The 114570-nt window shown below is 65.5% G+C and carries 96 protein-coding genes, 1 other RNA gene and 1 pseudogene (2 of these 98 only partly in view); 43 read left to right on the top strand and 55 right to left on the bottom strand.

Annotated elements, in window-relative coordinates; translation table 11 throughout:
* Window positions 1–1197, bottom strand: partial view of an ammonium transporter gene (locus LJ737_RS12960; RefSeq protein ID WP_410779951.1) — the 5' portion only. It extends 186 nt beyond the left edge of the window; only the first 1197 of its 1383 coding nucleotides appear in the window; the start codon lies at window positions 1195–1197; the stop codon falls past the left edge of the window.
* Between the two features lie 233 nt (window positions 1198–1430).
* Here LJ737_RS12960 and LJ737_RS12955 point away from each other — a divergent pair, with 233 nt between their 5' ends.
* The 3 genes from LJ737_RS12955 to LJ737_RS12945 all read left to right on the top strand — a co-directional run bounded on the left by LJ737_RS12955 (window position 1431) and on the right by LJ737_RS12945 (window position 5429).
* Window positions 1431–2804 (top strand): ATP-binding protein, encoded by a 1374-nt coding sequence (locus tag LJ737_RS12955; RefSeq protein WP_227766321.1) that lies wholly within the window; start codon window positions 1431–1433, stop codon window positions 2802–2804.
* 17 nt (window positions 2805–2821) lie between these two features.
* On the top strand, window positions 2822–4027 hold the full coding sequence (locus LJ737_RS12950; RefSeq protein WP_227766318.1) for a tetratricopeptide repeat protein: 1206 nt from the start codon (window positions 2822–2824) through the stop codon (window positions 4025–4027).
* A 199-nt stretch (window positions 4028–4226) separates the two neighbouring features.
* A complete protein-coding gene (locus LJ737_RS12945; RefSeq protein ID WP_227766316.1) occupies window positions 4227–5429 on the top strand; it encodes a tetratricopeptide repeat protein in 1203 nt (400 codons plus the stop codon).
* A 74-nt stretch (window positions 5430–5503) separates the two neighbouring features.
* On the opposite strand, the gene LJ737_RS12940 is transcribed toward LJ737_RS12945, so the two are convergent.
* From LJ737_RS12940 to LJ737_RS12920, 5 genes are all read right to left on the bottom strand, one after another.
* Window positions 5504–6703 (bottom strand): threonine synthase, encoded by a 1200-nt coding sequence (locus tag LJ737_RS12940; protein WP_227766314.1) that lies wholly within the window; start codon window positions 6701–6703, stop codon window positions 5504–5506.
* Between the two features lie 105 nt (window positions 6704–6808).
* Window positions 6809–7717, bottom strand: coding sequence for a LysR family transcriptional regulator (locus LJ737_RS12935; RefSeq protein ID WP_227766312.1), 909 nt, complete (start codon window positions 7715–7717; stop codon window positions 6809–6811).
* A gap of 138 nt (window positions 7718–7855) precedes the next feature.
* Window positions 7856–8854, bottom strand: coding sequence for a M28 family peptidase (locus LJ737_RS12930; protein ID WP_227766310.1), 999 nt, complete (start codon window positions 8852–8854; stop codon window positions 7856–7858).
* A gap of 76 nt (window positions 8855–8930) precedes the next feature.
* Window positions 8931–9698: a hypothetical protein gene (locus tag LJ737_RS12925; protein WP_227766308.1), complete on the bottom strand. Its 768-nt coding sequence runs from the start codon at window positions 9696–9698 to the stop codon at window positions 8931–8933.
* Between the two features lie 223 nt (window positions 9699–9921).
* Window positions 9922–15528 (bottom strand): alpha-2-macroglobulin, encoded by a 5607-nt coding sequence (locus LJ737_RS12920; protein ID WP_227766306.1) that lies wholly within the window; start codon window positions 15526–15528, stop codon window positions 9922–9924.
* Window positions 15529–15824: 296 nt separating this feature from the next.
* On the opposite strand from LJ737_RS12920, the gene LJ737_RS12915 reads away from it, so the two are divergent.
* From LJ737_RS12915 to LJ737_RS12895, 5 genes are all read left to right on the top strand, one after another.
* Window positions 15825–17051 (top strand): DUF6799 domain-containing protein, encoded by a 1227-nt coding sequence (locus LJ737_RS12915; protein ID WP_227766305.1) that lies wholly within the window; start codon window positions 15825–15827, stop codon window positions 17049–17051.
* Between the two features lie 275 nt (window positions 17052–17326).
* A complete protein-coding gene (gene pbpC / locus LJ737_RS12910; protein ID WP_227766303.1) occupies window positions 17327–19879 on the top strand; it encodes a penicillin-binding protein 1C in 2553 nt (850 codons plus the stop codon).
* Between the two features lie 133 nt (window positions 19880–20012).
* Window positions 20013–20933, top strand: a complete 921-nt coding sequence (locus tag LJ737_RS12905; RefSeq protein ID WP_227766301.1) for an alpha/beta hydrolase — start codon at window positions 20013–20015, stop codon at window positions 20931–20933.
* Between the two features lie 213 nt (window positions 20934–21146).
* Entirely contained in the window at window positions 21147–21725 is a 579-nt protein-coding gene (locus LJ737_RS12900) for a YMGG-like glycine zipper-containing protein (RefSeq protein WP_227766299.1), read from the top strand.
* 82 nt (window positions 21726–21807) lie between these two features.
* Window positions 21808–22266 carry a DUF4440 domain-containing protein gene (locus LJ737_RS12895; RefSeq protein ID WP_227766298.1) on the top strand — a complete coding sequence of 153 codons (459 nt, stop codon included), beginning with the start codon at window positions 21808–21810 and terminating at the stop codon, window positions 22264–22266.
* A gap of 103 nt (window positions 22267–22369) precedes the next feature.
* Here LJ737_RS12895 and LJ737_RS12890 read toward each other — a convergent pair whose 3' ends face one another.
* Window positions 22370–22786 (bottom strand): DUF779 domain-containing protein, encoded by a 417-nt coding sequence (locus LJ737_RS12890; protein WP_227766296.1) that lies wholly within the window; start codon window positions 22784–22786, stop codon window positions 22370–22372.
* Window positions 22787–23083: 297 nt separating this feature from the next.
* On the bottom strand, window positions 23084–24610 hold the full coding sequence (locus LJ737_RS12885; protein WP_227766295.1) for an aldehyde dehydrogenase family protein: 1527 nt from the start codon (window positions 24608–24610) through the stop codon (window positions 23084–23086).
* A gap of 287 nt (window positions 24611–24897) precedes the next feature.
* Between LJ737_RS12885 and LJ737_RS12880 the strand changes: the two genes are divergently transcribed.
* On the top strand, window positions 24898–25833 hold the full coding sequence (locus tag LJ737_RS12880) for an AraC family transcriptional regulator (protein WP_227766293.1): 936 nt from the start codon (window positions 24898–24900) through the stop codon (window positions 25831–25833).
* A 20-nt stretch (window positions 25834–25853) separates the two neighbouring features.
* Window positions 25854–26447, top strand: a complete 594-nt coding sequence (locus tag LJ737_RS12875; RefSeq protein WP_227766291.1) for a DUF416 family protein — start codon at window positions 25854–25856, stop codon at window positions 26445–26447.
* Between the two features lie 263 nt (window positions 26448–26710).
* Here LJ737_RS12875 and LJ737_RS12870 read toward each other — a convergent pair whose 3' ends face one another.
* The 3 genes from LJ737_RS12870 to LJ737_RS12860 all read right to left on the bottom strand — a co-directional run bounded on the left by LJ737_RS12870 (window position 26711) and on the right by LJ737_RS12860 (window position 31455).
* The gene (locus tag LJ737_RS12870; protein ID WP_227766289.1) at window positions 26711–27637 is read right to left on the bottom strand and encodes a bestrophin family protein; all 927 of its coding nucleotides are present in this window, start codon (window positions 27635–27637) and stop codon (window positions 26711–26713) included.
* Window positions 27638–27722: 85 nt separating this feature from the next.
* Window positions 27723–28253, bottom strand: a complete 531-nt coding sequence (locus LJ737_RS12865) for a GreA/GreB family elongation factor (RefSeq protein WP_227766287.1) — start codon at window positions 28251–28253, stop codon at window positions 27723–27725.
* A gap of 223 nt (window positions 28254–28476) precedes the next feature.
* Window positions 28477–31455 (bottom strand): glycosyltransferase family 117 protein, encoded by a 2979-nt coding sequence (locus tag LJ737_RS12860; RefSeq protein ID WP_227766285.1) that lies wholly within the window; start codon window positions 31453–31455, stop codon window positions 28477–28479.
* 236 nt (window positions 31456–31691) lie between these two features.
* On the opposite strand from LJ737_RS12860, the gene LJ737_RS12855 reads away from it, so the two are divergent.
* Together LJ737_RS12855 and LJ737_RS12850 are read left to right on the top strand one after the other, a co-directional pair.
* On the top strand, window positions 31692–32273 hold the full coding sequence (locus LJ737_RS12855; protein WP_227766283.1) for a hypothetical protein: 582 nt from the start codon (window positions 31692–31694) through the stop codon (window positions 32271–32273).
* A gap of 97 nt (window positions 32274–32370) precedes the next feature.
* A complete protein-coding gene (locus LJ737_RS12850) occupies window positions 32371–33561 on the top strand; it encodes an MFS transporter (RefSeq protein WP_227766281.1) in 1191 nt (396 codons plus the stop codon).
* A gap of 216 nt (window positions 33562–33777) precedes the next feature.
* On the opposite strand, the gene rfbD is transcribed toward LJ737_RS12850, so the two are convergent.
* The 5 genes from rfbD to LJ737_RS12825 form a co-directional block, all read right to left on the bottom strand.
* On the bottom strand, window positions 33778–34647 hold the full coding sequence (gene rfbD, locus LJ737_RS12845; RefSeq protein ID WP_227766280.1) for a dTDP-4-dehydrorhamnose reductase: 870 nt from the start codon (window positions 34645–34647) through the stop codon (window positions 33778–33780).
* A gap of 110 nt (window positions 34648–34757) precedes the next feature.
* Window positions 34758–35708: a TIGR03915 family putative DNA repair protein gene (locus tag LJ737_RS12840; RefSeq protein ID WP_227766278.1), complete on the bottom strand. Its 951-nt coding sequence runs from the start codon at window positions 35706–35708 to the stop codon at window positions 34758–34760.
* A 198-nt stretch (window positions 35709–35906) separates the two neighbouring features.
* Complete coding sequence (locus LJ737_RS12835) at window positions 35907–36800, bottom strand: alpha/beta fold hydrolase (protein ID WP_227766276.1); 894 nt, start codon at window positions 36798–36800, stop codon at window positions 35907–35909.
* Between the two features lie 56 nt (window positions 36801–36856).
* The gene (locus tag LJ737_RS12830) at window positions 36857–37039 is read right to left on the bottom strand and encodes a hypothetical protein (RefSeq protein ID WP_227766275.1); all 183 of its coding nucleotides are present in this window, start codon (window positions 37037–37039) and stop codon (window positions 36857–36859) included.
* Window positions 37040–37081: 42 nt separating this feature from the next.
* Window positions 37082–38407 carry a putative DNA modification/repair radical SAM protein gene (locus LJ737_RS12825; protein WP_227766274.1) on the bottom strand — a complete coding sequence of 442 codons (1326 nt, stop codon included), beginning with the start codon at window positions 38405–38407 and terminating at the stop codon, window positions 37082–37084.
* A gap of 183 nt (window positions 38408–38590) precedes the next feature.
* Between LJ737_RS12825 and LJ737_RS12820 the strand changes: the two genes are divergently transcribed.
* The 4 genes from LJ737_RS12820 (at window position 38591) to LJ737_RS12805 (ending at window position 43107) form a co-directional block, all read left to right on the top strand.
* Window positions 38591–40492, top strand: a complete 1902-nt coding sequence (locus LJ737_RS12820; RefSeq protein WP_227766272.1) for a BamA/TamA family outer membrane protein — start codon at window positions 38591–38593, stop codon at window positions 40490–40492.
* 278 nt (window positions 40493–40770) lie between these two features.
* Window positions 40771–41604 (top strand): CvfB family protein, encoded by an 834-nt coding sequence (locus LJ737_RS12815; protein ID WP_227766270.1) that lies wholly within the window; start codon window positions 40771–40773, stop codon window positions 41602–41604.
* Window positions 41605–41717: 113 nt separating this feature from the next.
* Window positions 41718–42407 carry a Rossmann-fold NAD(P)-binding domain-containing protein gene (locus LJ737_RS12810; RefSeq protein ID WP_227766268.1) on the top strand — a complete coding sequence of 230 codons (690 nt, stop codon included), beginning with the start codon at window positions 41718–41720 and terminating at the stop codon, window positions 42405–42407.
* A gap of 76 nt (window positions 42408–42483) precedes the next feature.
* Window positions 42484–43107, top strand: coding sequence for a hypothetical protein (locus tag LJ737_RS12805; protein WP_227766266.1), 624 nt, complete (start codon window positions 42484–42486; stop codon window positions 43105–43107).
* A gap of 96 nt (window positions 43108–43203) precedes the next feature.
* On the opposite strand, the gene LJ737_RS12800 is transcribed toward LJ737_RS12805, so the two are convergent.
* The 4 genes from LJ737_RS12800 to LJ737_RS12785 all read right to left on the bottom strand — a co-directional run bounded on the left by LJ737_RS12800 (window position 43204) and on the right by LJ737_RS12785 (window position 47867).
* Window positions 43204–43443: a hypothetical protein gene (locus LJ737_RS12800; protein WP_227766265.1), complete on the bottom strand. Its 240-nt coding sequence runs from the start codon at window positions 43441–43443 to the stop codon at window positions 43204–43206.
* Window positions 43444–43538: 95 nt separating this feature from the next.
* Complete coding sequence (locus LJ737_RS12795) at window positions 43539–44516, bottom strand: DUF4249 domain-containing protein (protein WP_227766263.1); 978 nt, start codon at window positions 44514–44516, stop codon at window positions 43539–43541.
* Between the two features lie 12 nt (window positions 44517–44528).
* Window positions 44529–46949 (bottom strand): TonB-dependent receptor, encoded by a 2421-nt coding sequence (locus LJ737_RS12790; protein WP_227766261.1) that lies wholly within the window; start codon window positions 46947–46949, stop codon window positions 44529–44531.
* Between the two features lie 225 nt (window positions 46950–47174).
* Window positions 47175–47867 carry an OmpH/Skp family outer membrane protein gene (locus tag LJ737_RS12785; protein WP_227766259.1) on the bottom strand — a complete coding sequence of 231 codons (693 nt, stop codon included), beginning with the start codon at window positions 47865–47867 and terminating at the stop codon, window positions 47175–47177.
* Window positions 47868–48162: 295 nt separating this feature from the next.
* Here LJ737_RS12785 and LJ737_RS12780 point away from each other — a divergent pair, with 295 nt between their 5' ends.
* Complete coding sequence (locus LJ737_RS12780) at window positions 48163–50070, top strand: S9 family peptidase (RefSeq protein WP_227766258.1); 1908 nt, start codon at window positions 48163–48165, stop codon at window positions 50068–50070.
* 67 nt (window positions 50071–50137) lie between these two features.
* On the opposite strand, the gene LJ737_RS12775 is transcribed toward LJ737_RS12780, so the two are convergent.
* The 7 genes from LJ737_RS12775 to LJ737_RS12745 form a co-directional block, all read right to left on the bottom strand.
* Window positions 50138–52639, bottom strand: coding sequence for an RCC1 domain-containing protein (locus LJ737_RS12775; protein ID WP_227766256.1), 2502 nt, complete (start codon window positions 52637–52639; stop codon window positions 50138–50140).
* Between the two features lie 165 nt (window positions 52640–52804).
* The gene (locus LJ737_RS12770) at window positions 52805–53797 is read right to left on the bottom strand and encodes a succinylglutamate desuccinylase/aspartoacylase family protein (RefSeq protein ID WP_227766253.1); all 993 of its coding nucleotides are present in this window, start codon (window positions 53795–53797) and stop codon (window positions 52805–52807) included.
* A gap of 93 nt (window positions 53798–53890) precedes the next feature.
* The gene (locus tag LJ737_RS12765) at window positions 53891–54724 is read right to left on the bottom strand and encodes a T9SS type A sorting domain-containing protein (RefSeq protein ID WP_227766251.1); all 834 of its coding nucleotides are present in this window, start codon (window positions 54722–54724) and stop codon (window positions 53891–53893) included.
* 62 nt (window positions 54725–54786) lie between these two features.
* Window positions 54787–55743, bottom strand: a complete 957-nt coding sequence (gene rimK, locus LJ737_RS12760) for a 30S ribosomal protein S6--L-glutamate ligase (protein ID WP_227766249.1) — start codon at window positions 55741–55743, stop codon at window positions 54787–54789.
* Window positions 55744–55791: 48 nt separating this feature from the next.
* Complete coding sequence (locus tag LJ737_RS12755) at window positions 55792–56271, bottom strand: ATP-dependent zinc protease family protein (protein ID WP_227766246.1); 480 nt, start codon at window positions 56269–56271, stop codon at window positions 55792–55794.
* Window positions 56272–56468: 197 nt separating this feature from the next.
* Window positions 56469–56774, bottom strand: a complete 306-nt coding sequence (locus LJ737_RS12750; protein ID WP_227766244.1) for a 2TM domain-containing protein — start codon at window positions 56772–56774, stop codon at window positions 56469–56471.
* Between the two features lie 40 nt (window positions 56775–56814).
* Window positions 56815–57111 (bottom strand): 2TM domain-containing protein, encoded by a 297-nt coding sequence (locus LJ737_RS12745; RefSeq protein WP_227766242.1) that lies wholly within the window; start codon window positions 57109–57111, stop codon window positions 56815–56817.
* Window positions 57112–57410: 299 nt separating this feature from the next.
* Between LJ737_RS12745 and LJ737_RS12740 the strand changes: the two genes are divergently transcribed.
* On the top strand, window positions 57411–57977 hold the full coding sequence (locus LJ737_RS12740; RefSeq protein ID WP_227766240.1) for an O-acetyl-ADP-ribose deacetylase: 567 nt from the start codon (window positions 57411–57413) through the stop codon (window positions 57975–57977).
* A 261-nt stretch (window positions 57978–58238) separates the two neighbouring features.
* On the opposite strand, the gene LJ737_RS12735 is transcribed toward LJ737_RS12740, so the two are convergent.
* The 11 genes from LJ737_RS12735 to LJ737_RS12685 form a co-directional block, all read right to left on the bottom strand.
* Window positions 58239–59054 carry an alpha/beta fold hydrolase gene (locus LJ737_RS12735; protein ID WP_227766237.1) on the bottom strand — a complete coding sequence of 272 codons (816 nt, stop codon included), beginning with the start codon at window positions 59052–59054 and terminating at the stop codon, window positions 58239–58241.
* 220 nt (window positions 59055–59274) lie between these two features.
* Window positions 59275–59817 carry a DUF502 domain-containing protein gene (locus tag LJ737_RS12730; protein WP_227766235.1) on the bottom strand — a complete coding sequence of 181 codons (543 nt, stop codon included), beginning with the start codon at window positions 59815–59817 and terminating at the stop codon, window positions 59275–59277.
* 163 nt (window positions 59818–59980) lie between these two features.
* A complete protein-coding gene (locus LJ737_RS12725; protein WP_227766233.1) occupies window positions 59981–60868 on the bottom strand; it encodes a 4-hydroxy-3-methylbut-2-enyl diphosphate reductase in 888 nt (295 codons plus the stop codon).
* 46 nt (window positions 60869–60914) lie between these two features.
* The gene (locus LJ737_RS12720; RefSeq protein WP_227766232.1) at window positions 60915–61451 is read right to left on the bottom strand and encodes a DUF1963 domain-containing protein; all 537 of its coding nucleotides are present in this window, start codon (window positions 61449–61451) and stop codon (window positions 60915–60917) included.
* Between the two features lie 260 nt (window positions 61452–61711).
* Window positions 61712–62416, bottom strand: a complete 705-nt coding sequence (gene cmk, locus LJ737_RS12715) for a (d)CMP kinase (protein ID WP_227766229.1) — start codon at window positions 62414–62416, stop codon at window positions 61712–61714.
* The gene (locus LJ737_RS12710; RefSeq protein ID WP_227766227.1) at window positions 62413–62838 is read right to left on the bottom strand and encodes a hypothetical protein; all 426 of its coding nucleotides are present in this window, start codon (window positions 62836–62838) and stop codon (window positions 62413–62415) included. Before LJ737_RS12710 ends, cmk begins: the two co-directional genes overlap by 4 nt.
* Window positions 62839–63025: 187 nt before the next feature.
* On the bottom strand, window positions 63026–63418 hold the full coding sequence (locus LJ737_RS12705; protein WP_227766225.1) for a hypothetical protein: 393 nt from the start codon (window positions 63416–63418) through the stop codon (window positions 63026–63028).
* Window positions 63419–63498: 80 nt separating this feature from the next.
* Window positions 63499–64116, bottom strand: coding sequence for a hypothetical protein (locus LJ737_RS12700; protein WP_227766223.1), 618 nt, complete (start codon window positions 64114–64116; stop codon window positions 63499–63501).
* A gap of 17 nt (window positions 64117–64133) precedes the next feature.
* Complete coding sequence (locus LJ737_RS12695) at window positions 64134–64796, bottom strand: hypothetical protein (RefSeq protein ID WP_227766222.1); 663 nt, start codon at window positions 64794–64796, stop codon at window positions 64134–64136.
* A gap of 70 nt (window positions 64797–64866) precedes the next feature.
* On the bottom strand, window positions 64867–65523 hold the full coding sequence (locus LJ737_RS12690) for a hypothetical protein (protein WP_227766220.1): 657 nt from the start codon (window positions 65521–65523) through the stop codon (window positions 64867–64869).
* A 183-nt stretch (window positions 65524–65706) separates the two neighbouring features.
* Window positions 65707–65868, bottom strand: coding sequence for a hypothetical protein (locus tag LJ737_RS12685; protein ID WP_227766216.1), 162 nt, complete (start codon window positions 65866–65868; stop codon window positions 65707–65709).
* A gap of 89 nt (window positions 65869–65957) precedes the next feature.
* Here LJ737_RS12685 and ade point away from each other — a divergent pair, with 89 nt between their 5' ends.
* Entirely contained in the window at window positions 65958–67622 is a 1665-nt protein-coding gene (ade, locus tag LJ737_RS12680; protein ID WP_227766214.1) for an adenine deaminase, read from the top strand.
* A 286-nt stretch (window positions 67623–67908) separates the two neighbouring features.
* Here the strand turns inward: ade and LJ737_RS12675 are convergent, their stop codons facing one another.
* Together LJ737_RS12675 and LJ737_RS12670 are read right to left on the bottom strand one after the other, a co-directional pair.
* Entirely contained in the window at window positions 67909–68325 is a 417-nt protein-coding gene (locus LJ737_RS12675; RefSeq protein ID WP_227766212.1) for a response regulator, read from the bottom strand.
* 73 nt (window positions 68326–68398) lie between these two features.
* Window positions 68399–69376 (bottom strand): annotated as a pseudogene (locus tag LJ737_RS12670) (PLP-dependent cysteine synthase family protein); the annotation flags it as partial.
* A gap of 311 nt (window positions 69377–69687) precedes the next feature.
* Here LJ737_RS12670 and sucD point away from each other — a divergent pair.
* Together sucD and LJ737_RS12660 are read left to right on the top strand one after the other, a co-directional pair.
* The gene (gene sucD / locus LJ737_RS12665; RefSeq protein WP_227766210.1) at window positions 69688–70581 is read left to right on the top strand and encodes a succinate--CoA ligase subunit alpha; all 894 of its coding nucleotides are present in this window, start codon (window positions 69688–69690) and stop codon (window positions 70579–70581) included.
* Between the two features lie 182 nt (window positions 70582–70763).
* On the top strand, window positions 70764–72497 hold the full coding sequence (locus tag LJ737_RS12660; RefSeq protein WP_227766208.1) for an SBBP repeat-containing protein: 1734 nt from the start codon (window positions 70764–70766) through the stop codon (window positions 72495–72497).
* A 92-nt stretch (window positions 72498–72589) separates the two neighbouring features.
* Here the strand turns inward: LJ737_RS12660 and LJ737_RS12655 are convergent, their stop codons facing one another.
* The gene (locus LJ737_RS12655) at window positions 72590–73324 is read right to left on the bottom strand and encodes a hypothetical protein (RefSeq protein ID WP_227766206.1); all 735 of its coding nucleotides are present in this window, start codon (window positions 73322–73324) and stop codon (window positions 72590–72592) included.
* Between the two features lie 111 nt (window positions 73325–73435).
* Here LJ737_RS12655 and LJ737_RS12650 point away from each other — a divergent pair, with 111 nt between their 5' ends.
* The 7 genes from LJ737_RS12650 to glpK all read left to right on the top strand — a co-directional run bounded on the left by LJ737_RS12650 (window position 73436) and on the right by glpK (window position 81735).
* Complete coding sequence (locus tag LJ737_RS12650) at window positions 73436–74842, top strand: mercuric reductase (protein WP_227766204.1); 1407 nt, start codon at window positions 73436–73438, stop codon at window positions 74840–74842.
* A 323-nt stretch (window positions 74843–75165) separates the two neighbouring features.
* Entirely contained in the window at window positions 75166–75714 is a 549-nt protein-coding gene (locus tag LJ737_RS12645) for an RNA polymerase sigma factor (protein ID WP_227766202.1), read from the top strand.
* Complete coding sequence (locus LJ737_RS12640; protein ID WP_227766199.1) at window positions 75711–76532, top strand: hypothetical protein; 822 nt, start codon at window positions 75711–75713, stop codon at window positions 76530–76532. Before LJ737_RS12645 ends, LJ737_RS12640 begins: the two co-directional genes overlap by 4 nt.
* On the top strand, window positions 76529–77470 hold the full coding sequence (locus tag LJ737_RS12635) for a hypothetical protein (RefSeq protein WP_227766197.1): 942 nt from the start codon (window positions 76529–76531) through the stop codon (window positions 77468–77470). The genes LJ737_RS12640 and LJ737_RS12635 overlap by 4 nt, the downstream gene beginning before the upstream one ends.
* Window positions 77467–78258, top strand: a complete 792-nt coding sequence (locus tag LJ737_RS12630; protein WP_227766195.1) for a hypothetical protein — start codon at window positions 77467–77469, stop codon at window positions 78256–78258. Before LJ737_RS12635 ends, LJ737_RS12630 begins: the two co-directional genes overlap by 4 nt.
* Before the next feature lie 71 nt (window positions 78259–78329).
* Window positions 78330–79916, top strand: coding sequence for a glycerol-3-phosphate dehydrogenase/oxidase (locus tag LJ737_RS12625; RefSeq protein ID WP_227766194.1), 1587 nt, complete (start codon window positions 78330–78332; stop codon window positions 79914–79916).
* Between the two features lie 316 nt (window positions 79917–80232).
* The gene (gene glpK / locus LJ737_RS12620) at window positions 80233–81735 is read left to right on the top strand and encodes a glycerol kinase GlpK (RefSeq protein ID WP_227766192.1); all 1503 of its coding nucleotides are present in this window, start codon (window positions 80233–80235) and stop codon (window positions 81733–81735) included.
* A gap of 87 nt (window positions 81736–81822) precedes the next feature.
* Here the strand turns inward: glpK and LJ737_RS12615 are convergent, their stop codons facing one another.
* Complete coding sequence (locus tag LJ737_RS12615) at window positions 81823–82599, bottom strand: hypothetical protein (protein WP_227766190.1); 777 nt, start codon at window positions 82597–82599, stop codon at window positions 81823–81825.
* 139 nt (window positions 82600–82738) lie between these two features.
* On the opposite strand from LJ737_RS12615, the gene LJ737_RS12610 reads away from it, so the two are divergent.
* Window positions 82739–83230 carry a hypothetical protein gene (locus LJ737_RS12610; RefSeq protein ID WP_227766188.1) on the top strand — a complete coding sequence of 164 codons (492 nt, stop codon included), beginning with the start codon at window positions 82739–82741 and terminating at the stop codon, window positions 83228–83230.
* A 151-nt stretch (window positions 83231–83381) separates the two neighbouring features.
* Here the strand turns inward: LJ737_RS12610 and LJ737_RS12605 are convergent, their stop codons facing one another.
* Window positions 83382–84173, bottom strand: coding sequence for a hypothetical protein (locus tag LJ737_RS12605; RefSeq protein ID WP_227766185.1), 792 nt, complete (start codon window positions 84171–84173; stop codon window positions 83382–83384).
* Window positions 84174–84558: 385 nt separating this feature from the next.
* Between LJ737_RS12605 and LJ737_RS12600 the strand changes: the two genes are divergently transcribed.
* Complete coding sequence (locus LJ737_RS12600; protein ID WP_227766184.1) at window positions 84559–85242, top strand: hypothetical protein; 684 nt, start codon at window positions 84559–84561, stop codon at window positions 85240–85242.
* 63 nt (window positions 85243–85305) lie between these two features.
* Here the strand turns inward: LJ737_RS12600 and rny are convergent, their stop codons facing one another.
* From rny to radC, 7 genes are all read right to left on the bottom strand, one after another.
* The gene (gene rny / locus LJ737_RS12595; RefSeq protein WP_227766182.1) at window positions 85306–86970 is read right to left on the bottom strand and encodes a ribonuclease Y; all 1665 of its coding nucleotides are present in this window, start codon (window positions 86968–86970) and stop codon (window positions 85306–85308) included.
* 223 nt (window positions 86971–87193) lie between these two features.
* Window positions 87194–87484, bottom strand: a complete 291-nt coding sequence (locus tag LJ737_RS12590; RefSeq protein ID WP_078013785.1) for a cell division protein ZapA — start codon at window positions 87482–87484, stop codon at window positions 87194–87196.
* Window positions 87485–87530: 46 nt separating this feature from the next.
* Window positions 87531–87827, bottom strand: a complete 297-nt coding sequence (locus LJ737_RS12585) for a hypothetical protein (RefSeq protein ID WP_111480019.1) — start codon at window positions 87825–87827, stop codon at window positions 87531–87533.
* 123 nt (window positions 87828–87950) lie between these two features.
* Window positions 87951–90389 carry a phenylalanine--tRNA ligase subunit beta gene (gene pheT, locus LJ737_RS12580; protein ID WP_227766180.1) on the bottom strand — a complete coding sequence of 813 codons (2439 nt, stop codon included), beginning with the start codon at window positions 90387–90389 and terminating at the stop codon, window positions 87951–87953.
* A gap of 113 nt (window positions 90390–90502) precedes the next feature.
* The gene (locus tag LJ737_RS12575) at window positions 90503–91126 is read right to left on the bottom strand and encodes a DUF1684 domain-containing protein (RefSeq protein ID WP_227766178.1); all 624 of its coding nucleotides are present in this window, start codon (window positions 91124–91126) and stop codon (window positions 90503–90505) included.
* Between the two features lie 132 nt (window positions 91127–91258).
* Window positions 91259–91540 (bottom strand): GIY-YIG nuclease family protein, encoded by a 282-nt coding sequence (locus tag LJ737_RS12570; RefSeq protein ID WP_227766176.1) that lies wholly within the window; start codon window positions 91538–91540, stop codon window positions 91259–91261.
* Between the two features lie 110 nt (window positions 91541–91650).
* A complete protein-coding gene (gene radC / locus LJ737_RS12565; protein ID WP_227766174.1) occupies window positions 91651–92394 on the bottom strand; it encodes a RadC family protein in 744 nt (247 codons plus the stop codon).
* Between the two features lie 114 nt (window positions 92395–92508).
* Here radC and LJ737_RS12560 point away from each other — a divergent pair, with 114 nt between their 5' ends.
* The 5 genes from LJ737_RS12560 to LJ737_RS12540 all read left to right on the top strand — a co-directional run bounded on the left by LJ737_RS12560 (window position 92509) and on the right by LJ737_RS12540 (window position 96827).
* Complete coding sequence (locus tag LJ737_RS12560) at window positions 92509–93744, top strand: metallophosphoesterase (RefSeq protein WP_227766172.1); 1236 nt, start codon at window positions 92509–92511, stop codon at window positions 93742–93744.
* Between the two features lie 114 nt (window positions 93745–93858).
* On the top strand, window positions 93859–94557 hold the full coding sequence (locus LJ737_RS12555; protein WP_227766170.1) for a hypothetical protein: 699 nt from the start codon (window positions 93859–93861) through the stop codon (window positions 94555–94557).
* Window positions 94558–94704: 147 nt separating this feature from the next.
* A complete protein-coding gene (locus tag LJ737_RS12550) occupies window positions 94705–95484 on the top strand; it encodes a carboxypeptidase-like regulatory domain-containing protein (protein WP_227766167.1) in 780 nt (259 codons plus the stop codon).
* Between the two features lie 51 nt (window positions 95485–95535).
* Window positions 95536–96450 carry a UV DNA damage repair endonuclease UvsE gene (gene uvsE / locus LJ737_RS12545; protein ID WP_227766166.1) on the top strand — a complete coding sequence of 305 codons (915 nt, stop codon included), beginning with the start codon at window positions 95536–95538 and terminating at the stop codon, window positions 96448–96450.
* 11 nt (window positions 96451–96461) lie between these two features.
* Complete coding sequence (locus LJ737_RS12540; protein WP_227766163.1) at window positions 96462–96827, top strand: hypothetical protein; 366 nt, start codon at window positions 96462–96464, stop codon at window positions 96825–96827.
* A gap of 359 nt (window positions 96828–97186) precedes the next feature.
* On the opposite strand, the gene LJ737_RS12535 is transcribed toward LJ737_RS12540, so the two are convergent.
* From LJ737_RS12535 to LJ737_RS12525, 3 genes are all read right to left on the bottom strand, one after another.
* Window positions 97187–98506, bottom strand: a complete 1320-nt coding sequence (locus LJ737_RS12535) for a cystathionine gamma-synthase family protein (RefSeq protein ID WP_227766162.1) — start codon at window positions 98504–98506, stop codon at window positions 97187–97189.
* A 196-nt stretch (window positions 98507–98702) separates the two neighbouring features.
* Window positions 98703–99073: a transfer-messenger RNA gene (gene ssrA / locus LJ737_RS12530) on the bottom strand.
* Window positions 99074–99215: 142 nt separating this feature from the next.
* Window positions 99216–99734, bottom strand: a complete 519-nt coding sequence (locus LJ737_RS12525) for a hypothetical protein (protein ID WP_227766160.1) — start codon at window positions 99732–99734, stop codon at window positions 99216–99218.
* A 507-nt stretch (window positions 99735–100241) separates the two neighbouring features.
* Here LJ737_RS12525 and LJ737_RS12520 point away from each other — a divergent pair.
* The 8 genes from LJ737_RS12520 to LJ737_RS12485 all read left to right on the top strand — a co-directional run bounded on the left by LJ737_RS12520 (window position 100242) and on the right by LJ737_RS12485 (window position 112950).
* Window positions 100242–102287, top strand: a complete 2046-nt coding sequence (locus LJ737_RS12520; RefSeq protein ID WP_227766159.1) for a DNA polymerase III subunit gamma/tau — start codon at window positions 100242–100244, stop codon at window positions 102285–102287.
* Window positions 102288–102594: 307 nt separating this feature from the next.
* On the top strand, window positions 102595–105645 hold the full coding sequence (locus tag LJ737_RS12515) for a M16 family metallopeptidase (RefSeq protein ID WP_227766157.1): 3051 nt from the start codon (window positions 102595–102597) through the stop codon (window positions 105643–105645).
* Between the two features lie 483 nt (window positions 105646–106128).
* Window positions 106129–107394: an NADP-dependent isocitrate dehydrogenase gene (gene icd / locus LJ737_RS12510; protein WP_227766154.1), complete on the top strand. Its 1266-nt coding sequence runs from the start codon at window positions 106129–106131 to the stop codon at window positions 107392–107394.
* A gap of 103 nt (window positions 107395–107497) precedes the next feature.
* Window positions 107498–108040, top strand: coding sequence for a hypothetical protein (locus LJ737_RS12505; RefSeq protein ID WP_227766152.1), 543 nt, complete (start codon window positions 107498–107500; stop codon window positions 108038–108040).
* Window positions 108041–108122: 82 nt separating this feature from the next.
* The gene (locus tag LJ737_RS12500; RefSeq protein ID WP_227766150.1) at window positions 108123–108785 is read left to right on the top strand and encodes a hypothetical protein; all 663 of its coding nucleotides are present in this window, start codon (window positions 108123–108125) and stop codon (window positions 108783–108785) included.
* A 662-nt stretch (window positions 108786–109447) separates the two neighbouring features.
* Window positions 109448–111580, top strand: a complete 2133-nt coding sequence (locus LJ737_RS12495) for a T9SS type A sorting domain-containing protein (RefSeq protein WP_227766148.1) — start codon at window positions 109448–109450, stop codon at window positions 111578–111580.
* Between the two features lie 262 nt (window positions 111581–111842).
* A complete protein-coding gene (locus tag LJ737_RS12490) occupies window positions 111843–112715 on the top strand; it encodes a pirin family protein (RefSeq protein ID WP_227766146.1) in 873 nt (290 codons plus the stop codon).
* A gap of 64 nt (window positions 112716–112779) precedes the next feature.
* A complete protein-coding gene (locus LJ737_RS12485) occupies window positions 112780–112950 on the top strand; it encodes a hypothetical protein (protein ID WP_227766144.1) in 171 nt (56 codons plus the stop codon).
* Here LJ737_RS12485 and LJ737_RS12480 read toward each other — a convergent pair.
* Together LJ737_RS12480 and fbp are read right to left on the bottom strand one after the other, a co-directional pair.
* Complete coding sequence (locus LJ737_RS12480) at window positions 112947–113480, bottom strand: DinB family protein (protein ID WP_227766143.1); 534 nt, start codon at window positions 113478–113480, stop codon at window positions 112947–112949. The two genes, LJ737_RS12485 and LJ737_RS12480, sit on opposite strands and share 4 nt — an antisense overlap.
* Before the next feature lie 95 nt (window positions 113481–113575).
* Window positions 113576–114570 carry the 3' portion of a class 1 fructose-bisphosphatase gene (fbp, locus tag LJ737_RS12475; protein WP_227766141.1) on the bottom strand. Its footprint extends 61 nt past the window's final position, so only the last 995 of its 1056 coding nucleotides appear in the window; its start codon lies beyond the right edge, outside the window — the gene reads right to left on this strand; it ends in the stop codon at window positions 113576–113578.

The following is a 114570-nucleotide window of genomic DNA, read 5'->3' as shown; positions in this document are numbered from 1 at the left end:
GACCACAATCAGCAGGGCCAGCACGTGGTAGCCAAACACCGTGGCCGTGCCGTGGATCAGCCCCACCTTATCGGCAAATATACCGGTGAGCAGCATCCCGACAATACCGCCCAGCCCGTGGCAGGGGAATACGTCGAGGGTGTCGTCGATGCCGGTGCGCGAGTTTTGCCAGTGCACGGCCAGTTGGCTAATCACCGAAGCCAGCACCCCGAACAGCACGCTTTGCCCGTAGGTAACATAGCCGGCGGCCGGCGTAATGGCCACCAGCCCGATGACTGCGCCCACGCAGGCACCCACGGCCGTGGGCTTGCCGCCGCGGGCCACTTCCATTAGCAGCCAGGCGAAGAGCGCCGCGGCCGAGGCCAGGTTGGTGTTGACAAAGGCCGTTGCAGCCAGCTCGTTGGCGGCCAGGGCCGAGCCGGCGTTGAAGCCAAACCAGCCAAACCACAGCAGGCCGGTGCCCAGCATCACGTAGGGCACGTTGGGCGTCGAAAACACGGTGTTGCGCTGGTGCGTGCTGCGCGGGCCCAGCACCATGGCCCCGGCCAGGGCCGCAATACCAGCCGAAATGTGCACCACCGTGCCGCCGGCAAAGTCGAGCACGCCCCACTTGCGCAGGAAACCCTCGGGGTGCCAGGTCCAGTGCGCCAGCGGGCAGTAGATGAACAGGCAGAAGAGCACCATAAATGCCAGGTAGCCCTTGAAGCGCACGCGCTCGGCGAAGGAGCCCGTAATCAGGGCCGGCGTGATGATGGCAAACTTCAGCTGGAAAGCGAAGTAGAGGATAAACGGAATGGTGGGCGAGAGCAGCGGGTGCGGGGCCGTGCCCACGTGGTTCAGCAAGGCAAAGGTCAGCGGGTTGCCGATCAGCCCGTAAAACGAGTCGCCGTAGGCCAGCGAGAAGCCCACGAAGTAGAACACCAGCGAGATGACGCCCAGGGCCACGAAGCTCTGCAGCATGGTGCTGATGACGTTCTTGGGGCGCACCATGCCGCCGTAGAAAAACGAGAGGCCGGGCGTCATGATGAGCACCATGGCCGTGGCGGTAAGCATCCAGGCAATGTCGGCGCCGTTGAGCGAGCCGGGCGCGGCCGCGGGGTGCTCGGTGGGCACGCCGGCCGCAATCAGGGCCGCTAGCAGCAGCCCACCCAGGGTGATGCGGGCAACGGACAAGGGGGAAGAGGCGGGGAAAACCATATCGACCTTTAATTTACAGGGGTCAATTTACAAAAACACGTTACTTTCTCGCAATACCCCCTTCATACGAAAGGCCATATTCAAAATCAGCAAACGTTTGCGACTACCTTACCCCTATTTATAATAGCATTGTCGCTAAAATTTATTTTTTCACCTGCTTCTTACTGCTCCTCGCCTTTTCCCGACTGGCCCACGAAAACCGTAGCTTGCGGATCGAACCCGTTTCGCGTGTAATGTCCGCCGTACCGAATCCTTCCGACTTGCAGCCGCTGCTCGACGCGCTGGCTTTTTCGCCCGACAACCTCCCGCTGCGCCGCCACGTGGCGGCCCTGCTGCGCCAGCTCGGCCGCCTGCCGGAAGCCGAGGAGCACTACCGCGCCGGCCTGCGCCGCGCCCCCGACGACGCCGAACTGCAGCTGGGCCTCTCGGAAACCTACGCCGCCCTGGGCAAGACCTCGGCCGCCCTGGTGGTGCTGGAAGAGCTGCTGCACGCCCAGCCCGAGCACGCCCGCGCCCACTTGCTGCACGCCCGCCTGCTGGCCCGCGCCGGCGGCCCGCCCGACGAAGCCCGGCAAGCCTACCAGCAGGCCCTGCAGCTCGACGCCTCCCTGCGCGACGCCGAGCTGGACGAACAGCTGGGCCTGCGCCCGGCCGCCCGCCCCGCCACCGGCGGCGGCCCCGCCGAGTACACCGCCAGCGTTTCGCCCGCGGGCCTCGACGAACGGGCGCTGTTTGCCGGCCTCGAAAAGCCCAGCATCACCTTCGCGGAAGTGGGCGGCATGGAGGCGGTGAAAGAGGAAATCCGCCTCAAAATCATCCACCCCCTGCAGTTTGCCGACCTTTATAAGGCCTACGGCAAGGCCGCGGGCGGCGGGCTGCTGCTCTACGGCCCGCCCGGCTGCGGCAAAACCTACCTGGCCCGGGCCACGGCCGGCGAGGTGAAGGCCTCGTTTATCCACGTGGGCATCAGCGACATTCTGGACATGTGGATGGGCCAGAGCGAGAAAAAGCTGCACGAGCTGTTCGAGCTGGCCCGCATGCAGGCGCCCTGCGTGCTGTTTTTCGACGAGGTAGATGCCCTGGCCGCCAACCGCCACGACCTGCGCCAGAGCGCCGGCCGCACCCTCATCAACCAGTTCCTGGAAGAACTCGACGGCGCCCGCCGCTCCAACGACGGCGTGCTCATTCTGGCCGCCACCAACGCGCCCTGGCACCTCGACCCGGCCTTCCGCCGCCCCGGCCGCTTCGACCGCATCGTGCTGGTGACCCCGCCCGACGAGCCCGCCCGCGAAGCCATCTTGGACGTGATGCTGCGCGGCAAGCCCATCGACGACAAGCTGAACCTGAAAGCGGTGGCGGCGCAGACCGGCGGCTTCTCCGGCGCCGACCTCAAGGCCGTGGTCGACCAGGCGGTGGAGGCGCGCCTGCGCGAGTCGATGCGGGCGGGGCGGCCGCTGCCGGTGCAGCAAAGCGACTTGCAGGGCGCGGCCAAGCAGGTGCGGCCGAGCACCAAGGAATGGTTTGCCACGGCCAAAAACTACGCCCTGTACTCCAACGAGGGCGGCACCTACGACGACATTCTAACCTACCTGGGCATTAAGAAGTAGCCGCTCCGATTCTGGCCATGGTTGCTCCCCACGCTTCCGACTGGTTTGCCCGTGCCGATGCGCTGCTGCAGCTGCACCGCCCGGCCGACGCCGCTAAGCTGGCTCGGCAGCGGCTCGCGCAGGCCCCTGATGACGTGCAAGCCCACCTGACGCTCACGCAGGCCCTGTTGGCGCAGGGTCGGCTTGCCGACGCGCGCACGACAGCCACGCACGCAGTGCACTACGGTCCGGAAGAGCCCGAAGCGTTTTTTATCCTGGCGCAGACTCACGGGCGACTGGGCGAGTTAGCCAGAGCCGATGAAGCGCTAAGCATGGCTTTGCGCCTGAACCCCTATGCCGCGCGCTACTTCGCTTTCCGGAGCCAGCTCTACTACCTGCTGAACATGCCCCGAGGAGCCGTCGAGGCAGCGGAGGAAGGGTTGGGGCTGAATCCACAGCACCCCGACTGCCTGCTGTGGTGGTCGTTGGCCCACGAGCAGCTGCGCCAGTCCGCCCGCGCCGACGAAGGCTTCAGCCGCCTGCTGCGCGTGGCGCCCAACAGTGGCTTCGTCCACGCCAAATTCGGGGCGGCCCTGCTGGCCCGCTACGCCGCGGCCCCGGCCTTGGCGCACTTGCAGGAGGCCCTGCGCCTCGACCCCAAGGCCGACCAACCCCGGCGCCTGCTCCGCTCCGCGCGGCGCCGGGCCGTCTGGCCGCGTTGGTGGCGGCTCACCTGCGCTTGGCTCAACCCACCCACCCCAAGGCGAGGGGGGCCGTTCCGGGCACTGTTGCGTTTGGTGCTGCTGCCCTTACTGGCTGGGTTTGCCCTGTACGGCGAAATCGACATGCTGCGCCACCCGCTGCCGGGCAAACTACCCTGGCCGGAGCGTTTGCGCCGCCTGCCGGGCCAGCTTGCCCAGTGGTTCTGGCCCCCTTCCCCTCCGCTGCGCTGGCGGCGCGGCGCGGTGGTGGTAGTCGCCGGCTTGCTGGTTGCCTTGGGGTATGTCCGCGGCTGGCCGCCCGCGCTGAGCTGGAGCGTAGCCGCGCTGGCGCTGTTGGCCGAGCCGGCGGTGCGGGGCGCCCGCGCGCTGGCGCTGCCTTCCGCGTTTTGGTGGACGCTGTTGCTGGGCCTGCCCGCCCTGGGCGTAGTTATCGTGTTGTCGTTTATACTAGGCGCGGGCTGGCTGCTGCCACCGAGCGGGATGGGCTTTGCTTGGGCTCTGCGCCGCGCCCAGCGCCGCTGACCGACAGCCCGGCAAGGTGGTTGTGCTTATCAAGTGTAGGGCTTTGCAGCCGCGGCTTAGCACAGCAAACCGCAAATGCGTTGCCGGCACTGCCTGGCTCCCTTTTCGGCCTGGCTCCTGTCAGCCCCGCATAGGCCTAAATTCCACTCGCTCCATCCATAGCCAGTTGTTGCCGTGACACCGGCAATATTTGTCTTCTATGTCCACCTACCAGGATACCGCCCGCCTGCACCTGCTGCTGCAGCACAAACGCCCGGCCGACGCCGAGCAGGAAGCCCGCCGCCTGCTGCTCGACGACCCCGAAAACGCCTACGTGCAGACGCTGCTGGCCCTGGCGCTGATGGAGCAGAACCGCCTGCCCGAGGCGCAGGAAACCGCGCACCGCGCCATTGCGGCCGAGCCCGAGTACAGCTTTGCCTACTACGTGCTCAGCGCCACCTTGCAGCGCCAGCACGAGCTGCCCGCCGCCCAAGAGGCCATCGAAGAAGCCCTGGCTCTGGATCCACTAGAAGCCGATTACCACCACGTACTCGGCCTGATTCGCTTTCAGCGCGGGCAGCTGCAGGGCGCGCTACGGGCCGCCGAAGCCGGCCTGGCCGCCGACCCCACCCACGTCGACTGCCTGGGCTTGCGTGCCCGCTGCCTTTCCCGCCTCGGCCGCCGCGACGAAGCCCAGGCCGACCTCGGCGAAGCCCTGCGCCAAGCCCCCGGCGACGCGGGTACCTACGCCGACCTGGGCTGGGTGGCGCTGGAGCGCGGCCGGGCCAAGGAAGCCGCGGGTCATTTCCGCGAAGCCCTGCGCCTGAAGCCCACCCTGGAATACGCCCGCGAAGGACTGGTGGCCGCGCTCAAGGCCCGCTTCTGGATTTACAACTGGTTTTACCGCTTCATGGTCTGGACCCAGGGCCTGGGCAGTGGGGCCCAGCGCGGGCTGTTCATCGGGCTGTTTCTGCTCTCGCGCTTCGTGCCGGTGCTTCTGCCCCTGTACCTCGGGCTGGTGTACATGAGCTGGTTTGCCGAGCCCATCTTCAACTCCCTGCTGCGCCTGAACCGCTACGGCCGCCACGCCCTGAGCGAAGAAGACACCCGCGACTCCAACCACTTCATCGGGCTGCTGCTGGGCGCCACGGCCGTGCTCGGGGCCGGCAAATACACGCAGACCGAAGCCCTGACTCTGCTCGGCATGGTGGGCCTGGGCCTACTCTTCCCGCTGGTGGGCACGCAGCGGCAGTGGCTGCCGGCGCGCCGGCGGCAGTCCATGTGGGCCGGCATCGTTCTGGCCGTGGTGGGCGTAGCCGCCGCCTTGCTGACGGGCCTGGGCCTGCCCTTGGGCGGCACGCTGTTCGGCGCCTTTTTGCTGGGCACCCTGGGCTACGTCTGGTTTTTCGCCCTGCGCGGCTGAGTTGTTGGCTTGCCGAAAAGTCAAAGGCCGCGTTCCGAAGAACGCGGCCTTTGCTGTTCTATACTCCATGACTGCTAATGTGCGGCGCGGCCCAGCACGTTGTCGAGGTATTTCTGGGCCGAGCCGGTGTTGAGCAGCAGCAGTTCTTCGTCGGGGCGCAGCCAGCCGGTGGTCAGCAACTGCCGGGCGGCCATCCACACGGCCGCGCCCTCGGGAGCCACGAACAGGCCATCCAGCCGGGCCAGCTCGCGCATGCCAGTCAGCATGTCTTCGTCGCCGATGGCCAGGGCCGTGCCGTTGGATTCGGCCAGCACCTGCAGCATCAGGGCTTCGCCCAGGGGGCGCGGCACGGCCAGGCCGTTGGCAATGGTGGGGCGGCCCTGGTACTGCTGGCAGTTGGGCTGCCGGCCGGCGAGGGTTTCCACCAGCGGGCAGCAGTTCTGGGCCTGCACGGCCACCATGCGCGGCAGCTTCGCGTCGGCGGGCAGCCAGCCCATGGCCTGCATTTCGCGCAGGGCCTTCCAGATGCCGATGAGGCCGGTGCCGCCGCCGGCGGGGTACAATATCACGTCGGGCAGGCGCCAGCCGCCCTGCTCGGCCAGCTCGTAGCCCATGGTTTTCTTGCCCTCGATGCGGTAGGGCTCCTTCAGCGTCGATACGTCGAGCAGGCGGCCGGCGGCGTTCAGCTCGCGCACCCGGGCGGCGCAATCGTTGATGAGCCCGTCGACCAGCTGCAGGTCGGCGCCGTACCAGCGGCATTCTTCCTGAAAGGCCGCGGGCGTGTGGCGCGGCATCACCACGGTGGCGGGCAGGCCGGCTTTGGCGCAGTAGGCCGCCAGGGCCACGCCCGCGTTGCCGGCCGTGGGAATAATGCAGCCGGCCGTGCTCAGCTCTTTGGCCATCGATACAGCCATGCTCAGGCCCCGAGCCTTAAACGAGCCGGTGGGGTTCTGGCCTTCGTCTTTGAGCTGCAAGGAGCGCAGCCCGTAGCGGGCGGCCAGGTTATGGAGTTGCAAAATCGGCGTCATGCCCTCGCCCAGGCTCACACGGTGGGCGTCGTCGCGCAGGGGCAGCAGCTCGCGGTAGCGCCACATGGTGGCCTCGCGGCCCGCCAGCACGCTGCGCGGCGGAGCTGCATCGAGCTCGTAGCGGGCCAGCAGCGGCGCGGCGCAGCACGCGGAAACGGTGTGGGCAGTGCCCGCCTCGAACGGGGCGTGGCAACGGCTGCACTCCAAGTGGGAAAGTAAACTGATGGTATCGGCGGCGACAAGCATGGCGGATGGCAAAGTCAGGTGAGCGGGGCCCGGTCGGGCTGCCCCCTGAAACGGCCGCAAGTAGCCCCGCAGTTATGCCCGCGGCAAATGGTATTTCCGCATAGCCTATTCCTGTTCGGAATAGTGCCGCAGCGCGAACTGCATGAATTCGCGGAAGGGCGCCAGGTTTTCGGTGCCGCGGCGCTGAATAAACTCGAAGTGGCGCTTGAGCGGCAGGTCGCGCACCACGACTTCGGCCAGCTCGCCGGCGGCCAGGGCCCGGGCCACCGACTGCCGGGGCAGAAAAGCCAGCACTTGGTCGTCGACGCGCACAAAGTTCTTGAGGGCTTCGGTGCCGCCCAGGCGCACCTGCACGCGCAAATCGGCCAGCCGGATGCGCTGGGCCTGCAGGGCCTGCTCCAGCACGGCCAGGGTGCCCGAGCCGGCCTCGCGCAGGGCCAGCGGCACGCGGTAGAGGTCGGTGAGGGCCAGCTGCTGGTGGCGCAGCGGGTTGCGGGCCGAGCATACGGCCACCACGTCGTCGGTGAGCAAGGGGGTGTAGGTCACGTTGCTCACGCGGTGGATGCCCTCGATGACGCCCAAGTCGATTTCGTGGTCGAGCAGGGCCTTGAGGATGTTCTCGCTGTTGCGGTTCTTGAGCGTGAGTTGGGTGCGCGGGTGCGCCGCCAGGTAGGCCGAGAGCACCGCCGGCAGCACGTAGAGCGACACGGTGGTACTGGCCCCGATGACCATGTGGATATCGGGCGTAAAGCGCGGGCTGAGGGCGGCCATTTCCTCGCGCAGCTCGGCCTGCAGCTGCTGGGCCTGCAGCAGCTTGCGGTAGAGCAGCTGCCCGGCCGGCGTAAGGGCTACCGCGTTGCCGAGCCGCTCGAACAAGCCCACCCGGTAGTACTCCTCCAGCGCCTTTACCTGCTTGCTCACCGCCGACTGGCTCAGAAACAGGCTTTGCCCGGCCTTGGTGAAGCTCAGCCGGCGGGCTACTTCCAGGAATACTTCGTGCTGGGTGGATAGCATGTGGTCGTGTGGAAGGTACTGGTGGTTCGCTCGTTGCGTCGGCGGCTAAGCCACGAGCGGCCTGGCCTTGCTGCGCCTGCCGGCGGCTTGATTTTCGCCCCGCAAACTTCGAAAAACGGACACCGAAAACCGGCCACCCTATTCCGTCGCCAGGGCGACGACGGCCGCCACGGCGCCGGTTACCACCTCGGCCATGCGGCGGAAGTCGAGCGTGTCGATGGTGTCGCTGGCTTGGTGGTAGTGCGGGTTGCGCAGAAAGGACGTGTCGTTGATCATCACCGCCGGAAAGCCGTAGCGCCAGTAGTTGCGGTGGTCGGAGAGGCGGGCCAGGGCCAGCGAGTCGGGCAGGTTGATGCGCTGCACGTCGAGTTGGGCGGCGCCCTGCATGAGCTGCTGCACGCGGCGGGTGAAGTTTTCCTCCCCGGCGCGACCGACCACCACGATGAAATTGCCGGTGCTCGGAAAAAGCGCCGCCAGGGCTTCGTTGGGAAAGTTTTGGGAGCCGGGCGCGTCGCTGAAATAGCCAATCATTTCGTAGCAGAGCATGGCCCGCACCGGCACGCCGGCCTCGTGCAGAGCCTGCGCGTGCACGGCGCTGCCCATGTCGTCGGTGGCGAAATAGGGCGGCTCCTCGTTGGGGTACGCCACCAGCTCCACCGGGCGCGTCAGCTGCGGGGCGCGGGCGTGCAGCAGGCGGGCGGTTTCGAGCAGGCCGGCCACGGCCGAGGCGTTGTCGTCGGCGCCGGGCGTGTCGTCGCACACGTCGTAGTGGGCCCCGACGACCACCCGCTCCCCTTCCGACGGGCCGAAGCAGGCGATGATATTGCGGTAGCGGCGGCCGTCCACGGCAAAAGGCTGTTCGCTTACCCGGCAGCCGAGCTTGCCGAATTCGGCCTTGATGTAATCGGCCGCCGCGTTGAGCGAGGCCAGGTTGCGGTAGTTGCGGGCGGGCTGCAGGTCGGTCAGAAACTTGACGTCGGCGTAGAGGCGGTCTTGGTCGGCGGGCATGAGGGCGGTGGCGTGAGGGGCACGGGCGGCGGGCCGGCGCCGCCCGTGGCGGATAAGCAGCACCCCGCCGAGCCCGGCCGCCAACAGCAGCACGACCAGCAGCAGGCGCCGACGATGAGGGGCTAGCAATACGGCAATGGTTTACGTGAATACGATAACCCGGCCGGCGCGGCTGGCCGGCCCGCTGCCTGCGCCGCGCGGGCGGTTATTGGGCCGAAGCCGTGGCCTGCTGCAGGCTGTTGGCGTAGTCGACGAGGCGGGCGAGGTGGCCGCTGTTGCCGTAATCGAGGTTGTGCAGGCGGGCGTACTCTTCCAGCTGCTCAGCTTCCCGCGGGAAATACGCCAGCAGGTCGCGCTTGGGCCGGCGCAGGGCCACGATGGTGCCCTGGGGCGTGCCCAGGTACATCAGCTCGCGCACGTCGGTGTAGTAATACATCGGGCCGGCGGCCTGCGTGGCGTAGCCCCCGCCGCCCATCAGGGCCGCGTCGGACCACGAGAGGGAGCGGCGCACCAGCTGCTGCCGGCGCAGCAGGATGACGGGCCCGCCGTTGAGCCGCTCGAAAAACGCCGGGGCCGTGGCCGGGGCTTGGTCCCGGTCGTGGTTCCAGGGATACACCAGGAAAGGCCGGGCGCGTTGCAGCTCGTAGCGGCGCAGCCGCTTCCGGACCGGCGTAAAAGCCAAGCTGCCGCGGTATTGGGGCGGCAGCTGGTCGAAGTGCATGATTTCGCCGCGCACGGCAAACGTGCGCACCGCCAGGGCCGGCACCGTGCGCACGGTGTGGTCGGCCATGGTGATGAGCAGCAAATCCAACTCCGTGTGCAGCACCAGGGAGCCGCGCAGGGTGTCGCCGTTGGTGAGCACCACGGTGCTGGACGTGAATTGCTGCGGAATGCTGCTGAGCTGCGCCTGCGCCGCCTGCGGTAACAGGGCACTGACCACGATGCCGCCCAGGAAGGGTACTAGTCGGTTCATAGCTCGGAAGATGTGTGGGGTAGGACGGATAAGAACGACAGGACCCCGGGGCAGGTTGATACTCAGGAGCCTTACTTAAGATACAATAGTTCGGCGAGGCATTCAAGCTCGAGCGCCCGCGCGGCCCGCTAAGCGCGAGCCGCGACTTCACAACGCAACGGCACTACGGATTGGTATCCGCAGCGCCGTTGCGCAGAACCGTGCTAGCGGCAGTCGGGCCGCGCTACCGCACCCGCACCGTGCCCGCGCCGTTGTACGAGTGGTACTCGGCGTTGTACATGGCGTCGGCACTCACCGGACCGAGCTTGAAGGTGCCCTTGGACACGGCCCGGGCCAGGTAGTAAAACGACTTGGGCTGCTGGCTGGCGGTGGTGAAGAGGTTGATCCGGTCGTCGCGCACGTCGAGGTAGTCGGGCGTGGCGGCGTCGGTGGCCCAGGTCAGCTCGCGCACGGCGCCAATGCGCGGGTTTTCGATTTCCAAGCCGGCGGGCAGCAGGTCGGTAATGGCCACATTGGGCACGTCGCCGGCGTAGGTCCCGGCTTGCAGCGTGATTTTGACCACCACGAGGTCGTTTTGGCGAAACTCGGCCCGGCCGACCGGGCGGCCGGTGCGGTCCAGGAACTGCCGACGTACCTGCAGGTACTGGTCTTCCTCGGTCACGCGGCCGGTGGGCGAAATGCCTTCCAGCGTCCAGAAGTAGTACAGGCTGCCGGTGCCGGCCGTTTTCAGGCTGAGGCGGCGGCCCGCGACGTTGTTCACGTTCAGGTCCTGCGGGCCTTTGTACTGGCCGAGCACCGCGCCGGTGGCATCGGCCAGGGTAGCCGTGACGGTGGCGTTCTTGTTCTGGCGGGCCACTTTGCCCAGGGCCAGCAGCGCAAAGCTGCGCTCCTGGGTGCTCAGCCAGCCAGCCGCTTTCACCTGCCGCGAAAGTTGCCGGGCCATCTGGGCAATGAGCGGGTTCTGGGGGTCGGCGTCGATGAGGGTGTTCAGGGCCAGGCCCAGGTCACGCACCGGGGAGTAGAACGAGCCGTCGAGGGCGCGGCGGGCGGCGGGCTGGGTGAAGGCGCGCGGCAGCAGCTCGCGGAAACCCTTGGTCTGCCCCGACAGGGCGCTGGTGCTGGCCAGCACGAACTTGGAGTCCTGGGCCAGCAGGCGCTGGTTGGCGCGGTAGTAGTTCAGGGCCACGGGGTCGGGCAGGCCGGCCAGGGCCAGCACGTAGAGCGAGTAGGCATTTTCCTTTTTGGCAATGGTCTGCTCGCGGGCGATGTTCGAGGCGTCGAAGTACTGATAGGGCTCGGTTTCGCGCTTGCGCACCCGGTACTGCAGGTAGCGCAGGGTTTTGTCGAGGATGCCCTGGTTGACGGCAAAGCCGGCGCGCTTGGCTTCGAGCAGGAAGTGGGCAGCGTAGGCGGTGGCCCACCAGTTGTCGTAGTCGCCGCCGGGCCAGTAGCTGAGGGCGCCGTTGTAGAGCTGCATGCTCTCAATCTTGCGGATGGCCTCCTGCACGTGGTAGTTGGGGTTGTAGCGCTGGGCTTTCTTGGTCTGGCCCAGCGTGGCGGCCAGGTCGGGGTAGTAAATCTGCGGGAAGGCCGCCGACACGGTTTGCTCCAGGCAGCCGTAGGGGTACTGCAGCAGGTAGCGCAAATCCTTGCTGAACTCGGTCATCGGGGAGCGGCTCAGCACCAGCTGGCTGCGCTGCGAAGTCGGCAGGAAATCGGTGCGCAAGTCCAGCGCCTGCGTCTTGCCACCTGCTACCGCCCCGCCGCCGGTACGCATCTGCAAGGGCGACGCCGGGCGCACGGGTATTTCGATGGTTTCGGTGAAGGTTTCTGATGCGCCAGCACGCTGTGGCTGCACCGGATTCCGCTCAGGCTTGGGTAGCGCCCCTTTTTCAACGGCGACCCGGACTTTAAACGTGCCGTTACCGATACCCGAAGCGAAGAGCCTGAACCCTGCGCGACGCTCAGCATTAGGCGGCAAACTCAGTACCTGACTCTTATAACCGATGGCGGTGACCGGCTTGCCCCCCGGCGCTGTAATAGTAATCTGTTCCTGATAAGCCGCTGGCGCTTTCAAAGGCCCATTTAGTTGCGGGCTGATGCGGACTTGCAAGGTACCGTTGGTCGTATTCGTCAGCGTCACCGGCACGTCAATCGTGTCGCCGGGGCTGAGGAAGCGGGGAAGCGCGGTGCTGATGACCACCGGGTCGGCCACGCGCATGGTGTGCTCGGCCGAGCCAAAGGCGTCGTCCTTGTAGGCCACGGCCATCAGGCGCAGGGCCCCACTGAACTGCGGCACGCGGATTTTGACCAGCACGCGGCCGTTGCCGTCGGCGCGCTTCACGCCGCTCCAGCGGGCCACCAGCTGCACCCGGCGCGAGGGCACGGGCGTGGTGCGGCGGTTCAGGCCGTACCCGTCGCCGCCGCTGCTGCTGGTGCCCAGCTCGGGCAGCAGGAAGGGGTACACGTCGTGGGCCGAGACTTCCAGGGCGCGCTTCTGGTAGAAGTAGCCGAAGGGGTCGGGCGTGCGGTAGTTTTTCATCTGCAGAATGCCCTCGTCCACCACGGCCAAAGTCACGGCGGCGTTGGGCTTGGTCTGCACTTCCACCGTCTGCCAGGTCTGGGAGCGGCTTTGCGCCACGGCCTTGATGGCCACGGGCAGGCGCGAATCGGGCTTTTCCACCGTCAGCGGCACGAAGCCCCGGGCCACGGTCAGCGGAATCTTAGAATCGGCCGAGAGCGGGCGGATGGCGGTGGCCGTCACGTACACATTGGGCACGTGGCCGGCGCGGATGGGAATGGTCACCTTGGCCGATTTCTCGTCGGTGTCCACGTAGAAGTGCTCCAGCACGCGGTTGCGCTCCACCGTCACCAGCACGCGGCCGGGGAAGGGCGTCTTGAGCAGCAGCGTAGCCTTGTCGCCGGGCTCGTACTTGGGCTTGTCGGGCTCGATCTGCACCTGCCCCTCGTTGCTGACCTCGAAGGCGTTGCTCTGCGTGTCGCCGTAGCCGTAGGCGTAGAAGGTCTGGGCCACATAAGTAGCCGCGCCGGGCCGCAGCACCCGCACCTCGTACTCGCCCGAGTACACTGGCGTGTACTCCAGCTGCGCTACCGGCCCGGCCACGATGCCGGTGTTGAGCACCGTCTGCTCCTTGCGCTGGGAGTTGTAGGTGTAGCGCCCGCCCTGGCGTTCCAGCACCGTTTCCCACAGGATTCGCACGATTTGCACCTGCCCCTGGGCGTTCTGGGCCGATTTGCCCTGGGGCGTGAGGGCCACCACGCGCAGAGGCAGCGCCTGCCGGGTGCTTACTAGCTCCGGAACCTGCTGGATGCCGAACATCAACTGCTGGGTCTGCACCTCGAAGGTGGCCAGGCGGTTCACCGGCCGGCCGGTTTCGTCGAATACGGTGGCAAAGGCGGTACCTTCCAGCGTGCCCAGGTCTTGGTAGGCGGGCACTTCGTACTCGGCCGTGGCGCGGCCTCGCTCGTCGGTGCGGGCTTCGCGCACAGCTTTTTCGAAGCGCGAGTTCAGGGAGTTGTCCGAGCCTTCTTCCTCGCCGTAGTAGCGCCGACGCGGCTCGGTGCCGCTGCGGATGCTGAAGTCGTAGTCGGGGTATTCCTTGGGGTTGAAAGGCTTCTGCTTGAGCGAGAATTCCACCTCCACTTTGCGGTCGGTAGCGGGCGGCCCGAACAGGTTCTGGGCCAGCACCGCGGCGCGCACCGTCTGCCCGGGCTGCACGTTTTTGGGCGTGGTCGTCACGGTCACTTTCAGGCGGTCGGGGATGAACTCCTCCACGCTTACCTGCCGCGAGGTCAGCAGCACGTCGTTGCCGGTCAGCACTTCCATAGTGTAGAGACCGGTCATCACGGCCGGGGGCAGGATAAACTGGCCTTCGAACGAGCCGTCTTCCTTGCTCAGGGTGCGGCGGTAGCTGGCGTATTCCTTGCCCGAGGGCAGCAGCAGGCGGATTTTCATGGGCACCGCGCCGGGCAGGCGCCAGTCGTCGCGGCGCACCACGGTGTTGGTGCGGATGGTGTCGCCGGGGCGGTACAGGTCCCGGTCGCCGTAGAGAAACGCCTGGTAGTGCGCGGCGTTGGCTTGCAGGCCGCCCACATCGTAGCGCGAGGTTTCCACGCGGGCGCGCTCCAGCTGCAGGAAGGTAAAGTCCTGCCCGTGCTGCACCATCACCATGTCGAGGCGGAAGCGGGAGCTGGCCACGCTGTCGGCCTGGCTGAGCATGGCTACGCCGCCGGAGTTGGTCGAACCGGTGAACATCACCTGGTTGTTCTGGCTGATGAAGCGCACAGCGGCCCCGCCGACCGGCTTGGCCGTGCGCAGGGAGTTGACGAACACCATGGCCCCGCCGTTCAGGTCGCGCTTCACCACCACGCCCAGGTCCGACACGGCCACCAGCTTCGAGACCTGCAGCCAGGTGCGCTCGGTGTCCTGCACCCGCACCACGTACAAGCCCTTCAGCTGCGAGCCAAACTCCAGCTCATCCATGGAGAGGTGGAGCAGGCGCAGCGCCCCGGCCTTGGGAAGGCCCGAGGTGGTGTAAGTGCGTTCCGAGAGCAGGTTGCCGAAGTCCTCGGTGTTGTAGTAACGGTAGCTGCGGTCCACGTACTCGCCGTCCTCGTAGTTGCTTTCCTCCCCGCCTTCCTCGCTGTCCGAGTCGTAGCCGTACTGCTCGCCGGCGCGCAGCATCTCGCGGATGTTGTTGGCGTACACCTTGTAGATGCTCACCTTGACTTTGTCGACCTCATTCAGCCGCAGCCCGAGGTTGCGCAAGCCCTGAACGCCGAGGTACATGGCCTTTTCGCCGTTGGCAAAGCTGATGCTGGGCCGCTCGTCGCCAAACGACACGGCTTGGCTAAACGACTCCGTAATCTGCCCGCCGAGCGTACCATAAGCTCCTTGGTTCAGGCTCACCGTGTAGGTTTTGCCCACCTCGAAGCCGCCGCGCAGCACGAAGCCGCTTTCCAGCGCCTCCACCGAAAACGGCACCTCCGGCGACACCCGCACCACCGCCTGGGCCTGCTCGGCCGCAATGGGCTGGTCGGTGAGCACCGTCACCACCGGCTCGCCGTTGAGCAGGGAGCCGGTCAGCTCGCGCACCTGCAGCTGGCGCGGGTCGGGCACGGGCGCGGAGGCTTCGAGCTTGCCGGCCGTGCCTTTGCCCCCGCCCACGGGCTTGAGGCCGGGCTCCACGTGCAGCTCCACCGTGCTGCCCGGCGAGAGCGGCTGCGTGGGCTGGATGCCCACCACCCGGTCGGGCTCGGCCGATACCACCTCGAAGGTGACGGGCTGCCCGTTGGCGGTCAGGCGTAGACGGCTGCGTAGGTCGGCGGGGCGCACGTTGTAATTGAACACGGCGTTCAGGCGGGCCTGGGGCCCGGAGCCGGCGCCGTTGGCCGTCCAGAACACCTGCGGCTCGCTCATGCGCAGGTAGGGCGTGTGGAAGTTGGTCCGGCTGATCTTGGCTTTCTGCTTGCCGCTGGGCAGGGCTTCGGGCCGCACTTCGGCCTTGAAGGCCGTGCTGGGCCGAAACGGCTCGGCCGGCGAAAACACCAGCTCCCGCTCCGAGGCCCACTTAAACCGTCCTCGCACCGCTGGCTCGAAGCGCACGACCTGGGTGGTGTCCCAGCGGTTGAGCTGGCTTTCGGTAGCCACCGGCTCGTCGAAGCTGAATACCACGTTTTCGTAGGGGTCGATTTCCTCGCCGTCGGCCGCGTCGGCGGTGGCTTGGTCGTCGGTGCCGGGCTTGGAGCAGGCGCATAGCAGGGCCAGCAGCACCAGCAGCGGCAGGCGGAGCAGTTGGTTGGGGGTCATGAAGGAATAAGGTAGGTAGGTGGCGGCAGGCGCGGGAAAGGTAGAGAAAAGCCGCTTGCGTTGCGGTAGCGTGCACAATCTATTGGGCGGTGTCGGTACTGTGCAGCCATCTGCGCAGATGAACTTGCTTTTTGTACATATCCGCTATAGCAACCAACTAGAACTATTCAACCAATCAACTTGATTTTGCATATATTCTTCAATAGAAACAGACTTATTCCAAGTATTCGGCTTGTATACTGGTAATATACTGCATACATTCCCCTTCACGCTTTTAGATACCTCCCCAACCTGCTATGAAACAAATTGCACTATTTACCACCACACTTGTCTGCCTGGGCCTAAGCATCGGCGCCAGCGGCCAAACCAAATGTGCCGAAGCGGCGCAGCAACTCGGTGCTACCGACGGCTTCGTGCTCAACAACCAAGCACTGGTGCTCCGCATGAACAACCACGCCGGCAAGCTCAAGGCCCAGGACGTGGCCCTGAGCAACGACGTAGTGCTAGCCAACGGCACCCGCATCGACCACAAAAAAGCAGTGGTGGAGTACGCCGATGGCCGCCAGGTCCCGCTGCAAAACGGCGACTTTGTCAACATGAGCGGCGACATCAAAGTGGCCAGCTCCGGGCAACTCATCACGGCGCCGCAGCCGGGCGCCGGCGCGACGGAACCCGCGCCCCCCTCCCCTGCTACCCCCGAGCCGGCGGCCGCGGCCTTCAGCTACCAGCCCGCCGAGCCGGTCAATGGCAAGCTGCGCGGAGTGGTGGAACTGGGCGCCTCGGGCTTCAATTCCTTCGTGGTGCGCCTCGACGCCCAGCGCCGCTGGAAGCTGGAAAAGGCCGACTTCGGCAACAGCTTGGTGCTGGAGAACCTGGCGACTGAGGACGACGTGCGCCGGGGCCTGAAGGCTTACATCGGGCAGATGCTCGACTACGGCGTGGGCCCGCGCGACATTCACTTCGTGGTCAGCTCCGGGGCAGCCAAAGCGGACAACACCCAGAAAATCGTGAAGAGCCTGCAGGCCCTGAGCTACCAGGTGAACGTGGTGACGCCGCAGCAAGAGGGCGCCCTGGCGTTGCGCGCCGTGCTGCCGCCCGCCTACGCCGACAAGGCCTTTGTGGTCGACATGGGCTCGGCCAACACCAAAATCAGCTGGTTGCAGCCCGACGGTAGCTTGGGCACCCTGGAAACCCACGGCTCCAAGTATTTCCAGCAGCCCCTGCCCGACTCCGTTGTGGCCGCCGACGTGCGCCGGCTGGTGGCCCAGGTTCCGGCCGAGCGCCGCACGGCCTGCTTTATCCTCGGCGGCGTGCCCTACGAGCTGGCCAAAACCGTGCGCCAGGGCTCGGAGCGCTACGTGGTACTGGGCAAGCCCGCTAGCTACGCCCAACTGCCGGGGGCCAAAACCCAGGCCGGCCTGAACATCTACCGCGCCATCACCGACGGCACCGGCTGCCCGCAGTTCGTCTTCGATTCCAGCGTCAACTTCACCATCGGCTACCTGCTGGCCCTGCCGCAGTAGCCGGCCCTGCTACCCTGTTCTTGCCGCTCGGAGCGCCCCAACCGGGGCGCTTCGTTGCGTTTGGCCCGCTCAGGCCGGCCGCTGCCCCGGCCTGATGCAGCGTCTCACCACCTCGGCTGGGCAATTCGTACTTCAATCCAAACTGAAGCAGCGCCTGTCAAATTCATCACAGCCTCGGCCAAGCGCCTTACGCACCCGGGCCGGTGCCCCGCCACCGGCGCCAAACACGACACTTCCTTGAACCGCCCCGCCGCCCGGGTGCATATCTTGCGGGTATGAATCGGCGCCTGGGACTGCGGCTTTTGCGGGGAAGTGGCCTGCTGCTCCTGCTGCTGGGCGGGCTCGACTGGCTGTTTCCGCTGCCGCCGCTGCCGCCCGCCTCGCCCGTGGTGCTGGCCGCCGACGGCTCGGTGCTGCACGCCTACCTTTCGCCCGACCAGAAGTGGCGCCTGCCGGCCGGCCTGCACGACATCACGCCCGCCCTGCGCCGCGCCTTGGTGGCCAAGGAGGACCGGTGGTTTTACTGGCACCCGGGCGTCAACCCCGTGGCCCTGGTAAAATCCGCCGGGCGCAACGTGCTGGGCCGCGGGCGGCGCAGCGGGGCCAGCACCATCACCATGCAGGTGGCGCGGCTGCTGGAGCCCAAGGAGCGCACCGTGGGCGGCAAGCTGCAGGAAATGCTGCGCGCCCTGCAGCTCGAAGCCTACTACTCCAAGGACGAAATTCTGCAACTCTACCTGAACCTGGTGCCCTACGGCTCCAACGTGGAGGGCGTCAAGTCGGCCGCGCTGCTCTACTACGGGCAGCCCCCGCACTACCTCTCCCTGGCCCAGACGGTGACGCTGACCATCGTGCCGAACAACCCCACCGGCCTGGCGCCCGGCCGCCACAACGCGGCCCTGCTGGCGGCCCGCAACCGCTGGCTGCGCCGCCTCGGGGCCGAGGGCGTATTTCCGGCCCCGGACGTGGAAAACGCGCTGCACGAGCCCCTGCTAGCCCGCCGCCGGCCGGCTCCGCGCCTGGCCCCGCACCTCGCGCGTCGGCTGGTGCAGGATATGTACCGCGCCGCCGGCCGGCCCGCCGACCACTTAGCGGCGGCGTTCAGGCCTAGCTCCCCACTGGCGGCCCGGCGCGCCCTGCTGGCTGACGCCGGCATCCGCTCCGCGCTGGTGCGCACGGCCCAGGCCAAGGCCGAAGACCTGACGCGCCAGTACGTGCGCCGCCTCGCCCCGCTGGGCATCACCCAAGCCGCCGTTCTCGTCGTCGACAACCGTACCCGCGCCGTGCAGGCCTACGTGGGCTCAGCCGACTTCCTGGACGGCCGCGCTCAGGGCCAAGTCGACGGCATCCGGGCCGTCCGCTCGCCGGGCAGCACGCTCAAGCCGTTCCTCTACGCCGTGGCCATGGACCGCGGCCTCGTCACGCCCAAGCGCGTGCTGCCCGACGTGCCCACCAACTTCGGCGGCTTCCGGCCCGAAAACTTCGACAAGCACTGCCAGGGCGAAGTGACGCTGGAACGGGCCCTGGCTTTTTCGCTCAACATCCCGGCCGTGCACGTGCTGCAGCAGGTGGGCGTCGGCGAGTTTGCGGGCCAGTTGCGCCGCGCCGGCTTCCGCACCGTGGCCCGGCAAGCGCCGCAGCTGGGCCTGAGTACCATCCTGGGCGGCTGCGGGGCCTCCCTCGAAGAGCTGGTGGGCCTGTACTCAGCCCTGGCCAACGAGGGCGTGTACGGGCCGCTGCGCTTCACCGCCGGAGCCGCGCCCCAAACCGCCAATGAGCCGGCCAATACAGCTGCCGGCCCCACGCCGGCCGCCGTCGAAGCTGCGCACCGCAAAGCCAGCGGCGCCGCCTCGTTGCCGACGCCTACATTCTCCTCGCTTCGAACCAAGAACCCGGGGACAAGGAGCGCATCAGTCACCTCGGCCGGTGAGGTCCGCCTCGTGTCCGAATCCGCCGCTTACCTCGTCACCGACATCCTCTCCCAGCTGGTGCGCCCCGATTTGCCGGTGGGCCACGAAAACGCCCTGCGCCTGCCCCACATTGCCTGGAAAACCGGCACCAGCTACGGCCGCCGCGACGCCTGGAGCATTGGCTACAACCGCCACTACACCATCGGCGTGTGGGTGGGCAACTTCACCGGGCAGGGTGCGCCGGCCCTCACCGGCACCGACGTGGCCACCCCGCTGCTCTTCGACCTCTTCAACGCCCTGAGCTACAACGACGGCGCCGAGTGGTACGCCCCCCCCGCCGGGCTCGACTTCCGGCTGGTGTGCCCTGTCTCGGGGCAGGTGCCCGGCGAGTTTTGCCCCGATCAGGTCATGGATTACTTCCTGCCCGGCCTTTCCGACGTGCGCCGCTGCGAGCATCAGCAGGAGGTGTTTGTAGCGGCCGACGGGGCGGTGAGCTACTGCCGGGCCTGCCTGCCCGCCGCCGGCTACCGCCGGGTGCTCTACCCCAACTTTGCGCCCGAGGTGCTGGCCTTCAAAGCCGCCCAGGGCCTGCCCCACGCCCTGCGCCCCCCGCACAACCCCGCCTGCACCCTCGTGCGCGCCGCCGACGCGGCTCCCGACCAGGCCCCGCGCATTCTTTCCCCCACTCCCAACGCCGAGTACGTGCTCGACGCCCGCGACTCGCAGCAGTTGCAACTGCGCTGCGCCGCCTGGAGCGACGTGCGGCTGGTGTACTGGTACGCCAACGACCAGTTCGTGCGGGCCGCTGCGCCCACCGAGGCCGTATTTATCCGCCCCGCGGCGGGCCCGCTGAAAATTTCCTGCGCCGATGACCACGGCCGCAATACCAACGTGCAGGTGCTGGTGGAGCGGCTGTAGCCCGGCCCGAGGTGCCGTTTACATTGCTGATAGCGCACCTAGTCCCCTGCAGCGCGCTTAGCGAGTTGTCCGGGTTACTTGGCGGCGCAGCCTCGCGCGGGCTCGTATCTTCGGGCACTAAGCTGTTTTCCGTATGCGCAAGCTCCTTGTCGCCTCCCTGTTCGTGCTGACGTCCGCTTCCTCGCTTTCTGCCCAAGCCGTGCTGCCGCTGTATACCGGCTCGGTGCCCAACTCCATGCCCAGCGCCGTGCGGGAAACCAGCGTCACGCTGGCCAACGGCGGCGTGCGCATTTCCAACGTGGTGCAGCCCACCCTCACGGTGTTTCGCCCGGCCGCGGGCACGGCCAACGGCACGGCCGTCGTCATTTGCCCCGGGGGCGGCTACGCCCGCCTTTCCATCGACCACGAGGGCTACGACGTGGCCAAGCGGCTCAGCGAATGGGGCATCACCGCCTTCGTGCTGAAGTACCGCCTACCCAACCCCGACAGCCAGCCCGACAAGACCACCGCGCCGCTGCTGGACGCGCAGCAGGCCCTGCGCCTGGTGCGGCAGCAAGCCAAGGAGTACGGCATCAACCCAGCGCGCGTGGGCCTGCTGGGCTTTTCGGCGGGCGGGCACCTGGCCAGCACCGCCGGCACGCACTTCGCCCGGCCCGTAGGCGACGATAAGTCGGGCACCTCCGTGCGTCCCGATTTTCTGGTGCTGCTCTACCCCGTCATCAGTTTCTCCGACAGCCTCATGCATGCTGGCTCGCGCACCAACTTGCTGGGCGCCACCCCGCCGGCCGACCAAGTGCGCCTGTACTCCAACGAGCTGCAGGTTTCGGCCCAGACGCCGCCCACCTTCCTGGTACACGCCCAGGACGACAAAACGGTGAAAGTGCAAAACAGCCTGCGCTTCTACGAGGCCTGCCTGCACCACCGCGTGCCGGTGGAAATGCACCTCTATCCGCAGGGCGGGCACGGCTTCGGCATGCACAACAAGACCACCAAAGACGAGTGGACGGAGCGCCTGCGCAACTGGCTGGACGCGGGTGGCTGGCTCCGGCAATAATTTTTTCACCAACGCGCAAAAAGCGCCTTAAATCATTTTTAAGGCGCTTTTTTATTTCCCGCCTCGGCCGTAATGAGGCGGATGTAACCTTACATTGGCGAGGTCAGTTAAGGGCTCTGTATCCGTTATTGGCACGGTGCTTGCAAAACCCGAGTCAGAACCAGGAAACAAAGTTGAGTCTGATTCTTCGGAATCTTAACCCGAAACCCAGCCATGAAAAAGCTCCCGTATATCTTCAGCCTGCTGCTCGCCGTTGTTATTCTAATGCAATCGGCCGCGGCTCAGGCCCAGAGCAAAGTCAGCCCGCAAGCGAAGGGTGCCATCATCGGCGGCCTCGGTGGTGCCGCCGCCGGCGCCATCATCAACAAGAAAAACCGCGTGGTGGGTGGTGCCGTGGGTGCCGCCGCCGGTGCCGGTACCGGTTACATGATCGGCCGCAACATTCAGAACCGCAAAAAGGCCGAAGCCGCTGAGGCCGCCCGCGTAGCCGAAGCCAACCGCGCCGCCCGTGCGGAGCGCGCCGCCGCTGCCGCCCGCGCCGAGCGCAACGCCCTGGCCAAGCGCGCCGAAGCCGCCGAGCGCAAAGCCGCGCTGGCCCAGGCCCAACCCCAGCAGCCGCAGCTGCTGCAGCAACAAGCCCTACAGCCCACGGCCATGGCTACCGGCTTCGCCGCCGCTGCGGCCCCGATGTACAGCAACAACTCGATGGCCGGCGCCTACCTGCCCAACAACTCCTACGGCGACCGTTCGACCCCTTACGCTTCCTCGGAAGTGCGTCGCAAGAGCTGGTAAGTAGCTGCGCTGCTACCTTTCCCGAAAACCCAGGCCTTCGGGCTTGGGTTTTCGCTTTCCCAACCCCAACCAAAACCGTCCCATGAAAGCATTTGCAGCCATTCTGCTGGCTTCCGCCCTCGCCGCGGCGTGCACCAAAGCCCCGGAAACGCCCGCCGTCAACGTGCAAACCCTCGACCAGCAGTTCATTTCGGCCTGGAACAGCCGCAACGCCATTCAGCTCGATACGCTGATGGCCGACGATGTGCACTTCCTGCAGGGCGAGGCCCACTACCAGGGCAAGTCGGAAGTGTCGGATAAGTGGGTGCGCGCCACCCTCGGCACCATCGAGAACTTGCGTCTGAACGTGGCCAGCTCGGCCAACGACGACAAAACCGCCTACGAGGGCGGCACCTACTCGGTGGACGTGCTGCCGGCCGGTCCCGGCCAGCCCAGCGGCGTCGGCGAAGGCAACTTCGTGCTGATCTGGAAAAAGAATCCCAAGGGCCTCTGGAAGCTCGGCTACGCCCAGCTCGAAGGCCTGCCGGTGCGGGCCCGGTAGCGGCTAGTTTACCCGAAAACGCCAAACGCCCCGGCAGTCGGTGACTGCCGGGGCGTTTGGCGTTTTTTCGCCCGTCATGTCGGGCGGCGGAATCCGTTACCTGCTACGCTTCGCTCGTCTGCGGGTACTCTTCCCCGTCGTACACCGGCGCCAGATGCGCCTCTTCCGCCTCGGTAAACAGCCGGGAGCGGATCAGAAAGCGCACGCCGAGCGGAATTTCCAGCGAAAAGCTGGCGCCGCGCCCCTTCGTGACGTCGACGGTAAGCTGGGTGTGCTTCCAATAAGCAAACTGCGCGGCGCTCATGAAAAAGTCGCAGCCGTGGATGCGGCCCAGCCACACGTCGTTCGAGCTGACGCGGAATTCGCCCTTGGTAAAGCACATGGGCGAGGACCCGTCGCAGCAGCCGCCGCTCTGGTGAAACATCAGCGGGCCGTGCTCCTCGCGCAGCACGTCGATGGTGGCCTCGGCGGCCGTGGTGACGAGCACGCGCGGGGTGGGTTCGGGAACGGCAGTAGCCATAAGTTGGGGGTTGAAGCAAGACAATAAGAGCAACGAGCAGCGCCGGGGGCGGTAGCCAAACAGGCCGCACCGGCGCTGCCAGAAGCAACGGGCGCGGCCTGCGGCGGCACTAAAGGGCGCGGCATCAGAACTACCAGCCGGGCCGGGCGCGTGCCCACGGATTGCAGCGCCCCCGGCCCGAACCGATAACAGCGCGCCCCCACGCGCTGAGGTCAATTTGTGAAGTGGTGAAGGGTGAAATTGTGAATTGACGTTTTGGCTTTTCACAATTTCACCTTTCACCACTTCACCACTTGCCTAGAAGAAGCCCAGCTTCTGCTGGCTGTAGCTGATGAGCATGTTCTTGTTCTGGCGGTAGTGCGAGAGCATCATCTTGTGGTTCTCGCGGCCGAAGCCCGACTTGTGGTAGCCGCCGAAGGGCGCGTGGGCCGGGTAGTGGTGGTAGCAGTTGACCCACACGCGGCCCGCCTCGATGGCGCGGGGCACCTGGTACAGCTCGTGGGCGTCGCGCGTCCACACGCCGGCGCCGAGGCCGTAGAGCGTGTCGTTGGCAATGCTGATGGCTTCTTCGGTGGTTTTGAACGTCGTCACCGACACCACCGGGCCGAAGATTTCCTCCTGGAAGATGCGCATCTTGTTGTGGCCGCGGAACAGGGTGGGCTGGATGTAGTAGCCCTCGGCCAGCGCGGGGTCTTCCTGCGAGTAAGCGTCGCCGCCGGCCAGCACCTCGGCCCCCTCCGACTTGCCGATTTCCAGGTAGCTCAGGATTTTCTCGAACTGGTCGTTGGAAGCCTGGGCGCCCATCATGGTTTCCTTGTCGAGCGGGTTGCCGAGCTTGATGGCCTTCACCCGGGCAACGACGCGCTCCATGAATTCGTCGTAGATGTCTTCGTGCACCAGCATGCGCGAGGGGCAGGTGCACACTTCGCCCTGGTTCAGCGCGAACATCACGGCGCCTTCGACGGCCTTGTCGAGGTAGTCGTCGTCGGCATCCATCACCGACTTGAAGAAGATGTTCGGCGACTTGCCGCCCAGCTCCAAGGTCACCGGAATGATGTTTTCGGCGGCGTACTGCATGATGAGGCGGCCGGTGGTCGTCTCGCCGGTGAAGGCCACTTTGGCAATGCGCGGGGAGGTGGCCAGCGGCTTGCCGGCTTCCAGGCCGAAGCCGTTGACCACGTTAATCACGCCGGCCGGCACGATGTCCTGGATCAGCTCCATGAGCACCATAATGGAGGCGGGCGTCTGCTCGGCGGGCTTCATCACCACGCAGCAGCCGGCGGCCAGGGCCGGGGCCAGCTTCCAGGTGGCCATCAGCAGCGGGAAGTTCCACGGAATGATCTGCCCGACCACGCCCAGTGGCTCGTGCACGTTCAGCGAAATGGTGGTAGGGTCGAGTTCGGCCACCGAGCCCTCCTCGGCTCGGATGACGCCGGCGAAGTAGCGGAAGTGGTCGACGGCCAGCGGCAGGTCGGCGTTGAGGGTTTCGCGGATGGGCTTGCCGTTTTCCACGGTTTCCACCGCGGCCAAGTGCTCCAGGTTCTGCTCGATGGCGTCGGCAATCTTGAGCAGGATGTTGCTGCGCGTGGTGGCCGAGGCCAGCTTCCAAGTTTTGAAGGCTTCGTGGGCCGCGTCGAGGGCCAGTTCGATGTCTTCCTTGGTGGAGCGGGCCACTTTGGTAAAGGCCTTACCATCGATGGGCGAGAGGTTGTCGAAGTACTGGCCTTTGACGGGAGCCACCCACTTGCCGCCGATGAAGTTGTCGTAGTGGTCCTTGAACTTCGGGCGGGCGACAAGGGTGCTGGTTCTTTCGAGCGTTTCCATGCGGATGGGAAGTATGATGGGTTATTGGGTAAGCCAATTTCCCTGTATCCTGCCCAAAATGGGTGTACTATTCTCTCAACCACGTGGCCTATCGTCGCAACTTAGTGAGTGCTTGCTCACCCTGCTAAATGTCATGCCACCACCACGCGCGCGTTTGTTATATTGCCTCAGCCTGGGCCGGGTGCCCCGCCCCTGCCGGTCTGCTGCCGGCCGCCGCAACCATTATTCGCGCGCCGGGTTCTTCTGTTCCGGACGTTGCATTTCACAGTTTCAGGCTTCCCCGCACCATGAGCAGCCGAACCTTGTTGCCTTCCCCCGTCGCCCTGCACCGCAAAGCCGACCTGACCACGCTGGTCGAGCACCGCACTGTGTATTCGCTTAATGCCTTTGAGCTGAACATCTTCGAGACGCACCAGCAGGCCGCGCAGGTGCCCCTGAACATGGGCGCCCTGGTGCTGACCACCATGCTGCGCGGCAAAAAAGTCATGCACCTGCCCGGCCGCCCGGCTTTCGACTACCTGCCCGGCGAGTCCGTCATCGTGAGCGAGCAGCAGACCATGGTCATCGATTTTCCGGAAGCCGACGAGCACAACCCCACGCAGTGCCTCGCGGTAGCCATTCCGGCCGATACCATCCGTGGCACCATCGACCTCTTAAACGAGCGGTACCCACGGGTGGAGGAGCACACGCCCTGGCTGCTCGACGAGCACGCCTACGCCCACCTGCACAACACGCCCGAGCTGACGGGCACGCTGGAGCGCATTATTCGCGTGTCGCAGGAAGACACGGCGGCCAAAGATGTGCTGGCCGGCTTCACCCTGCAGGAGCTGCTGGTGCGCCTGATGCAGACCCAGGCCCGCAAGCTCATCTTCGACAACTACGCCCAGCACCTGACCTCTCACCGCTTCGCCCACGTGGTGCAGTTCATCAAGCGCAACCTGGCCGAGCCGCTGCCCATCGAGAAACTCAGCGAGCTGGCCTGCATGAGCAAAGCCACGTTCTTCCGCCTCTTCAAGCGTGAATTTGGCCTCACGCCGGTGGAATTCATCATCCAGGAGCGCCTCAAGGAAGCCAAGCGCCTGCTGCGCCACCCGCTGAGCACCGTGGCCGAAGTGTGCTACCGCACCGGCTTCAACAACCCGGCTTACTTCCAGAAGCTGTTTCGCAAGCACGAGGGCCTCACGCCGGGCCTCTACAAAAAGCAGCAAACGGCCCTGGGCTAAATCGGGGCTAGCTTTGCGGCATGGCCGACGACCTCGACACCCTCATCTACAGCTTATCCGACCGGCAGAAAACCGTGTTTGCCGGCCTCGTGTGTGAGCGGCTGCTGCCGCAGTACGAGGCGTTCTGCCAAGCCGAAAACTGGGGCAGCCCGGCCGTGTACGAGCGCGGCGTGGAGCTGCTGTACAACTCGGGCCTGGGCGAGTTTCACGCCGCCGAAGCCACGGCCCTGCTGGAAAAGCTGGACTTCGTCACGCCGGCCCTGCCCGATTTTGGCAGCCCGTTGACGGCCTACGCCCTCGACGCGTGCATTGCCTTGCACGAGGCGCTGCAGTTTCTCGCCGACAAACAGGAAAGCCACATCAGCCACTGCGCCACCGCCACGCTCGACAGCGTGGAAATGTACGTGCAGGACTACCGCCAGCTCGACCCCGACCAGCGCGGCTTCGAGGCCGCTGTGGCCGCCGACCCGTTTCTGCAGGCGGAGCTAGCCCGGCAGCACCGGCTGCTCGAAGCCCTGCTCAGCATCCACGAGTTCGACGCGGCCAGCATCCACCAGCTGCGCCGGCTCAACGGCAGCGGCGGCATCGTAGATCTGGCGCGGCTGCCGGCCTAAGTTGGCTCGCTGCCGGTATAAGACCGTCAGCCTGAGCGCAGCGAACCGAAGGTCGACGTAGTCAAGGGCCTTCCACGCACCCCGCACTGCCGCTGATGCCAAGCTCAAACTTTGTCGCCTGAACAGTCGTCAGAGGGCAGAAAAAAGCGCAGCCACCAACGACCTTGTACTTGGGCGTTGGTGGCTGCGCTTCTCAGTTGGTGCAAGGGCGGAGGAAGGTCATTCGGCTTCGCCTCAGGAGGAAGGTCTTTTTTCGCTACTCCTTACTGCACCACGCTGTAGGGCGCGTCGGCCAGGGCTTTTTTGGCTTCGGGCAGCTCCACGCCGAGGATTTCGTGGATGTTGACGCGCATGCGGTGGGCCATTTGGGCCAGGGGCAGGTCGTTGCTGTCCCGGCCGAAGGGGTCCTCGATTTCGTCGCCTATCATTTCCACGCCCAGCAGCGCGTAGGCCCCGAACATGGTGATAGGTATCATGAGGAAGCCGTAGGTGGTGATGAGCACCCAGGGCATGACCAGCAGAAACACCGAAATGAAGCCCTTGATGAAGTAGCTGTAGGAGAAGGGAATCGGCGTGCGCTGAATCCGCTCGCAGGCGCCGCACACGTCGAGCAGGGCCTCGTGGTGGCGTTGAATGGTGATGAGGTGGGTGGGCAGAATCAGCTCCTCGCGCAGCAGCAGCTCGTAGAACTCCTGCAGCAGCGCCGCCAGCAAGGACGGCACGTGGCCCGACTGGCGCAGCTTCTCCATCAGGTTGCCGGGCAGGTCTTCGAGCTGCTCGAAGCGCACGCCCTCGCGCAGGTGGCCTTCCAGCGCAATGGGGAAGTTGGAGAGCAACTTGGCCAGGTGGTAGCGGTGGCTCAGGTCCTGGGTGGGCAGGCGGGCGTGCAGGAGCACGGCCAGGTTGCGGCAGTTGTTGGTGAGCTGCCCCCACACCCGGCGGCCTTCCCAAAACCGGTCGTAGGCGGAGTTGGTGCGAAAGGCCAGCAGCAAGCTCAGCAGAATGCCCAGCAGCGAGAAATACTGCGGGTCGATGGTGACCTTCAGGTGGCTCAGCGGGTAGCCGACGACGGCCACGGCGCTGCTGTAGAGCCCCAGCAGCAGCACGCGCTGGAGCAGTTTCTGAATAATGGGCGACTTGCGCAGGTGGCGAAATGCCTCCCACCAGTCGGCGGATTTGTAAACAATCATGGAGCCGGAACGGGGTGGCCGGGTTGGACGGTCACGCGGCAAAGCTACGGCGCGAACATCGACCCGGCCGCCGACCGTAGCGGCTCTAGCCCGCGTCGTAGCTAATGCCGGCCACTTCGACTATCTCCTCCTTCGGGCCGAGGCGCAGCTTGACTTGCTGCCCCAGCTTGGCCCCGAGCACGGCCCGGGCAATGGGCGCCACAAACGCCACCTTGCCCTCGGCCACCGAGGCTTCATCGACGCCCACGATGGTGAAGCGCCGCTCGGCCGCAGGCTTCGCGCCGCCCACCGGCACCGGCCGCAGCGCGACGGTGGCGCCGAAGCGAACTTCGTTGGCGGGCTGCTGGCGCGGGTCGACCACGCGGGCGCTGGCAATGCGAGCGGTGAGCTGGCTGAGCTGGCCGTTGAGCACGCCCAGCTGCCGGGTGCGGTCGGTGTCGTTGGCGCGGTCGGCTTCGGCCTGGCTGCGGGTAGCTTCCAGGGCCGTCAGCTCCTCGCGCAGCTGCTCCAGCCCGCGGGGCGTGACGTAGTTGGGCGTGTTCGGCGGCAGGGCGGCCCGCGGCGGAATAATGGGCGGCGCCTGCGAATCGTCTTCTTTTACAAATCCTCGGCTCATGCTACAGGCAAACGTAAATAGCCGGTTTTGGTGACGTGCACCACTTCTTCCCCGCCAGCTATTCGTGGCCCCGCACTACCAAGCCTGTCGCCGACCGCAACGAGCGAGGGTTTCTCCCGGGCACCTGCTACAAGGTTTGCAGCAGGTGCCCGGGAGGAACCCTGGTTTAGTACTGGTTCGGCCGCGGCGCAAGTGCAACAGTGCCCCCGCCCCGGGTTCGGCCTTACGACCGCGGCACGTACTGCTCCAACAGACCCACAATGCGCTGGGCCCGGGCAGTGTCGTTCGTATCGGCGGCGGCTTGGTAGAGGCGGCTGAGCATAACCGCATTCACCTGGATTTCGCGCTCGAACAAGGCCGGCTCGTGCGAGCGGTAATAAGCCAGATTCTGCTGGGCGCGGTTGGTGAGCATATCCATCAGGCGCTGGGCCCGCGGGGCTTCGCCGGCAGCCGCCAGCGGGGCCACGAGGTCGGCCGTGTTGTAGTCGAAGGGCACGGTGTCGTCGGGCATCACGCGCAGGCAGCGGTCCACCACCTGCTTGGCCTTGGCGAGGTTGCCGTCGTGGTAATAAGCCTGGGCGAGGCGGGCAAACTCTTCCCGGTAGGCCCCCACCACGCGGCGCTGCGACTCGTCGTAGTACACGCGCGGGTTGGCTAGGTTGCGGTAGGTGAATTTGCGCATCAGCGAGTCGAAGAGCAGCTCGCGGGCCACGTAGCCGATTTCGCCGCGCTGCTCGGCCTGGGGCGCGGGGTTTTGCAGCGGCAGCACGCGGTAGGCTAGGCCTTCGAGCTGCAGGTAGGGCTCCAGCCCGGCGTATTCGCTCGGCGACATGTAAGCCGAGAAATACACTGGCCGCTGCCAGTTGTTCTGGGCCAGGATGTCGAGCAAGGCCAGCTCTTTTTTCTCCAGATAGCCCCCGGCGCCGGCCTGCCACTGCATGCGGGCCGTGAGCTGCCCGCGGCGCTCGGCGGGCACGAGGCCGGCGCGGCGCACGGCGGCGGTGTCGACATCAAGGTAGAACTGGCGCGTGGGGTACGAGAGCAGCGTGCGGCCGCTCTGCGTTTGTACCTGCAGCAGCGGCGAGTTTTGCTTCACCAATTGCACAAACTGCCGGGCGTCGACGGCCGCCACGGCGGGGTTGGTCACCAGCGGCAGGTAGTCGTTGGTGCCCTGGGTGTAATCGGGGTGGCGCAGCGTCATGGGCAGCGCGGCCGAGGGGCCCATGCGCTGCTGCAGCTGGTCGATGTACCAATCGGTGTTCAGGTACGGCGACACGGCAATGCGCACGTCGGGGCGGATGCCCTCGACCTGCTGGGCGTACCAGAGCGGGAAGGTGTCGTTGTCGCCGGCGGTGACGAGCAGCGCGTTCGGGGCCACGCTGTTGAGCAGGTTGTGCGCCCAATCCAGCGCCAACGTGCGCTCCGAGCGGTTGTGGTCGTCCCAGCCCTCGGTGGCCATGAGCACGGGCACAGCGAGGCCCAGCGCCGCGACAGTAGCCACGCGCAGCTGCTCTTGCCGCAGCACGGCGCGCAGGGCCGCGTGCAGGCCCAGCACGCCGAGGCCAATCCAGATGGCAAAGGCGTAAAACGAGCCGACGAAGGTGTAATCCCGCTCGCGCGGCTCCAGCGGCGGCTGGTTCAGGTAGAGCACGATGGCCACACCCGTCAGCGCGAAAAGCAGGCCCACCACGGCGGCATTGCGCCCGTCGCGGCGCAGCTGGAAGACCAGGCCCGCCAAGCCCAGCAGCAGCGGCAGGGCGAAGTAGTTGTTGCGGGCGCGGTTGTCGGCCAGCCCGGCGGGCAGCCCGCTTTTCGTCTCGGTGGGCCAGAGCACGCCGGCCTGTTGCACATCGGCGTCGCGCCCGACGAAATTCCAGAGAAAGTAGCGCCAGTACATGTGACCGAGCTGGTAGCGCACGAGGAAACCGAGGTTGTCGGCCATGCTGGGCCGCTGCTCGGGCTGCACGTTGGTCCACTTCTGGTACTCGCGCAGGTGGCCGGGCTGCTGGCTGTAGAGGCGGGGCAGCAGCATCTTGTCCGCGGCGGCGTACTCGCTCACCAGCTTCTGCTCCACCACTTCGTAGCGGCCGTTGCGGCGCTCGTAGCGCGGGGCGCCGTCCGTTTGGACCACCGGCTGGGCGTTGAACTGCGGGCCGTAGAGCAGGGGCCGGTCCCCGTACTGCTCGCGCTTGAGGTAGCTCACAAACGACAACACGTCCTCGGGGTTGTTTTCGTCGATGAGCGGGTTGAAGCCCGAGCGGATGGGCACGATGAGATAGGTGGAGTAGCCGATCAGCACGAACACGAGGCTGAGCAGGCTGGTGTACAGCAGCCGTTGCTGCTGCCGCGCGGCCGCGCGCAGCCCGTACGCCAGTCCGCCGGCTAGCAGCAGCCCGAACAGCACCACGCCGGCGTTGTAAGGCAGCCTCAGCGCATTCACGCAGAAGATTTCCAGCGCCCCCGCCACCGAAGGCAGGCCCGGAATGACGCCCAGCAGGATGGTCAGCACGGCGGCGCCACTGCCGGCCAGCGTCAGCAGCAGGCCGCGCGTGGTGGGCGCGGCCGTGCGGCGGAAGTAGTAGATCAGCCCCAGCGCGGGCAGGGCCAGCAGGTTCAGCAGGTGCACCCCGATGCTCAGACCGATGACGTAGGCAATCAGCACCAGCCATTTGTCGGCGTCGGGCGCGTCGGCGCGGTGTTCCCACTTCAGCATCAGCCACAAGACCAGCGCCGTGCCCAGGCTCGACAGGGCGTATACCTCGGCCTCTACGGCGTTGAACCAGAACGAGTCGGAAAAGGCAAAGGCCAGCGCGCCCACGGCGCCGCTGCTCAAAATCAGCGCGGCTTGGCTGTCGTCGGGCTCGGCGGCCGGGGTGGCGGCCCCCAGCACCAGCTTGCGGGCCAGCAGGGTGATGCTCCAGAACAGCAGCAGCACGGTGCAGGCGCTGCTCAGGGCCGAGAGCAGATTGACGAGCACCGCCACCCGGCTGGCCTCGCCGAAGCTCAGCAAGCTTGCCAAGCGCCCCAGCAGCAGAAAGGTAGGCGCGCCGGGCGGGTGCGGCACTTGCAGCTTGTCGGCGCTGGCAATGAACTCGCCGCAGTCCCAGAAGCTCACCGTGGGCTCCAGGGTCAGGCAATACGTGGCCAGAGCGGCGGCAAAAACGAGCCCGCCGGCGAGGTTGTTGAGTTTGGAATACTGCATAAGCCGTTCGGATAAGAGCGTCTGAACGGCTCAGATGCAACCGGGCGGACAAGGGTTGCCCGCGGGTTATCAACAGTCTTTCGAATCTACCCGCTCCAGCTGATAAAGTCCATTAGGGCCATCTTTTGGCATGAGGGGATATTGCGTTGGGCGTAATATGGATTTCTAGTTACGACTTTACTCCTACCCATATGCCCGTCAATACATTAACTGGGCTCACCGCCCAACTCTGCACCATGGCTCTGCTGTTTGGCTGCGCGGCTTGCAACAAGGACGGCAGCCACAAGCCGTTCGGGTGGGTCAGGGGCGGCAACCGACTGTATTATGATTTTTACGGCCTCCAGGATACCATCCGTGACTGCCGCTACCTGGAAATAAACCGCGATGATGATGACTACCGCATTCGGGAGCATGCGCCAAATAATAGTAGTGGTAGTCTCACGCCTCTTTTCGGGGAAATCAACGACATCGATGTGGTCGTCAAATCCAACGCCCTTTACGAACAGATATGCAGCAGTTGCGGCTTCGGTTCCTGCTTTAGCCTGACAGAGAACATTTACGCGCCTAAATCCCCCTTTCTCTATCAGGAGTTGCCAACGTATTACTGCGGCAGTCATATCAGAGGCCGTAACTACGTCATCAACACGGACACGACCCTGACCGTGCCGATGGGAAAGTTCAAGGTTTATATCATGCAACACCCCGACGGCGACAAATCCTACTGGAATCCACGCGAAGGCCTCATCATGTACGAAGTGCGCAACCAATACCGGACCTCGTTCCGCGGCACCCTGCGTCTGAACCGCATCACCCGCTGACGCAAACGCTTCTGTTCGCTTCGTGTAAAGTCCGACAACCATTGGCCTGTCGGCCGGTTTTGCCGTACGCACTGCTTGCCCTGTACGGGCAATTTTCATGGCCGACGAAACCTCTCACGCTTCCCCTACCCTGCCGCCCGCCTTGGTCTGGCTAATGTCGCTGACCTGCGCCCTGGTGGTGGCCAACATCTACTACAACCAGCCTCTGCTGGGCGAAATCGGGCGCACCTTCGGCAAAACCGAAAGCCAGGCCAGCTTGGTGGCCACCGTCACGCAGGTGGGCTACACGCTGTGCATGCTGCTGGTGGTGCCCCTCGGCGACAAGCTCGAACGCAAAGGCCTCATCCTGGTGATGCAGCTCGGTGCGGCCGTGTGCATGGCCGCGGCGGCTTGGGCGCCCTCGTTCGGGGTGCTGCTCGGGGCCAGCCTGCTCATCGGCGTGTGCTCGGCCGTGCCGCAGCTGCTGCTTCCCATGGCCGCGCACCTCGCCCCCGCCGAAGACCGCGGCCGCATTGTGGGCCAGATCATGAGCGGCTTGCTGATCGGCATTCTGCTCTCGCGCACCGTCAGCGGCTACGTGGGGGCACACCTGGGCTGGCGCACGGTGTTCGGGGGCGGCGCGGCCGTGATGGTGCTGCTCGGCGGCGTGCTGGCCTGGCGCCTGCCCCGCGACCGGCCCGCCTTCAGCGGCTCCTACGCCTCGCTGATGTCTTCGCTGTTCACGCTGGCCCGCACCCTGCCGCTGCTGCGCCGCTCCGCGCTGATCGGCGGCTTCATGTTCGCCGGCTTCAGCGTGTTTTGGACCACGCTGGTCTTCCTGCTCGAAGGTCCGCCCTACCACTACGGCGCCGACGTGGCGGGCTTTTTCGGCCTGATCGGGGCCGCCGGGGCCCTGGCCGCGCCCCTGGCCGGCCGCACCGCCGATACCCGCGGCTCCGACTTCGCCATTCGCATCGGCGTGGGGCTGGCGGTACTGGCCTACGGCATCCTGTTTTTGGGCAGCACCGCCCTGGCCGCGCTGGTGGTGGGCGTCATTCTGCTCGACGTGGGCGTACAGGCCACCCACATTGCCAACCAGACGCGCATCTTCGCCCTGATTCCCGAAGCCCGCAGCCGCCTCAACACCGTCTACATGACGGCCTATTTCATCGGCGGGGCCCTGGGCTCCTTGGTAGGCGGCTGGGCCTGGACGCACGGCCGCTGGCCCGGCGTGTGCGCCGCCGGCCTGGGCTTTGTGGCCCTGGCCTTTTTGGCCAGCCGGTTTTACGGCCGAACGAAAGAGGAATAAGAAGGAAATAAGCCCGTCATCCTGAGCGCAGCGAAGGACCTTCCTCCAACCCTGCACCGACCAAGAAGCGCAGCCACCAACGCCAATCGTTCGGGTGTGGTGGCTGCGCTTGTTGTCGTTGTCCCGATTAGCGCCGGCACGTTGTAGGCAGCGGCGGTGCAGGGGTTCGAGAAAGGTCCTTCGCTCTGCTCAGGATGACGGGCTTTTATTCCCGCCTCAGGCTTCCTGGTTCAAGCGGCGCATGCAGGCCTGCAGGCTCACGCGCCAGTGCGGAATGCTGATACCGAGCTGGCTTTTCGCCTTGCTCTTGTCGAGCACGGAGTAAGGTGGGCGCGTGGCTTTGGTCGGGTACTCGGCGGTGCGGATGGGCACTACGCGCGTGGGCAGCCCGGCCAGCTCGAAAATGGCCACCGCGAAGTCGTACCACGAGGTCACGCCCTCGTTGCTGTAGTGGTAGAGGCCGTAGTTGGCGTTGTTCGTTTCGATGAGGTGCAGCAGCACCGTGGCCAGGTCGATGGCGTAGGTGGGCGTGCCCGTCTGGTCCCAGATGACGCGCATTTCGTCCCGCTCACGGCCGAAGCGCAGCATGGTCTTCACGAAGTTGCCGGCGAATTCGGAGTACAACCAGCTGGTTCGCAGAATGAAATACTTGTCCGTATGGGCCGGAATCACCTGCTCGCCTTCCAGCTTGGTCAGGCCGTAGGCGCTGATGGGCGCGGCTTCGTCGGTTTCGAGCAGGGGCTGGTTGCCCGAGCCGGCAAACACGAAATCGGTGGAGACGTGCAGCAGCGTGGCACCAAACTCGGCGCACAGCCGGGCCAGGTTTTCCACGCCGTCGCGGTTCACGCGGCGGGCCAGCTCCAGCTCGTCCTCGGCCTTGTCGACGGCCGTATAAGCGGCGCAGTTGATGCAGTATTGCGGCTGGTGCTGCTCGAACGCGGCCCGCAGGCCGTCGGGGTTCAGGATGTTGGCCTGCTCTTCGGCCAGCATGACCAAGCGGTCCGTCATGTTCCGCTCGGCCGCCACCTGCGCCAAGCATTGCCCCAATTGCCCGGAGGCGCCAAAAACCAGAATGCTGCTGCTCATATCGAAGCGCCTACGCGTTTATCAGCCGCGAAAATAGCGCGTTTCGATGGTTACGCGGCGGCCACCGGCCGCATGGGCGCCGCGTAACCCGCCGCACGTCCAGCCCCGCTTCAGCCCTGGGCGGCGCCGTTCTTGTTGGCAATGGGCCGAAACTGCCGTTCCCGGGGCTGCTTTTCGGTGAGGTAGCGCCAGTAGCGCTTGGGCATGTGGCGGCGGTGCAGCTTCACGTTTTTGCGCTCGGGGATGTTGACGTGGTCGAAATACGCCTGCCAGAGCACCTGAAACAGCGGCTCCCGCTCGTCGAGCACGGCGGCGGATACGGCCGAGGTGTCGCTGGCCACCGCGTCCACGGCCGCATCGAAGCTGACCACGTCGGTGCGCTGCAGGTCGTAGTAAAGGCCGTAGCGGCGCCGCCGGTCGAAAATCAGCCAACGCTGGTCGGCGTAGCGCTTGGTGAAGTGCTCGGCAATGAGCGGCAGCACGTCGAAGTCGGGCTCGATGCTGGCGTGAAACAGCCCATCCTGGGTCCGCTCGAAGCGCACAAAGGCCTCCATGCGGTGCTTTTCGCGAAACAGCTGCTTGTTGATTTCGGCCACCGTGCGCACGGTGTCGTCGGCGAAATGCTCGCTGATGTCCTGCCCGCCGGCCGCTATGGCCAGCTGCACGTAGCGGAAGATGAGCAACTCCCGGTCGGGGCGCTCCGAGAGGAAGGTTTTGTAAAGGTTGGTGCGCGCTTCGGCCGGCATGTGCTTGAGCAGGCCCTCCCACACGCGCCGGGCCTGGGCTTCGTCGGTGGGCACGAAGTGCGTTTCGCTGAACAAACCGCCCTGCGCGGCACCTTCCAGCGCAATGGCCTCGGGCCAGCGGCGCGTCTGCCAGCAGGTGAGCAGCACCGTCAGCAGCCCATCGAAGGAGCCGTCGTAGGTGAAGCGGGCGGCCGCGTCGAAGCTCGGCGGCAGCGCCCCGCCAGGCCGCAGCGAGGTGACGGCCGGCCGGGCCGGCAGCCCCGGCGCCCGGCGTTGTAAGGAAGTAATGCGCGGCTTTTTCAACGAGAGAGACAAGCAAAAGATAAGGCTGGAGCCAGTTCCAAGCGGCGGAGCTACCCAGTCGCCTGGGCTGATAGACTAACAAAAAGCGGGCGGTATACGCTCCAGCTTACTGCGCTTAAATCCATTGATTTTTAACCCAAAACGCATCAATATTCGATCAATCCGTGCCTCAACAACGCTTAGTCAGCGGCAAGCTATACGCGGCAACTGCTACGCCTCGAAGTTTCCACGCCCTTGCCCAGCCTCCGCGAAAAACTCCAGCAGCAACTCGTTGACGCGGGTGCCTTCTTCGTGCTGCACCCAGTGCGTGGCTTTGTCGAAGTACGTCAGCCAGCCCTGGTCGCAGTATTTCTGGCTTTCCTCGGCCATGCGGGCTTCCAAAAACGCGTCGCGGCGTCCCCAGATGAGCTGCAGCGGCACCGTGATGCGGCCGAGCTGCGTGCTGCTACGGCCCCGGCGGGCGGCGGCTCGGTACCAGTTGATCATGCTGCGCATGGCGCCGGGCTGGCTCCAGGCCAGGCGGTAGCGGCGCAAATCGTCGGCGGAGAAGGTGCCGCGGCGGCTGGTGCTGGTCAGGCTTTTGCGGCCGGCCCACCAGTTGCGCAGCCGGGCCAGCTGCTCGGGCAGCCAGGGAAGCTGAAAAAAGAGAGCGTACCAGCTTTTGCGCCGCTGCCGACCACTGCGCCGCAGCGTGCGGCCGAATACCGTGGGGTGGGGCACGTTCAGAATAGCCACCCGCCGCAGCCGCGCGGGGTGACGCGCCGCCAAGTGCCAGGCCACAATGCCGCCCCAGTCGTGGCCGACCACGCAGGCCTGCTCCCGGCCCGCCGCGTCCAGCAGCCCGATGACGTCGGCCACCAGCTCCTCGACGGCGTAGGCGTTGACTGCCCGCGGCTTATCCGAGAGGTTGTAGCCGCGCTGGTCGGGGGCCCACACGCGGTAGCCGGCCGCGGCCAGCGCCGGAATCTGCCGGTGCCACCCGTACCAGAACTCCGGAAAGCCGTGCAGCAGCACGACCAGCGGGCCATCAAGCGGGCCGCACTGCACCACGTGCAGGCGCAGGCCGTTGGTTTCGACGTAATGGTCTTCGAGGGAATAAAGCATCCGCCCTATACGCTACCCGTAGGCCAGATCGATACAACTGGGCGGCTACGAATGTATTACGCAGCTTCGGCGGGGCGCTGCTGGGCGGCCAGCTGCGCGCGGCGCTCCTGCAGCTGCTGGCGCACGATGGGCAGCAGCTCCGAGAGCTTGCAGCAGCAGGCCATCCGGGCCACTTTGTCGGCTTCGTCGAGCGTGGGGCCCAGGGGCAGCGCGGGTTGCTGGTGGTCGAGAATAGTCATGGCAGTGTTGAGAGAAGAGAGGAGGCTAGGGTTGAGCGGCGCTTAGCCCGCTTGGCGGAATAGGTCGAGCTGGGGCGAAACGAGGTCGGGGGCGGTGACGATGGTGGGCTCCGGCGCGAAGAGGTCGAGCTGGCGCTTGACCAGGGCCGAGCGGGTTTGCCCGTCGCCGTAGAGGATTTTGCGGCGCACGGTCTGCTCGTCGTACTCGCGCTTTTCCAGGGCCATGCCGCGGCAGGTGATAAAGTAGCGCGCCCGGCGCAGCACCACGCCGAACTTGTGCAGGTGGTCGAGGGTGAGCGGGGCGAAGCGGCGGGCGGCCACGATGCGCTTGGCCGACTTCATGCCGATGCCCGGCACGCGCAGAATCAGCTCGTAGTCGGCCGTATTCACATCGACGGGAAACACGTGACGGTGGCGCAGGGCCCAGGCCAGCTTGGGGTCGATTTCCAGGTCGAGGTGGGGGTGCGCCGGGTCGAGGATTTCGTTGGCGTCGAAGCCGTAGAAGCGCATCAGCCAGTCGGACTGGTAGAGGCGGTGCTCGCGCATCAGCGGGGGCTGCACCACCTGGGGCAGGCGCTGGTCACCCGACACGGGCACGTAGCCGGAGTAGTACACGCGCTTGAGGCCGTAGCCTTTATAGAGGCCGTCGGCGAGCTGGATGATCTGGTGGTCGGTTTCGGGGGAGGCGCCGACGACGAGCTGGGTAGTCTGGCCGGCGGGGGCAAACTGCGGGGCTTTCTTGAACAGCTCCCGCTCCTCGCGGTTCTGGGCCACGTTCTGCTGAATCTGACTCATGGGCGTCAGAATCTCCTCGTAGTTTTTCTCGGGGGCCAGCGTGGTCAGGCTCAGCTCCGAGGGCAGCTCGATGTTGACGCTCAGGCGGTCGGCGTAGAGGCCGGCTTCCTTGATGAGCTCTTCCGAAGCGCCGGGAATGGTTTTGAGGTGGATGTAGCCGTTGAACTTCTCCTCGGTGCGCAGCTTTTTGCAGATGCGCACCAGCCGCTCCATAGTGTAGTCGGGCGAGGAGAAAATGCCGCTGCTCAAAAACAGGCCCTCGATGTAGTTGCGGCGGTAGAAGTTCATGGTCAGGTCCACCACTTCCTCCACCGTGAAGGCGGCGCGCTTCACGTCGTTGGACTTGCGCGAGACGCAGTAGGCGCAGTCAAAAATGCAGTGGTTGGTGAGCAGAATCTTCAGCAACGAGACGCAGCGGCCGTCCTCGGTGTAGGAGTGGCAGATGCCCATGCCCTCGGCGTTGCCCAAGCCTTTGTTCTCGTTTTTGCGCTTGCCGCCGCTGCTCGAACACGAGGCATCGTACTTGGCGGCGTCGGCCAAAATGCTTAGCTTTTCTATGATTCGCTCGTTCATCTGCGGGCTGCGCTTCGGGTTGTAAAGAACCAGAAAAACGCCTCATTGCGCAACTCAGTTCCAGAATTTTTGGGACTAATTTTTTTAGACACAACCTCAGCCTAATACGCGACGCAACCCGCCCGGCGCGGCGTTTCGTATCTTCGTTGGCAACGCCCGGGGCCCGGGCGGTGTCTGATTCCTGTGCTTACCCGTTTGCCGCGCTACTTTCTATTCGTACTCGTTCCGGTGCTGGCCCTGGCCCCGGCCGGCGCGGCCGTAGCCCAGCAGCAACCCGCCGTGCGCGACACCGTGCGCCGCCCCGCCACCGCGCCCGTCGACTCCCTGCGCCGGGGCTTCGACCAGCAGCGCTTCCTCGGCGGACTCAAGGCCTACACCAAGCGCAAAACCATTCTGGGCAAGGCCGCTTCGGTGCTCTTCAACTTCACCGAGCGCCGCGAGGAACAGGGCGGCCTCGACGCGACCCTGCTCGACCGGCAGTACGACCGGCACAACTACAAAGTGGTACGCCGCGTCGACGTGAAGACGCTCGACGCGTTCGGCTTCAACATCAACGACTCGACCCGGGTGCCGCGCAACATCCTGGAAAAGGGCGGCAACGCGCTGCACATCAAGACGGCCCGGCGCAAGATTCGCAAGCTGCTGCTGTTTCGGCCCGGCGAGGAGCTGAAGCCCCAGTCCTTGGCCGAAACCGAGCGTCTGCTGCGCCAGACTAACTTTATCCTCGACGCGCGGGTGGTGGTCAACGAAAAAACCTCTACCAAGGACAGCGTCGACATCAAGGTCATCACCAAGGACGTGTTCAGCATCAGCGGCGGCTTGCAGATCCGCGACGTGGGCGCGGGCCTGCTCACGCTGCGCGACAAGAACTTCCTGGCCCGCGGCCACGACTTCCGCAACCGCCTCGACTACGGCCTCTCCAACCCGCAGGGCTGGCAGTACGAGGGCAGCTACACCGTGCCGCTGCGCAACTACCTGGGCGTGCAGGCCCGCTACCGCAACCAGTGGCAGTACGAGGAAGCCGGCGCCTCTTTGTACCGCGGCTTCGTGTCGGTAAACACGCGCTACGCCTACGCCCTGAACGTGACGCGCTTCAACCAGGGCATTCAGCGCACCTTCCCCGAGGACGGCACAATTCCGGAGTTCGACCCGATGGGCTACACCGTGGCCGACGCCTGGGTGGGCCGCGCTTTCCAGCCCCGCTCCTACGATTTGGGCTACGAAAACCCGGCGCGCGTCATCGTGGCCACCCGCGCCATCCGCACCGACTACTACCGCCGCCCCGACCCCACGTTTCAGAGCAGCAACACGGCCCTGTTCAGCCTAGGCTACAGCGTGCGCCGCTACTACAAGGACCGCTACCTCTTCGGCTTCGGCCGCACCGAGGACGTGCCCACGGGCTCCCTGCTCACCTTCACCAGCGGCTACGACGTGAACCCCACCGGCGGCCGCTCCTATTTCGCCGGGCGCGTGGCCCTGGCCGGCTTCAACCCCCTGCACGGCTACTTGTACGTCAACGGCGAGTACGGCCGCTTTTACCGCTACGGCGGCTGGCAGGAGGGCGCCTTTTCCAGCGAAATCCTGGCTTTCACCCGCCTCTACCACACCGGCAACTGGCAGTGGCGCCACTTCTTCTGGAACCGCAGCATTATCGGCATCGGCCGGCAGCCCCCCAACCTGGTGCTCAGCATTGCCGGCGACCGGGGCCTGCGCGGCATGAGCGACGACGGCATTCTGCGCGGCACCTCGCGCTTCGTGCTCAACTACGAGGCCAACGTGTTCACGCCGGTGTCGTTTCTGGGCTTCCGCGTGGCCGGCATTGCCTGGGTGGATGCGGCCTGGCTGAGCACCAACGGCCGCCCCTCGCCCTTCCAGGGCAAACCCTACACCGGCTTCGGCATGGGCGTGCGCCTGCGCAACGAGTACCTGGCCATCAACACCATTCAGCTGCTGTTCGGCTTCTACCCCCAGGGCATCGACGACGGCCGCGGCACCCGCTTGTACCAGACCTCGCGCACCATCTACCGCTTCAACGACTTCAGCTTCGGCCAGCCCAGCATCGTGCGCTACGACTCTGGGCTGTAAGCCAGTGGTGAAGTTGTGAAATGGTGAAGTTGTGAGTTAACAAGAACGTCATGTCGAGCTTGTCGAGACATCTCGCTGGATAGTAATATCAATCGTTGCGTCACTATCCCACATCAGCCCGCGAGACGTCTCGACTGCGCTCGACAGGACGACCTTTTTGACGGGTTTCTCCCATAAACTCCCCGCCTCTCGCCCTCCTCAACGCCCAAACTCCCACCTTTGCAACGGCGTAAGCCGCAGAGCCGCGTTGCTCTTCGATAATTGCCCCTCCCCTGCCCATGAACCTTGGCGACTATAACGACCTGGAAGTAGCCCGCTTCGTCGAATTCGGTATCTACCTGACCAGCGACGACGGCGACATTCTCATGCCCGACCGCTACGTGCCGGCCGGCGTGCGCGTAGGCGACGTGCTGCGCGCCTTCGTGTACCGCGACTCGGAGGACCGCCTCGTGGCCACCACCGAAACGCCGCTGGCCAAGGTCAACGAGTTTGCCGTGCTCAAGGTCACGTCCGCCAGCTCCCTGGGCGCCTTCCTCGACTGGGGCCTGCCCAAAGACCTGCTGCTGCCCCTGCGCAACCAGCCCAAGCGCGTGAACGTGGGCGACTTGGTGCTGGTCTACATCTACCTCGACGAAACCTCCGACCGCCTGGTGACCACCGCCAAGTGGGAGAAATTTACCGACCGCAACCCGCTGCTGGAGCCCGGCGACGCGGTGCCGCTGCTGGTGGCCGGCCAGAGCGAGCTGGGCTACGCCGTGCTCGTCGACGGGCGCTACCAGGGCCTGCTGTTCCGCAACGAGGTGTTTCGCCCGCTCAGCATCGGCGACCAGCTGACCGGCTACGTGCGCCAGGTGCGCGAAGACGGCAAAGTGGACGTGAGCCTGCAGCGCCAGGGCTACGGCGAAGCCCTAGCCGCCGCCGACGAGCTGGTGCTGTTTCTGCGCAAAGCTGGCGGCACGCTCCCGCTGACCGACAAAACCGACCCGGAGGAAATTTACCGCCGCGTGGGCATGAGCAAAAAGGTGTTCAAGAAAGCCCTCGGCACCCTCTACCGCCGCGGGCAGGTGGAGCTGCACCCCGACAGCACGCGCCTCATCGACGACGAAGAGTAAGGCGCCGGCTCGGCCGCGGCCGAGCTGCGCCGGGGCCAGTCAGCTCAACCAAACTTTCGGGCGCTTCTCCCGTTGGGGAAACCGTCAACTTCTTCCCTGACCGTTTGCCAGACATGGACCCCACTTCGCCCGGGCCCCAGAAAGTCGCCCTCATTGCCGGCGCCAGCGGCCTGGTGGGCAGCCAGCTGCTGCCGCTGCTGCTCAATTGCGGCCGCTACGCCAAAGTCATCAGCGTGGGGCGCCGGCCGCTGCCGCTGCTGCACCCCTTGCTGGTGCAGCACACCGTCGATTTCGCCCACCTCGAAGACCACCGCCTGCGCCTCATTGCCGACGACGTGTTCTGCTGCTTGGGTACCACCATGCGGCAGGCCGGCTCGAAAGAGGCGTTTTACCAGGTCGATTACCTCTACGTGGTGAAGCTGGCCGCCCTGACGGCCGCCAACTTCGCCGCCCAGTTCATGGTCGTCTCGGCCATGGGCGCCGATGCGCATTCCTCCTTCTACTACAACCGCGTGAAGGGCGACATGGAAGCGGCCGTGCGCCAAGCCCCGTTTCGGGCCGTGCACATCTTCCGGCCTTCCCTGCTGCTGGGCCCGCGCCCCGAAAAGCGCCTGGGCGAACAAATCGGGGCGGTGCTGCTGCGGCTGGTGAACCCGCTGCTGCGCGGGCCGCTGCGGCGCTACCGGGCCGTGCCGGCGCAGGCCGTGGCGCAGGCCATGCTCAACGCCGCTTACCAGGACGGCGGCGGCGTGCGCGTGCATTTGTCCGATGAAATTCAGGCGGGCATCTCGCCTTCGGCCTGAATTGCACTTGAATCCGTAAGTTTGGCGTCTGACAACTCCGAAAACAAGCTTGCTGCCTCATTTTTTGCATTCATCCATGAAAAAGTCTTTCCTCTTTCTCTTGCTACTGACGCTGGCCCTCGGAATAGGCCAAGTTTCGGCGCAGACCAAGAAAACCACCACCAAGTCCGGCAAGTCGTCCGGGAGCAAGGGCGGTGGTAGCAGCAAAGGCGGCGGGGGCGGTAGCGCCGGCTACACCACCGGCATCGGGCTGCGCGGGGGCGGCTTTGCCTCGGGCCTGACGGTGAAGCACTTCTTCAACCCCGGCAAGGGCGCGGCCGTCGAAGGCCTCGTCACCACTGAATACCTCGGCCGCGGCGCCCGGTTCACCTTGCTGCTCGAAAAGCACTGGACCATTCTGCCCGACGTAAAAAATCTGCAGTGGTACCTCGGCGCGGGCCTGCACGCCGGCGCCTACCGCGGCCGCTACTACTACTTGGTGGAGTACCGCCGCAAAAAGCACGACCGGTACTACTACGCTTATTACACCGACGACCAGGTGTACCCCGTCTTCGGCGCCGACTTCGTGCTCGGCCTGGAGTACAAAATTCCGGACCTGCCGCTGGTCATCAGTGCCGACTACAAGCCGTACTTCGACGTGTACCGCGGCAACAGCGCCGTGTTCCAGGACGCGGCCGTGAGCGTGCGCTTCAGCTTCTAACCCGCCGCTTGCCAGCCCCAAACGCACGAGGCCCCGCCGGATGATTCGGCGGGGCCTCGTGCGTTTAATAGCCTACCCGAAACGGGCGGCCGAGCCTTACCAGCGGCGGCCGTGGCCGTGCCCGTAGTAGCGCGGGCCGTAGTAGGGGCGCGGCGCCGGGCGGTAGTAAGGCCGGGCGCGGTAATACGGCCGCGGCGTGACGATAACCGGCGCCGGCCGCACGATGACGGGCGGGGGCGGCGGGCCCACCACGTAGCCGGAAGACACGCAACTGGTCAGCAGGCTGCCGACGGCCACTGCTCCGGCCAGCACGAAGGTTTTCAACAGATTAGGCATATGACAAAGCGCCGGAGCGCGGGTTGGTTCTGCGTAGTTAGACGCAACACCCCCTCGCAAGTTTAATGCCGGGCCCGCCGAATGTCGAACCCGGCCTACAGGGGCAGGCGCACCCAGCTGTCGGCGGCGCCGCCGAAGATGCCGAAGCCGGGCGTCACGTTGGAGTACAGCGGGGTGGGCTCGGCAAAGGGGTTGCCGTCGTTGTTGCTGTACTGCACGTAGCTGTTGTAGAAGAGGTACAGGTCGCGGGTGAGGCGGGTGAGCGTGACCTGCAGCTGCGCCGGCCGCCCGCCGATGGAGCCGCTGCCGTACGAGACGTTGGCCGAGAAGCTGATGCGCTGCCCGTTCACGTTGGCGTCGCTGAAGGGGTACAGCTCGTAGGCCGACTGCGGATCCGAGAGGCGGTAGGCGGGCACGGTCAGGCCCGAGCCTTCCTCGTCGCTGAGGTTGATATAGCCCACCCGCTGCCCGCTGGCGTCCACCACCTGGGCCGTCACGAGGTAGTAGTCGTTGCTGCCGGCCGGGTCGTCGAAGGCCACGGTCAGGCGGGCCCGGCTCTGGCCCGAACCGGAGCTGCTCAGCGGCGTTTTGGTCACCTCCACGGGCACGGGCACGGGCAAGGTCAGCTGACTTTCGGCCGGCTCGGTGCCCGGCACCGCGGTGCGCACGGTGTACGTCTGGCCCGGCCGAAACTGGTAGCGCAGCGTGGGCCGGTACACGCCCTGGTTGTAGTCCGGCGCGCCCGGGAAGGGCGGCGGCATTACCACCTGCCGGTAGCGCTCCACCACCGCGCCGCCCGCGTCGCGCACTTCCATAGTAGCGTCGGCGCGGCCCTCGGGCGGGTGCAGCAGGTAGAGGCGCTGGCTCAGGCTCACGAAGGGCTGGCGGCCGAGGTAGCTGGCCCGCATGAGCGAGTCGGCCGGGGCCAGGTTGTCGAGGGTGAGGACCATGGCCACGCGGGGCGTGTGGGCGGGCTCGGGTACGTCGATGGCCGTGTCGCAGGCGGTGAGCAGGGCTGGCAGCAGCGCCAGGGGCAGCAGGTTCCGCCGGAAATCGGGCTGAAGGAAGGGCATAGCAGATGCGGACTAGAAGCGGAAGCTCTTGCTGAAGGAGGGCAGGATGGGAAACAGGCTGATCTGGCGGTAGCTCGGCTTTTGCATCTGCCCCGTAAACATGTTTTCGTAGCCCGGCTGGAAGTAGAGGAAGTAGGGGTTGTGGCGGTTGTAGGCGTTGTAGACGGAGAAACTGTTTACGATTTCGCCCCATTTCTTCTTCTTGGTCTGGCTCAAATCCAGGTCGAGGCGCTGGTAGGCGCGCATGCGGTAGGAGTTGCGCGGGCCGTAGTCGTCGAAGGTGCCGAAGTTCGGCCCGAGCGTGTAGGTGCCGCGCGAGAGCGTAACGGCGTTGCCGGTGCCGTACACGAAGGTACCCGAGAGCCGCAGCGTGGGCGACAATTGGTGAATGACCACCAGCGTCGCGTCGTGGCGCCGGTCGTACTTGTAGGGGTAAATCCGGCCCTGGTTCAGCTCAGAGAAGCGGCGGCGGCTCCAGGCCAGGGTGTAGCCCACCCAGCCGGTGGTGCGGCCGGTTTTCTTCTGCACGAATACCTCCGCCCCGTAGGCCCAGCCTTGCCCGCTGGTCACTTTGTCTTCCCAGTTGCTATCGGTGGTGCCCAGGAAGCTGGCGCCCTCGCGGTACTCGATGAGCCGCTTCATGGGCTTGTAGTAGGTTTCCAGGCTCAGCTCGTAGTCTGCGTCCCGGAAGCGCACGTTGCGGGCCGCGCCCAGAGCCACTTGTTGGGCTTTTTGGGGCTTGACCTTGGGCGTGGCGGGCACCCACAGGTCGGTGGGCAGGCCGATGCCCGAGTTGGCCAGCAGGTGAATGTACTGCGTGGTGCGGGCGTAGGAGGCTTTCAACGACCAGTCCTCGGTGAGCAAATAGCGGGCGGCCACGCGCGGCTCGATGGACGGGTACAGCTGGCCGCGCACCAAAAAGCCGTTGAGGCGCAACCCGCCGTTGACCTTGAGCCGGTCCGTCACCTTGTAGTCGTCCTCGGCGTAGAGGCTGGCTTCCTGGGCCTGGGTGCGCGAGCCGATTTTAAAGTTGATGTTGTCGTCGGGGTTGTTCGACTTTGCCTGGGCCGCGCCGGGCCGGAACTGGTGCCAGATGTACTGCCCGCCGAAGCGGATGTAGTGGTCGGGCAAGGGCACGTAGTCGAAGTCCGACTTCAGCGTCCAGTCGCGGATGTTGGAGAGGTAGAGCAGCGAGAATTTGTCGGTGCGCGGCGTGCCGTTGTCGATGCGCCGCTGCTCGTTCTCGATGCCCACGTCGAACTGGTAGCGGCTGAACGTGAGGTGGGTGTTGACGAACAGCTGGTTGTTGATGACGTGGTTCCAGCGCAGGGCCGAGGTCAGGTTGCCCCAGCCCAGCCCGTCCTTCTCGCGGAAGTACTCCCCTTCCTCGCCGTACTTGCTCTTGATGCGGGCGTAAAACTTGTCGCGGCCGGTGTAGGCGCTCAGGTACAGCCGGTCGCGTGGGCCGAGCTTCCAGTTCACCTTGGCGTTCAGGTCGTGGAAAAAGTAGCCGATGGTGGGCCGCTCGTCCGACGGCACGCCCTGGGAGGCCATGGCCAGGCTGATGAGCGGGCGAGCCAGCACGTCGATGTAGGTGCGGCGGGCCGAGATGATGAAGGAGGCTGTGTCTTTCTTGATGGGGCCTTCCAGCGTCACGCGGGAGGCAATCAGCCCGATGCCGCCCTCGCCGTGAAACTCCTGCATGTTGCCCTCCTTCATGGTCATGTCGAGCACCGAGGAGAGGCGGCCGCCGTAGCGGGCCGGAAAGCCGCCCTTCACCAGCTCCACGTTGTTGAGCGCGTCGGCGTTGAACACCGAGAAGAAGCCGAACAGGTGGGAGGCGTTGTAGACGGGCGTGCCGTCGAGCAGAATCAGGTTCTGGTCGGGTGAGCCGCCGCGCACGTAGAGGCCGTTCTGCCCCTCGCCCCCGCTCTGCACGCCGGGCAGCAGCTGCAGCACCTTCAGCACGTCCCGTTCGCCGAACAGCGCCGGCACGGCCTTGATCTGGCTGATCGGGATGTTCATGGTGCCCATGCGGGTGGTGCGCGCAATCTGCTCCTCGCGCGTGCCCACGATTTCCACCCCCTGCAGCTCGCTGCTGGCCGGCTGCAAGCGGATGTCGAGCTGCTGGCTCTTGTCGAGGCGCACCGGGCGCAGCTGGCGCTGGTAGCCCAGGTAGGAGGTCAGCAGGCGGGTGGTGTCGCCGGTGGCCGGCAGCGTAAGCGAGAAAAACCCGTAGGTGTTGGTGGCCGTGCCCTGGCCCGACGCCGGGTGCACCACCGCCACGCCGATGAGGTTTTCGCCGGTTTGGGCGTCGCGCACGTAGCCGCTAAAGGTGACGCGGGCCGGGGCGGGCTGTTGGGCTACGGCCACCGCGGCGGGCACGCTGCCGAGCCCGGCCGCCAGCACGCCAGCACGTAAAAAGGAATGCATAGAAGGGGAAATTGGGGGAGCGGAAGCAGGCAGAATCCCGGCCAGCTACCCCCGGTTGTCCGCCGCAACGCGCAGCAAACCGGGTGCTGGCCGGCCAAAGCCGCCTCTGTCGGCAAGAGCCAACTGGCGGCCGTTTGGTTGGATAATCAGCAGAAAAAATAAAACCCCGCCGCCCGAATGCAGGCGGCGGGGTCAGAACGCGCGGGGCGCGCGGCTTATTGCGGGTTATTTGCGGCCGGCGGCGTAATCCGCGTTTAGGCGCTTGAGCACGATGTCGGTGATGTTCAGGCCTTGGCGGGCGTAGGCAATGCTGCCGCCGCCGGCCACCAGGATCAGGTCGTAGTTATTTTCCTTGCCGTAGACTTCCAGCAGCTTGTTGACCTTGGTCAGCACCGATTCGGTCATCTTGGCTTCCTCCTGCTGGGCCTGCTGTTGCAGCTGTTGCTGCTGCTGGGCCACTTGCTGCTCCTGCTGCTGCAGGCGGCCCTCGGCGGTGGCGCGCTGCTCGTCGGTCATGCTCGGGGCCATTTTCTGGTAGCTCTGCACCGCGTTTTGCAGGCTTTGCACGGCGGTGCGGTGCTTCTGCTCCCACACGGCGGCTTTTTTCTCGAAGGCCCGGCGCGCGTCCTGCAGCCCTTTGTAGCTGTCGAGCAGCTTGGTCGATTCCACGTAGGCTACTTTGCGCACGTTGTCTTCCACGGCGGCCGGGGCAGGCGCGGCGGGCTTGGCGTCGGCGGCCGGAGCCTCGTTGGCTTCTTGGGCGGCCGAGTCGGGGGCGGTCATGGGCGGCGGGGTGGCCGTGGTGGCGGCAGCCGGGGCCGGGGCGGCGGGCTTGCTGGCGAAGTGCAAATAGAACAGCACCCCGACGGCGAGCAGCAGAACGACGTTGAGGGCGAGTTGAAGCGGGGAATTTTTCATGCGAACAGAACGCGGCCAAAACGGACCTAGCGTGGCCTTATCCGGCAAAGATGCGCCGAATTGGTGAATTAGGTGCCAGACAGCCCGCAAGAGCCACACCGGGCGGAGTCGCGCACGCCCGGTGTGTGCGGCGGCCGCGTCATTCATCCGCAGCTCCGTCCGTATCACCGGCCGCTTGCCGTCCGTCGATTGAACTATAGGCAATATTTTCTATATTAATTCAAGCCTGCGGTGGCTCATTCCCCGACCGCCGCCGCGCCCCATCCCAGCCCCTTTTTTCCACAACCCCGACCCCATGAAACACCTCTCCTCCCTGCTGGCTGCCGGCGGATTGCTGCTGGCCCTGGCGGCCCCGGCCCAGCAAAAGAAGCGCGCCGCGGCCCCGGCGCCGCCCAAGCGCTACACCATCGAGCAATTCATGAGCACCACGCGCCTGAGCGGCCGGGCGTTTTCGCCCGACGAGGAGCAGGTGCTGTTTTCCTCGAACCAAACCGGCGTGTTCAACCTCTACACCGTGCCGGCGGAGGGCGGCCCGGCTACGCCGCTGAGCACCTCCACCAAGGAAAGCTTCTACGCCGTCAGCTACCTGCCCGACGGCCGCATCCTCTACCGCCACGACCAAGGCGGCGACGAGAACTTTCACCTGTACTTGCGCGAGGCCGACGGCGCGGAGCGCGACCTGACGCCGGGCCCCAAGCTGCGGGCCGAGTTTCTGGCTTGGCGCCGCGACAACAAGGCGTTTTACGCACTCACGAATGAGCGCGACCCGAAGTACTTGGACGTGTACCGCTACGAGGTGCCTTCCCTGCAGCGCACCTTGCTGTTTCGGAACGAGCAGGGCTTCGAACCCGCCGCCGTGTCGGACGACGAGCGGTGGGTGGCCCTGCAAAAATCGGCCACCTCGCTCGACTCGGACGTGTACCTCTACAACGTGGCCACCAAGGCGCTGAAGTCGGTGAGCTCCCACCAGGGCAGCGTGCGCAACGACCCGATGGCCTTCGACCCGAGCAATCAGTACCTCTACGCCACCACCGACGAGGGCAGCGAGTTCAACTACGTGGTGCGCTACCCGCTGGCCGGTGGCCCGCGCCAATCGGTGGAGCAAGCCAAGTGGGACGTGGTTTACACCGACTTTTCGCGCACCGGGCAGTACCGCATTACCATGTTCAACGAGGACGGGCGCACCAGCATCCGCCTCTACGACGCGGTGTCGGGGCGGCCGGTGGAGCTGCCGGCCCCGCCCAGCGGCACCATCACCGGGGTGAGCTTCTCCCCTTCCGACATGCGGCTGGCCTACTACGTCAACGGCGACCGGTCGCCCTCGGACCTCTACGTCTACAACTTCGCCACCCGGCGCACCACCCGCCTGACGCAGACGCTCAACCCCGCCATCAGCGCCGACGACCTGGTCGATTCCAAAACCATCCGCTACAAAAGCTTCGACGGATTGGACATTCCGGCCCTGCTCTACACCCCGCTGGGCGCCAAGCCGGGCAAGGCGAAGCTGCCCGCGGTGGTGGAAGTGCACGGCGGCCCCGGCGGGCAGTCGGTGCCGACGTACAACGCGCTGAGCCAGTACTTGGCCAACAACGGCTACGTGGTCTTGCGCGTGAACAACCGCGGCTCCTCGGGCTACGGCAAGACGTTTTTCGCCGCCGATGACCGGAAGCACGGCCGCGAACCGCTCTGGGACTGCCTGGCGGCCAAAAAGTACCTCGCCTCGCTGGGCTACGTCGACACCACGCGGGTGGCCATCTTGGGCGGCTCCTACGGCGGCTACATGACGCTGGCGGCCCTGGCCTTCGCCCCGCAGCGCTTCGCGGCCGGCGTCGACATTTTCGGCGTCTCGAACTGGGTGCGCACCCTGCAGAGCATTCCGCCTTATTGGGAGTCGCAGCGGCAGGCGCTGTACCAGGAAATTGGCGACCCAACCACGGAGCTGGAGCGCCTGAAAGCCACCTCGCCCCTGTTTCACGCCGACAAGATTGAGCGGCCCTTGCTGGTGATTCAAGGCGCCAACGACCCGCGCGTCATCCGGCCTGAATCGGACGACATCGTGGCGGCGGTGAAGAAAAAGGGCGGGGCCGTGGAGTACGTGGTGTTCGAGGACGAGGGCCACGGCTTTGCCAAGCGCGCCAACGAGCAGCGGGCTTACGAGTCGACCCTGAACTTCCTCAACAAGTACCTGCAGCCGGTGAACTGACGGCCGGCCAGGTGCCGTAATAAACAGCGCCCCGACCAGTATTGGCCGGGGCGCTGCGCTGGGGGCGTTATTGGATCAGCAGGCGGCTGGTGGCGGTGCGGCCGTCGGGGTAGCGCAGGCGGGCCAGGTACCAGCCGGCCGGCCACTGCCCCACCGCCACGGTGCCCGCGGCGGCCGGGAGCCGGTGCGCGGCCACGCGCCGGCCGGTGAGCGAGTACACCGTCAGCTCGGCGCCGGGGGCGGCCGAGGGGCTGAGCTGGTAGTGCAATAGCTGCCCGGCCGCCAGCTGCGTGGGGTACACGGCAAAGCCCGCTTCGGCCACGGCGGCCGCGGCGGCCAACGGGGTGTTCGGCAAGACCTGCTGCGGCTGCTCAAACACGTCGGGGTACCCCAGCTGGCTGTAGTTGTTTTCGCCCCAGGCCCAGAGCGTGCCGTCTTGGCGTACGGCCACGGTGTGCGTAGTGCCCGCCCCGACGCTACGCCACGCCGCGCCTACCCCGACTTGCACGGGGTTCGGTTGGTTGGTCGTCGTGCCGTCGCCCAACTGCCCGTAGTTGTTGCGGCCCCAAGCCCAGAGCGTGCCGTCTTGGCGCAGGGCCAGCGCAAAGGTTTCGCCCGTGCTGATGCTCTGCCAGGTGGTGGCCGTGCCGATTTGCACGGGGGTAGTGCGGGCAGTGGTGGTGCCGTCGCCGAGTTGCCCGTACAGGTTATGCCCCCAAGCCCACAGGGTGCCGTCTTGGCGCAGGGCTACGGTGAAGTCCTTGCTGGCACTGGCGCTTTGCCACTGGGCGCCGGTGCCGATTTGCACCGGGCTGTTGCGCGAAATGGTGGTGCCGTCGCCCAGCTGCCCGACGGTGTTGCTGCCCCAGGTCCACAGGGTGCCGTCGGTGCGCACGGCCACGGTGTGGGTGTAGCCCGCGCTGGCGCTGCGCCAGGTAGCGGCCGTGCCCACGCGCACCGGCGCGGTGCGTCGCGTGGTGGTACCGTCGCCGAGTTGCCCGTCCGTGTTGCGGCCCCAGGCCCACAACGTGCCATCGGTCTGCACGGCTACGGTGTGGCTCGGGCTGCCGCTCGCGCTTTGCCAAGTGGCGGTGCCCACCTGCGCGGGCGTGTCGCGTTGGATGGTGGTGCCGTCGGCAAGCTGTCCGTCCGAGTTGCGCCCCCAAGTCCACAGCGTGCCGCTTTGCTGCAGGGCCATGACGTGCCCCAGGCCCGCGTCGGCGCGCTGCCATGTGGTCGTTGTGCCCACTTGCTGCGGGCCGGGCAGCCCGGTGGTGGAGGGGCCGCCCAGTTGCCCGTAGAAGTTGCTGCCCCAGGTCCACAAGGTGCCATCGGTGCGCACGGCGGCGGTGTACTGCTGGCCGGCGCTGGCGCGCTGCCAGTTCGTATCCGTCCCGACCTGCGTCGGGGAAAACGAAGCGTACTGCGACCGGGCGGTGCGCGCTATCTGCCCGTTGTAGTTGCTGCCCCAGGCCCACACGCTGCCGTCCTGGCGCACGGCCACGGCGTGCGCGTAGCCCGCACTGACGCTCTGCCAGGTGGCATTCGTGCCGATTTGCCCGGCCGCGTAGGCGTTGCCAAACGGGGTGCCCATCCACGCCACTCCGGTAGTGCCCCAGTCCCACACCGTGCCGTTGGTATGCACGGCCACGGTGAAGAAGGCCCCAGCGGCGGCGCTGCGCCAGGTCGACGTGGTTCCGCCTAGGCGCACCGGCACCAGCACCAACTGCCCCGCCGGCGTGGCGTTGGCGAGCTGACCGCTTCCGTTGCTGCCCCAGAGCCACAGCGAGCCGTCGGTGCGCAGGGCCACGGAGTGGGTGCCGCCGGCGCTGGCCGCTTGCCAGTTCGCGGCGCTGCCCACCTGCGCCGGCGTCGGCCGGTCGGTGGTGGTGCCGTCGCCGAGTTGGCCAAAGGCGTTGTAGCCCCAGCTCCACAGCGTGCCATCGGTGCGCACGGCCAGCGAATGGGTGTAGCCCGCGCTGACGCTGCGCCAAGCCGCGCTCGTCCCGATTTGCACGGGGGCAAGGCGGCGGGTGGTCGTGCCGTCGCCCAGCTGCCCGTCCGTATTCTGCCCCCAGGCCCACAAGGTCCCGTCCTGTTGCACAGCTAGCGTAAAGCTACCGCCCGCGCTGACGCTTTGCCAGTTCGCGGCCGTCCCGATTTGCACCGGCGTCGAGCGGCTGGTGGTGGTGCCGTCGCCGAGCTGGCCCGCGTAGTTGTCGCCCCAGGCCCAGAGCGTGCCGTCGGCGCGGATGGCTACGGTGTGGCTGTTGCCCGCGCTGATGCTGCGCCAGCTAGCCGCGGCGGCCACCTGCACGGGGCTGAAATGCTGCGTGGCCACGGGTCCGGTGCCGGCTTGGCCCATGGCGTTGTCGCCCCAGGCCCAGAGCGTGCCGTCGGCGTGCAAGCTCAGTGAATGGCCGCCCCCGGCCGCTACCTGCAGGGCCGGGGCCGGGGCTTGCGCTCGGGCGGGGACGGCCATGAGCAGCGCCAGCAGCAGGCTCAGCAGCACCCACCGGCGGTTTGTCGGGCCCCACGTTGCGTTGAAGGGATGGTAATTGTTGGTCATAAGCATCTGGAATAAAGCGGTTATCGATTCAGGGTGTTGGCCCGGCCGGGCAGCAGCTGACTGTTGCGCGCGAACCGGCGCAACCCGGCAAGCCGCTGATGGAGGGCGTACTATTAGCGGGGCCGGGCTTCTCCACCGTCCCCCACCTATTTCGCAGCCAGGGGCCTAAGCCGGGCTCACCTCCACGGCCACGTGCAGCAGCGCGTCGCCCTGGTTGACAACGGGCATATGGTTCAGCCCGATGATGTAGCCGCTGATGGGCGACTCCAGGCGCACGGCCATTTCGCCGTAGGGGTCGGCCACGATGCCGTACTCCTGGCCTTTCTCTAGGAATTGCCCGGTTTTGAGGCTGGTACGAAACAGGCCGGAGTACTTGGCGCGCAACCAAGTGTGGCGGCGGCACACCACGGTAGCCTGCGCGGGCGGGGGCGCCTCGGCCAGCATGCCCAGGTGCTTCAGAAACCGAAAGGTGCCGGCCGAGGCCAGCTCGATTCCGTGTTCGTCGAGCCGCAGCGACTCCCCGGTTTCGTACACGATGATGCGGCGGCCCTGGCGCATGGCCGCTTCGCGCAGGGAGCCGGGCCGCAGCTCGGCGTGCAGGGTAAAGGGTGCGGCAAAAGCGGCCGCCAGCGCGTCGGTTTCCGCATCGACGCCGAGCAGGCAGCGCACCTGCGGGTGGTTGGAGCGGGCCGCCCCGCCAGTGTGAAAATCAATGCCGTAATCTACCAGGGGCATGATTTCGCGCATGAAGCGGTGGGCCACCCGGCTGGCCACCGAGCCGCGCGGGGAGCCGGGAAACGAGCGGTTCACGTCCTTGCCGTCGGGCACCTCGCGCGAGAAATTCAGGAAGCCGTAGATGTTCAGGATGGGAATGGCAATGATGCTGCCCCGCAGCGGCCGCTGCAGCTGCCCGCGCCGGATCATGCGCCGGATGGTTTCGATGCCGTTGACCTCGTCGCCGTGCATGCCGGCCATCAGCAGCACCGTGGGGCCAGGCTCGGCGCTTCGGAACACGTGCACCGGCACGTCGATGACGGTGCCGGAGGGCAGCTTGGAGATGATCAGGCGGGTGAGCACCTGCTCGCCGGGGCGGATGACGAGGCCGTTGAGCAGGAAGTCGGCGGGGCCGTGGTGCGGGACGGTAGGCGTGTCGGACAAAGGCGGAGCGGTAGAAAGCGGGAAAGCCGCCGGCCCCGGCGGGGTTCGGCGGCCTTTAAGTTCTCGATAAATCCGCAGTTTGCCGGCCAGGCCTTATTCCACCACTAGGCGGCAGCTGGTGGTACGGCCGCGGGGCTGCTCGCTGAGGTGCAGCACGTAGACGCCGGGCGGCACCTCGTTCAGCGGCACGGCAAACGGCGTCCCGCGCTGCCGCCCGCGCCGCAGGCACCGGCCGCGGGCGTCCAGCAGGGCGTAGCCCACCTCGCCGCTGGTGTTGGTGCGCACGCTGCACGAGCCGCCGGCGGGCGCCGGGTTGGGGTACACCTCGCCGAGCAGCGCGGCCGGGCGGGCCGCTGGAGCCGGCCTCTGCGCCACCGGCTGGAGGCGGTAGCTCCGGCAGCTGTCGACCAGGGTCCGGAACACCGGCCGCAGCAACGCCGCGTCGTAGCGCAGGCGCTTGGTTAACAGCGTGTCGGCGCGCAGCACAGGTTGCACCAGGGCCGCGGGCAGCCGGCCCGCATCGGCCGCCGCCCGCAGGGTGAGCATCTGGGCGGCGTTGTCCAGCAGGCCCTGCACCGTGCCGGGGGCGTGGCGCCAGGCGTGCACCCAGTACGTGGAGTCGCGCAGCGGCGCGGTGAAGTAGTACAGGCCCCGGTCGCGCGTCACCCAGCCGCGCAGCAGCGTGTCGCCGCTGCCGGCATCGAGCACCAGGCTGGTGCGCGTGCCGCGCTCGAAACGTACCCGCAGTGCTACGGTATCGGTGGCCGATACCAGCGTGGGCGCTTCGCCCAGCAGGCGCGCCAGGTTCAGCCGGCGGCCCGCCGGAGCGTTGACGAAGTGGTAGGTATCGAAAGTGCCTAGGTCGTCGCAGCCGGTCAGGACGGGCAGCAGCCCAAGCACAAAGCGGAAGCAGGCAAACGGGCGCATACGGCAAGCGGTTGGTCCTGCCCGTTGATGCGCCGCCGGCTGCCGACGTAACCCGCGCGGGCCTACAGGTGCTGCTCGTCCGACTGCGTGTCGGGCAGCAGCTTGGCAGCCGACTTAGCGCTGGGCTTCTTCTTGGTTTTCCTCTTGGAAGCCAGCTCGGCCGTGTATTCGATGATTTTGCCGGCAATGTCGAGGCCGGTGGCTTTTTCGATGCCCTCCAGGCCGGGCGAGGAATTCACTTCCAGCACCAGCGGCCCGCGCTTGCTCTGTAGCATGTCGACGCCGGCAATGCCGAGGCCCAGGGCCTTGGTGGCCAGCAAGGCGGCCGCTTTTTCGGCCCGGGTGAGCTTGACCAGCTTGCCGGTGCCGCCGCGGTGCAGGTTCGAGCGGAACTCGCCTTCCTTGCCCTGCCGCTTCATGGCGCCCACCACCTCGCCGTTGACCACGAAGGCGCGCAGATCGGCGCCCTTGCTCTCGGCAATAAACTCCTGCACGATGATGCGGGCCTTGAGGTTGTGGAAGGCTTCGATAACGGATTGAGCGGCTTTTTCCGTCTCGGCCAGCACCACGCCCAGGCCCTGGGTGCCCTCCAGCAGCTTGATGATGACCGGGGCCCCGCCCACCTGCCGGATCATTTCGGGCACCTCGTCGGAGTAGTTGGTAAAGGCCGTTTTGGGCATGCCCACGCCGGCGCGAGCCAGAATCTGCATGGAGCGCAGCTTGTCCCTGGAGCGCACGATGGCCTGGCTGTCGACGGCCGTGCGCACCTTCATCATCTCGAACTGGCGCACCACGGCCGTGCCGTAGAACGTGACGGAGGCGCCAATGCGCGGGATGATGGCGTCGAAATCGGTGAGGCGGCGGCCTTCGTAAATGATGCCGGGCGTGCTTTTTTCGAGCACCAAGTTGCAGAGCAGGTGGTCGATGACCTCGACTTGGTGGCCGCGCAGCTCGGCGGCCTCCACCAGGCGTTTGGTGGAATAGAGGGAGGGCTCACGCGAGAGAATCGCCAGCTTCATATGGGCAGGGAGAAGATACGGGAGGAGGAAGATAACCGGGCGCGGCGCTCAGTCCGGCGTGGGGCGGTGCTGGCTGCGGTACGAGAGGTTGCGGCGGGCCACGTCCACCACGAGCCGGGCGCGGCGCAGCAACTGCCGCCCGATCAGTACGGGGTACTTCATGTCGGAGCGGTCGGAAAGCGAAAACTCGGTTTCGTAGTCTTCGCCGAACAGCCGAATCACCGCCCGAATGACGTAGCGCTCCTGCACGTCGCCGTTGGAGGAGCGGATGTCGCGCAGCGAAAACTCGGCGAACTGCAGCGCGCGCCCATGAAAGGCGGGGTGGTCGGCGTCGAGCAGCAGCACGCGGAGCAGGGGCCGCCCGTCCGGCAGCGTGTCCACGTGAATGTCGGAGCAGTGGATGGCACCGGTAAAGGCGCCCGTGTCGACCTTGGCTTCCACGCCCAGCAGCTGAAACTGCGGGAAGTCGACCAGCTCGCGGCGGCCGACAATGCGCTTCGGAGGGCGGCGGGTGGAAGCCTTTTTCACAAGGGCAAAATACGGGCACGGCCGCCAGAGGGCCGGCAGCCGGCCGGGGATTTTTTTCAGACTGCCCCGCCGGCCGCGGGTGCCGGCCCGGAAACCGCCGCGGGTAGCCCCGTTAACACCCCGGCCCGTCGTTTTGCACGGGGGCGCAAAACGACGGGCCGGGGTACGGTTGGGCGGGCCGCCTGGGGCGGCGGGGGTTACAGGCGGCCGGCGTCTCGGTCGCGCAGCAGGCGTTGGTACTCGCGCTCCGACCAGCTGTGCTGGCTCACGAAGCCGTAGGTGCTCAGGCCCTGAACGGCCACGCCCAGGCCCCAGAACAGCGTCGACCACACCGGCCAGGGCACGTCGAAGCCGTGGCGACGGTAGTGCACCGCGCCGTCGGTGAAGTACCAGATGGCCCACAGCAGCGCGTTGACCAGCAGGTAGGTAACGAGGTGGGATTTGAACTTGGCCCGGGCGCGGGCGACGCGCCAGAGTTGGGGGTCACGGTCGAGGGGTTGCATGGCGAAGAAGAGCTAAGGGTGGTTGGGATTGGGGCGGCGGTTAGCGCTGCTGGGCTTGCTGCTCGCGCACCAGGTTTTGGTATTCGCGCTCCGTCCACGACTCGGTGCCCCAGAGGCCGTAGCAGGTCAGGCCGCGGGTAGCCAGGCCCAAGCCCCAGAACAGCGTTATCCAGGCCGGCCAGGGCATGCCGCCGCCGTGGTAGTGGTGACCGGTGAGGTACCAAATCGACCAGAGCAGAGCGCACACCAACACGTAGCGCAGCAGTTGGCCTTTGAAGTGGGCGCGGGTGCGGGCGAGGCGCCAGAGGTAGGAGTCGGAGGTCGTGGGCGTTTGCATGGTGGTCAGGCGGTTAGGTTGAGTCAAACTTACGCGGGGCCCGCAGCGGCGCCAACAAAACCATGCCCGAACGGCAACCTTGCGGGGCCGAACCGTCTAATAAGCCCGATGAGCTGCAACAGCTCCACTCGGCTTTGCTCTTCATTGCGGAGCTGGGGAGGCGCTGCCATGCTGAGGAATGCGCCGGACCGCATCACGCCCGCCCAACTCGCGTAAGCTGAATCAGGCCCGGCGCAAGCGCAACGTGCCGAACGGTCTTGCGCCGACTTGCTACCCTTCACCTGCCTTTTTCTTTCCTCATGCCTTTGCCCTACTCCGCCCGCCGCGCCTTCGGCCGCATTCTGCTGGCCCAGGCCGACATCACCAGGCTCGACACCGACGCCATCGTCAACGCCGCCAACTCCTCATTGCTCGGCGGCGGGGGCGTCGACGGGGCCATTCACCGCGCCGGCGGCCCGGCCATTCTGGAGGCGTGCCGCCGCCTGCGGGCCGGGCACTACGGCAAGGGCCTACCCACCGGGCAGGCCGTCATCACCCCCGGTGGGCGGCTGCCGGCGCGCCACGTCATCCATACCGTCGGGCCCGTGTGGAACGGCGGGCATAAGCACGAGCCGGAGCTGCTGGCCGACTGCTACCGCCACTCCCTGCAGCTGGCCGCCGAGCACGAGCTGCGCAGCGTGGCCTTCCCCGGCATCAGCACCGGCATCTACGGCTACCCCAAAGCCCAAGCCGCCGCCATTGCCGTGCACACGGTGCAGACGTTTCTGGCCGCCCACGCGCTGCCCGAAACGGTCGTCCTGGTGGCTTTCGACGAAGACACCTACCGGCTCTACGAGCAGGAGCTAAGCGGGCAGGCGGAGAAATAAGCCGCGGTTCACCCCGTATCGGTAGCACTGGAAGTCATGGCGAGCGAAGCGCGGCAATCGTTCCGCTAGCAGCAGAAACGCTGACATACCCACCAACCTAAAACGGCCCCACGCGAAACCGGTAACTCCAGTGTCAGGCGGGGCCGTTTTAGGTTTCTGCTAGTGGGTCGTGGTGCCACGAGAAGAACGATTGCTGCGCTTCGCTCGCCATGACGGCGGAACGAGTCCTTTTGCTACCCACGCCGCGTTGGCGGAATGGGCTCACGCGGCCCAGCGCAACTCGTCGGGGTGGCGGCGCAGGTAGCTGGCTACGTCGTAGAGCAGGCCGCCGTGGCCGGCGTCGAGCAGCACGGTGTGGGCCTGGCGCAACGAGCCGATGAACTCGCGCAGGCCGGCGTGCGGAATCACCCGGTCGTGCTTGCCCAGGAAAAAGGTGACGGACGTGGGCTGCCGGTTCAGCAGCTGCGCCAGCCGCCGGGTATCGAAGGTGAGGTGTCGGAAGCCCGTCCAGCTCCGGTACACGCGCAGGCGCTTTTCGCGGCTGTCGAGCTGCCACTGGGCAAACCGCACCAGTCCTGTATCGACGAGGCGGCGCTGGCCCAGGGCATCGATGAGGTTGAGCAGACGCTGGGGGCGCAGCACGGCCCGGCCCAGTACCCCGCGCATCCACGGCGGATAGGTGGCCAGCGAATACCAGAACTGCGTGCGGATGCCGTCGGGCGCCACCAGCCAGAGGTGGGCCACCCGCTCGGGCAAGGCTTCCAGCAGGGTCAGGGCAAACTTGGCGCCCATGCTGAACGCCATTAGCCCGAAGGCATCGATGCCCTGCTCCATTAGAAACTGCGTCAGCAGCTCTGCCAGACGCTTTTTGCGGATGGGCGCATCGGCCTTGGCCAGGCGGCTGCGGCCGTGGTAGAACAAGTCGAAGGCGTACACCGTCACCCGCTCGCCCAGCAAGGCAGCCACGTGGCGCCAGTGGCTTTCGTTCTGCCCGTAGCCGTGAAACGCCAGCACCGGCAGCGGCCCGCGCCCATACACCTGGTAATGCAGCCGGGTACGGCCCGATTCGACGAACATGCTGTAGGTGATTAGGTGATTAGGTGATTAGGTGCGTACGCTGTCGGATGAAATAGGGGTAAACAGCACGTCATTCCGAGCGCAGCCGAGGAATCCCGCTGGACAGTAATCTGCTCGTTGAACGAGGATTTTGCTATCTGAAGTCAGCACGCGAGATGTCTCGACAAGCTCGACATGACGTTCCGGGTTAGTCTTTCGCTTAGCTACTTCTACGCAACCTCTACAGCTTCGCCACGCCGCCCGACACCACGAACTTCATCACCTGAGCGCTGGGCAGATCGAGGAAAGTCACGTTTTCGCGGGGTACCAGCAGCAGCTCGCCCGAGAAGTTGTAGGAGTCGGGGAAGTACACGGCCGTCAGGTCGGGGCGGTGCATGGCCTGCATGGTGTCGTGGGTCACGAAACCGATTTTGTAGCACTCCGTGCCGGCAAACACCTTTACCAGCACCGGGCAGTTGAACTTCTGTTCCTCGCCCAACAGGGCATCGAAGATGTCCTTGATGCTGCTGTAGAGGATGTTGACCACGGGCAGGCGGTTCAGAATCCGCTCCCCGAGCACGATGAACGGCCGCACCTGCGAGCCGATAAAGCCGAGCACCGTCAGCAGCACCACCATCAGGCCCAAGCCCAGGCCGGGCACGCCGTTGATGTCAAAAATGGCGTCGAGCCAGTGGAAAAAGGCGAAGAGGATGTAGGTCGTCAGCGCAATGGGCGCCAAAATCAGCAGGCCGCGCAGGAAATAGCCGAGTATCTTTTTGATCATAGTCCGCATGCAAAAACGCCCGGCCGAAGCCAGGCGAATGTATAGCGCAGCGCTGCCGCGCGCATCGTTGAACGGTTATCGGTACCGCGTCACGCGGCCGGCAGCCACAGTCTGCGAAGCGGCGCGTACCCGCGTCCGCCGCTGGTTCGCGCTACAAGGCTTGCTACAGCGCCACGGCCGCGCCAATTTCACTGATGCGGTCCGACACGCGCTGCATCAGCCACATGGGCGTGCTGGTGGCGCCGCAAATGCCCACCGAGGCGGCACCTTCGAACCATTCGTCCAGCAGCTCCTGCTCGTTTTCCACGAAGTAGCTGCGCGGGTTGGTTTGGTTCACCACCTGAAACAGGGCCTTGCCGTTGGAGCTTTTGCGCCCGCTCACGAACACGATGACGTCGTGCTCCACCGCGAATTTGCGCAGCTGCGGCTCCCGGTTCGACACCTGCCGGCAGATAGAATCGTTGGCGTCAAACGCGGCTAGGTCGCCCTCGACGGCGGCAATGCGCTCCTCGATGAGCTGCTTCATGCGGTAAAAGCCCGCGGTGCTCTTGGTGGTCTGGCTAAACAAGGTCACCGGCCGGCGGAAGTCAATCTGGTCCAGGTCCTGCTCGGTCATCACGATGATGGCGCGGTTGCCGGTCTGGCCCGTCAGGCCCGCTACCTCGGCGTGGCCGGGCTGCCCGTAGATGACGATTTGCCCGTCCTGGCGCGTCGTCGCATCGAAGGCGTGCTTGACGCGGTTCTGCAGCTTGAGCACCACCGGGCAGGAGGCATCGATGAGTTCAATGTTGTTTTGCAGGGCCAGCTGGTAGGTTTCCGGCGGCTCGCCGTGGGCCCGGATCAGCACCTTGCAGTCGTGCAGCTGGCGCAGCTGGTCCCGGTCGATGATGCGCAGGCCCTGCTGGTGCAGGCGCTCCACCTCCATGCGGTTGTGCACGATGTCGCCCAGGCAATACAGCTCGGCCGAGTCCTGCAACTCGTCCTCCGCCATCTGGATGGCGTACTCGACGCCGAAACAGTACCCGGAATTCTTATCGATGGTGACGTTCATGTGCTGCAAAGTTCGGAAAAAGACCGGTGCCAACCACCGCGCCGGCTCAGGTAGACTGCCAGGAAAAGTGTAGCTGGTCAGAATGATGAGAACAATACAACAGATACGCAGTTCCCACGTCGCTGAACATAAAATCCAGCCCTTGATTCGACGCAATTTGCAATAGCAGCCGCATGGGCTGCTGGCACACCGGGCACGGCGGATAGTCGGGGTACTGCACCCAGCTGGGCCAGCCGCCGAGCATGTCCACGTCCTTGTTGTTGCGTACCACAAAGTCCTCGTCGTCTGCGTCGTCGTCCGACAACAGGCCGCGGGCCTCATCCCACTCCCAGCTGCCCGGCCGCTGGCTGCCGGCCTGCCAGCCCTCGATGCTGCGCGGCGGCAACAGGCAGGTCTCAAAGGACATTGCGGCCATAGCCCGCGGCCGCGCCGGCAGCAGGCGCGCCACGGCCGAGCCGTCCTCGGACAGCGGCGCTCCGCAGTCGGTACAGCCGAACAGCTGCACCAACTCCGCCCCTACTTCCGCGCGTCCGGGCGCGCCGGCAGGCAGCGTGGCCAGGTCGAGCTGCAGAAACAGGGGCATCGTCGCGCCGCAGTAGGTGCAGCGGGGCCAGGTTTCGTCCGGCGCTAGGTCAGGAGTACCGCCGAAGTGGTTGGGGTTTTCGGGTGTTTGCCCTTCGCGAAGCAGCGGCAGCCAGTACGGTCGGCGGTTGGCTTCGCGCCAGGCCCGGTACTCCGCTGCGTCGACTGTTGGTTGTAGGGGCCGCGGGCTTACTGGCCGCGGCCCGACCGGCCGTTTGCCCGCGAACAGTCCAGCTAACCACGTCCACAGTCCCACGGGGGTTAGCCGTTTTCGGCCGCGCGCAGCCCGTCGACGAGCACCGAGGACACGCGCTCCAGCACGAAATCCACCTGTTCGTCGAGGGTGATGTGCGAGGTGTCGAGCAGCACCGCGTCGGCGGCGCGGCGCAGCGGACTTTCGGCGCGGGTCGAGTCGAGGTAGTCGCGCTTCTGCAGGTTCTGCACAATGTCGTCCAGGGACACTTCCTCGCCCTTGGCGGCCAGTTCTACCTGGCGGCGCATGGCGCGGGTGTACACGTCGGCAGTCATGAAGATTTTCACTTCCGCGTCCGGAAACACGGTGGTGCCGATGTCGCGGCCGTCCATCACCACGCCGCGCTTGCGGGCCATGCGCTGCTGCTGGCGCACCATCGCGTGGCGCACGGCCGGGATGACCGACACCTCGCTCACGGCGTTGGAAATGCGCATTTGCCGGATTTCGTCCTCGCGGATGCTGCCGTCGAGGCAGAGTTCATTGCGGCCGGAGCGGCGGTTGCGTTTGAAGGTAATCTGCATCTGGTGCAGGGCTTCCTCCACCCGCGGCAAGTCCTCGAAGCTGATGTTGTGCTCGAGCAAGTACAGGGTGACGCCGCGGTACATGGCCCCGGTGTCGATGTAAGCATAGCCAAGTTCGGCGGCAACGGCCTTCGCCGTGGTGCTTTTGCCGCAGGAAGAGTAGCCGTCGATGGCTATGACGATATTTTTCATCTATTGAGCGGTCGGCGGGCCGTCGTCGCGGGAAGCGGCAGCGGAATCCACGTCAACCGACGGGCGGGCGGGGCCGAAGCCAGGCGCTCGGGTACCGACTGGTAAAACCCGACCACCGATTCGGTGAGTCCGTGCGTCAATTGGCGGTCCACATGCTCGAACGGCCGCACAAAGGTATGGTCTCCGAGCTGGATACCCATCACCCCGGCCGGGTTGGACTGCCAGCTCCCGCCGAAGGTGCGGATGATGCACTCCCCCAGAAAGCAGCCTAACGCGTTGATAACGTTGGGCCTATCCACAGAACCCAGGGCTTCGCGCTGGGTTTCAATAAAATCAGTCAGGACCCGCACAGCGGCTTCGTCAAAGGCGGGGACGTTGAGTTGTTGCCGAACGGCTTCAGCGGCGGCGCGCAGCTCTTCCATGGCAATAGGTGGTGGAGAAATTGAAGGAACGAAAGAAAGGCTAACCCCGGCTGGGTTGATTACGTAGTTACAAAATTTTAGCCAGGATGCCTGAGAACAGGCAATAAAAAAAGCCCACGCGGGGCTTTTTATGAGAATCAAATAAGATATTTTGAAGAAAGTCCAATTTCAATCTTGCGTGTTTTCTTCAGATCCAGCTCCGCTTGGGCGGCGGTTCGGCCAGCCGCGCCGGGATGGAAGCGTAGAAATCGGCCACCGAGTCCTGCAGCCCGTTATCGAACTGCAGCATGACGCGGTAGAAGGGGTTGAAGAAGCGCGTGCCTAGGAAACCGACGCCGGTGGTGCCGTCGGGCCCGGAGGCCCACTCGCCCTGGTACGCCTGCACCAGGCACTGCCCCAAAAACGCGCCCAGGGCCAGGACCACGCCCTGCACGTTGTCGCGGGAGAGCAGGGGGCGCTGCTCCTCGATAAACGCGGCCAGGCGCTGCACGCCGGCCTCGTTGAAGTCATCGACCTGCAGCTGCTGCCGCACGGCTTCGGCGGCTTGCTGCAGGTGGGCTAAGGGGTGTTCGTCGGGCATAAGCAAAGGCCGAAAAGCGGCGGGGTGGCCCCCAAGGTAACACCGCCGCCGCATTGTTGGCCGTCGGAGCGGCCGCCGGCTCAGCCCCGGGGCGGGGCGGCCGCGCCGGCCGTGCGCTTCCACTGGGCATACAGGGCCATCATGCGCTTGACGTGCTGAGGCCCGAACCGGCCCCGCCGAATGCCCTCGGCCACCTCCGGACAGTCACCGAAAATCGGCAGCATGACGTTGGTGAAGCTCTTGCGGCCCTGCGGAATGCTCACCGCCGCGCCGCCCAGCGGCTGCAGAAGCGTCAGGCTCATGTTGTCGCCCTCGGCTTCGCGGTAGCTGAACAGCGCGTGGTAGGGCGTGCGGTAGAGCTCCTGGCCAAAGACCCCGGCCCCGCCCTGTCGATCGGCCGGCCCGTAGCCCTGCACCACGCCGAAGGTATCGGCCTTGATGACGAAGCGCGGCACGTCCTGGGGCAGGTACTCGCGCCGGCCGTCCACGCCGGGCTGGCGCACGCTCAGCCACTCGCCGCCTTCGTAATACAGCTCGGCGGCCTGCCAGCGGCCGTCGGCGAGCTGAAAGGAGCCGGGGCGGTGGTTGCGCACGAGGTGGAGCCGGGGCACGGTGGTCATCATGCCCGGCACTTGGGCCAGGGCCGGCAGGCTCAGCAGCCCGGCGGCCGCGGCTAGCAGCAGGCTACGCGTTAGCATAGACATCGGAAGGGTAGTTACTTGCTGGGTTCGTTGCCGGCGGCGAAGCTGGCCGTGGTATCGAAGCCGGAGGGCTTCCAGCGCAGGTAGGTGTCGAGGATCAGGCGGGTGTGCACGGGCTCCAGTTCGTTGCCGCGCAGCTGCTCGGCCAGCTTGGGCTGGTCGCCGACGAGCTTGAGCATGGCGGCGCGGTACTCCTTGGGCTTGAGGGGCAGCACCAGCACCTTGCCGTCGGGGAAACGGAGCATGGGCAGGGCGCCGGCGGCCGCGTAGTAGTTGAACAGCTCCACCTGCGCGTGGCGCCACACGCGCCGGCCAAGCGTGGGGGCCGCCGAAATGGCGTTAGCACCCGGAAACTTCACGTTGCGCACCACCACGAACGTATCGGTGCGCACCACTACCTGCCGTACTTCGTCGAGGCCGAACTGCTTGGCTTCTTTGCCTTTGCCGGCCGTGAGGTTGCCGTTGGTTACCAGAATGGGAGCCGGCTGCCATTCCGCGGCATTCAGCTGGTAGCTGCCGGGGCCTTTGCAGCTGTACTGCGGGTCGGCGGCGGCCAAGGTGGCAGCGGCCACCCCGAGCCGGGCGGCGGCCATAATCAGGCCCACTTGGGCTTGAGCGGCCGAGCTCAGGCCCAGCACGAGCAACAGGGATAGAACGGGGCGTAGTACTTGACGCATATAAAGGGAGGGAGTGAAAAAAGCAGGAAAAACGCCTCGCACGGCTGTTGGGCAGGACTGGTCAGGCTGATTATTTAGCCGCCGGCGCGGCCGCCGACAGAGCTTTGGTATCGAAGCCAGCGGGTTTCCAGGCCAGGTAAGTGCTCAGGATCTGGCGGGTGTGGCTCGCGTCGAAAGCGCCTTGGCGCAGCTGCTCGGCCAGGGCGGGGTGGTCGCCCACTAGTAGCAGCATCACGTCGCAGTAGTCGCGGCAGCGGCGGGGCAGCACCAGGGCCGTTTGGTCGGGGAAGCGCAGCAGGGGCAGCGGGCCGCCCAAGGCCCGGAAGTCGAACAGCTCCACCTGCGGCTGCCGCCACACGCGCTGGCCCAGCAGCGGCCCGTCGACGGGCTTTAGGGCCTTGCCCATGCGCGCGTTGCCGACCACCGCAAAGGAGTCGGCGCTGATGACCACTTGACTGAATTTATCGAGCCAGTAGCGCTGCGTGGCCTTGCCCTTGCCCACGACCATGCCGGAGTTGGACACGCGCAGCTCCGCGTGCGGCTGCCAGGGCGCCCCGTTCAGCTGGTAGCTGCCCGGGCCAGCCCGGTAAAATTTGTCGTCGAAGGCAGCGGTGGCCGCCCCGATCAGCAGCCCCACCTGCGCCTGGCAGCAGGTGCTCAGGGCCAGGGCAAGCGCCGTCAGCAGCCCCGGGCGGCCGAGCAGGCGAGCAAGTAGCGGTGTTGACATACGCGCAAGCGGAATAGAGGTGCGGAGCAGCTTGCGTCCGAGCCGCCCGAAAGACCGGTAATAACAACGCCCGGCGGGCCGGTTGCGCCCGACGGTTCCTGGCAATTTACAACAAGCCCGGCAGCTTACAATCCAGCGCGGCGCCGGCTCAGCAGATTAAGTCCGCGGGCGGGTTAGGCCGTCTTAGTGACTGTCGCAGGGGCAGGGCACGTGGCCGCCGCGGGCTTTGCGCTTATAGGAAGCGGTTTTTTTCTGCTGGGGGGTGCGGCGGGCGCAGCTGGTGAGGCCGGGCACCGAGGCGGCCAGCGTGAGCACCGTGAGCAGCAGGGTCAGCGTCTTTTTCACCGATAACTGGAATTTAGGCCAAAGATAACCTTCTTTGCCCGGCTGCTCTAACGCGGCCGTACCTGCTTTTAGCTCCCCATTCCCGCTTTATGTCCGCTGAATTTTCCCTGCGCGCCAACGTCGTCGACATTCCCGCCCGCTCGGTGCGCCCGGCCACCATCCGCGTCGCCGCCGGCCGCGTGGCTGGCATCGACTACGCACCCGCCCCCGAAGCCGACCACGCCCTGCCCTACGCCCTGCCGGGCTTCGTCGACGCCCACGTGCACGTGGAAAGCTCCCTGCTGGTGCCGGCCGAGTTTGCCCGCTTGGCGGTGGTGCACGGCACGGTGGCCACCGTGTCGGATCCGCACGAAATTGGCAACGTGCTGGGCGTGGCCGGCGTGGAGTTTATGCTCGACAACGCCCGCCAGTCGCCGTTTCACTTCTGCTTCGGAGCGCCTTCCTGCGTGCCGGCTACCATCTTCGAAACGGCCGGCGCCACCATCACCGCCGACGACATCGAGCAGCTGTTTCAGCGGCCCGAAATCGGCTACCTGGCCGAAATGATGAACTGGCCCGGCGTGCTCCACGGCGACGCGGACGTGCTGCGCAAAATCGCGCTGGCCCGGCAGTACGGCCGCCCCGCCGACGGCCACGCCCCCGGCCTGCGCGGCGACGACGCCCGCCGCTACGCCGCCGCCGGCCTGAGCACCGACCACGAGTGCTTCACCGCCGACGAGGCCCTCGACAAGCTGGCCGCCGGCATGCACATTCTCATCCGGGAAGGCTCGGCGGCCCGCAACTTCGAGGCGCTGGTGGATTTGCTCCACGAGCACGCCGGCCACATCATGTTCTGCTCCGATGACAAACACCCCGATTCGCTGCTGCTCGGCCACATCGACGCGCTGGTGCGCCGGGCCGTGGCGCGCGGCATCGACGTGTGGAAGGTGCTGCAAGCCGCTTGCCTCAACCCGGTGGCCCACTACCGGCTCGACGTGGGCCAGCTGCGCGAGGGCGACGCGGCCGATTTTATTGTGGTCGACAACCTGCGGGACTTCCGGGTGCAGCAAACCTACCTGCGCGGCGAGCTAGTGGCTGAAAACGGGCAAACCCTGCTCCCGACGGCCGAGCACCAAGCGCCCAACAACTTCCACGCCCGCCGGGTGCAGCCCCAGGACTTTGCCCTGCCCGCCCCCGACGCCACGGTCACGGCGGCCACGGTGCGCGCCATCCGCTGCTACGACGGCCAGCTCATCACCGCCGCCGACCCGGCTTCGGTGCCGGTGCAAAACGGTCAGCTCGTGCCCGACGGGGCCAATGACGTGCTCAAGCTGACCGTGGTGAACCGCTACGAAGCCGGTGCGGCGCCCGCCGTGGGCTTTATCCGCGGCTTTGGGCTGCAGCGTGGCGCCTTGGCCAGCAGCGTGGGCCACGATTCGCACAACATCACCGCCGTGGGCTGCTCCGACGAGGCCCTGGCCCGCGCCGTCAACCTCGTCATCGAAGCCAAAGGCGGCCTGGCCGCCGTGGGCGACAACGGCGAGGAGCTGCTGCTGCCTTTGCCGGTGGCGGGCCTGATGTCGGCCGGGGAAGGTTACGCCGTGGCCGAAGCCTACACCGCCGTCGACCAGCTAGCCAAGCGGCTCGGCAGCCCGCTCGGTGCCCCATTCATGACCCTCTCGTTTATGGCCCTGCTGGTCATTCCGGCCCTCAAGCTCAGCGACAAAGGCTTGTTCGACGGCGAAAAATTCGAGTTTGTGTCGGTGCTGGCGTAGCGCTGAGTGGCCAGGCACAAGGCAAACTCCTGGGCGTCATGTCGAGCTGGTCGAGGCATCTCGCGTGCGGGCATCGGGTAATAATCAGCGGCGCCAAAACAGCTCAGCGCCTTCTGCGTTTGTGCTGTGCTCTCTGCGGGCTAAAAATGCTTGCTCAATCATGCGCAGGCATTTTTAGCCCGCGAGATGCCTCGACTTCGCTCGGCATGACGGGCCTGTTTTGCAGGCAATAAAAAAGGGCCGCCCGGCAAACCGGGCGGCCCTTCTTGTTAGTAGTTGCCGATCCTTAATTGGCCAGCGAGAAGCGCTTGTCCAGCAGCTTCTGCATTTTTTCTTCCGTGAGCGGCTTGGCCAGGTATTCCACGCCTTCGTACTGGGCCACGCGCGAGGTGTCGGCCGAGTGCATGGAAGTAGTGAGCACGGCCATGACGGTCTTTTCGCGCACTTCGGGGGCCAGTCGGCTGTATTGGTTCAGGAACTCGAAGCCGTCCATGCCGGGCATTTTCAGGTCGACGAACACCAGCTCGGGCACCTGCGCCGCGGCAATGGCCTGCGGGCTCCAGAGCTGGTAGAAGGCCTGCTCGGCGTTAGTGAACGAGAGGATGTGCTCCGCCAGGTCCAGCCGCTGCAACAGCCGGTTGTTCAGGAAACTCGTGGTTTCGTTATCGTCAATCAGGACGACTTGGTTCAGCTTGCGAGACATGAAGTTGGCCTGGGTAAGTGAATAGGTCTTCCGGCCACGCCTTGCAGTCGGGACTACTAAGTTACTGAAATTAATCCAACCAGCCTTGCTCGCGCATCCACTCGTCGTTGTAGACTTTGCCGAGGTAGCGCGTGCCGTGGTCGGGCAGCAGGATGACCATCGTGTCGTCTTCTTTGAGGTGCTGCTTGGCGTACTCCAGGGCGCCGTGAACGGCCGAGCCGCACGACCAGCCCACAAACAGGCCTTCTTCCTTGGCCAAACGGCGCGTCATCAGGGCCGCTTCCTTGTCGCCCACTTTCAGGAACAGGTCGATGAGGTCGAAGTCCACGTTCTTCGGCAGGATGTCCTCGCCGATGCCCTCGGTCTTGTAGGGGTAGATTTCGTTTTCGTCGAAAATACCGGTTTCCTTATATTTCTTAAAGACCGAGCCGTAGGTGTCCAGGCCCAGGGTGAACAGGTTCGGGTTCTGCTCCTTCAGGTACTTGCTGGTGCCGCAGATGGTGCCACCCGTGCCCACGCCCGCCGCGAAGTGCGTGATGCGGCCGTCCGTCTGCTGCCACAGCTCGGGGCCGGTGCCCTCGTAGTGGGCGGCGGTGTTGGAGAGGTTGTCGTACTGGTTTGGGTAGAGGGAGTTCGGAATTTCCTGGTTCAGCTTGCGGGCCACCGAGTAGTACGAGCGGGGGTCGTCGGGGGCCACGTTGGTGGGGCACACGATAACCTCGGCGCCGACGGCGCGCAGAATGTCCTGCTTTTCCTTGCTCTGCTTGTCCGACATCGTGAAGATGCACTTGTAGCCCTTGGCAATGGCGGCCAGCGCGAGGCCCATGCCGGTGTTGCCGCTGGTGCCCTCGATGATGGTGCCGCCGGGCTTGATGATGCCGGCCTTTTCCGCGTCCTCGATCATGCGGATGGCCATGCGGTCCTTCACCGAGTTGCCGGGGTTGAAGTATTCGACCTTGGCCAGGATGGTGCCGGGAATGCCTTTCGTGACGTTATTGAGCTTCACCAGCGGCGTGTTGCCGATGGCTTCGACGATGTTGTTGAGGTACATGGGAGGGAGATTGGGAAACCACAAAGGTAGGAAAACGCTCGTTCGGCAACGGCCCAAACCGCGCGGTCGTTCGGCGGCGGTTCGGGGCGGCGCACGCCCGGCCGGCCACCGCTCGGGCTTCCATTCGCTGCCGACTCGGCGGCTCAGTGCCTGCTGATGGGGTGGCCATGGCCCCGTCGGGTGCCGGCGCTCCTCCCCGAATTCACAATTTCACCCCTGCCCCATTTCCCCGCCCGCCGAAAAGCCTACCTTTGCCGCCGGCTCGCCGTAGGCGGGCCGTACCACCTGAAATATCTTCACTCACTTCCCACATGAGCGTACTGGTCAATAAGGACTCGAAAGTGATTGTGCAGGGCTTCACGGGCTCCGAAGGCTCGTTTCACGCCCAGCAGATGATTGACTACGGCACCAACGTCGTTGGCGGCGTGACGCCCGGCAAAGGCGGCCAGACCCACCTGGGCCGGCCCGTATTCAACACCGTAGCCGACGCCGTACGCGAAGCCGGCGCCGACACCAGCATCATCTTCGTGCCCCCGGCTTTTGCCGCCGACGCCATCATGGAGGCCGCCGACGCCGGCATCAAGGTTATCGTGACCATCACCGAAGGCATTCCGACCAAGGACATGATTGCGGTGAAGGAATACCTGAAAGGCCGCGACGGCCTGCGCATGATCGGCCCGAACTGCCCCGGCGTGATGACGGCCGGCGAGTGCAAAGTGGGCATCATGCCCGGCTTTATCTTCTCCAAGGGCAAAATCGGCATCGTGTCGAAGTCGGGCACGCTGACCTATGAGGCGGTGGACCAGCTGACCAAGGCCGGCCTGGGCCAGACCACGGCCATCGGCATCGGCGGTGACCCCATCATCGGCACCACCACCAAGGAAGCCGTGGAACTGCTCATGAACGACCCCGAAACCGAGGGCATCGTGATGATCGGCGAAATCGGCGGCGGCATGGAAGCCGAAGCCGCCCGCTGGATCAAAGCAACCGGCAACAAGAAACCCGTAGTCGGCTTCATCGCCGGCCAGACGGCCCCTCCCGGCCGCCGCATGGGTCACGCCGGTGCCATCGTCGGCGGCGCCGACGACACGGCCGCCGCTAAAATGGCCATCATGCGCGAGTGCGGCATCCACGTGGTGGATTCGCCGGCCGAAATCGGCGACACCATGCTGCGCGTGCTCAACGGCGAGAAAGTAGGCGCCTAAGCCAGACCCGCTCCCTTAGCGGCGAAAAGCCCCGACCTGTTGCAGGCCGGGGCTTTTTTGTGGTCGAATGGGTTGTGCGCCTACCGGCGCCGGCGTAGCTTAGAACCCACATTTTGGCTCTTATCAGCGCCTCGCTGGTGCCGCGCGGTATTGCGTCTTCGTTTTCCCTTTTCGCTTGTTAGATGAACCCATTGTTACGCCTGTTCAAATTTTTGCTGTCCACTACCTGGCTACCGCTGTTTTTTGCGGCGGTCCTGGGCCAACTTCCCCCAGCCCAAGCCCAAACACCCGTTTTCGACTTGGCCGTCCGGCAGGGCGTCCACAGCGCCGCCACCGGCAGCCAAAACAGCGTGGTGTACGCGTCGGCCGCCGATGCGCAGGGTAACCTCTACATCACCGGCAACTTTATCGGAACGGTCACTTTCGGTTCTTTTACAGTCAGCAGCCCCGGCGGCAGCGTGTACGTGGCCAAGCTCGACAGCCGCGGCAACGCGCTGTGGGTCAACACGGCTTCGGCTGGTGGCCTGGGCAGCGGCATAGCGGTGGATGCCAGCGGCAACATTTACTGCACGGGCATTTACCTAAGCTCTTCCATTACGTTTGGCACCATCACCATCAGTAATAACGGCTTCGATGGGGGCTACGTGGCCAAGCTGGATACCAACGGCAACTGGCTGTGGGCGCGCAACATCGAGTTTGTCGACGGCAGCACGGCTGGTGGCCGCCTGGCCCTGGACGGCGCGGGCAACGCGTACCTGAGTGGAAGCTTCTACACTTCCGCCAGCTTTGGCGGCATCACACTGGCCAACACCCGCTCCACGGCGGACGTCTACGTGGCCAAAATCGACGCGGCCGGCAACTGGCTCTGGGCCCGCAGCGCGGGTTCCCTATCAGTGAATGACTTTTCGGGCGGCATTGCCATCGACGGGAACAGCAACGTCTACGTGGCCGGCACCTTTCAGGCCACCGCAAGCTTCGGCGCGCTTAGCCTGAGCAGCGCCGGCGGGTCCGACATCTTCGTAGCCAAGCTCGACGCGACCGGCAACTGGCAGTGGGTCAGAAGCGCAGGTAGCCCCGACGACGACGGCGGCTTTAGCATTGCCACTGACCACAGCAACAATGTATACGTAACGGGGTATGTGAGCCCAGCCGCCGCGTTTGGCTCCCTCACGCCGCCTTCGATCGGGTACATCGACGCGTTTGTGGCCAAGCTCGACGCGGCCGGCAACTGGCTCTGGGCCCGCAGCGGGGGCAGCATCAACTCGGACGCGGGCAGCGCCCTGACGCTCGACACCAACAACAACGTGTACGTGGCCGGGTACTTCAGCGGGCCCGGCACGTTTGGCCCCACCGCCCTGACGCAAAAAGGCGGGGGCGACTTGTTCGTATCGAAGCTGGACGCCGCCGGCAATTGGCAGTGGAGCTGCAGCGCCGGCAGCAGTAGTGCCGATAACGTGGGCAACCTCAGCGTCGATGCGGCGGGCAATACTTATGTGACGGGCTATTTCCTCGGCGACACGGCCAGCTTTTCCTCCATCAAGCTGGTCAACTCGCGCAGAGGGCGTAACATGGGCTTTGTGGCCCGGATTACGACAAGTCCCTTGGCCAACCGCCACGGGGAGCCGCTACGGGCGGTACAAACCGTGCTTTTCCCCAGCCCGGCGGCGGCCGGCGCGCCCACGCAACTGGCCGTTACGGGCCTGCCGCCGCACGTGCAGCGGATCGAGGTACGCTTGTTTGATGCGGCGGGGCGCTTTATTCGCTCTGTCGGGCTGCGCGCCCAGCAGGGGCAGTCGGCCGGGGAGCTGCCCACCCAGGGCTTGGCGAGCGGCCTTTACCTGGTGCAGCCCTACGCCCTCGACGCGCAAGGCCAAGCAACGTTGCCTCTTCCAAGCCGGCACTTCTTGGTTCGCTGATCAAATCCGCTGCCCTCCGAAAAGCAACGGCCTCCGCAGTATTGCGAAGGCCGTTGCTTTTCGGAGGGCACTCGACTACGGAAGCCCGGGCCCTACTCCCCTTTTCCGTCGCCGCCCACGTTGATGATCAGGCCCATGCTGAACACGGAATTGCCGGCGGTGAGGTACTTACGGTTTTTCAGGCCGAAGTTCCAGCCGCTCATGGCCTGAAACTTCAGCGGACCGATGAGGCCAATACGGGTGTAGCTGACGGGCTCGAAAAAGATATTGTCCTCGCCGGGAATGCGCTGCCCGTTCAGAATCAGCTCGGGCGTGTTGACGTAGCTCAGGCGCAGGGCCGCGCCGTAGCGAAACTGCCAGGTGCGGCCCAGGAAGTCGAATTCCTCGCGCTTCTTCTTGGTGTAGTTCACCTGCGCGAAGTACTTCTCCATGCGCGCCTCCACGGTTTGCGTCACGTCGGCGCTGCGGTTGCGCTCCACGCGCTTGCCGTGGCCGAAGCCCGCACCGGCGTACACTTCCAAAATGCGGCTTTGCGCGTCGCCGAAGCGGGTGTGGTAGCCCACGCCTAGCTCGCCGAAGTCCTGCTCGTAGAGCTTGCGTTTGCCGTTGTTGTGCAGAAACGAAGCCGTGCCGATCAGCCCGATATGCTCGCCCACGGCGTAGGCGCCCTGGGCCGAGACGTTGGCTTTCCAGTTGGTGTGCAGCCCCCCGCTGAACTCGCCCTTCTGGGTGAGCATGGGCGCGGCGGCGGGCGGCGGGAAGTAAACGGACGCGCAACTGCTCAGCAGCGGCAGCGCGCCCAGGGGCATCAAGCGTCGGAGGGCCATGTAAATCTGCGAATGAGACGGGTAAGCAACGCCCCAAGCGGCGTTTCGTTGTATGAAGGGCCGGGGCTGCAAGTGCCCATGTGGGCACCGCCGGCCCAACCACACCCCAATATGACTGAATCCCAGCGTTTCGACGCTATCATCATCGGCTCGGGCCAGGCCGGCAACCCGCTGGCGTATGCCCTGGCCGACGCCGGCCGCCGCGTGGCCCTCGTCGAAAGCCGCCACCTCGGGGGCTCGTGCATCAACTACGGCTGCTCGCCCACCAAGACGCTGCTGACGGCCGCGCACCGCGCCCACGCCATCCGCACGGCCGGCGAGCTGGGCCTGCGCGTGGCCGCGCCCGAAGTCGACATGCCCGCCGTCATCGGCCGGAAAAACGAGCTGCTGGCGTTGCACCGCGAAGGTATTCGCAAAAACCTCACGCAGGAACACGCCGGCATCACGGTGCTGCACGGACACGCCGCGTTTGTGGGGCCGCGCACCCTCATGTTCACGCCCACCCACGAAATCGAGGCCCGGCGGCTGACGGCCCCGCTCATCTTCATCAACGTTGGCACCGTCGCGGCTTGGCCAGAGCTCGAGGGCATTCACGACGTGGGCGCGCTGACCAACGAAGGCCTGCTGGATTTGCCGGAGCTGCCCGAGCACCTGCTCATCCTCGGCGCCAGCTACATCGGCGTGGAGTTCGGGCAGATGTACCGCCGCTTCGGCAGCCGCGTCACCATCGTCGACGCCCAACCGCACCTGCTGAGCCGCGAGGACGAGGACGTGCAGCTGGAATTGCAGCGGCTGCTGGAGGCCGAAGGCATCGAATTCGTGCTTGGCGCGCGGGCCCGGCGGGTGTCGCGCGGGGCCGACGGCGTCCTCACGCTCACCGTGGACGCCCGCGGCGGGGAGCGGCGCCTGCGCGGCTCGCACCTGCTGGTGGCCGTGGGCCGGCAGCCCAACACCGCCTCGCTCGGGCTCGATCTGGCCGGCATCGAAACCGACGAAAAAGGCTATATCCGGGCTGACGCGCAGCTGCGCACCGGCGTGCGCGGCGTGTACGCGCTCGGCGACGTGAAGGGTGGGCCGCAGTTCACCCACATCAGCTACGACGACTACCGCATCGTGCGCGACCAACTGCTGCACGGCCGGCAGCGCACCACGACTGGGCGGCCCGTGCCCTACGTGGTGTTCACGGAGCCCCAGCTCGGGCGCGTGGGGCTGTCGGAAAAGGAAGCCGCGGCCCGGGGCGTGGCCTACCGCGTGGGCAAGCTGCCGGTGCTGCACATCGGGCGGGCCCGCGAAACCAACGCCACCGCGGGGTTTCTGAAAGTGCTGGTGGGCGAGGACGACCGGTTGCTGGGCGCGGCCGTGCTCAGCGAGCAGGGCGGCGAAATCATGTCGATGCTGCAGATTGCCATGGCCGGGCGGCTGAAGTACCAGCAGCTGCAGAACATGGTGCTGGCCCACCCCACCTGGGCCGAGGCGCTCAACAACGTGTTTGCCAAACTGCGGGCGCCGAAGCAATAGCTGCAAAATAAGCTCGTCATCCTGAGCAACAGCGCGAAGGCCCTTCTTCGCACACTTCGCCGCCGCTGCCAACGAAGTGCTGACGTTCTGATAATCCATGAGCGCAGCCACCACCCTTAGGGCATTGGTGGCTGCGCTTATCAGTTCGTGCAGGGCGCGAGAAAGGTCCTTCGCCTTTGGCTCAAGATGACCGTTCTTTGGCCGACTGCTTAGGTTGCCAGTTCTGCGCCAAGCCGTGTCCCCCGATGATGTGATATCATTTTTTTGCCGGGCAACCAACCTTTGCGGTGGCGGACCTCACTTTCCATCAAAGCCCGTCCGCCGTGATTCCCTTGCCCGCCTCCGACGCCCCCTCCGAAGAACAACTGCTGCTGGCTGGCTGCCGGGCGCAGGACCGCGCCTCGCAGTACCGCCTGTACCAGCGTTACAAATCGGCCATGTTTTCCTCGGCCCTGCGCATCCTGCGCGACCGGGACCTGGCCCAGGACGCGCTGCAGGAAGCCTTTGTCGACGTGTTTCGGCAGATTGAGAGCTTCCGGGGCGAATCGTCTTTGGGCAGCTGGATCAAGACCATCGTGGTGCGCAGCGCGCTGAAGGTGCTGCGCCGCGAGCAGCGCATGGAGGTCTACGACCAGGAGCGGCACCCCGAGCCCTTGGTGGCTTGGCACGACAACCTTACGGGCGAAGCCCTCGAAAAAGCCATCGGCGAGCTACCGGCCGGCTACCGGGCGGTGTTCTGCCTGATCGAAGTCGAGGGCTACATGCACCGCGAAGTCGCCGAAATGCTCGGCATTTCGGAGGGCACTAGCAAGTCGCAGCTCTTCCACGCCAAGAAGATGCTGCAAGTAAAACTCCACCATTTGTACGCATGAGCCACTTCCCCGAACTGCCCGCCGAACCCGGCCGGGACAACCTGCGGCGGGCTCTGCACGACCTGCCCCGCCACGAGCCCGACGATGCCCTGTGGGGCCGCATCAGCTCGCTCATCGATACTGACGCGGCCGTGCGCCGCGCCTTGCCCGAACTGCCCGCCCACGAGCCCGACGACGACCTGTGGGCCGTCATCGTGGGCCGCCTCGACCACGAAGCCGCCGCGCCGGCGCCGCTCAGCCTGCACCCGGCCGCGGACGCCGACATCGTGCCCCTGCACGCCGCCCCGGCGGCCGAGCAGCTGCCCACGCCGGCCCCGCTGCTGCCGCCGCCCGGCGTTACGCACCGCTGGCTCACGCAGCCCTGGCACTGGGCCGCATCGGCCGCGGCCGCGGTGTTGGTGCTGGCCGTGGTGTGGTGGCAGCGCCCGCTACCCACGACGACGCCCGCGGTGGCGGTGCGCACCAGCACGGCGGCCCCGGCGGCCAGCGCCGCGACCGAAACCATCAGCTACGGCGAGGAAGTACTGCCGGCCGACCAAGCCGCTACCGCCGCCTTCGCCGGCACGGCCTTCGACCCGCTGCAGGCCCAGGGCGTGGCCTTCATCGACGCGCACTGCACTTCTCTGCCCACCGTATGCCAGACCAGCGAGTTTCAGGAGCTGCGCACCCAGCTGGCCGAGCTGGAAGCCGAGGAGCAGCGCCTGCAGCAGGCGGCCAAGCGCTTCGGCCCCTCGCCCAAGCTGGAGCAAGACCAGGCCCGCGTGACCACGCAAAAGGCCACCGTTACCCGCGAGCTGATTCAGCTGCTTATCTCATGAGGAGCCTCATTCGGGCAGCGCGCGGCGCCGGGCTCGGGGCCTGGCTGCTGACGCTGTGCTTGCTGGTGGGCCTGCTCGGCAGCGCCCGCGCCCAGGTGAAAGTGCAGGTGGTGGCCCGCACCGTGGAGCAGACGCTGGCCTGCCCGGTGAGCACCCTGGTGCGCATCCGGGCCGAAAAAGCCACCCTGCGGGTGCAGGCCTGGGACAAGCCCAGCCTGCGCGTGGTGCTGCGCTTGGTGGCCCGCCACCCCGAGCGCGAAGTGGCCGAGCGCGACCTGCCGGTGGCCCGCTACCAGATCGAGAAAACGGGCACGCTCATCGAGCTGGTCAATTACTTTGCCGTGACGCCCGGCGCCCCGGCCGTGCAGAGCGACCTGCGCGCCGAGTACACCGTGCTCATGCCCGCCGACAACGCCATCGAAATCGTGAATGCCTACGGCCACACCACGCTCACGGGCCTGGCGGGCCGGCAGCAGCTGGAGCAGGATTTCGGGCAGGTGACGCTGCAAGATTTGCGCGGCAGCCTGCTGGCCACCGTGCGCCTGGCCGACATCAACGGCACGAACACCAACTTGGCCCTGAGCTGCAACGCCGACCGCTCGGCCGTGACCCTGCAGGCCGCGGGCGGCAGCTATGCCATCCGCAACCGCTTCGGTAGCGTGACGCTGGAGCCCACCGCGGAGCTGCGCTCGGCCACTATCGACGCCGAACAGACCGAAGTGAAGCTGACCGTGGCCCACCCCGACCAGTTCGACTACGTGCTGAGCACCAGCCGCAGCACTCTGACGGTGCCGCCCGCGCTGAGCGGGCAGGTGCGCAAAACCGGCAACCAACAGACCTTGCGCACCAACTCCGGCCACCGGCTGCCGCTGATTCGGGCCGTGACGTCCCTGGCCCCGGTTACCCTGCAAGCCACCCCGCTCCTCATCAAACGATGACCTCGCTCCCGCTTTTCCGCGCCCTACTGCCTTCCCGCCGCCCCGCCGTGCGCGCGCGGGGCGCCTTGTTGTTGCTGCTCTTGCTGCTGGGTAGCGCGGCCGCACAGGCCCAAACCAAGCCCGCCGCCGACTCCTCGCGCATCAGCTACGACGAAGAAACCATGCCCGCCCCCCTGGGCCCGCCCGTGGGCGCGCCGCAAAACGCCTACACCCGCCTCACCCGCCTGCAGGTGGAGGAGCGGCAGCTGTGGAAGCTGGGGCTGAACAACTTCGGCTTCGGCTTTGACAACGAGGGCTCGTATTTCCGGGTGCGCTACGGCGTGCACCTGGCCTACGAGCGAAAAATCGGCACGGAGTGGTCGGTGCTGGGCGAAGTCAGCCCGGACGTGTTTCGCTACTACCGCGACTCGCTGGCCCGGAAAATGCGCACCGTGCTGACCGGCCGCGTGCAGGTGGCCGGCCGCTACTACTACAACCTCAACCAGCGCATCCGCAAGGGCAAAAGCGCCAGCAACTTCTCCGCCAACTACATCGGGCTGGGCGTGGGCGCGGGCTTCGGGCGTTTCTCCAACCTCTCGCCGTTCTACAACTACTACGAGTCGGGGCAGGTGGCGCGGGCCACGGCCATGCTGCAGTACGGCCTGCAGCGCCGCCTTGGCCCCTACGGCTTCGTCGATTTCAACCTCGGCATTCCCTTCCTGCTCACCCCCGACCCGCCGGCCAGCCTCGAGCAGCTGGCGTTTCGTCTGCGCCTGAATTTGCGCATCGGGCTGGCGCTGGGCCGCTGAGGGCAGCCGCGGATGAGGTTTTGCCGTTGTAGCCCCGATGGCACGCCTGCGCCGTCCACCGCCCCGTTGCCATGCCCGCTCCTCCTCCGCCCTCCGCGTTTCGCCGCGAAACCCTGTTGCAGCAGCTTACCGCCCAGCCCGACTGGGACTTAATCGTCATCGGCGGGGGCGCTACCGGCCTGGGCGCGGCCCTCGACGCCCTGAGCCGCGGGCTGCGCACCCTGTTGCTGGAGCGCGACGATTTTGCCAAGGGCACCAGCAGCCGCAGCACCAAGCTGGTGCACGGCGGGGTGCGCTACCTGGCCCAGGGCGACGTGGCGCTGGTGCGCGAGGCCCTGCGCGAGCGGGGCCTGCTGCTACGCAACGCCCCGCACCTGGTCAGCAACCAACGCTTTGTTATTCCGAGCTACGCGTGGTGGACCGGCCCGTTTTACACCCTGGGTCTGAAGCTCTACGACCTGCTGGCCGGCCGCCTGAGCTTGGGCGCTTCGGTGCTGCTGGACGCGGCCGAAACGCTGCGCCGCCTCGGCAACCTGCGCCCCACCGGCCTGCGCGGCGGCGTGCTCTATCACGACGGGCAGTTCGACGACGCCCGCCTGGCCGTGAACCTGGCCCAAACGGCCATCGAGCACGGCGGCACGGTGCTCAACCACGCCGCGGTGGACGGGCTGCTGAAGGACGCGCAGGGCCGCATCAGCGGGGTGCAGGCCACCGACCAAGAAACCGGCCGCCGCTACGAGCTGCGGGCGCGGGCCGTGGTCAACGCCACCGGCATCTTCGTCGACGAGCTGCGGCGGCTGGACGAGCCCGCCGCCCGCCCGCTGCTGCGGCCCAGCCAGGGCGTGCACCTGGTGGTCGACCAGGCCTTTTTGCCGGGCGGCGACGCGCTGATGATTCCGCGCACCGACGACGGCCGCGTCCTCTTTGCCGTGCCCTGGCACGGGCGCGTGGTGCTCGGCACCACCGACACGCCCCTGGACGCCGTCAGCGCGGAGCCGCAGGCCTTGGAGGCCGAAATTGAGTTTATCCTGCGCACGGCCGGCCGCTACCTGGTCCGGCCGCCCCGGCGCGCCGACGTGCGCAGCGTGTTTGCCGGCCTGCGCCCCCTGGCTGCCCCCACCAAGGGCGCGAACCAAACCAAGGAAATTTCGCGCAGCCACAAAATCAGCGTCTCCCCCGCGGGCCTCATCACCATCACCGGGGGCAAGTGGACCACCTACCGCCGCATGGGCCAGGACGTGGTGGACCGCGCCGTGCAGCTCGGGCGGCTAGCCGCCGGCCCCAGCCAGACGGCCCAGATGCCCATTCACGGCGCCCAGCCCACCACCGACTTCGGCAGCCACCTGCACGTGTACGGCAGCGACCTGCCGGCCCTGCAGCAACTCGTGCAGGAGCATCCGGAGCTGAGCCAGCCGCTGGTGCCGGAGGCCGAATTCAGCCGGGCCGAGGTGGTGTGGGCGGCGCGCTACGAGCTGGCCCGCACGGTGGAGGATGTGCTGGCTCGCCGGGTACGCCTGCTCTTTCTCGACGCGGCCGCGGCCGTGCGCGCCGCGCCGGTGGTGGCCGCGCTGCTGGCCGCCGAGCTGGGACGCGACGAAGCCTGGCAACGCGCGCAGGTAGCCGCGTTTACCGCGCTGGCGCGGCAGTACCAGCTGTAAGGCCCATCTGAAATCGTCTGTCATCCTCATTTGGCGTACGCGCAGCGAAGAACCCTCCTCACACCCCACACCAACTAAAAAGCGCCGCCACTAACGCCTGGCGTTGAGGCTACGCTTTTTCGTTTTTGGCTGCAACGTCTGCTTGCTGGTATCAGCGCCGGGGCTGGGTTTGCGGAAGATTCTTCGCTCTGCTCCGGATAACGTTCTTTTTCTGGCTTCTCCCCTTTAGGCCGCTAGCTTTCGAGCTGCCGCCTTGTTGCGCCACCCGGTTTTGGCCAAGCGGCTTCCTTTACTGCCCACCTTTTCCCTGCCCACCATGTCCCAGTACTACATCCTCGCCCTCGACCAAGGCACGACCAGCTCCCGCGCCATTCTCTTCGACCAACAGGGCCGGCCGGTGGCGCAGGCGCAAAAGGAGTTTGCCCAGCTGTTTCCGCGGCCGGGCTGGGTGGAGCACGACCCGCTGGAAATCTGGGCCACGCAGGCGGGCGTGGCGGCCGAGGCCACGGTGAAGGCCGGGCTAAACGGCCGCAGCATTGCCGCCATTGGCATCACCAACCAGCGCGAAACCACCATCGTGTGGCACCGCCGCACCGGCCGGCCCGTCTACAACGCCATCGTGTGGCAGGACCGCCGCACGGCCGCCTACTGCGAGGAGCTGCGCACTGCCGGGCACGAGCCGCTAATCCGGCGGAAAACCGGCTTGCTGCTCGACGCCTACTTCTCGGCCAGCAAGGTGCGCTGGATTCTCGACCACGTGCCCGGGGCCCGGCAGCAGGCCGCGGCCGGCGAGCTGGCTTTCGGCACCGTCGACAGTTGGCTGATCTGGAACTTCACCCAGGGCGGCCTGCACGTGACCGACGTGACCAACGCCGCCCGAACCCTGCTCTTCGACATTCACCGGCGGCAGTGGGACGACGAGCTGCTGGCCCTGTTCGACATTCCGCGCAGCATGCTGCCGGCGGTGCGCGCGTCCAGCGAGGTGTACGGCGAAACGAAAACCACCGTGTTTGCCTCCAAAATTCCGCTGGCGGGCGTGGCCGGCGACCAGCAGGCGGCCCTGTTCGGGCAGCAGTGCCTGGCCCCGGGCATGGTCAAGAACACCTACGGCACGGGCTGTTTCATGCTGATGAACATCGGCGCCGAGCCGCGGGCCTCGCAGCACAACTTGCTGACGACCATAGCCTGGCAACTGGGCAACCAGACCCAGTACGCGCTGGAAGGCAGCATCTTCATGGGCGGCGCCGTGGTGCAGTGGCTGCGCGACCAGCTGGGCATCATCCGCACCTCGGCCGAGGTGGAGGCGCTGGCCCGGCAGGTGCCCGACAGCGGCGGGGTGTGTTTCGTGCCGGCTTTTGCGGGCCTGGGTGCCCCGCACTGGAACCCGCACGCCCGCGGCACCCTCTTCGGCCTGACGCGCGCCAGCACCGCCGCCCACGTGGCCCGCGCCGCCGTCGAAGCCATTGCCTACCAAACCCTGGACGTGCTGCGGGCCATGGAGGCCGACGCGGGACTGCCCGTGGCCGAGCTGCGCGTGGACGGCGGGGCCGCGGCCAACGAGCTGCTGATGCAGTTTCAGGCCGACGTGCTGGGCACCCGGGTGCTGCGCCCGCGCCTGCTCGAAACCACCGCCCTGGGCGCGGCCTACCTAGCCGGCTTGGCGGTAGGCTACTGGAGCGGCCTCGACGAAATCCAGGCGCTGAACCCGGCCGACACTACCTTTACGCCGCAGGCCGACCGTGCTGCCGTCGATGCGGGCGTGGCGCAGTGGCAGCGGGCGGTGCGGGCCGCGCAACACTGGGCCCAGGACGTGCCCTAGGGCCGTTGTGCCCACGACCAGTTAAGCCGCGGTGGCGGCCCGGGGCTGCAGGCGCTTATCGGCCGGCGGAACCGGGCAAAACCTGGGCTATTCGCGAATTGCTTGTGGGTGCGTAACCCAATAGTGCGGAAACAGTTGCAGGGTGAGCGTCGAGTAGAGTTGGTTTCGGCGGGGCAGGTACTCGTCGTAGCCCTGGCCGCTGGCGGCGGCTTGCGAGGTGGGCACTACCGACAAGCCCATGGCCAGCTGCAGCCCTACGCCGCGCCAGCGCGTGCCCGCCGGACCGTGCAGGCCCACGAAGCTCATGAGCTCGTGGCGCAGGGTGCGGCTTAAGGGCAGGGGACGCCCGCCGCTGGCGAAGGCATCGAACTGCACGCGGTTGAGGCGGTAGGCGAATCCGGCCCGCGCCCATTCGCTGTCGGCGAAGGCGTAGAGCTCGGCAAAGGTGCGGTGGTAAGCCGCCTCGTATCGGTACAGCCGGTGGTAGGCAAACGGCAGGCCCCGATTCGAGAAGCCGCGGGCTGTGTGCGCCCGGCCGTAGCCCAGCAGGCCGCCCGCCACGAATGTCTGGTTGATCGGCCAGTAGCCGCCCGCGGCCGCTTCGTATTGCCGCGAACGGAAATAAACGGTGTCGTTGGCGCTGCCGCCGCTGCGGCCCCGGCCCACGGCGCCGCGCAGCAGCACGTAGCGCAGCGGCGAGTAGGCCGCCGAGGCTTCCCAGCGGCTGTTGAAGTAGGTGGAAGCCGTCAGTTCGGCCTGGTTGCGCCCGCGAATCAACGGGGCCGCGCCTTGCATGGGCGCGTACACGGTACAGCCCGTCAGGCTTATGACGGCGGCCGCCAAGGCGAATCGAACAAAGCCCATAATTTAATAGGTACTGATACGCGGTGCCGGCAATATACCCGTTAACAGCCGGCGGCAAGCAGCGCGTAGGCGGGCCCCAAAGCTTGCTATCCGGCGCCCGAATGATTATTTGCGAGCCGAACCATCGTTCTGGGGGCCTATGCAACGTTTGTGGATACTTTTCTGGCTGCTGGCCGGTTCGGCGGCGGCGCAGCAGCCGCTGGTGCCCCCACGCCGCCAGGCTCTGTACCTGGCCGTGGGCGGCAACAGCCCGCACTACTCCCTGGGCTACGAACGAATTTGCTGGCAGCGCCCGCGGGCCAGCTACCTACTCAGCGCCGGCCTGGGCCTGACCGGCGACGAGCTGTCGGTACCGCTGGGCGCGGCCGTGCTGACGGGCGCCGGCGCCCACCACGCCGAACTAGGCGCGGGTCTGACACCGGCCGTGCGCCACTACCGCCAGGCCGACACCGACAAGGTGCTGTACCTGACGCCGCTGGCCGGCTACCGCTACCAGCCGCCGCAGGGCCGCTGGCTGCTGGGCGCGGCTTTGTCGCCGCGGCTATTCGTCGACCCGCCCTCCTACGACCCGTGGGCCTTTTCCACGCGCTGGCAGCTGACGGGGCGCGTGCTGCTGGGCTGGCGCTGGTAGCCCGATTAGCACCAAAGCCCGCCGCTACGTGCGTAACGACGGGCTTTTCGCACAGTAATTATTCCGCTAGCTATACCTGATAACTCAGCGCTGGATCCGGTAGTGGATACGAAGTATTGCTCTAACTAACCCTATTGCGTGTTCCGCTGAGTTACTTCCCCGCGCGCTTGCCCGGCCGGAATACCACGCCCAAGCTGGCCGTAGGTGCCGGCAGCCGCAGGCGCGTAGTCTCTTGCCAGGTTGGTTCGTTGAGGTACTCCGGCGCGGCAGTGGCCCGGCCCAGCGACATGCCCACGGCAGCCTGCAGCTGCCAGCGGGTGGGTTGCTGCCGGTCGAGGTTGACGCGGCAAAACAGCTGGGGCTCGTGGCGCAGCATGGTCTTCACCGGAATGGGCGTAGCGTAGCCGTTGTACTGCCAGGTCAGGTCGCGGAAGTGCAGGTAGGTCAGGCGGTAAGCGGCTCCCACCTCGCCGCCGCGGAAGGCGTACGAGGCGTTGAGCTGCCCGAACAGCTTGCCGTAGCGCGCGTCGTACTGGTACCGCTCGTTGCGCACGCCCAATGGAAAGACTTCCAGCTCCTTGGTCATGATGGATTTGTGGGTGGTAGCAAAGCCGCCGCCCGTCAAGCCGGTAAACAGCCAGTGCGGCCCCACGGCCCGATAGGTGCCCAGGCCTAGCTCCCACTGCCGAGTGTTCAGGGAGCTGGAATCGTTGGTTTTGGGCCGAAACGTGGCGGCCCCGGATACGAGCACGTTGGCAATGGGCGAGTGCACCACGCCGGCCTCAACCCGGCCATTGGGCTGGATGCTGGCGCTGATTTCCGTTTCGCCCTTGTGCCGGATGGTGGATACGGTGGGCTGCATGGGGGCGTACACGGAGCAACTGCTGAGCAGGGAGGCAAGCAGGCCCAGGGCACAGCCAAACGGGAATAGAAAACGCTTCATCGGTGGAGGGGTTAGAGGACGTGACAAACATCGGCTCCTGGACTTCCCCGTTCAATCGATGCGTTGCCGTTATCAGACTTTATGACTGAATCCGCAACCCAACTTATACGCGTTTTCAGTCGTTTGGAGCGGCTTTATACTTGAGCACTCCTGACGTTATTGTTTCCAGGTTTCTCATCGAGTTGCCCTAGCCGGCGTGCACCCGCGAGCCGGGCAGCAGCGGCGACGACGCGCATGGCCGCAACTGCAGGTGCAGCGGGCCGGGCTGTTCCATCCCCATCTACCGCGGCCGTGCCGTCCACTTGCCGGCGGCATGCTTGGAGCGAGGCGTGTGGAGTTTGCGCAGAGGCTGCATCTTCTCCCTGCATTCCACCAGCCTTGTTCTATGCGTTACCTCCTTTTGTTGCTGCTGTGCGCCCGGTGGGCCGGGGCGCAGGTTCCCCCGCTCGAAACGCCCACCCGCAAGGCCTGGCAGCCCCGGCAGCCGGTGCTGGCTACGGATTTTCAGGCCCCGCCCACGGCTAAGCTTCGTGAATTGGAGCAAAAAGCCGGGCTGCGCACCGACACGCGGGTCAGCCTCGGCTCCGTGCTCGACGTACCCGCCAAGCGGCGCGACCGGGGCCCCAAGCTGGAGCAAGCGTATTTCGCGGCCATCTGGCTGAAGGATCAATCGGCCACGCTCACCACCGACACGGCCGCGCTGGCCCAGGAGCGCATCCTCTTCGATCTGGCCGAGTTGGCGGCCCGGCAAGCCCGACGCACCCTGCAGCAGCTGCAGGATAGCAGCCACGCCTACGGCACCGCGTACATCTACTACGTGCCAGTGGCCAACCAAGCCTGTGCCTGGTATCACCAGCAAGTCGATGCCTACACCCGTGCCCGCTATATCGACAAGCAGCCCGAGGCCCACGCTACCTGGCGCCGGCGCATCGACGTGGCGCTGCGTGAATCGGCGGCCTGGGCCACGCCGGCGCAGGCGGCGCAACGGCTGCTGGGCGGCCAGCCGGTGGAGCCGGGCTATATCAAGTCGCCGACGGTGCTGGGGCAGCTGGGCTGCGGGCAGCCTTAACGCAAGCCGGCCCGCCGCAACAGTTGTTGCGGCGGGCCGGTCTGTTTGGGTTTGAACCGAGCCTTACTTGGCGTAGGCTACAGCGCGCATTTCGCGAATCACCGTCACCTTGATCTGGCCGGGGTACTGCATTTCCTTCTCGATTTTCTGCGAAATCTCGCTGGACAGCTCCTGGGCGCGGTCGTCGGTCACGTTATCAGCATCCACGATGACGCGCAGCTCGCGGCCGGCCTGAATGGCGTAGCACTGGTTCACACCTTTGAAGGCGTTGGCGGTTTCTTCCAGCTGCTTGAGGCGCTTGATGTAGCTTTCCATCATCTCGCGGCGGGCGCCGGGGCGCGAGCCGCTGATGGCGTCGCAGGCCTGGATGATGGGCGAAATCAGGGCCGTCATTTCCATCTCGTCGTGGTGGGCGCCGATGGCGTTGACCACGTCCGGGTGCTCCTTGTACTTCTTGGCCAGCTCCATGCCCAGGATGGCGTGGGGCAGCTCGGGCTCCTCGGCGCTAACCTTGCCGATGTCGTGCAGCAGCCCGGCGCGCTTGGCGTGCTTCACGTTCAGGCCCAGCTCGGCGGCCATGGTGGCGCAGAGGTTGGCCACTTCGCGCGAGTGCTGCAGCAGGTTCTGCCCGTACGACGAGCGGAAGCGCATGCGGCCCACCATCTTGATCAGCTCGGGGTGCAAGCCGTGGATGCCGAGGTCGACAATGGTCCGCTCGCCAATTTCGACGATTTCCTCCTCGATGTTCTTGCGCGTCTTGGCCACGATTTCCTCAATGCGGGCCGGGTGAATGCGGCCGTCCTTCACCAGCAGGTGCAGGGAGAGGCGGGCAATTTCGCGGCGCACCGGGTCGAAGCCCGAGATGATGATGGCCTCGGGCGTGTCGTCGACGATGATTTCGACGCCGGTAGCGGCTTCCAGGGCGCGGATGTTGCGGCCTTCCCGACCGATGATTTTGCCCTTGACGTCGTCGGATTCGATGTTAAACACCGACACGCAGTTTTCGATGGCGTGCTCGGCGGCGGTGCGCTGAATGGTTTCGAGCACCACCTTCTTCGCGTCCTTGGTGGCCGTGAGGCGGGCCTGGGCCACGGTGTCCTTGATGAAGCTGGAGGCCTGAATCTGGGCTTCGTTCTTGAGCGACTCCACGAGCTGCTCGCGGGCTTCGGCGGCGGTCAGGCCGGCAATGGTTTCGAGCTGCTGCTGCAGCTGGTGGCGCAGGGCTTCGGCGGCTTCCTGGTCTTCGCGCAGCTGGGCAGCCAGCTGCTCGTGGTGCAGGCGGCGCTTTTCTTCCTGGGCTTCGAATTTCTCCTGCTGGCGCTGGGCTTCGTTGGAGACCTTCTCGCGCAGCGTGTCGAGCTCTTTCTCCTTGCGCTGCACCTGCTCCAGCTGGCGCTGCGAGGCTTGGGTGAGCTGCTTCACGCTGGCTTCCTGCTGCACCACGACTTCGCGGCGCTGGGCCAGATCCTGGTCGGCCTCCTGGCGGAGGCGGCGGATTTCCTGCTCGGATTCGTTGCGCACCTGGCGGGCCTTGTCTTTGGCCTGCTGAATGCGCTCCTCGCGGATGCGGTTGGCCTTGGCTTCGGCTTCCTGCAAGAGTTCAGCCGCGCGCCCTTGGGCCTGCGCTTCAACGTCCTGCCGGGCTTTACCGGCCATCTGCCGGCCCAGGAAGAAGCCCACGGCAAGGGCGACAACCGCGGCCAGCACGATGTATATTATTTCGGGCATGGTATGGTGATGTTGGGGGAGGATGGAACAAGCACCATAGCCTGCGTCGACTCAGAGCTGCCGCAACGGCAGGTTTCCGGACCGGGCCGTCTGCCCAAGGGTCCTTTCGGGTTAGTCAGCAGCAAGCGGCGAGCAAGTCAGACGGCCAGGGAGAGTTATTGGCCTGGGGCGCGGGCCCAAATCGTGACTACTCGGCACTCACTACCAAGTACCTATGCTATTGTCAGGCGAGTACCACCGACGAGAGCAGCTGATCGAGCCTGGCGAGGCGTTCGGTCAGCGCGGCGTCGGTACCGTCCTTTTCCTTGGAGGCTTTCATGCGGTCGGCCAGGGTGGTCAACGCAATCATGGCCAGCAGGTCCTGTTTGTCCTGGATGCCGTACTGCTCGCGAAATTCCTTGATCCGCTCGTTCAGGAGGCGGCCCGCCAGGCGGAGGCGCTCCTCTTCCTGCGGCGACACCCGCAGGGGGTAGTCACGGTCGGCAATGCGGATTTTGATGGAGAGTTCGGTCACGGTCGGGCGAGAGGCGTTTCGGGTGGGGTCGGTGCGGTGGTGCAGGTTATTCCCTCAAATAGGCAAGGCACTTATCTAGTTCGCGGATGTATTCGTTGAGACGTTGTTTCAGCTCGGTTGCGGTAGCCGGTTCGGCGGCTATGGTATTAGCAAGTTTAACAATATTTTCCTGGTTCTGGTGCTCCCGCAGCTGCCGGTCCCGGTCGCGTACTTCGGCCTGCAGCTGCTGAATGGTGGTGTGGGCATCGGCCAGCTCCTCGCGCACCTGCTGATAGGCAGCCACTAACGTGGTAACCTGCCGCTCCATGCGGTCCAGTTGGGCAAGCTGTTGCGGTGAGGCCATAGTCAGGGAAATTGTAGGGCAAAGTAACGAATTACACGGCGCAGAAGCGAAAAACCCTGCCAAGCCCCGGCGGGCCCGACAGGGTCTGGTACTCTTCGCCAGCAGAAACGCCAGTATACGCCTCTACTTGCGGATGACTGCGCCGGCCTGCTGCTCGAACTGGGCCATGAGCTTCTGCATGACCTGGTCGATGGCTTGGTCGGTGAGCGTCTGCGTTGGGTCTTGCAGCAGGAAGCTCAGCGAGTAGGATTTCTTGCCGGCCCCCAGGTTTTCGCCCTGGTACACGTCGAACACGTTCACCTCGCGCAGCAGTTTGCGCTCGGCCTTGGTGGCAATCTGGCGCAGTTGGTCGAAGGTCACGGCCTGGTCGACCACCAGCGACAGGTCGCGGCGAACTTCCGGGAACTTGGGCAGCTCCTGGGCGGTGAGGGCGCCGCGGTACTTGCGCAGCAACCACTGCCAGTCCAGCTCGGCGTACCACACCGGCTGGCTGATGTCCATCTGCTTGAGCACTTTCGGCGACACGGCGCCGAGGTGCACCACGGGCTGGTTGTTGAGCAGCAACGTGAGGCCACCGTTCAGGTACTGGTGCTGCACCGGCTGCTGGCCCGAGGGCGTGAAACCCAAGCTGCGCAACACCTGCAGCACCGCGCCGGCGAGGTGGTGGTAGGCGGTTTTCTCATCTTTCTGCTGCCAGCTTTCGGCCTGCACGTAGCCGGTCAGGTAGACGGCCAGCGTGGGCTTTTCCTTGTAGCTGCCGTCCTCTTGGCGGTGGTAGCTGCGGCCAAACTCGTAGAGCTTCAGGTCGCGCTGGCGGCGGTTGACGTTGTAGCGGATGATTTCCAGGCCCGAGTGCAGCAGCGTGGGCCGCATCACGTCGAGGTCGGCCGAGTTGTAGTTGAGCACACGCACCAGGTCGGCGGCGGGCTGCTCGGGCGTCTCGAAGTAGCGGGAGTTGACCAGCGAGTTCGTGATGATTTCCGAGTAGCCTTGGCCGCTGAGCAGCTGGGCCACGTCGCGGCGCAGCAGCTCGGGGTCGGGGCTCGGGAACTTCGCGAGGAAGGCGGCGGCGTTGAAGGTGCGCAGCGGCACGTGGTCGTAGCCGTAGATGCGCAGGATTTCCTCCACCACGTCGGCTTCGCGGGTCACGTCGACGCGGTAGGGCGGCACCGACACCAGCCACTCGGCCTGGCCGGTTTCGGTAGTGCCTTCCTCGGTGATGAGGATGTCGAGGTCAGTGAGGATCTGGCGGATGCGGTCCGGCGCAATGTAATGGCCGATGAGCTTCTCCACCCGCGGCAGCAGCAGGCGCACCGCGGTGTGCTCGATGTGGCGCGGGTATACGTCGACCACCGGGGCGGCCACGCGGGCGCCGGCTACGTCCTGCAGCAGCAGGGCGGCGCGCTTCAGGGCCAGGGGCACCATGTGCGGGTCGGTGCCGCGCTCGAAGCGGAAGGAGGCGTCGGTTTTGAGCTGGTGGTTCTGGGCGGTTTTGCGGGCCACGGCGGGCTCGAAGTAGGCGCTTTCTAGGAACACGCGGGTGCTGCCCTCCGTCACGCCCGAGGTTTTGCCGCCGAACACGCCGGCCAGCGCCAGTGCCTGCCCGGTAGCATCGGCAATGACGAGGTCTTCGGCTTTGAGCGTGCGTTCGGTGCCGTCGAGGGTGGTGAGCTTCTCCCCTGCCCCGGCGCGGCGCACGCGGATGCCCCCATTGCCGATTTTATCGGCGTCGAAGGCGTGCAGGGGCTGGCCCAGCTCGTGCAGCACGAAGTTGGTCACGTCCACCACGTTGTTGATGGGCGAAAGGCCGATGCTGCGCAGGCGGCGCTGCAGCCATTCCGGCGACGGGCCCACCTGCACGCCTTCCAGCAGCAGGCCGGCGTAGCGCGGGCAGCCCTCGGCGTCCTCGATTTCCACCGAGATATTGCCGGCCGGCACTTCGCTCGGCGCGTGGAAGCCGCTTACGTCGGGCAGCTGCACGGGCTGGCGCAGCAGGGCGCGTAGGTCGCGGGCCACGCCGAAGTGCGAGGCGGCGTCGGCGCGGTTGGGCGTCAGGCCAATTTCGATGATGTGGTCCGAGGTCAGCCCGAAGTACTGGGCTGCGGGCGTGCCGTTGGGCAGGTCGGTATCCAGCACCATGATGCCGGCGTGCGAGGCCCCAAGACCGATTTCGTCCTCGGCGCAGAGCATGCCTTCGGAGGCGGCGCCGCGGATTTTCGACTTCTTGATTTTGAACGGCTCCCCGCTGCTGGGGTGCAGGGTGGCGCCTTCCAGGGCCACTACCACGCGCTGGCCGGCGGCCACGTTGGGTGCGCCGCAGACGATGTGGCGGATGGTACCGTCGCCCACGTCCACGGTGGTCAGGCTCAGCTTGTCGGCGTCGGGGTGCTTGTCGCGGGTGAGCACCGTGCCCAGCACCACGCCCTGCAGGCCGCCGGGCACGCTTTCCAGCTCCTCCAGGCCTTCTACTTCGAGGCCGGAGCTGGTGAGCAGGGCCGAAATTTCGGCGGGCGACTTATCGGTGGGGAAGAGCGTGCGGAGCCAGTCGAGGGAAATCTTCATAGTAGTCAGTGGTCGGGGGTCAGTTGTCAGACCAAGGCCGGCAACGACAGCGAAAGGGCAAAGGTAAATAGTTAGCCGCCGTGCGCGGCACGGGCAAGGCGGGGCGCTGGTGCTTACTCCTTGTAGCTCTTCTCCCCCGCCGGCACGTCGATGGTCAGCCAGTTTTCCTTGGGCGGCATGGGGCAGGAGAAGTTGCCGCCGTAGGCGCAGTAGGGGTTGTAAGTGCGGTTGAAGTCGAGCGTGACCTGCTGGTCGTTGTCGCCGGGCGTTTCCACGTCGAGGTAGCGGCCGCCGCCGTAGGAGCCGCGGCCGTTGGTTTTGTCGGTAAAGGGGACGAACAGCGTCGGGTCGGTCTTGCTCACGCGCCGCAGCAAGGTCACCGTCTGCTTGTGCCCCTGCCAGTCGAAGGAGGCCCGGCCGAAGCGGGTGTACTTATCGGCCCCGCCCTGGGTCAGCGGCAGGCTGAGCGTGTCGCCGGGGGGCAGGCGCTGCAGCGTGGCCGTGATGCGCCATAGGGCCTGGGGCGGGTAGTAGCGCAGGCTGTCGAAGTTTTCGTGCAGCTCCTCGGGCAAGGGCGAGGTGCGGTGGCCGCGGAACTGCTCGTTTTTCTGCTTCCGCTCCTGCTTGAGCTTGTAGAGGTACTGATCGTCGTTGAATACCAAATCGGTAGCCACGTAGCCAACGACGAACACCAAGCCGAGACCGAGCAGGATTTTGGAAGCAGAAAGGGAAGCCATGCCGCAAAGGTAGCGCCGGTTCGGGTGGCAGCCGGACGGTTCAGAAAGCAGTCATTGCGAGGAGGCACGACGAAGCAATCCTTCCTCCCAAGGCACAACGACACAACAACCACTAACCGAAAACTCCCCAAGCTATACCAGCAGCAACTCCGACCAATCGGGATTCACTGCATTCACCGCGTCCAGCTTCTTCTGCCGTGAACCAGCCTTCAGTTGCTTTTCCCGCGCAATGGCTGCTTTTGCATCTGGGTATTTCTCGAAGTGGACGAGCTTATTGACGTTGTAGCGTTTAGTAAAGCTTTTGTGCTGGCCTGTTCGATGCTCGGCTACCCGGCGGGTTAGGTCGTTAGTGACGCCGGTGTAGAGCACGGTGTGATTCTGATTCGTGAGGATATAAACGTAATAGAGGTGCATAATTATTTCGGTTAGTGCTTCTCGTACCGTCGTGCCACGAGGGGAAGGATTGCTTCGTCGTGCCTCCTCGCAATGACAGCGGGGTTCACCGCCAGCTTGCGTCCTCGCCCCTATAAAATATTCTCGTCCGCGAAGCTGTAGTAGCCGCGGTCGGTGTAAATGAGGTGGTCGAGCACAGGCAGGTCGAGGAAACCGCCGGCTTCCTTGAGCTTTTTGGTGAGCAGGATGTCGGCGGCGGAGGGCTGGCGGTTGCCGCTGGGGTGGTTGTGGACGAGGATGATGCTGCTGGCCAGCTTTTCCAGGGCCTGCTTAAAAATCATCTTTGGGTCGGCCACGGTGCCGGCCACGCCGCCGCTGCTGATTTTCTCCTGCCGCATCACCACGTTGGCCCGGTTGAGCATAATCACCCAGAACTCCTCGTGGGGCAAGTCCTGCAGGTGGGGCCGGATTAGGTTGTAGATGTCGGTGGAGCAGGTGATGGTGACGCGCTCCGAGGCGGCCGTTTCCTTGCGCCGCCGGCCCAGCTCCAGCGCCGCCACGATGGTTATGGCCTTGGCCTCGCCGATGCCTTTGTGGCGCATCAGCTCTTTCACTGACAGCTTGGCCAGCTCGTTGAGGTCGTTGCCGGTGGCGGCCAGGATGAGCTTGGCCACGTCGACGGCCGAGAGCTTAGTAGTGCCCGAGCCGAGCAGAATGGCCATCAATTCGGCGTCGGAAAGGGCGGCGCGGCCCTTGAGCAGCAATTTTTCGCGCGGGCGGTCCTCCTCGGCCCAGCTCTTGATGCTGAAGCTTTGCGGCACTTGGTAGGCGCTGCGCGGGGTCTCTTCCTCCGCCAGGATGTCAAACGAATTCATAGGGCACTGGAATTGTTATGGCGTATCAAGTAAAGTAAAATTCCGGCTCGTGCGTCTACCCGCGCAGCCCTGCGGCCGTAACCAAACGCCCCTCGGCCGGTTTGCCCCCTACCTATGTCTCGAAGCTTGTTTCCGTTTCTGTTTTTGGCCTTCGTCGTATTCGGCGAATGGTATGGTTTTCAGGCCGTGCGCACCATGGTGCAGCACGCCGAGCCGAATACGCGCCGCCTCGTCACGGCCCTGTACTGGGTGCTGACGGTCGTAATCTGGGGCCTGGGCATCTGGGCCATGAACTCGCGCCGGGAGCACGCCTCCTACAAATCCTACTTCGGCGGCCTGCTGCTGGCCATGGTGGCTGCCAAGTTGGTCGTGGTCATTCCCCTGCTGCTCGAAGACGTGGTGCGCCTGGGCCGCTGGGCCCTGCAACTGGGCTCTTCGCCGGCCGGCAACGCGGGCCGCTCCATTTCCCGCTCCGAATTTCTGAGCAAAGCGGCCCTGGTGGCCGGCGCGGTGCCCTTCGTGTCCTTGCTCTGGGGCATGGTGAAGGGCGGTACCGACTACACCGTCAAGCGCGTGGTGCTGCGCTTCCCCAACCTGCCCGCTTCCTTCGACGGCTTCAAGCTGCTGCAGATTTCCGACCTGCACACTGGCTCGTTTCAGTCGAAAGAGCCGCTGCAGCGCGCCGTGGAGCTGATCAATAAGCAGGGCGCCGACCTGGTCTTCATGACCGGCGACTTGGTCAATAACTACGCCCACGAGGTGGAAGAGCACATCGACACGCTGGCCGGCATCAAATCCCAGCTGCCCATCTACTCCATTCTCGGCAACCACGACTACGCCGACTACGTGCAGTGGGACAGCCCCGCGGCCAAGGCCGACAACCTGGCCCGCCTCAAGCGCAACCACGCCCAAATCGGCTGGGAGCTGCTGCTCGACGAGGCCCGCACCGTGGAGCGCGGCGGCGAGAAAATCAGCATCCTGGGCGTGCAGAACTGGGGCGCCCGCGGCTTTGCGCAGTACGGCAACCTCCCGAAAACCCACGCCGCCGCCGACCCGGCGGCGCCCTTCAAGATTCTGCTCTCGCACGACCCTTCGCACTGGGACGGGCAGGTGCATGAGTACCCCGACATCGACCTGACCCTTTCGGGCCACACCCACGGCATGCAGTTCGGCGTGAACCTGCCGTGGATGAAGTGGAGCCCGGTGCAATACGTGTACAAGCAGTGGGCGGGCCTCTACCAGCGCGGCAAGCAGTACCTCTACGTCAACACCGGGCTGGGCTTTATCGGCTACCCCGGGCGGGTGGGCTTTTTGCCCGAAATAACGGTGTTTGAACTGCGGCGGGGCTGATAACCACGGCAGTATGTAACGATTCCGCGAGGGCGGCGTACAAGGCGACAGGACAATTCCTCCGGGTTTTGTCCTGTTCTGTTTCTGACTTCTCCCAAGACACCGTCATTTCCCATGAAAAAGTACCTCATGTTGCTCTCGTGCGCCGGTGTGCTCACGATGGCATCTTGCTCGCAGGATAAATCGGCCGATACGGCCACGACGACCGAAACTACCACGACCACCTCGACCGACGCCGCTGGCTCGGGCAGTGCCGCCATGGGCGGGTATTCGGATGCCGACTACAACAGCCGCGCCGACCGCATTGCGGGCGACATGGCCACCAAAATGAAGCTCGACGAGGCCACCCGCGCCAAGGTGCGCACGGCCTACTACAACCGCTCGAAGCGCCTCGGGGAGCTGCACAACCAATACGCCAACGACACGACCGGCATGGCTGCCGCCATGCGCAGCGTGTATTCGGATACCGACACGGAGCTGAAATCGGTGTTTACCGACCCGGCCCAATACTCGACCTACGAGAGCAGCCGCGACGAATACATGGAGGACCGCTACATGACTGCGCCCAATAGCATGTCGGACGGTTCCAGCATGAGCTCGGACGGTTCGATGAGCGGCGACGCCTCCACGGGCACCGACGGCTCGATGTCGTCGGACATGAACTCGACCACCACGACTACCACGACCGAGGAAACCAGCTCGGCGGCAGCCGGTACGGGCATGGCCGTTGAAAAAGCCAAGATCAAAGACGCCGCCGGCAACAAGCTGAAGGTAAAAGACAACGGCAAGGTGAAAACCAAAGCCGGGGACTAAACGCCGAGTGTTTCGGCGCGTTAGTCGATGATTTTCCCGGAAAGACCGCACGGCTGACAACCGCTGCGGTCTTTTTTTGTCTCCTTGCGCCGGGGCTTGCCTACTTTGCACCCGGTTTTGGTGTTGTTGCGCTGCATGATTGCCTGTTTGATTCGTTTTAAGACTATGGGGAGCGGCGGGGCCGTGCTGTTGCTGAGCCTGCTGCTGGCCCTGCCCGCCGCCGCCCAAAAGCGCCTGGTGCGCGTAACCGGCTCGGTGAGCGAGCGGCAGACGCGCAAGCCCATCCCCGGCGCCAGCGTCATCAACCTGAGCACCCGCCGCGGCGTGGTGGCCGACGAGCAGGGCGACTTCGACATCAAAGTCAACAGCACCGATACGCTGGAATTCCGGGCCGTGGGCTTTCAGCCCTACCGCCTGCCCCTGGGCGACACCGGCCTCTCGCAGCTCATCGTGCAGGTGAAGCTGGACCGCGCCAGCGTGCAGCTCACCGGCGTGACCATCCGCGAAGGCCGCCCCAACGACCAGACCATTGCCCGCGCCCTGCGCAACGTGCGCCGGCAGGCCCCGCCGCCCAACGCCGTCAAGCGCGCCCCCCGGCCCCAGCCCCTGTTCCCGGTCGATTCGGCCGCGCCCAAGGCCCCGGTGGCAACGCTGCAAAACCCCATCAGCATGCTCTACGACCAATTTTCGCGCGAGGGGGCCCAGCGGCGCAAGCTGGAGGAAATCGAGGAGGAAAAGCGCGTGGAAGCCGAAATAGCCCGCCGCCGCGCCTACAACCGCTATTTCCGCATCAACAAGGGCTACGAAGTGGAGCGCGACTCCTCCCGCCGGCCGGTCACGGCGCCGTGGCAGCTGCCCTCGTCGCCGCCCGCCGTGCCGGTGCAGCCGGTGCAGCCGCCCGCCGGGGCGCTGGCGCCCAAGCCGTAGCCCGGCGCCCCGGGCCGAACCCGACCGGGCGTGGCGGCGTAAGCCTAGCTTATGAGAATCGGGTATCCCTGCGTCAACGAGTCGCTCGACTGCACTTCCACCAGCACGTTCCGGCTGGCCTCGTACTCCGATGAGCGCGTGGTGCAGGCCGTCGGCAACAATCTGGCCTGCCTGCAGCGCATTCTGGAGTACAACGTGCAGCACAACCTGCGCTTTTTCCGCATCGGCTCGGGCATCGTGCCGTTTGGCTCGCACCCCGTCAATACCTTTCCCTGGCAGACGCATTTTGCCGCCGAGTTTCGGGCCATTGGCGACTACATCAAGGCCCACGACTTGCGCGTGTCGTTTCACCCCGACCAGTTTGTGGTGCTCAACTCGCCCGACGCGGGCATTGTGCAGCGCAGCATCGACGAGCTGGTGTACCAGGGCTCCATGCTGGATCTGATGGGCCTCGACGGCACAGCCAAGCTGCAGATACACGCCGGCGGCCTCTACGGCGACCGGGAAGGCGCCCTCGCCCGCTGGATTGCCACCTACAAAACCCTGCCCGACGCGGTGAAGCGCCGCTTGGTGGTCGAAAACGACGACCGGCTCTACTCCCTGCAGGACTGCCTGCGCCTCTACGACGCGGTGGGCGTGCCCGTGCTCTTCGACAACTTCCACCACGAGTGCCTGAACAGCGGGGAGCCCATGCCCATGGCCCTGCAACTAGCCGCCGCCACTTGGCACCCCACCGAGGACGGTCCGCTGATGATTGACTACAGCTCGCAAGCTCCCGGGGAGCGGAAGGGCAAACACGTCAACACCATGCAGGAAGACCTGTTCCGAGCTTTTGTGGAAGATCTGCGCGGCATCGACGCCGACATCATGCTCGAAATCAAAGACAAAGAAGCCAGTGCCCACCGCGCCTGCGCCATCCTCACCGGCCTGGGCCGCATCGTTCCCGTTTCCACTCCTGCCCTCTGAGTTATTCCCCTATGGCCTCCTCTCCTTCCGTCACCGCCGACCTACTCGCCGACACCATCCACGCCCTGCAAAGCGGGCTGACTTCCCTGCCGCTCAGCCAAGCCATGGACACCACCGAAGCTTGGCAGCAGCAATTCCTGCAAAGCGGCATTCCCGAACTGCAGGACATTGCCCGTGAAATCGGCAACCTGCAGTCCTTGCTCACCAGCCAGCCCCTCGACGGACCCTCGTTGGGCCGTTCCCTGGGCATGCTCGGCGCTCAAATCAGCGACCTGCTGCCCCACGCTCCCGAAGACCGGAAGCTCGGCCTCTCGCAGCTGAGCACCTTGCTGCTGCGCATCGGCGGCGAGTTGGAAGTCGATAACAACGGCCGTTAATCTTCGCCAACGGCTGCCCCATCCGTCGTTGCAAGCAAGCCCGCCGGTGACGCTGGTTCGCTCTGCAGTTATTGCGAGCGAACCGAAGGTCGACGTAGTCAAACGCGGCACCCGCAGGAAGGCGTAGCCAATCCTTCCTCCAGGAGCACGACGGCCTAACTGGCAGAAACCAAAACCGGCCCCGCCCAAAACCAGCATCTGCAGGTTTGGGCGGGGCCGGTTGCGGTTAGCAGGTATCGCGTCGGCGATGCTACTGGAGGAAGAAGTTCTTCGACTACCCCTCGCAATGACGATGGGGTGAGGCGTAGCCTTTCCTGGCAATAGCGGCTAGGGCAGCCACTATTGCTTTGCCAGCACGCTTAAATCACCGCGTCATACTGAGCTTCGGCCTCGACGGGAATTTCCACGCCGGCAAAGGCTTGGGCGAGGTCGGCCATCAGGTCGTGCGGGTCTTCCACGCCGATGCTCAGGCGCACCATGCTGCTGGTGATGCCCATGTCGCGCTGGGTGGCCGGTTCGATGTCGGAGTGCGTCATGGTGGCCGGGTGTTCGGCCAGGCTTTCCGTGCCGCCCAGGCTCACGGCCAGCTTGATGAGTTGCAGCTTGTTGAGGAAGGCAAAGGCTTCGGCCTCGCCGCCGCGGATGTCGAAGGAAATCATGGAGCCGGGCGAGAGGCACTGCCGGCGGTAGATGTCCTGCTGGGCCGGGTTGTCGTCGAGGTGGCCGAGGTAGTAGGTGCGCGTCACCTGCGGATGCTCACGCAACCAATCGGCAATGATCTGGGCCGAGTGGGCGGCGCGCTCCATGCGCAGCTTCAGCGTTTCGAGGCTGCGCATGAGCATCCAGCCGGTGTTCGGGTCGCACATGGTGCCCATGAAGGTTCGCATGGCCCGTACTTCCTTCATCAGCGCCTTGGTGCCCAAGGCCGCGCCGGCAATCAGGTCGGAGTGGCCGCCGAGAAACTTCGTGGCCGAGTAGATAACCAAGTCGGCACCGTGCTTGAGCGGGTGCTGAAACACCGGCCCGAGGAAGGTATTATCGACCACCACGCGGCAGGGCCGCTCGGCCGAGCCGGCCCGGCGGGCGGCGGCTACGCAGGCGTCCAGGTCCACGAGGTGGTTGGTGGGGTTGGCAGGCGTTTCCACGTAAAGCACGGCCAGCTTCTCCCCTAGCGCCTCTGCGCGGGCCAGCAGCTCGTCGGCGGGCAGGGTGGGCGAAAAGCCTTCGGCGGTGATGCCGAAGCGCGGCAGCACGTTCTTGAGAAAGAAATCGGTGCCGCCGTACACCGGCTCGGCGTGCAGCACCACGTCGCCGGGCTTGAGCAGGGCCAGCAAGGACGTGCTGATGGCGGCCATGCCCGAAGCAAACGCGGCGGCGTCCTCGGCGCCGTCCCACAGGGTGAGGCGGTCCTCCAGAATTTCCAGCGAGGGGTTGTTCAGCCGCGAGTAAATCAGGCCCATTTCCTCTTCGGGGGCGGGCTGGCGCAGGCCGTAGGCCAGTTCAAAAAAGGCCTTCCCTTCCTCGGCGCGGTTGAATACGAAGGTCGAGGTCTGGAAAATGGGGCACTTGATGGCGTTTTCGCTCCACTCGGGGTTGAAGCCGTAGCTCATCATCAGGCTCTCAGGCTTCAGGGTGCGCCCGTTGAGCTCCGCTTGCTTGCGTAGTTCTTTTACTTTCATGGGGGTGGGAGGGGAAAATGGCAGTCCACGAAGGTAGAGATTTGCCCCAACCTGGACCCGAACGTTCGTTCGGTTGCCGTGTCACCTCGCACCAGCCTTGGTTACGACTACGCACGCATGAGCGGCTTGTATGCGCCGCGTAGCAACGCGGCGCCGAAAAACAAAAAACCCGCCCTGTGCAATACAGAGCGGGTATCAGTGGAGCTGCAGGGAGTCGAACCCTGGTCCAGACAAGGAAGACGACGAGCTTTCTACGTGTGTAGCTATGCTTGTTTTTTCGAAGCAACCGAGGCGCACATCAGGCCTATGGGTTACCCTTATCTGCTAGAGTTTCGCCTTGGCGTCGCAGCGCCACCAAGACTATCCTAATACTTTCGACACCCCGGACTCACCCGTGAAAAGGAAGACGGATGCGGGATGATGGCTAGTGCTTAGTACCTAGACTAGGCAGCCATGGCGTACGAGTAGTCGCCAGTTGTTTTTCGGATGATTTTTTGGCGGGAGATTCGTCCAACTCCCGACACGCTTACTCGTGACTTGCACGAGCTGTCAATTCCGGTCAGCCCCAAATGTGTAAGAACGATGCCCCGGCGAGCGGAGCGGGCTGCGAAGGTAGCGCAACCAGCGTAATAACGGTGAACCAGGGCCGAAAAGTTTCCCCGGAACGGGCAAGGTGTTACCCGTACTTGCCCGTTCCGGGGGAGAACAATCAGCTCAAGGCCGGGGCTTTGCCGGGCAGCGCCGGCCGCCCGGCGCCGGCCGCAGCCGGCCAGAACGCGCGGAAAGCCATGTAGAGGGCCAGCGGCGCCTCGATCAACAGCACCAGCTTGCGCCCCCAGCCGCTGCGCACCAGCAACTCCACTAGGCTCGGGTCGGCGGCGCCGAAGCTACCGGCGGGCAGGCGGGCCAGCAGCCCCAAGGCCCACACCACCACGTGGCAGATCAGCGCGGCCCACAGTACCCCACGCGGCACCGAAGCGGGCAGCAGCCACACCAGCGCCAGCAGGGCCGCCGTTTGCACCCCCGACAGTACGGTGAGCAGCAGAGCGGTATTGTCGGTGCTGGCCATCTGCCAAGCGGCCAGATCAGCCGCGCTCAGGTAAGAGCTGACGTCGGAGGCGCTGCGCAACTCCGCCCATTCGGTGAAAATGGCGACGCCCAGGCAGTAAATCGTCAGCAACACGTAAGCGAGCAGCAGTCCGCGGGAAAGCGTAGAGGTTGCAGTCATTGTACGAGGGTTAAGGGTCCGGCTATCAGCTACCTGCCACCGCAGCAGGCTTACTGATCATCCACGGATAATATAGCTAAACTAGAATTATAATGCAAGCTAAAATTGACATAATTATATCATATCCTTTCACGAGTTGTCATTCTGCTATCATTTATCCCCCTTCGCTACTAACTCATGCGTTGAGTTTATGCTTCACATCCTTTTAGAGCATGCTTTGAGTAGAGGTTTGGCCTGGATTCAATCCGGCGGCCGCTAAGCGGTTCTGCGCCTGGATCAGATTGTCAGGCCGCCACCGAGCACTAGCACGCAAGAAGTCCCGCCAAGCTCGGCATGACAGCCGGAGGGCAGTTTCCGCGAAATCCAGCCCCGCGCTTAGAAACCAGCGGCCGGCTGGCCCCAAAGCAGCCTGCGCGGGCAAGGCCACCAGCCCACGGCCGGGCTTGCGTCCGCCCGAACTTTCCTTTCCCGGCCCGCCTTTTAGGGGTATCTTTGTGGCTAGGAGTTATGGAGAATTTTGTCGTTTCGGCCCGCAAGTACCGTCCCGCCACGTTCCGCAGCGTGGTTGGGCAGCAGCACGTTACCACCACGCTGCAGAACGCCATTGTGACCGGCCACTTGGCCCAGGCGTTCCTGTTTTGCGGCCCCCGCGGGGTGGGCAAAACCACCTGCGCCCGCATTCTGGCCAAGACCATCAACTGCACGAACCTCACCCCGGAGGCCGAGGCCTGCAACGAGTGCGACTCCTGCCGCGCCTTCAACCAGAGCGCCTCGTTCAACGTGCACGAGCTCGACGCGGCCTCGAACAACTCGGTGGAGGACATTCGCTCGTTGGTGGAGCAGGTGCGCTACGCCCCGCAGCAGGGCCGCTACAAGGTGTACATCATCGACGAGGTGCACATGCTCTCGAATGCGGCCTTTAACGCCTTTCTGAAGACGCTGGAGGAGCCGCCGGGCTACGCCATCTTCATCCTGGCCACCACCGAGCGGCACAAGATCATTCCGACGATTTTGTCGCGCTGCCAGATCTTCGACTTCAACCGCATCAAGCTCGACGACATCGTCGGGCACCTGAACTACATTTCGGGCCAGGAGCAGGTGACGGCCGAAGAGGACGCCTTGCACCTCATTGCCCAGAAAGCCGACGGCGGCTTGCGCGACGCGCTGAGCATTTTCGACCAGATGGTGACCTTCTCGGGCCATCGGCTGAGCTACCGGGCGGTGGTACAAAACCTGCACGTACTCGACTACGAGTACTATTTCCGCCTCACCGACTACTGCCTGCAGCAGGACCTGAGCCAGACGCTGCTGCTGCTCGACGAGGTGGTGCAGAACGGCTTCGACCTGCACCAGTTCGTCATCGGCGCGGCCGAGCACCTGCGCGGGCTGCTGGTGTGCAAGGACCCGCAGACGGTGCAGCTGCTGGAAGTATCGGAGGGTCTGCGCCAGCGCTACGCCGACCAGGCCCGGCAGGCGCCGCTGAGCTTCCTGGTGACCGGCCTGAACCTGCTGAGCCAGTGCGACCGGGACTTCAAAGCCGCCAAAAACCAGCGCCTGCACGTGGAGCTGATGCTCATGAAGCTGGCCTACCTGCGCAACGCGGTGCAGCTCACCCAGGAAATGATAGCCTCGGCCGGTAACGGCGAGGCTAAAAAAAAAACTGACGGTGTAGCCGCGGCAGCTGTTGCTCCGGCCGCTACCAGCTCAAACGGCACCGGCAGCTACGCGTCTTCTCACGGCGCCGCCGCTCCGGCCACCAACGGTAACTCCCCCACCCCTGCCGCTCCGGGGCCGCGCGTGGCGCAGCCGGTAGCGGGCAATCAGCCCCTGGCCCACGCCCCGGCCGCGCCCGAAGCCATGGTGCCGGTGCAAAGCGGTGTGGAGGAGCTGCACCCGACGCCCAGCATCGAAAACGAGGTGGAGGAACGGCCCTCGACGCGCCGGCAGCTGGTGGATACGTTGCCGCACGTGGATGCCGGCCGTCCCAGCGTGGCCGGTCACGAGCCGGGCAGCCGCCCCTTGGTGGCTAACCCCGACCCGCTGGCCTCTGCCCCGGGCAGCGCCCGGCCCCAGGCCAAACCGCTGGCCATTCCGAAGCTGAACCTGCAGGCGCTGAAAAACCAGGCCACGCAGCGCCAGGAAACCCAGGCCGCCGTGCTGGAAGAGGAAGCCGCAGCGCCCGTCACCGGCACCATCGACCAGCAGCGCCTGCAGCAAGTGTGGCGCGAGCTGGCCGAGGCCAGGAAGGAAATCAGCATGAGCGAATTTACCATCCTGAACCGCCCAGTACAGGCCGACGCCGAGCACGTCATCCGCCTACACTTGGAAAACACGGTGCAGCTCGACCAATTCAACGCGTTCAAGCCGGAGTTTATCATGGCCCTGCGCCAGCGCACCGGCTACAAAAGCCTTACTATTCAAACCGAAGTGACGCATCAGGAGCAGAACGCCATGCGCCTGTACACCTCCTCGGACCGCTTCGAGTACCTGGCCCAGAAATTCCCAGTGCTGCTGGACATGAAGCAGAAGCTGGGCCTGGACACGGATTTCTAGGGCCGGCTCACCCCACTGTCGTTGCGAGCGAAGCGCAGCAATCGGTCCTCTACCACGGGCTGACGAATCAATACCAACCGCCCGAAACTGTAGCTGCAGTTTCGGGCGGTGCCGTTTTTGGGCAGTAGCTACTGAAGCGTTTCTGCTGCTGGAGGAAGGATTGCTTCGGCCACGCCTCGCAATGACTACCAGTGCTGCCAGCAACTGCTGCCGTCTGCAAACAGCCCCCGGGCAACTCCTGGCGCGTTGCCGGTGTTCTTCTCGCCTAGCTACCTTTGGCTTCGTCCCTACTGAACCGTTGCTATCCGTGAAAAAACCTTTGCTGCTCCTGCTGCCCGCCATGGCCGCGCTGGGGCTGACCACCCAATGCCAGTCGAGCAAGCCGGCGGCTACGGCCACCGCGCCGGCCACGCAGGCCCCTGCCGCCGCCGAGGCGCCCAAGGCCAAGGAATACAAGTACACCACCGTCGAGGGCGACCCGCTCAAGACGCGCATCTACACGCTGGACAACGGCCTGACGGTGTACCTCTCCGACTACGACGACGCCCCGCGCATTCAGACCTACGTGGCCGTGCGCGCCGGCTCCAAAAACGACCCGCACGACGCCACCGGCCTCGCGCACTACCTGGAGCACATGGTGTTTAAAGGCACCTCGCGGCTGGGCGCGCAGAACTTCGCCGCCGAGCAGCCCGAGTTGGCCAAAATCGAGGCGCTGTACGAGCAGTACCGCGGCACCCGGGATGCGGCGCTGCGCAAGAAGTACTACCACCAGATCGACTCGATTTCGGGCGTGGCGGCGAAGTACGCCGTGGCCAACGAGTACGACAAGCTGATGGGCGCCATCGGGGCCAAGGGCTCCAACGCCTACACCTCGGTGGAGCAGACGGTGTACCAGGAGGACATTCCCTCTAACCGCGTGGAGCAGTGGGCTTCGGTGCAGGCGGAGCGCTTCGGTGAGCTGGTGCCGCGCCTGTTCCACACCGAGCTGGAGGCCGTGTACGAGGAGAAAAACCGCGGCCTCGACAACGACTTCAGCAAGGAGTTTGAGGCCCTGAACCGGTCCCTGTTCCAGAAGCACGAGTACGGCACGCAGACCACCATCGGCACCATCGAGCACCTGCAGAACCCGTCGATTACGGCCATCAAGGCCTATTTCGACAAGTACTACGTGCCCAACAACATGGCCATTGCCATGAGCGGCGACCTGGACTTCGACCAGACCATCCGCACCATTGACCAGTACTTCGGCAAGCTGAAAAACAAGCCGGTACCGGCCTTCACGCCCGCCCAGGAAGCCCCGCTTACCGCCCCCATCGTGACGGAGGTGAAAGGCCCGCAGGCCGAAAACGTGATGGTAGGCTTCCGCTTTCCCGGCACCACGACCCCGGACGCACTGGTGCTGCGCATGATCGACAAGATCTTGACCAACGGGCAGGCCGGCCTCATCGACCTGAACCTGAACCAGAAGCAGGCCGTGCTCGAAGCGCAGAGCTTCGCCGACTTCAACAACGACTACTCCACGCACGTGCTCTTCGGCACGCCGCGCCAGGGCCAGACGCTCGACCAGGTAAAGACGCTGCTGCTGGCCCAGCTCGACAAGGTGAAGAAGGGCGACTTCCCCGACTGGCTCATCCCGGCCATCATCAACAACGAGCAGCTGCAGCGCACCAAAAGCTACGAGAGTAACGAGGCCCGCGCGGGCGCCTTCGTGTCGGCCTTCGTGGCCCGCGAGGACTGGAAAGACTACTTGCAGCAGTTCGAGGACTTTGGCAACATCACCAAGGCCGATGTGATGCGCGTGGCCAACCAGTACTACGGCCCCGGCTACGCCCTCATCTACAAGCGCACCGGCAAGGACACCAGCACGCCCAAGGTCATCAAGCCGGCCATTACGCCGGTGCCGGTGAACCGCGACGCCGCCTCAGACTATTACAAGCAAGTAGTGGCCCTGCAGGCGCCCGAGCTGCAGCCCGTGTTCCTCGACTATAAGAAGGACATCCAGCAAACCGAGCTTAAGCCCGGCCTGCCGCTGTACTACACCAAGAACTCGGAAAACAACCTGTTCTCGCTCTTCTACGTGCTCGACATCGGCACCAACAACGACCCCAAGCTGGGTCTGGCTGCCGACTACCTCAAGTACCTGGGCACCGGCAAGTACTCGGCCGCCCAGCTGCAGCAGGAATTCTACAAGCTCGGCTGCTCCTTCGACGTGAGCAGCAGCCCCGACCGCGTGTTCGTCAGCCTCAGCGGCCTCGACAAGAACATGGAGCCGGCGCTGCAGCTGTTTGAGCAGCTGCTGAACAACCCCACGCCCGATGCGCAGGCGCTGAAGGACATGGTGGCCGGCGTGCTCAAAAACCGCCAGGACGCCAAGCTCAACAAGGGCGTCATCCTCAGCCAGGCCATGCTGAACTACGTGAAGTTTGGCCCGAAGAATCCCTTCACCAACATCGTCAGTGCCCAGGAGCTGAAGACGCTCAAGCCCCAGGAGCTCATCAGCCGCATCAAGCAGCTGGAGACGTACCAGCACCGCGTGCTCTACTACGGGCCGCGCTCCGTTAGCAACGTTACCATTTCGGCCGCCAATAAAACCGGCCGCACGGCCTCGGCTGCCGTGGCCCTTTCGGCCGACGCTGGCATCACCGAAATGCTGCTGACGCTGCACAAAACGCCCGCCCAGCTCACTCCCACCCCGCCCGCCAAGGACTTCGCCGAGCTGCCCTTGAAGGACCGCCGCGTTTACTGGACCGACTTCAACATGGTGCAGGCCGAAATTCTGTTTCTCTCGCGCGGCGACGCCTACGACAAGGCCCTGGTGCCCACGGTAAGCCTCTACAACGAGTACTTCGGCGGCAACATGGGCAGCATCGTGTTCCAGGAGCTGCGCGAGTCCAAGGCCCTGGCCTACTCCGCCACTTCCCGCTACGCCAACGCCGACAAAGCAGGCCGCTCCAACTACCAGCTCAGCTACATCGGCACCCAGGCCGATAAGCTGCCCGAGGCCATGGCCGGTATGGAGACGCTGCTCAACGACATGCCCATGGCCGAGGCCAACCTCAACATTGCCCGCCAAAGCATCCGTAACAGCATTGCCACCGAGCGCATCACCAAGTCCGACGTGCTCTTCGCCTACGAGCGGGCCAAGCGCCTCGGCCTCGATTACGACCTGCGCCGCGACGTGTACGAGCAGACGGCCAACATGAGCCTCTCTGACCTGAAGAAGTTCCAGGAAGCCCGCGTGAAAGGCCGCCCCCAAACCGTGCTCGTCATCGGCTCCAAGGACCGCCTCAACTTCAAGGAGCTAGCCAAGTACGGCGAAGTCAAGCAGCTCACTTTGAAGGAAATCTTCGGGTATTAAAACGGCAGTGTGAGGTAAATACCGTCATCCTGAGCGCAGCGAACCGAAGGTCGGCGTAGCCAAGGACCTTCCTCCAACCCTGCACCAACTGAGAAGCGCAGCTACCAACGCCCAATCGTCCGGGCCGCGGTGGCTGCGCTTCTGCATTGATGCGCTCGACCGAAAAAGCGTCTGCACTTCGTAGGTAATGGCGGTGCAGGGTTCGGGGAAGGTCCTTGGCTACGCCGACCTTCGGTTCGCTGCGCTCAGGATGACCGTTGAGTTTTCTTCATCCCAGAATCGTCAGGCTCTCCCTCAGTAGAGGGGGCCGGGAGGTGGGGTGCGCATATACGACATTTTTTCCAAACACTTGTTTCCCCCCGTTTTTAGTCGGTGCTTTGCATCCTATTTCGCCCCGGGTACGTCCCACTGCCCGCCCGAAATAGCTATTTCACCCCAACCACAACCCACTAACCCCCGCGTCATTTCCTGACAACGCATCATATGGCTGACCAGAAAATTACCATCAAGAACGGCAAACTCAACGTTCCTGACCGCCCCACCATTCCGTTCATCGAAGGCGACGGTACCGGTCCCGACATTTGGGCCGCTTCGGTACGCGTATTCGACGCAGCCGTCGAAAAAGCCTACGGTGGCGCACGTAAGATTGAGTGGAAAGAAGTACTGGCCGGCGAAAAGTCGTACAAGCAGCTCAACAACTGGCTCCCCAACGATACCCTGGATGCCTTCCGCGAATACCTCGTGGGCATCAAAGGCCCGCTGACCACCCCCGTGGGCGGCGGCATCCGCTCCCTGAACGTGGCCCTGCGCCAGGAGCTGGACCTCTACGCCTGCGTGCGCCCCGTGCGCTGGTTTGAGGGCGTGCCCTCCCCGGTGAAGCACCCGGAGCTGACCGACATGGTCATCTTCCGCGAAAACACCGAGGACATCTACGCCGGCATCGAATACATGAACGGCACCCCGCAGGCCCAGAAAATGCTGGAATTCCTGCAGGACGAGATGGGCGTGAAGAAAATCCGCTTTCCCGAAACCTCCTCCTTCGGCATCAAGCCGGTGTCGAAAGAAGGCACCGACCGCCTCGTGCGCGCCGCTATCAACTATGCCCTGGAAAACAAGCGTGAGTCGGTGACGCTCGTGCACAAGGGCAACATCATGAAGTTCACCGAGGGCGCCTTCAAGCAGTGGGGCTACGAGTTAGCCGAGAAGGAATTCGGCGACAAGGTGTTCACCTGGGCTCAGTTCGACAAGCTGGCCGCCAAGCACGGGCAGGACGCCGCCAACGCCCACATGAAGAACGAGCTGGCCTCGGGCAAAATCCTCATCAAGGACAGCATCGCCGACGCCTTCCTGCAGCAGATCTTGCTCCGCCCCGCCGACTACGACGTGGTAGCCACCCTGAACCTCAACGGCGACTACATCTCCGACGCCCTCGCGGCCATCGTGGGCGGCATCGGCATCGCGCCGGGCGCCAACATCAACTACCTCACCGGCCACGCCATCTTCGAAGCCACCCACGGCACGGCGCCCAAGTACGCCGGCCAGGACAAGGTGAACCCCGGCTCGGTCATCCTCTCCGGCGCCCTCATGCTGGAGTACATGGGCTGGCAAGAAGCCGCCGACCTCATCTACAAAGGCCTCGAAGCCGCCATTGCCGCCAAGCGCGTGACCTACGACTTCGAACGCCTGATGGAAGGCGCCACCCTCCTGAAGACCTCGGAGTTCGGCGACGAGATTATTAAGAACATGTAATACTTTGGCTTAGGCCACAACAAAACCCCGCGTTGGTGCAAGCCGGCGCGGGGTTTTGTTTTGTGCTCAACGGCAATTGCCACGTATTCTTATACCCACGATTATGCAAGTCCTTTACTATTCAAACCGCTGCTGCCGGCTTATGGGCGGCCTGTCGTTATTGGCGTTAAGCAGCTGCTGCGATTGTTTTGATGAGAGCATTGACCATCTGCGCTTTAAATTCGACGCGGATAGTTTAGGTCAAGGTTTCCGTCAAGAAGAAGTTCGGGGCGCTTATCTGATCCGTTACACTGATTCCAAGGCCACGCACTTGCTGGACACTGTGCGGCAGTCCCGCAGGTATCCTCCGGCGTCTGACTCGTCCTATTTTCAGGTCATCTACATTCCCGGCGCCTTCATCAACTATTCCTTTCGTTTGGTTGGCAATGTCTCCACGCCTTCCGGGGAGACGATTAGAAGCTACCGGGTGGTGGTGCCAGCGGCTGGCGTAAGCCATGCCATTACGGATATCGACGTAGTCACCAGAAGCTCAAACCTGCCCCTGAGTTGTGGCTGCCAATCCATCAAACACAAAAGCTTCCTCTTGAACGGGGAGAAAGTCGATTTGAAGCAGGATGAAAGCCGAGAAACCGTCTTGAGCAGATAGCCTTGCTTTTCGTTCGACGGGTGCGAGTTTAGCGCAGCGTAACACGTGCCCCGTCTTGGTGGATGTGCCTCTCTTCGCCTCAATGAATTTCCTCCGCAAGCTATTCGGCCCGAAGAGGCCCCACCTCGGTTCCCTGCACTTCGATACGCTAGGCTGGCCCTTGCGCGACCAAAGCACCCGCCACCGCACCTGGGAACACCCCACGGACCCGGCCCTGCTTTCCGTCGACTTCTTTGAGTTGCCCCCCGACCTGCCGCACGGGCTGGACCCCTCAACTTTGCGTAGCCTCTTTCGCAAAAGCCTCAGTCAGCAGGAGGGCGGGCTTCTTGAGGTATCACGTGGGTTGGTGGGCACCCAGCCGCTGGTACGCACGCTGTTCAAGTTACGCCAGCAGCCATCGGGCATGGGTTACGTCGGTTCGCTGATACTGCCTTTCCAGGACTGTAGCTACGTGGTGAAAGTACAAGCCTGGGAATCTGGCATGACTGGCTTGCGTGAGTCCTTCGTCGCCGAACAGCTGATGCAAACCGGTCAGCTCCAACTCACCGAGGAGGGCTACAGCGGCTGGTTCGCCGACCCCTACGACCCGTATTATACCCTTGGCACCCTTATGAACCGCGCCGAGCAGCCCGAGTACGACGACCAATTCCCCGGCCACCCGCTGACGCTGGTCCGCCAGTCCCTGCGTGTGCTAGAGGCCAGTCTACAACTGCAACCAGAGCTGCTAACCGCTGCACCATTCTAAGGGCGCGACAGCAGAAATAAAGCAGGGCATTCCACCTCACAGAATGCACCGCCCAAAAATTTGTTGAACGCCCCGCCTCCCAAGGTGATGGACCGGGAGGTGCCGTACCGCTCCCTCGAACACATAGATGTTGCCGTTGGGGTGCGCTACCGCTCCCTGCTGGGCGCGGGCCGTGCCCATGCTGGCCACTGTCGGCCAAGTGGCCGTAGTGCGGGCCAGCAGGAGGGCCGTTGTGGTCGGGGCGCGGGCCGTAGGGGCCGTGCCCGGGCGGTTCAGGGTAGGATCCTGAGCCAGCAGGCGGCTACTCAGCAGCAAGCCCGGCCACAGCCCAGCAACACGTGTGCGTGGGTGCATGTAAAACAAAATCAGGCGGATACCCGAGCCCCGGCGCGAAGCTCCCATCCGGCGTGCAGGACGCCATATGTTCAACCGCCAGCCCCTGGTTTGGCTAGGTAACCCGCCAACGGCAGCCGCGCCCGTTCCGCAGCCGGAGCACGGCGCCGAACAAGAGCTGCGGCATACCTGCTGGCCCGTCAACACCGGCATGTTGCTCCGCCTGCGCGGCTGAACGCCCCGGCCAGGCAGTCCGCAATTAGTTATACCATTCATCCAAAAACCATAAAAATCACGCAATTTTAGACACCCATTTTACCACCCACTGCATGCCCCACCCTTACTCCTTCTTCGGCCGAGGCGCCTTCGCCCTGGCGCTACTGCTTTGGGCCAGCCTGACGGCCCGCGCCCAGTTTGTCAGCACCGCGCCGGTGCAGGACGGCGTCATCAACAGCGGCGAATACCCCGCCCAAAGCGGTAGTTGGTCCGTGGCCTGGGACGACACCTACCTCTACGTGGCCAAAACCGGCGGCGCCACCGACGAGCCCGTGTACCTCTACCTGGACGTGAACCCCACGCTGCCGGCCAACGTCATCAACGCCAGCTACGGCAGCATCAACGGCACCACCGACTACGGTACCACGCCCGCCCTGCCCTTCCGCGCCGAGGTGCGCGTGTACTGGCAAGACACCTACATCGAGTTTCGCAGCACCAACGGCAGCGGCGGCTGGTCGGCGCCCTCGACTACTGCCGCCGACATTTCCCGGGGCTCGTCCGGGGGTACGTCGCGGGAGATGCGCCTGCGCTGGGCGGCATTGCCGGGCCTGAGCGCCCGGCCCAGCGCCTTCAACTGGCTGGGCTACGAAGCCACCACTGGCTCGCCTTACTTCATCTACGATCAGACGCCCAACCTTAACCCCGCCGGCAACAACGGGGCCACTCCGGCCTTGTCCTACTATTACACCGTCAGCAGCACGGCCAGCGCCAGCGCGGTAGACCCGTTTAGCCGCACCAGCTATACCTTCCCCGGCGGCACCGTTACCAACTTCGGCGCCATTTCCGTTTACGACTTCTCGCTGAACACGCTCGGCGGCAGCATCACCCGCAGCAGCGGCGCCGGCGGCGCCTGGACCGTGGCCAATACCCTCTCGATAGCCAGCGGCACCCTCGACTTCGGCAGCAGCAGCACGCCCATTACCGTCCACAACCTCGCCACGGGCACCCTCGCCACCCTGCGTCTGTCCTCCGTCATCGGCGGCGACGTGAACGTGAGCGGCAACTTCATCAGCACCGGCACCTTTCAGCCTAACAACCGCGCCGTGCGACTCACCGGCAACGGCGCGCAGCTCGTCAGCGGCCCCAGCCTGGCCTTCGACTACCTGACCGTAGCCGGCAGCGGCACCAAGACCCTGCTGGCCCCGGCCTCTTCGAACCAGAACCTGATTTTCCAGGGCGGCATTCTGAGCACGGGCCCCAACACGTTTACCCTCAACGGCAACGCTACGCTGACCGAAACCACCAGCAGCTACCTGCTGGGCAAGCTGCAGATGAACCGCGACCTGACCCAGGCCGGCACCACCTATACCTACCCCGACGGCCTGCAGCTCACGCCCCAGGCCGCTCCCCTGCCCGGGCCCACCACCGCCCTGCGCACCACCGGCACGGCCGTCACCGGCGCCGACAACAACGCCAGCAGCCTGCGTCAGTACCAGCTGACGGCCGCCACCAGCACCGGCCTGAGCTACGACGTGGTGTTCCCCTACCGCGACGTGGAAATTGGCAGCACCCCACTCACGAATCTGGCCCTGTACTTCTCGCCCTCCGGCAGCAGCCCCTGGCAACCCCTGCCCCTGGCCACCGTCGACGGCGCGGCGCGCACCGTGAGCCGCAACGGCCTCACGGACCTGGGCACGCTCACACTCGGCAACTCTTCGGCCCCGCTGCCCGTCACCTTGCTCGGCTTCTCGGCCGCGGCGGCGGGACCCAACGCCGTGGCCCTGCGCTGGAGCACCGCTCAGGAGCTGAACAACGCCGGCTTTGAGGTGCAGCGCTCGGCCGATGGCCGCGGGTTTGTCACCGTCGGCCGCTTGGCCGGGGCCGGCAGCAGCAACACGGCCCGCAGCTACCAGTTCCGCGACGCGGCCGCGCCCCGCGCCACCGCGCTCTATTACCGTCTGCGCCAGCTGGACGCGGACGGCACGGCCGCGTACTCGGCCGTGGCGATGGTGCCCGCCGCCGGCGCCGGCTTGCTTCTGCTGCCCAACCCCGCCCACGATTGGCTGAGCGTGACGGCGCCCGACGCCTCCGCCGACCAAATGGCTACCGTGCTCGACCCGCAGGGCCGCGTGCGGCTGCGCGCCCCGCTCAGCAGCGGGCAGGTCCGCCTGCGCGTGGCCGAGCTGCCCGCCGGGCTGTACGTGCTGCGCGTGGGTAGCCAAACGGCACGGTTCCTGAAGCAGTAGCCCGAAGTCATTGGGGCCGGCCAAGCAAGACGTTAGCTTGGCCGGCCCCAGCTTTTTTCCTTACGGCGCCCCGGAAATGGGGCGCCGTTTTTTGTATCCACCGCAGGCCGCCGGGAGGCGGCTAAACGGGCGGCTACTCAGGAGCGGTCCGCCGCCAGGCTTGAACAAATTGCGAAGTCTGCTACTTTTCGCTACAACTGCTCCGACTCCTGCCACCGCCTCCGCTAGCGCGCCGCCTCCGCCCCAAACTCCTCCAATCCCCATGGCCAACACCTTTCGGCGCATTTTTCAAGTTATCGACGGCGTTAAAAAGCTCGTCGGCGACGGATTCGACGTGTGCAGCCCCATGCCCGGCTCGCGCATCCGCCAGCTCAGCCCCTACTTGCTCATCGACCACACCGGCCCCATGCCCGTGCAGCCCACCGATACCCCGCTCGGCGCGCACCCCCACCCGCACCGCGGCTTTGAGACGGTGACGGTGGTGTACCAGGGCTACCTCGCCCACCGCGACACGGCCGGCCACCAGGGCCACCTCGGCCCCGGCGACGTGCAGTGGATGACCGCCGGGGCCGGCCTCCTGCACGAGGAAATGCACGAGCGGGAATTCTCGCGCCGCGGCGGCACGCTGGAGCTGATTCAGCTGTGGGTGAACGTACCCGCCAAAGACAAACTGGCCCCGGCCAACTACCAGGAGCTGCCCGCCACGGCTATTCCCAGCGTGCCCGTGGCGGGGAGCCCCGGCCGCATCCGCGTCATTGCCGGCGAGTATCAAGGCGTGCAGGGCCCGGCCCACACGTTTTCCCCGCTCATCCTGCTCGACGCGCACCTGCCCGAAGGCAGCGCCACCACGCTCCGCCTGCCGGCCGCCTACAACGTGGGACTCTACGTAGTGAAGGGCGACGTGCTCATCAACGAGCACCGGCCCGCCCACACCAAGCAGTTCGTTGTGTTTGGCTGGGATGCCCCCGACATCCGCCTCAGCGCGGCCGAGGACAGCATCGTGCTGGTGCTGGCCGGGGAGCCGATTGTAGAGCCGCTGGCGACCTATGGCCCCTTCGTGATGAACACCAACGAGGAGCTGATGCAGGCCATCGACGACTACGAAAACGGCCGCCTCGGCTCGTTCGACGACTAGCGGGCAACGTGGCCGCGAATCCGTGTTACCTTGAGGGCCGTTTCACCCCCAACGCCTTCCTGCCGTGGCCGCTCCGCAAGTCAACCGCGCCTTTATCTGGTTTATCATCGGCTTGGTGTTCATCACCATCGGCATGACCAAGCGCCGCAACCGGGCCTTTGCCGGCATCGGAGTGGCGTTTGTTGCCATAGGTTTCGTGCAGAGCCGCAAAAACAGCGCCCCGCCCGAGGCCTAAAAGCCTGGGTTGGTAATGCCCGCCCGCAGCACCCGCGCCGTCACCAGCAGCTGCCCGAGGTGGCGCATGGTGTGCTCGGCCGCGTGCGTGAGCAGCCCGATGATGGTCGACGGCAGCTGGGCCCGCCCCACGCCGCGCGCGGTGGTCAGCGTGGCTGGGTCGGTGGCACGTAGCTGGGCTAGGGCCCGGTCGACCTGCGCGTCGAAGGCCTGCAGCAACGCCGCGGGCGTTAAGTCGGCCTGCGCCTGCCCTTCGGCGGCCAGGTAGGCCTGTTGGGTTTCGCTCAGGAACTGGCAGCGGGCGTAGGTCAGCAGGCGGTCGAGCACGCCGGTGAGGTGCTGCAGGTGGAAGCCCACCGAGGCCACGCCGGCCGGCTGTTGCCAGAGCAGCTCGGCCGGGAAATCATCCAGGGCAGCGTGCAGCTCTTCGCGGGCCTGCAGCAGAGCGTGAGCTACGGGCTGCACCAAGGCCGGCATATCGGGCAGCGGGCCGCGCAGCCATACTTCGCGGGAATCGGGCGGAGTCGTCATACGGCCTTCAAACCACGCCACGGGCTGGATGTTGGCCGGAATGCAAAAAGCCTCCCCGCGTGGGGAGGCTTTTGCGCTTGTTGGATGGCTCAGTCCTAGGCCGTGGTGGCCGGCTCGGCGGCGTCCACGCACTCTTGGTACGCGGCTACCATGGCCGGGGAGCCGATGTAGAGCGGGCTGCGCTGGTGGAAATCCAGGGGCGGCACGTCGAGCACCGGGCCGTGCTCCCCGCGGGCCTGCCCACCGGCTTGCTCGATGAGGAAAGCCAGCGGGTAGCACTCGTAGAGCAGGCGCAGCTTGCCGTTGGTGTTCTTCGCGGTGGGCGGGTAGAGGTAGATGCCGCCGGTGAAGAGGTTGCGGTGGTAATCGGCCACCAGGGAGCCGACGTAGCGGCCGGCGAAGCGCTGCCGCTTGCAGTCGAGCAGGTAGGTGCGCACGCACTCGGGGTAGTCGAACCAGTTGCCCTCGTTGCAGGAGAAGGTTTTGCCCTGCTCGGGGATGGTAATGCTCGGGTGCGAGAGGAAAAATTCGCCCAACGAGGGCTCGTAGGTGAAGCCCGCCACGCCGTGCCCGGTGGTGTACACCAGCATGGTGCTGGAGCCGTAGAGGATGTAGCCAGCCGCAATCTGCTGGCGCCCGCCCTGCAGGAAGTCGGCGCGGGTAGCCTTGGAGCCCACCGGCGTCACGCGGCGGTAGATGGCGAAGATGGTGCCGATGCTGACGTTGACGTTGATGTTGGAGGAGCCGTCGAGCGGGTCGATGGCCACCACGTAGCGGCCGTGGTCGTTGCCGGTGTGGATGATGTCGTCCTCTTCCTCCGAGAGAATGGCGCAGGCCTGCCCACCGTTGCGCAGGGCGCGGATAAAGCGGATGTTGGCCACCACGTCGAGCTGCTGCTGCTCCTCGCCCTGCACGTTTTGCTGCCCGTAGGCGCCGGTGATGCCGGCCAGCCCGGCCCGGTTCACCTCGCGGTTGATGATTTTGCCGGCCAAGGCAATGTCGCGCAGCAGCTGCGACAGTTCGCCCGTGGCAAAAGCAAATTCGCTTTGCTTTTGCATGATGTAGCGCTCCAGGGTGGTGCCCACGGGCG

The organism is Hymenobacter sp. 15J16-1T3B (assembly GCF_020711235.1).
Taxonomy (GTDB): Bacteria; Bacteroidota; Bacteroidia; order Cytophagales; family Hymenobacteraceae; genus Solirubrum.
The sequence above is the reverse complement of the archived record's forward strand: the minus strand, read 5'-3'. Positions and strand labels throughout refer to the sequence as shown.

Coding starts and splice junctions, on each gene's coding strand:
- LJ737_RS12955 (WP_227766321.1), top strand. CDS start 1,431: ATGTCCGCCGTACCGAATCCTTCCGACTTGCAGCCGCTGCTCGACGCG.
- LJ737_RS12950 (WP_227766318.1), top strand. CDS start 2,822: ATGGTTGCTCCCCACGCTTCCGACTGGTTTGCCCGTGCCGATGCGCTG.
- LJ737_RS12945 (WP_227766316.1), top strand. CDS start 4,227: ATGTCCACCTACCAGGATACCGCCCGCCTGCACCTGCTGCTGCAGCAC.
- LJ737_RS12940 (WP_227766314.1), bottom strand. CDS start 6,703: ATGCTTGTCGCCGCCGATACCATCAGTTTACTTTCCCACTTGGAGTGC.
- LJ737_RS12935 (WP_227766312.1), bottom strand. CDS start 7,717: ATGCTATCCACCCAGCACGAAGTATTCCTGGAAGTAGCCCGCCGGCTG.
- LJ737_RS12925 (WP_227766308.1), bottom strand. CDS start 9,698: ATGAACCGACTAGTACCCTTCCTGGGCGGCATCGTGGTCAGTGCCCTG.
- LJ737_RS12920 (WP_227766306.1), bottom strand. CDS start 15,528: ATGACCCCCAACCAACTGCTCCGCCTGCCGCTGCTGGTGCTGCTGGCC.
- LJ737_RS12915 (WP_227766305.1), top strand. CDS start 15,825: ATGAAACAAATTGCACTATTTACCACCACACTTGTCTGCCTGGGCCTA.
- pbpC (WP_227766303.1), top strand. CDS start 17,327: ATGAATCGGCGCCTGGGACTGCGGCTTTTGCGGGGAAGTGGCCTGCTG.
- LJ737_RS12905 (WP_227766301.1), top strand. CDS start 20,013: ATGCGCAAGCTCCTTGTCGCCTCCCTGTTCGTGCTGACGTCCGCTTCC.
- LJ737_RS12900 (WP_227766299.1), top strand. CDS start 21,147: ATGAAAAAGCTCCCGTATATCTTCAGCCTGCTGCTCGCCGTTGTTATT.
- LJ737_RS12895 (WP_227766298.1), top strand. CDS start 21,808: ATGAAAGCATTTGCAGCCATTCTGCTGGCTTCCGCCCTCGCCGCGGCG.
- LJ737_RS12890 (WP_227766296.1), bottom strand. CDS start 22,786: ATGGCTACTGCCGTTCCCGAACCCACCCCGCGCGTGCTCGTCACCACG.
- LJ737_RS12885 (WP_227766295.1), bottom strand. CDS start 24,610: ATGGAAACGCTCGAAAGAACCAGCACCCTTGTCGCCCGCCCGAAGTTC.
- LJ737_RS12880 (WP_227766293.1), top strand. CDS start 24,898: ATGAGCAGCCGAACCTTGTTGCCTTCCCCCGTCGCCCTGCACCGCAAA.
- LJ737_RS12875 (WP_227766291.1), top strand. CDS start 25,854: ATGGCCGACGACCTCGACACCCTCATCTACAGCTTATCCGACCGGCAG.
- LJ737_RS12870 (WP_227766289.1), bottom strand. CDS start 27,637: ATGATTGTTTACAAATCCGCCGACTGGTGGGAGGCATTTCGCCACCTG.
- LJ737_RS12865 (WP_227766287.1), bottom strand. CDS start 28,253: ATGAGCCGAGGATTTGTAAAAGAAGACGATTCGCAGGCGCCGCCCATT.
- LJ737_RS12860 (WP_227766285.1), bottom strand. CDS start 31,455: ATGCAGTATTCCAAACTCAACAACCTCGCCGGCGGGCTCGTTTTTGCC.
- LJ737_RS12855 (WP_227766283.1), top strand. CDS start 31,692: ATGGCTCTGCTGTTTGGCTGCGCGGCTTGCAACAAGGACGGCAGCCAC.
- LJ737_RS12850 (WP_227766281.1), top strand. CDS start 32,371: ATGGCCGACGAAACCTCTCACGCTTCCCCTACCCTGCCGCCCGCCTTG.
- rfbD (WP_227766280.1), bottom strand. CDS start 34,647: ATGAGCAGCAGCATTCTGGTTTTTGGCGCCTCCGGGCAATTGGGGCAA.
- LJ737_RS12835 (WP_227766276.1), bottom strand. CDS start 36,800: ATGCTTTATTCCCTCGAAGACCATTACGTCGAAACCAACGGCCTGCGC.
- LJ737_RS12830 (WP_227766275.1), bottom strand. CDS start 37,039: ATGACTATTCTCGACCACCAGCAACCCGCGCTGCCCCTGGGCCCCACG.
- LJ737_RS12825 (WP_227766274.1), bottom strand. CDS start 38,407: ATGAACGAGCGAATCATAGAAAAGCTAAGCATTTTGGCCGACGCCGCC.
- LJ737_RS12815 (WP_227766270.1), top strand. CDS start 40,771: ATGAACCTTGGCGACTATAACGACCTGGAAGTAGCCCGCTTCGTCGAA.
- LJ737_RS12810 (WP_227766268.1), top strand. CDS start 41,718: ATGGACCCCACTTCGCCCGGGCCCCAGAAAGTCGCCCTCATTGCCGGC.
- LJ737_RS12805 (WP_227766266.1), top strand. CDS start 42,484: ATGAAAAAGTCTTTCCTCTTTCTCTTGCTACTGACGCTGGCCCTCGGA.
- LJ737_RS12800 (WP_227766265.1), bottom strand. CDS start 43,443: ATGCCTAATCTGTTGAAAACCTTCGTGCTGGCCGGAGCAGTGGCCGTC.
- LJ737_RS12795 (WP_227766263.1), bottom strand. CDS start 44,516: ATGCCCTTCCTTCAGCCCGATTTCCGGCGGAACCTGCTGCCCCTGGCG.
- LJ737_RS12790 (WP_227766261.1), bottom strand. CDS start 46,949: ATGCATTCCTTTTTACGTGCTGGCGTGCTGGCGGCCGGGCTCGGCAGC.
- LJ737_RS12785 (WP_227766259.1), bottom strand. CDS start 47,867: ATGAAAAATTCCCCGCTTCAACTCGCCCTCAACGTCGTTCTGCTGCTC.
- LJ737_RS12780 (WP_227766258.1), top strand. CDS start 48,163: ATGAAACACCTCTCCTCCCTGCTGGCTGCCGGCGGATTGCTGCTGGCC.
- LJ737_RS12775 (WP_227766256.1), bottom strand. CDS start 52,639: ATGACCAACAATTACCATCCCTTCAACGCAACGTGGGGCCCGACAAAC.
- LJ737_RS12765 (WP_227766251.1), bottom strand. CDS start 54,724: ATGCGCCCGTTTGCCTGCTTCCGCTTTGTGCTTGGGCTGCTGCCCGTC.
- rimK (WP_227766249.1), bottom strand. CDS start 55,743: ATGAAGCTGGCGATTCTCTCGCGTGAGCCCTCCCTCTATTCCACCAAA.
- LJ737_RS12750 (WP_227766244.1), bottom strand. CDS start 56,774: ATGCAACCCCTCGACCGTGACCCCCAACTCTGGCGCGTCGCCCGCGCC.
- LJ737_RS12745 (WP_227766242.1), bottom strand. CDS start 57,111: ATGCAAACGCCCACGACCTCCGACTCCTACCTCTGGCGCCTCGCCCGC.
- LJ737_RS12740 (WP_227766240.1), top strand. CDS start 57,411: ATGCCTTTGCCCTACTCCGCCCGCCGCGCCTTCGGCCGCATTCTGCTG.
- LJ737_RS12735 (WP_227766237.1), bottom strand. CDS start 59,054: ATGTTCGTCGAATCGGGCCGTACCCGGCTGCATTACCAGGTGTATGGG.
- LJ737_RS12730 (WP_227766235.1), bottom strand. CDS start 59,817: ATGATCAAAAAGATACTCGGCTATTTCCTGCGCGGCCTGCTGATTTTG.
- LJ737_RS12725 (WP_227766233.1), bottom strand. CDS start 60,868: ATGAACGTCACCATCGATAAGAATTCCGGGTACTGTTTCGGCGTCGAG.
- LJ737_RS12720 (WP_227766232.1), bottom strand. CDS start 61,451: ATGCCCCTGTTTCTGCAGCTCGACCTGGCCACGCTGCCTGCCGGCGCG.
- cmk (WP_227766229.1), bottom strand. CDS start 62,416: ATGAAAAATATCGTCATAGCCATCGACGGCTACTCTTCCTGCGGCAAA.
- LJ737_RS12710 (WP_227766227.1), bottom strand. CDS start 62,838: ATGGAAGAGCTGCGCGCCGCCGCTGAAGCCGTTCGGCAACAACTCAAC.
- LJ737_RS12705 (WP_227766225.1), bottom strand. CDS start 63,418: ATGCCCGACGAACACCCCTTAGCCCACCTGCAGCAAGCCGCCGAAGCC.
- LJ737_RS12700 (WP_227766223.1), bottom strand. CDS start 64,116: ATGCTAACGCGTAGCCTGCTGCTAGCCGCGGCCGCCGGGCTGCTGAGC.
- LJ737_RS12695 (WP_227766222.1), bottom strand. CDS start 64,796: ATGCGTCAAGTACTACGCCCCGTTCTATCCCTGTTGCTCGTGCTGGGC.
- LJ737_RS12690 (WP_227766220.1), bottom strand. CDS start 65,523: ATGTCAACACCGCTACTTGCTCGCCTGCTCGGCCGCCCGGGGCTGCTG.
- ade (WP_227766214.1), top strand. CDS start 65,958: ATGTCCGCTGAATTTTCCCTGCGCGCCAACGTCGTCGACATTCCCGCC.
- LJ737_RS12675 (WP_227766212.1), bottom strand. CDS start 68,325: ATGTCTCGCAAGCTGAACCAAGTCGTCCTGATTGACGATAACGAAACC.
- sucD (WP_227766210.1), top strand. CDS start 69,688: ATGAGCGTACTGGTCAATAAGGACTCGAAAGTGATTGTGCAGGGCTTC.
- LJ737_RS12660 (WP_227766208.1), top strand. CDS start 70,764: ATGAACCCATTGTTACGCCTGTTCAAATTTTTGCTGTCCACTACCTGG.
- LJ737_RS12655 (WP_227766206.1), bottom strand. CDS start 73,324: ATGGCCCTCCGACGCTTGATGCCCCTGGGCGCGCTGCCGCTGCTGAGC.
- LJ737_RS12650 (WP_227766204.1), top strand. CDS start 73,436: ATGACTGAATCCCAGCGTTTCGACGCTATCATCATCGGCTCGGGCCAG.
- LJ737_RS12640 (WP_227766199.1), top strand. CDS start 75,711: ATGAGCCACTTCCCCGAACTGCCCGCCGAACCCGGCCGGGACAACCTG.
- LJ737_RS12635 (WP_227766197.1), top strand. CDS start 76,529: ATGAGGAGCCTCATTCGGGCAGCGCGCGGCGCCGGGCTCGGGGCCTGG.
- LJ737_RS12630 (WP_227766195.1), top strand. CDS start 77,467: ATGACCTCGCTCCCGCTTTTCCGCGCCCTACTGCCTTCCCGCCGCCCC.
- LJ737_RS12625 (WP_227766194.1), top strand. CDS start 78,330: ATGCCCGCTCCTCCTCCGCCCTCCGCGTTTCGCCGCGAAACCCTGTTG.
- glpK (WP_227766192.1), top strand. CDS start 80,233: ATGTCCCAGTACTACATCCTCGCCCTCGACCAAGGCACGACCAGCTCC.
- LJ737_RS12615 (WP_227766190.1), bottom strand. CDS start 82,599: ATGGGCTTTGTTCGATTCGCCTTGGCGGCCGCCGTCATAAGCCTGACG.
- LJ737_RS12610 (WP_227766188.1), top strand. CDS start 82,739: ATGCAACGTTTGTGGATACTTTTCTGGCTGCTGGCCGGTTCGGCGGCG.
- LJ737_RS12605 (WP_227766185.1), bottom strand. CDS start 84,173: ATGAAGCGTTTTCTATTCCCGTTTGGCTGTGCCCTGGGCCTGCTTGCC.
- LJ737_RS12600 (WP_227766184.1), top strand. CDS start 84,559: ATGCGTTACCTCCTTTTGTTGCTGCTGTGCGCCCGGTGGGCCGGGGCG.
- rny (WP_227766182.1), bottom strand. CDS start 86,970: ATGCCCGAAATAATATACATCGTGCTGGCCGCGGTTGTCGCCCTTGCC.
- LJ737_RS12585 (WP_111480019.1), bottom strand. CDS start 87,827: ATGGCCTCACCGCAACAGCTTGCCCAACTGGACCGCATGGAGCGGCAG.
- pheT (WP_227766180.1), bottom strand. CDS start 90,389: ATGAAGATTTCCCTCGACTGGCTCCGCACGCTCTTCCCCACCGATAAG.
- LJ737_RS12575 (WP_227766178.1), bottom strand. CDS start 91,126: ATGGCTTCCCTTTCTGCTTCCAAAATCCTGCTCGGTCTCGGCTTGGTG.
- LJ737_RS12570 (WP_227766176.1), bottom strand. CDS start 91,540: ATGCACCTCTATTACGTTTATATCCTCACGAATCAGAATCACACCGTG.
- radC (WP_227766174.1), bottom strand. CDS start 92,394: ATGAATTCGTTTGACATCCTGGCGGAGGAAGAGACCCCGCGCAGCGCC.
- LJ737_RS12560 (WP_227766172.1), top strand. CDS start 92,509: ATGTCTCGAAGCTTGTTTCCGTTTCTGTTTTTGGCCTTCGTCGTATTC.
- LJ737_RS12555 (WP_227766170.1), top strand. CDS start 93,859: ATGAAAAAGTACCTCATGTTGCTCTCGTGCGCCGGTGTGCTCACGATG.
- uvsE (WP_227766166.1), top strand. CDS start 95,536: ATGAGAATCGGGTATCCCTGCGTCAACGAGTCGCTCGACTGCACTTCC.
- LJ737_RS12540 (WP_227766163.1), top strand. CDS start 96,462: ATGGCCTCCTCTCCTTCCGTCACCGCCGACCTACTCGCCGACACCATC.
- LJ737_RS12535 (WP_227766162.1), bottom strand. CDS start 98,506: ATGAAAGTAAAAGAACTACGCAAGCAAGCGGAGCTCAACGGGCGCACC.
- LJ737_RS12525 (WP_227766160.1), bottom strand. CDS start 99,734: ATGACTGCAACCTCTACGCTTTCCCGCGGACTGCTGCTCGCTTACGTG.
- LJ737_RS12520 (WP_227766159.1), top strand. CDS start 100,242: ATGGAGAATTTTGTCGTTTCGGCCCGCAAGTACCGTCCCGCCACGTTC.
- icd (WP_227766154.1), top strand. CDS start 106,129: ATGGCTGACCAGAAAATTACCATCAAGAACGGCAAACTCAACGTTCCT.
- LJ737_RS12505 (WP_227766152.1), top strand. CDS start 107,498: ATGCAAGTCCTTTACTATTCAAACCGCTGCTGCCGGCTTATGGGCGGC.
- LJ737_RS12500 (WP_227766150.1), top strand. CDS start 108,123: ATGAATTTCCTCCGCAAGCTATTCGGCCCGAAGAGGCCCCACCTCGGT.
- LJ737_RS12495 (WP_227766148.1), top strand. CDS start 109,448: ATGCCCCACCCTTACTCCTTCTTCGGCCGAGGCGCCTTCGCCCTGGCG.
- LJ737_RS12490 (WP_227766146.1), top strand. CDS start 111,843: ATGGCCAACACCTTTCGGCGCATTTTTCAAGTTATCGACGGCGTTAAA.
- LJ737_RS12480 (WP_227766143.1), bottom strand. CDS start 113,480: ATGACGACTCCGCCCGATTCCCGCGAAGTATGGCTGCGCGGCCCGCTG.